Raw genomic sequence first — 112,175 nt, 5'->3', positions numbered from 1 at the left:
ACAGGGCACGTGCCGGCAGGCCTGCGGGAAAATGAAGCCCCCCTGTAGGAGCGAGCTTGCTCGCGATGGTCGCTAACGATAACGCGTGTTTCCTGGTTAAACCCGGCGCGCTTGAGTCCATCGCGAGCAAGCTCGCTCCTACAGCCTGCAAAATCCTTAAGGGCGCTAGTAGCCGCCGCCTCCGCTGGGGCGAGAGGGTTCCCGGGCCTTTTGCTGCGTGTGGCTCCACTCCGCGCAGGTCATGAAGCTCTTGTGGTCGACCATGCCGCGGCCGTCGAAACTGACGTTGTACGGCTGCTGATGGTCGGCATGAGTCAGTTTGTAGTCAAAGCACGTACCGGGTTCGACGCTACGATCGCTGACCGCCAGTGGCTGGCCGCCGATTTGCCGGACTTGCTCCTGGGTCATGCCGGTGTCGACTTTCGCGACCAGCGGCTGATCCTTGTAGATCGAGTTGGTGCTGCAGCCTGCCAACGCGGTCAGTACGACGACCAGCGTGAATAGAGGTCTGTTCATGGCAGCGCTCCCGCTATTGAGCCTTGTTGCGGCTAATGACCTTGGCCTTCACTTCCTCGGCGTAGCCGGACAGTTTTTCTTCATCGCCCTGAAATAAAGAACACAGTCTTTGAACGGCTTGCGCGTCGACTTCGCTCCCGAGCAGGCGCAATTGTTGCTCGATGCGCAACAGCTCGACGGCCGACCAGCGCAAATCTGACGCAAGCCCTTGCAGATCGCGCCGAAGTTCCTGTTCCGATTTGTTAAGCCACATGATGACCTCCTGAACTTTGCACACCAAAATTTTAGACCTGTTTACCGCGCCGTATGTTGTGTTCGTCTGAGTCAGCGAGGTCTCCTTTGGTCGGGAAAACTACAGTGAACGAAAAAATAAGCTGTCCTACTCAAGTGCTGATTGTTCCTGCGGGGGCGACGTAAAATGACCACAATCGATGATTTCAGGGACATGGCCCAGGAATTGATCGCTGACCTGGAGGCGGCGACCAACGAGACGATGCAATTGATATCGGCCCATCAACTCAGCGAGCCGCAATGGGAGCAAGGCACACAACGCCAGCATGACGCCTGCGAAAGATGGATGGATTATCTGAATTCAAGGAACTAACCGGGGCAAGCGATATCAATGACAGTCGCTGAATCGTTGGGGATGGCTGTAGGGACGACGGCGAGCTACATTTTCTTATTTCAAATTAAAGGAAACAGCATGCGGATGTTGATGGGGGGAGTCGTGTTGGCATTGCTGGGCGGGTGCTCGTTGCCGGCTTCGTTGGTACCGGGTGAGCCGAATGTCAGCAAGCACAGCGAGAAGACGCCAAAAGAGTATGCGGCGTGCGTGTTGCCTGCCTGGCAAAAGGAAGTATCGAATACGACCCAGGTTTCGATATCCAACGGATTCCGCATCACCGCGCCCAGCGTGATCACGGCCGACGAAGTGCTGGATATCGTGAAGTACAAGGAAGGCAGCCGGGTTTCGCTGTATCAGGGGCCACCTTGGGCCAAGTCCGGCGACCTGCGCAAAATCGTGCGCGACTGTTTGTAAGCGCGGGAGGCTGAAAATCGGTCAGCGACCGATGTTCGCCTGAATCCAGAAAAAAACCGGATGCCTGGCGCGCATCCGGTTTTTTTTTGTGTGGATCAGTCTGAAAGGTTGGTCGTCGGGATGATTTGCTCGCTGGCCTGGGCGGCACTTTTGCGTTCCCGGCGCTCGTTCATCCAGCTTTCCACTTTGACGCCGAACTCTGGCGGGGCCTTGCGCCCGAATTTCCTGGCAATGTCGAGGATGGTTTGTTGCGCGAGGGCCTCTTCCATGCGTTTTTGCGCAACCATCATCGCGCCATGGATCGCGCACAGACCCTCCAGTGCCCACTCAGGCGGGGCGCCGTCAAACACGGCGCAACGACCACGGATCTCCCGACAATCGAAAATCGACTTGCGGCCGTCGATGGCATTGACGATATCCAGCAAGGTGATTTCGTCGGCGGGCCGGGCCAGCTTGAAGCCACCGCGCACGCCTTCGGTGGCGACCACCAGTTTGGCTTTGGCCAGCTTGGTGAAGATTTTCGCCAGATAGTCCTGAGGGACGCCTTGCAGATCGGCAAGGTCGCGCACGCTCGCTTCGCGCGAGTCGCCGCCATTACCCACCAGAAAAAGCAGGCAGTGGATGCCGTATTCGACACCCGCGCTGTAAAGAGACATGCAAATCTCCGACTGAATTAGTCGCAAATTCTAACAGCCGAGAGCAAGCAAGGCAACGAATCCCTTCTCGTTTGATCTTTTTTCATGACAGCAAAATACTCCTGTGATGCGCTGAATACAGGGGGCTCAGGTCATGGCTCACGTTTTTCGGTGGCAGCCCTCGATAAAAACCTGTTGCGGGATTTAACTAGGATCAATACAGTCGTAGTTACTCGGTCGCAGTGGCAGGCGCTTATCTGGGTACAAGCCCGCGTCGGTCCTTAAACCGCTCAACGATTTTCAACACTTGGTCATTCCCCCCCAGGAGTCAAAAAATGAAACAGCACATTCTGGTGATCGGCGCAGGTTTCGGTGGCATGTGGACCGCATTGAGTGCCACGCGCCTGTTCGACATTCACGGCCACAACGATGTTGAAGTGACCGTGCTGGCGCCTCAGGCCGAACTCCGTGTGCGTCCGCGCTTCTACGAACCGAATGCCCATCAACTGGCCGCGCCGATTGGCGATCTGTTTGATGCTGTAGGGGTCAGGTTCATCAAGGGCGCGGCGCAGACCATCAACGTCGAGCAAAAGCAGGTCGGCTATGTCGATGCCGCAGGGACCCGACAAGTCTGCAGCTACGACAAACTCGTTCTGGCTACCGGCAGTCGCTTGGCTTCGTCGAGCACTCCGGGCGTGGCCGAACATGCCTTCGATGTCGATCAGATCGAGCAGGCCGTTCGCCTGGAAAACCACCTCAAGGCGCTGGCCAGCCAGCCCGAAAGCAAGGCGCGCAACACAGTGGTGGTGGCCGGTGGCGGTTTCACCGGGATCGAAACGGCGACTGAAATGCCGACCCGCCTGCAGGCCATCCTCGGCGACCGTGCCGACATCAATGTGATCATCGTGGACCGCGGCGATAAAGTGGGCGGCTCGATGGGTGAGCAAATCGCCGAATCGATCGTCGAGGCCAGCGTGGCGACCGGCGTGAAATGGCACTTGAAAGCTTCGGTTGTGTCGGTCGATGCCGACGGCGTCACCCTGTCCGACGGGGCGCGCATCGATGCAAAAACCGTGGTCTGGACCACCGGCGTTCGCGCCAGCTCCCTGACCGAGCAGATTCCCGCCGAACGTGATCACTTGGGCCGTCTGCATGTCGACGCGCACCTGAAAGTCATTGGCCAGAACGACATCTTCGCTACCGGCGACGTCGCCTATGCGGCCAGTGACGAGATCGGCAATTACGCCTTGATGACCTGTCAGCATGCTATTTCGCTGGGCCGCCATGCCGGCAACAATGTCGCCGCGCAGCTTCTCGGTGTCGACCCGACGCCGTACAGCCAGCCGAAATACGTGACCTGCCTCGATCTGGGCGCTTGGGGCGCGGTGTACACCGAGGGTTGGGATCGTCAGGTCAAATTGGTCAAGCACGAAGCCAAGGCATTGAAGACTCAGATCAACACCCAGTGGATCTACCCACCGGCGGCTGATCGCGCCTCGGCGCTGGCTTCGGCGGATCCGATGATTCCCGTGGCCTGATTGATTCGAACGTCACGTCTGAATAAAAACATCCCGCTCGGGTTCGCCTGAGCGGGATTTTTTACGCGTTGATTGCTTGTGTGAAATTTACCGTGTATTTTTTCATGAAATTAAAAATACAAAATTTCACGAGGCCGTATGTTTCAGCAATCCACCCGGCATGTCGCCAGTTACTACGCCCATACCTGCGCCGATCGTCTGGTCGATCGAGCCGCACTGGAGGGTGAACAAGACACTGAAGTGCTGATCATCGGGGCCGGGTTCAGTGGATTGCACACGGCTTTGCGTCTGGCGCTGGCCGGCAAGCGCGTGACTTTGCTCGAAGCCAGCCGGGTGGCGTGGGCCGCGTCCGGGCGTAATGGCGGCCAGGCGATCCTCGGTTGGTCGTGCGACATGCCACCGCTGGAAGCGGCGCTGGGTTACGAACGGGCGCGGCGCCTGTGGGACGGCATGCGCTGGGCCGCGCGCGAGCTGCGTGACTTGCCCGGCCGCCATGAGTTCGATTGCGACTATCGCGCCGGTCATCTCTGGACCTCGGTGATGCCCCGTCGGGTAGGCCTGCTGACCGAGTGGCAACACGAGGCGAGTCACAAGTGGGGCCACGACAAACTGCAATTTATCGAGCGCAGCGATTTGCCGCAGTGGGTTGCCAGCGAGCGTTATCAGGCCGGCCTGTTCGATCCCGAGGGCGGGCATTTGAATCCGCTGAAACTGGCCCTGGGCCTTGCGGATGCGATCGAGCGGGCCGGTGGCCGCATCCACGAGCAAAGCAAGGCGCTGAGCTATGGCGAGGAGGGCGACGGGTTTGTGGTGACCACCGAACGTGGTCGTATTCGCGCCGATGTACTGGTGCTGGCATGCAACGCTTACCTCGATCGACTCGACCCGCAACTGGCCAGTTGCGTGTTGCCGGTCGGGACCTATCAGGTCGCGACCGCGCCGCTGACGAAGGAGTTAGCCACCACGCTGTTGCCGAGCAATGTGTGCGTGACCGACAACCAGTTCGTGCTCGATTATTTCCGCCGCACCCCGGATAACCGCCTGCTGTTCGGCGGCGGTTGCACTTACCTGGGCGGCATGCCCAAGGACATCGCCGCCGCGACCCGGCCGTTCCTGGAGCGCGTGTTCCCGCAACTCACCGGCGTCGATCTGGAGTTTGCCTGGGGCGGCCACATTGACCTGACCCTCAAGCGCACACCGGATATCGGACGGCGGGGCGATCTGTACTGGATGCAAGGGTATTCCGGGCATGGCGTGCTGCCGACACTGGCCGCGGCGCGGGCGGTGTCCGACGCGGTACTCGGTCAGCCCGACGAATTGTCCCTGTACCAGGGCCTGAACAACGGCAGTTTTCCCGGCGGCAAATACCTGGCCGCGCCGCTGGAAGCCATCGGCAAGGCCTGGTATCGACTGCGCGACAGCATTTGAAGCGACACTTTCTGGAAGCCTCTAGATGGACATGCAAGAAGAAATCTCGGCGCTGGCGATCCTGATCCAGGACCTGCGCAAACACAAGAAGTACACCCTGAAGGAACTGGCGGACAAAATCGGCCGCTCCGTGGGTTTTCTGTCCCAGGTCGAGCGCGGCCTGTCGCGCCCGACGGTGGCGGACCTGACCGCCATCAGCGAAACCCTGGGGGTGCCGACCACCTATTTCTACAGCCTGCCCAAACCCATGGCCTTGTCCTGGGTCACCCGCCCGGACGAGCGCCGCACGCTGTACTACGCCGATGGCATCACCGACATCCTCGTGTCGCCAAAGATGCGCGCGTCCTTTTCGATGCTCGAAAGCCAGCTCGAACCCGGTGCCAGCAGCGGTGACCGGCACATGAAGGACAGCTCCGAGCAGGGCGGTTATGTCCTGGAAGGGGAACTGACCCTGTGGCTCGACGACAACGAACCGGTGACCCTGCACCCCGGCGACAGCTTTCAACTGGCCAGCCATGCGCACTGCCGCTACGGCAACCTGTCCGACCAACTGACCCGCGTGCTTTGGGTTTACACCTGATAACAACAAGGAACAAAACGATGGATGCTGTGTGCTCTGAACTGCTGGCCGAGGTTCGCAACTTCCGCCACTGCAACCCCGAAGTGCGTTACGTCGACCTGATCTCCCTGGACATTCCGGGGCATTTCTACGGCAAGCGCTACCCGATCGAGATGCTGGAAAAAGTCGCTGCCGGCAGTGCATTGAAGCTGCCGCAGAACTGCGTGCTGCTCGGCACCCAGGGTGGGCTGTTCAAGATCGGCGATTACTGCTTCAACGATGGTGACCCGGACGCGCTGCGCCGTTTGGTGCCCGGCACGCTGAAGCTGGTGAGCTGGGAAAAGCAGCCCTTGGGCCAGATGCTGATCACCTCCGACGGCACCGAAAAACCCATCGAATTCGAACCCCGTGAAGTGCTGGCGCGGGTGCTGGACCGTCTGCACCGTAAAGGCATTTTCCCGGTGGTAGCCTTCGAGCTGGAGTTTTACCTGTTCGACAGCCGCTTGAAGGACGGCTTGCCGCAATTTCCCCGTGATGAGTTGACCGGCGATGCCGACGATCAGCCGAACATGCACATCGAGCGCTTGTCGCGCTTCGCCCCGGTGCTCGATGAAATGGTCGAGACGGCACGAGCGCAGGGCGTCGATGCCACGGTGATCACCGCCGAACTCGGCCCGGGCCAGTTCGAAATCAACTTCGGCCATTGCGATGACGGCCTGCGCGCCGCCGACTGGGCGGCCCTGTTCTGCCGCAGCACCCGGGGCGTGGCGCTCAAGCACAACCTGCGCGCCAGCTTTATGGCCAAACCTTACTTGCAGCACCCCGGCAGCGGCATGCACGTGCATGTCAGCCTGTATGACGAGGCCGGCAACAACCTGTTGGCGGCGAACGGGCAGCGGGCGCTGCGTCATGCGGTGGCCGGTTGCCTGGACGTGTTGCCGCACTGCATGCCGATTTTTGCCCCGAACCACAATGCCATGCGCCGCCTTAGCGGCACGGTGAACGTCGCGTCCCGTGCCAGTTGGGGCTTCGAGGATCGCGATGCGTGTTTGCGTATTCCGGAGTCGGACATCAAGAACCTGCGCATTGAACACCGCTTGGCCGGCGCCGATGCCAACCCGTATCTGGCGTTGGCGGCGATTCTGGTGGGGTTGGAGCAAGGTCTGGAAGGGGAGCGCGAGCCAATTGCACCGCTCAACGAAGACCGCGGCAGTGGCATCGATTTTCCGCTGGAAATGCTTGAAGCGGTGCAGTCCATGCAAAATCATGCAGTGCTGCGCGAAGGCTTGGGGGCGGAGTTCGTGGACGTCTACTGCGAAAACAAGCGTCAGGATCATCTGGCATTTCTGCATGACATCAGCGCGCGGGAGTATCGCTGGTTCCTGTAGTCGCCCTTAGAAAATATGTGGATATTTAATGGGTTAGAGCGTTTAGTAACTGGATAGTGAATAAAAATATCTTGTTACAGGCCGAAATATTCCGTAATATCCGCGCCGCGTTCACCACCACGGTTTATGCATTTTTAAATCCCAGGCGTCCATCAGCTGCCTGGGATTTTTTTTGCCTGGAATTTAGTCGGCCGCTGACTCCATCATCGGCGCTCGCTTGCCGAGCTTCATCAGCCAATAATAACTCAACGCCGGCACCAGCAACCCGACGATCCACGCCAGGTCCACTCCGTCCAGCGCCCTGGCCACCGGGCCGACATACAGCGTGGTGTTCATGAACGGAATTTCCAGGGCAATCGCCAGCAGGAAACTGCCGCAGGCAATCCGGTTGACCCGCCCGTAGATTCCGTTCAAGTCGAAGATGTCGTCAATCCGGTACTGGCCTTTGCGCAGGCAGTAGTAGTCCACCAGATTGATCGCCGTCCACGGGATCAGGAAGTAGCTCATGAAGAAGATGAAGTTGAGGAAGAAGCTGATGAAGTCGTCCTGACTGATGGTGCACAGGGCCGTGGCCAGCAGGCTGATCAGCAGCATGAACACACCGCGTACCCGCGGGGTCACCTTGAGCCGGGCGAAAGGTTCGATCACGGTGATGGTCGACATGAACGCGCCGTACAGGTTGAACACATTGATCGACACCTGGCCGTAGACGATGAAGGCGAACAGCAGCACCGCGCCAGCGCCGAACAGACCGGCGACATGCCCGCCGACGTTGCTGGAAAAGTCGCCGATGCCGACGCTCAGGATCGCCCCGAGAATCATCATCCACGCGCCGCCGCTGACCGTGCCGGCGTAGCTGTACCAGAACACCTGGGCGGTGGGCGTGTTGCTCGGCAGGTAGCGCGAATAGTCGGCGACATAAGGTGCATAGGACAGTTGCCAGGTCACGGCAATGCTCACCGCCACCAGGAACTTCGACAGGGAGAAGCCTGTTGGCAGCCATTGTTCGGCCGGGATCGGCAACTGCAAGGCGAGCACCGTGGCGGCCACGAACACCACCAGCGACAGAATCGACAGCAGCTTCTGCAAGCGGTGAATCAACCGATAGCCATAGAGCGCGACGACGAAGCACAACGCGCCGATCAGGTAGATATTGCCGGACATCGGCAGTGGGCTGACGGACTCCAGCGCCTGGGCCGCGAGCAAGGTGTTGCTGACGAAGAAACCCAGGTAGATCAGCATCACGAACAGCAGCGGCAACACCGCCCCCAACACGCCGAATTGTGCCCGGCTCTGGATCATTTGCGGAATGCCCAGCTTCGGTCCTTGGGCCGAGTGGGAGGCCATGAAAATCGCCCCCAGCAACGAGCCGATGATGATCGCCAGCGCACTCCAGAACAGGTTGAGTCCCATCACCACCGGCAACACGCCGGATGCAATGGTGGTGATGTTCATGTTGGCGCCGAACCAGATGTAGAACAGCGACCCCGGTTTGCCGTGACGTTCGGTTTCGGGGATGAAATCGATGCTTCTTTTTTCGACTTGCATGGCGATCACTCCTGAGTCCGGACGAGGTGGGATTGCAGACGGGCGATGGTGCTTTGCAGCTCATGGGGCTGGTGGGCAAACAGGTCCGGCTGCTCGGGGATCAGGCTGATGTGATCGAGCTGTTGCAGGGCGCGCTGGCACTCAGTCGTGGTGAGGATTTCCAGCGCGTAGACCCAGTTGGCCATGATCAGCAGGGCCGAGTAATGCCCGGCCTCGGTGGTCGTGGTGCAGGCATCGCTGACCAGGCGCACGCGATAACCCAGGGCGAAGGCATCGAACACGCTGGTCAGCACGCAGACGTCGGTCAACACGCCGCAGACGATCAGCGTGTCGACCTCCATTGCCTTGAGTCGGGCATCGAGGTCGGTGCGGTGGAAGGCACTGTAACGGCCCTTGTCGATGATCAACTCACCGGGCTGAGGCGTCAGTGACTCGATGATTTCCACTTGGCGGGTGCCGGCGCGGTAACTGCCGGGGCCACCGTCGGTGGCCAGAGGTTCGCCGTGGGGCAGGTCACTGCCGTCGGCCTGATTGATGTGGCGGGTATAGATGACAGGCATCCGCTGACGGCGGGCGGTATCGAGCAGGGTGGCGGTATTGGTAGCCACTGTGTCGAAGTTTTCCAGGACGAAGCCGTCCTCCTGCTGCATGTCGATGATCAACAGCGCGTTGTTATTGTTCATTGGGCAAACCTGATCAAGACGAAACACGATGCACCGTACGCGCCATGCAATGGCGAGACGCGGGGTGCGTGATTGGCTGTTCGGGTGGGCTCAGTGAACTATTTGCCAGAAGCCGTTCTGCTTGGCCGAAACGCTGGCGCGCAGGCGCTTGAAATGCAGGTGCGAAGCGGTCCATTCACCGCGCAGGTAAGCCTGCGCGGCGCCGGAGGGAAGGGCGAGTGATGGGAGGCGACCAGTCATCATTGGAATCGACCCTCGTAGGAGCGAGCCTGCTCGCGAAAAACTCTGGACAACGCGGTCATTCAGATGGCCCGCGTTATCGTTGGCGTCCATCGCGAGCAAGCTCGCTCCCACAGTTGAGGTGTGCTGACCCCCGGCTTCGCGTCCGGGGAGCAGGGCGGCGCAATCAGCGGAACGCTGGCACCACATGCTTGATGAACAGCTCCAGGGATTTTTTCTTCTCCGCGTGGGGCAGGCTGTTATCGCACCAGAAGCTGAATTCGTCGACCCCCAGTTCCTGGTAGTACTTGATGCGCGGAATGATTTCTTCCGGGGTACCGATCATGGCGGTCTTGTGCAGGCTTTCCAGTTCGAACTCAGGGCGACCGGCGAATTTCTCTTCCGGGCTCGGCGCGAGGAAGCCATTGACCGGGGTGGTCTTGTTGCCGAACCAGGCATCGAAGGTGCGATAGAACCTGGAGATTGCCTTGGCCCCGACTTCCCAGCCTTGAGGATCGTCGGCGGTGTGCACGTGGGTGTGACGCAGTACCATCAGTTGCGGTCGCGGCACGCCGGGGTTGTTGTCGAGCGCGGCCTGGAATTTGTTCTTCAGGTCGAGGACTTCCTCGTCGCCTTTCATCAACGGCGTGACCATGACGTTGCAACCGTTGGCTACGGCGAAGTTGTGCGAGTCCGGGTCGCGGGCGGCGATCCACATCGGCGGGTTCGGCTGCTGGATCGGCTTGGGTACGCTGGTGGAGGTCGGGAATTTCCAGATGTCGCCGTCATGGGCGTAGTCGCCGTTCCACAAAGCCCGCACCACCGGAACCATTTCCCGCAACGCCTGGCCGCCAGAGGAGGCCGGCATGCCGCCGGCCATACGGTCGAACTCGATCTGGTAGGCGCCACGGGCCAGGCCGACTTCCATGCGTCCGTTGCTGATCACATCGAGCAACGCGCATTCACCGGCCACCCGCAGCGGATGCCAGAACGGCGCGATGATGGTGCCGGCGCCCAGGTGAATGGTGGTGGTCTTGCCCGCCAGGTAAGCCAGCAGCGGCATCGGGCTTGGCGAGATGGTGTATTCCATGGAGTGGTGTTCACCGATCCACACGGTGCTGAAACCACCGGCCTCGGCCATCAGCGTCAGTTCGGTCAGGTCTTCGAACAACTGGCGGTGGCTGACGCTCTCGTCCCAACGTTCCATGTGTACGAACAGGGAAAACTTCATGACGCTTACCTCGGATCTATTGTTGTCGGCCAGTCGATCGCGGGCCTGTTGATTATTGGTATACCATAATACGAAATCTGTGCAAATGTTTCTCACTGGTCAGTGAGCAACCTGTGGGAGCGAGCTTGCTCGCGAAAGCGGTCTGCCGAGCCATGTGGATGTGACTGACAAACCGTCTTCGCGAGCAGGCTCGCTCCCACAAGGCGGAGATCAGGCCAGAACGGGCAGGGCGCCCATCTTGCCGTGGCAATACACCAGTGGCCCGCTGCTCTGGCGGGGCACGATCAGGTTTTTCACCGCGCCGACCATGATGGCGTGGTCACCGCCTTCATATTCGCGCCACAGCTCACATTCGATGACCGCCGTTGCATTGGCCAGAATCGGGTTGCCCAGCTCGCTGAGCGTCCACTCGATCCCCTGGGCCTTGTCCTTGCCTTTGCGCGCGAAGGCATAGGCTTCGCTTTGCTGGCCGCCGGAAAGCACGTGGATGGCAAAACGTTTGTTCTTGATCAGCACCGGGTAGGAGTTGGAGCTGTAGTTGGGGCAGAACAGCACCAGAGCCGGGTCCATCGACAGCGAGCTGAAGGCGCTGGCGGTCAGGCCGACGATTTGCCCGTCGTCATCCAGGGTGGTGATCACGGTCACTCCGGACGGGAACGAACCCATGACTTGTTTGTAGATGGCGGCATCGATCATTGGACGGTCCTCGGGTGGTGTGACGCGTTTTTATGTGTTTATAGGTCTGATGGTATACCGTAATACATCGATTGCAAGGTCTTTTTAGGTCAACCGATAAACGTAAGGCTTTCGTCTGGAACCCAATGATTGCTGGGCTTTAAGCTAGCAAACGCTGGCGTGGATCGGGCAGGATGCCGGCTCAGATGCTTGTTCAAAGACCGGATCAGTCTTGTTTAAAGTTTGGAATACCATAATATGGTCCGCATCTGAGGGGCGGCCAGAGAGTCCCCCCGGTTTGGCTTCATACAAAGATAAGAACAGACAAACTCGAGTTCATGCACATGTCCCAGATGTCCAGGCAAGACCCGTTGATCGAGAACCATACGGTCGACTACGTTCCACTCGCAGAGCGCCACGGGAAGGCCCGCGATCTCTTCACCCTGTGGTTCAGCACCAACATCGCGCCACTGCCCATCGTCACCGGCGCCATGGTGGTCCAGGTGTTCCACCTCAACCTGTTCTGGGGGTTGCTGGCGATAGCCCTCGGGCACATGGTCGGCGGCGTAGTGATTGCGCTGGCGTCGGCCCAGGGACCGTGCATGGGCATCCCGCAGATGGTGCAGAGCCGTGGTCAGTTCGGCCGCTATGGCGCGCTGCTGATCGTGTTCTTCGCGGCAATGATCTACATCGGTTTCTTCATTTCCAACATCGTGCTGGCAGGTAAATCGATTGTCGGCATTGTGCCCTCGGTTCCGGTGCCGGCCAGCATTCTCATCGGCGCCTTAAGCGCCACGGCCATCGGGGTGATCGGTTATCGCTTCATCCATACCCTGAACCGCATCGGCACCTGGGTGATGGGCGGTGCCTTGCTCGCCGGTTTCCTCTATATCTTCGCCCATGATCTGCCGGCGGACTTCTTCACTCGCGGCGGGTTCAACCTGTCCGGCTGGCTGGCCACGGTGTCGCTGGGCATCATCTGGCAGATCAGCTTCTCGCCGTATGTGTCGGACTACTCGCGTTACCTGCCTGCGGATATTGGGATCGCCAAGCCATTCTGGGCCACGTATCTGGGGGCGACCCTGGGCACGATCCTGTCGTTCACCTTCGGCGCCGTGGCGGTACTGGCGACCCCGGAAGGCACCGAGGCGATGGCGGCGGTCAAGCAGTCCACCGGTTGGCTGGGGCCGATCCTGATGGTGTTGTTCCTGCTCAACATCATCAGCCACAACGCCTTGAATCTGTATGGCGCAGTGCTGTCGATCATCACCTCGATCCAGACCTTCGCCAGCCAATGGACGCCCAGCATCAAGGTGCGCGTGGTGTTGTCGGGCATCGTGCTGGCGGGTTGCTGCGTGGTGGCGCTGGGTGCCTCGGCGAATTTCATTTCGCAATTCATCGGCCTGATTCTGGCGCTGTTGCTGGTGCTGGTGCCGTGGGCCTCGATCAACCTGATCGACTTTTACCTGATCAAGCGTCGTCGCTATGACATCGCCTCGATCTTCCGGGCTGACGGCGGCATCTACGGTCGCTTCAACCTGCATGCGATCATTGCCTACTTCATCGGCATCATCGTGCAACTGCCATTCGCCAATACTTCACTGTACGTCGGACCGTATGCCAATCTGGTGGAGGGCGCTGACCTGTCGTGGCTGGTGGGGCTGGTGGTGACGTGCCCGTTGTATTACTGCCTCGCTACGCGAAGCCAGGCGCAGGAAAGCCGTTCGGTGAAGTTCGGCTACACCGACTGAGGCAAAGTCGTTTCGTGTTCGTCAGAAAATGCCCGGCGACATGGGGGCATTTTTGTTTTCGGCGAACGCTCAGGAATGGTTGAACACATTCAGGCCGCGTTGAACCGCCGGCCTGGCTTCGACTGTGTCGAACCAGCGCGATAGCTGAGGCAGTTGCTTCCAGTCCAGCCGATCACGGAACGCCGTGGCAATGGTGAAGGCCGAAATGTCGGCCATGGAGAACTGCGCTCCGGCCATGAAGTCGTCCGTCAGAAAGCTTTCCGAGTAGGTGAGCTGTTCAATCACCCGCAGATCGATGATCGCCGCCGCCTTGGCCTGCCCCGCCTGGTGCAGAAAAAAGGCGGCATGGCTGGGGGCGATGACGTCGGTCACGAAAAAGAAATAGCGGTCGATCACCCGGGTGCGATCAGGTCCTGGCTGCGCCGGTGCCAGCCTTCCGGGCGCAATGGAATCGGCGTACTGGATGATGGCGTTGGACTGGTTGATGACCAGAACCGGAGTTGTCCCGTGATCGATCAGGGTCGGCACTTTCCCGGCCGGGTTAAGCGCCAGGAAGGCCGGGCCACGGTGTTCCTGTGCATACAGGTCGAGCCTGCGTGCCGTATAGGCGATGCCCGACTCTTCCAGGGCAATCGCGGCCCTCAGGCTGTTGCCGGTGTTCGCGCCGTAAAGTTCGATTTGATCGTTCATGGGGCATTGCTCTTGTAGTGACATACCAGCAGCCACCGATCGCTGCCGATGAAGTCAGTATGATGAAAATCCGCCGCACCGATATTCAAAAACAGTGATCGTCCATACCCCTGTGCGACAAGGCTTATCCCTGTACGAAAACTACTTTCACCGCGTTTGATAATAGCCTCTCGAAGTGTTTTAAGAGTTTCACAAGCCAGTCAGTCAACCCTCACCTCGAACGTCCGATGACTCATGTCACTCATCGAGCGCTGATGCGTGGGCGATAATCGGGTCCTGTCTGGCGGTGAAACCTTCAAATAACGATAAGAAACACCCAGGAGCCCCCTATGTTCAAACGAGCGATTCCCACCGCAGTCCTGCTGGCCACCAGTTCGGTGTGCGCACAGGCTGCCGATACCGCAGGCCATGGTTTTCTGGAAGACAGCAAGGCCAGCCTGTCGATGCGCACCCTGTACTTCAACAGCGACAATCGCGATGGCAGCGCCGCCCCCTCGAAAACCGAAGAGGCGGCCCAGGGTTTCGTGTTGCGCTATGAGTCCGGGTTTACGCAGGGCGCGGTGGGGTTCGGGCTCGACGCCCAGGCGTTGCTCGGCATCACGCTGGACAGCGGAGCGGGGCGCCACGTCGGTAGCGGCATGATTCCCTCTGATGGCGACGGCGCGGCCGATGCCTGGAGCAGCTTCGGCCCTACGGCGAAAATGCGCGTGGCCAAGACTGAATTTCGCTACGGTACCTTGCTGCCGAAATTGCCGATCCTTCTGGCGAACGATGCCCGTGTGTTGCCGCAATCGTTTACTGGCGCGCAGGTCACCTCGAACGACATCGATGGCCTGACGTTGACCGGCGGTGTGCTGGAGCACGCGGTAGGGCGCGCCTCGACGGACCGCACAGGCTTGTCGGTCGCCGGCAGCACGCAGGACAGCAACAAGTTCTACTACGCGGGCGGTGACTACAACCTCGCCAGGAACCTGAAGACCCAGTATTACTTCGCGCAACTGGAAGACTTCTACAACCAGAACTTCCTCGGCCTGACGCACATCCTGTTCATCGACAGCGCAAGCTCGCTCACCACCGACCTGCGTTACTTCCGTACCACATCGAGCGGTGCCAACAGCTCTGCCTCCGGCCGCGCGCAAGGCTATCGGGTATCGGGCTACACCGACGACAACGATGGTGAAATCGACAACAGCACCTGGGCCGCGATGGTCACCTACAGCCACGGTGGTCACGCAGTGTCGGTGGGGCATCAACGTGTGGGCGATGGCAGCAACTTCGTCCAGCCCAACCAGGGCAGCCTGGTGGACAAGGGAGCGGGCGGCGGCAGTGTCTACCTGCCCACCGACAAGATGATCCAGAACTTTGCCCGGGCCGGCGAGCAGACGAATTTCGGCCAATACACCTACGACTTCGCGCCCTTGGGCGTGCCGGGCCTGAAAGCCTCGATCGTGTATCTGAAGGGGACGGACATCAAGGCGCAAAACGCCAGTGACCAGTCCGAGTGGGAGCGCGACATGACCCTGGACTACGTGTTGCAATCGGGTACGTTCAAGGGGGTGGGGTTCACACTGCGTAACGCCAGGTCCAATACCGATGCCGGGCGCAACGTGGATCAGAACCGGTTCATCATCAATTACACCTTGTCGTTGTTGTAATCACGGCGCACCCCCTGTGTGCGGGCTTGCCCGCGAAGGCGGCCTGACAGCCGACCATTTTCTACGGTTGGTCCGGCATTCTCACCCCTGAGCCAAACCCTTTTGCCCCGGCAATCGCAACTCCGCACACAACCCGCCCCCTTCGCGATTGCTCAAGGTCAAGGAGCCTCCAATCGCGACCGCCAGTTGCTGGGCTATCGCCAGCCCCAGCCCGGTGCCGCCGGTGCTGCGGTTGCGGGAATTCTCAACGCGGTAGAACGGTTCCATCACTTGCTTGAGTTCTTCCTCGGCGATCCCCGGACCACGGTCGAGGATCTTGATCGAGAGGTTGCCATCGGCCTGCTTTTGCACCCGCAACTCGGCGGCACCGGCAAACTTCAATGCGTTGTCCGTCAGGTTGACCAGCACCCGGCGCAAGGCGTGGGGGCGTGTGTCGATGACGGCGGCACTCTTGCCGCTGAGCTGAACATCCTTGCCCACGTCCTGATAGTCGAACACCAGGCTGTCGAGGAACGAGTCGAGGTCGGTGCGGCGGCTTTCTTCGGTGGCGCCGTGGATGCTGCGGGCGTAGGCCACGCCTTCGCGCACCAGGTGTTCCATTTCGCCCAGGTCATTCCACAGTTTGTCTTTTTCGCTGGAGTCGTCCATGAACTCGGCGCGCAGTTTCATGCGGGTGATCGGGGTTTGCAGATCGTGGGAGATTGCCGCGAGCAATTGCATGCGTTCCTTCAGGTACGCCGCGATGCGTGCCTGCATCGCGTTGAAGGCCTTGGCGGCGTGGGCGACTTCGGTCGGGCCTTTTTCGTCCAGGAGTACGGGATGGGCGTTGGGGTCCAGGGTTTCGACCGCACCGGCGAGGCGGGTGAGGGGGCGGATGGCGATTCTGACCGCCAGCCAGGAGCAGGCCAGCATCAGCGCCAGTTGCCCGAGCAACACGACGGGCAGCCAGGGCGACAACGGCACCATCGCCGGGCGGACGTCGATGGTCAGCGGGCTGCCATCGGCCAGGTTCAAGTGCACCTGGAAATGTTTTTTCGGCCCGGGGATGTCGGTAAAGGTCATCGGGTAATCGTGGCCGATGGCGTCTTTGATCGAGGCAATGGCAATGGGCGCATCGGGCATGTCGGTGCGGATGGGCGTGCCCGGCGACCCCTCATTGAGCATGTAACTGTAATTGCGCCGCTCCAGTTGTTTGAGCCAGGCGGCTCGCTCATCGGCGGGCAAGCGGTCGAGGATGGCAACGGACGTGGAAACGTCGGTTTCCAGGTTGCCGAGCATGGTGTTTTTCGAGGACTCGTAGCGTTCGTAGTACTGCGCGCCGAAGGACAGCGCCTGGGCGAGGATCAGGCCGATCAGGAATATCAGCGACAGCCGCGAGGCCAGGGTCCGCGGCCAATGCAGCGCCAGGGTCATGATTGATCGCCCAGGATTTCCACCGGCAGGGAAAACACATAGCCTTCGCTGCGCACGGTCTTGATGTAGGCCGGTTCGCGAGCGTCGTCGAGCAAGCGCTGGCGCAGACGACTGACCAAAAGATCGATGGAACGGTCGAACAGGTCGGCGTCGCGGCCCTGGGTCAGATTGAGCAATTGATCGCGGTTGAGCACCCGTTGTGGATGGTCGAGAAACACCCGCAGCAATCGATATTCAGCACCGCTCAGGGCCACCATGGTGCCGTCTGCATCGAGCAGGTGACGGGCCGAGGTGTCCAGGCGCCAGCGCCCAAAGGCCAACAGGCGGCTGGCTTCGGTCACCACCAGGTTCGGTGGCAGCATGCGGGTGCGTCGCAGCACCGCGTTGATCCGCGCCAGCAGTTCACGGGCAGCGAATGGCTTGACCAGATAGTCGTCGGCACCCATTTCCAGGCCGAGGATGCGATCGGTTTCATCGTTGCGGGCGGTGAGCATCAGCACTGGCGTGGCCTTGTGCTTGCCGGCGCGCAGTTCGCGGCAGAGCAGCAGGCCATCGTCACCCGGCATCATGATGTCCAGCACGATCAGGTCCACCGGGGTGGTTTCCAGAAAGGCGCGCATTTGCCGTCCATCCGCCACGACCGTGGTGCGCAGGCCGTTCTTCTTCAGGTAGTTGCCAACCAGTTCGCGGATTTCGCGGTCATCGTCAACGATGAGAATGTGATCAACGTGATCCATTGGGCCAAACCTCTGGTGAATGGGGAATGCCACACAGTCTATCGAGCCTGGGCGGGCTCGCCTGCCGCCCTTTGTATTGCAGTGTATCCGGCTTGCCTGCGGATACACAGGAAGGCAAAAAAGCCGATTTCCAGCGGTTTTGTATTGCTTTGTATCCAGGCACCGTTCTGATACGTACCGATTGATTCTCGCCGATTCCCGACACAGACGAGATACCTCGCAGGCTTTTAATAGGTTCCATCGAGGCAAACCAGAGCGCCTCGGCCCAACGAACAGTTGACCTGTTGAAACCTTGAGGAGTCCGCCATGAACACCAAAGCCATCTACGCAGCCTGCCTGTTTGCCGCACTGAACATCTGCACCTTGTCGGCCCGTGCCGAAGCCGATGTCGCTCCCAGAACCTACACCTATGGCACCCAACTGGATATCCGGAAAGTGGTGTCGCTGACCGAGGACACTACGCCTTCCTGCGGCGTGGTGAATGCGCGGCTGACGTACCTCGACTCCCAGTCAAAAACCCAGGTGCTGGATTACAGCAAATTCGCCGACAACTGCAACTCGGAAAACTGAGTGTCGCGATCAACCCCCGCCAAATCCATTTGCAACAGGAAGGACATCATGAACAACGTTTCCCGCTACCTGACCGCCATCGTCTTTTCCGTCGCCGGTGTGGCGGCCCATGCCAACGCCGCTGTCGAGCAAAGCGCCTGCGCCAGCAACACCTGCTTCCAGCTCACGCCGGTTGCAGAGAAGGGCACCCAGGGCTTCCTGGCGCAAGACGGTTCCAGCCGCACGCCGCAGGGGCAGTTGCTGGATGAGCAGACGGCTTGAGAACACCCCCGATCCACTGTGGGAGCGAGCCTGCTCGCGATAGCGATGGTTCAGTCAACGATGTGTCGCCTGACCGGACGCCATCGCGAGCAGGCTCGCTCCTACAGTGGTGATGTGTTGCCCTCTAATTTGCATTAGGTGATCCCATGTTACTCATCGCTTTCCTGGGCGGCATATTGACCGTCCTCAGCCCTTGCATCCTGCCGGTCGTTCCATTCCTGTTTGCCGGGGCCGACCGTACACGCTCCTCGATCCTGCTGACCCTCGGCGGCATGGTCCTGACCTTTGCCCTGGTCTCCAGCCTGGCCGTGGTCAGCAGTGAGTGGGTGATACAGGCCAGCAACACCGGCCGCCACGTGGCGCTGGCGGTGATGGTGCTGTTCGCCCTGTCGCTGATCTCCGCCCGGGTCGGTGACTGGCTGGCCCGTCCCTTCGTGTTGCTGGGCAATCGCATCGACCCAGACTCGCGCAAGATGTCCGGGCCGCTGGCTTCGATCATGATCGGTGTCGCCACCGGGCTGCTCTGGGCACCCTGCGCGGGGCCGATCCTCGGGGTGATTCTCACCAGCGCCATGTTGCAAGGTGCGAACGCCGGCACCAGTCTGTTGCTGGTGGCCTATGGCGCGGGCAGTGCGCTGTCCCTGGGCATCTTGATCTTTGCCGGGCGCGGCCTGGTCAATCGCTTGAAACCGTCGATTCCGGTCACCGGCTGGTTGCGCCGTGGCGCCGGGGTTGCGGTGCTCGCCGGTGCGGCGGTGATTGCAACGGGGGCCAATGACCTGTTGCTGGCCAACACCTCATCGGAAGGTGTCAACAGTGTGGAGAAAGGCGTGCTGGAAGCCGTGCCGAAAGTCGTCGATTACCTGGTCAGCAAGGTCAAGGCAGACAGCACCATGGGCGATGCCCAAGGCGCCATGCCCTCGCTGTCCGGCGCGGTGGAATGGCTCAACTCGCCGGCCCTGAGCAACGAGGCCCTGAAAGGCAAGGTTGTGCTGGTGGACTTCTGGACCTTCGACTGCATCAACTGCAAGCACACCCTGCCATACGTGAAGGAGTGGGCGAAGAAATACGAAAAGGACGGGCTGGTGGTGATCGGCGTGCACACGCCTGAATACGGCTTTGAGCGCATCATCGACAACGTCAGGGCCAAGGTGAAGGAATACGGCATCACCTACCCGGTGGCGATCGACAACAACTACGCGATCTGGCGCAACTTCGACAACCAGTACTGGCCGGCGCACTACCTGATCGATGCCAAGGGGCAGGTGCGTTACACCCACTTCGGTGAAGGCAGCTACGACACTCAGGAAAAAATGATTCAGCAGTTGCTGGAGGAGGCCAAGGCCGGCGCGCCAGCGGCGTAACTTGCTCGATCAATGGCTCACGGGTCTTGCCCCGTGGGCCATGGTTTTTTTCTCCTGTCCGCGCCGCCACGCCGCCGGTGGCGCACCGAACTCGCGACGGAAGGCGCGGCTGAAAGCGGTATCGGTCTGGTAACCGACTTCTTCGGCGATGCGCGTCAATGAGCTGTTGCTGCTGCGTAACAGGTTAGCGGCGAGCAACATGCGCCATTGCGTCAGGTACTGCATCGGCGACACCCCCATCAGTTGCTGGAAGCGTTCGGCCAACACCGATCTTGAGGTGTTGGCGGTGCGCGCCAGTTCTTCCAGTGTCCAGGCGTGGCAGGGTTTTTTGTGCAAGGCGTTGAGGGCGGCGCCGACGATGCGGTCGCGCACACCGGCCAGCCAGCCGGTGCGGCCTTCGCCTTGTTCGTTCATGTACAGGCGCAACACTTCGATGAACAGCACTTCGGCCAGTTTGGCCAATACCCCTTCACCGCCAGGGCGGGGCGAGCGGGCTTCGGCGAGGGCATAGCGCACGGAGGATTCCAGCCAGATACCGGCATCCGAACCGCGCACATTGACCCGCACCACCGCCGGCAAGCCCTTGAGCAACATGCCCGCCAGGCGCGTGTCGCACGCCAGGTAACCGCACACCAACCGGGTGACCGCGCCACCCCCGCCATAACTCAACTGCCGGGGCCGGCGCGCCAGCACGGCATCCAGTCGCGCACCCGTGGCGGGGGGCAATCCAGGGCGTGAGCACATGCGATGGGCGTCGCCCTGGGGGAAGATCACCACATCGCCCGCACTCAGATGCAGCGGCGGGTCATCGCCCAGTTCAACGTAGCACTCACCTTCGGTTATCAGGTGAAAGATCACTACCCGTTCCGCATCGGGCTCCAGAAACGGCGCAGCGGTGTCGGCGCTGGGCGACTGGTAGCACCAGGGCGCGGTGAACCGGGCGTTGATAAAGATCGCGCCGACCAGATGCACGACGCGCAGGGTCTGCGACAGAGCGTCCATTGGGGTTTCCCGTGGAAGGATTCCTGATTGTGAGCGCCTCGGCGCGCAACGTGGAATCTCCGGACGATCGGGCAGGGTTGGGCGACGATCGGACAGGACGCCAGCGCCCGTCAGGGCGATAGTTTGATCACAGGGTGAGTGCCGCCCTGCCATCAAGAACAATAAAGAGAGGTTGCCATGCCTAAGTTCGTCATTGAACGTGAGATCCAGGGCGCCGGAGCATTATCGGATAGGGATTTGAAAGCCGCTTCGCAAAAGTCCTGCCGGGCGTTGCGTGAGTTGCCTGAGGTGCAGTGGCTGCAGAGCTATGTCACCGGTGACAAGCTCTACTGCGTGTACATCTCGCCGAACGAAGAGCAAATCAGGGAGCACGCTCGGGTGAGCGGGTTTCCCGCCAATCGCATTTCCCAAGTCATGAACATCATCGATCCGACAACGGCGGAGTGAATGCCCGCCAGGCCCGACTCGTGTTTCAACCCAGAGACCTTCTCCATGAGTACACCTATTGATCTGACTGCCTTGAAAAACCGCCAGATGGCCTCCTGGGCCAGCGGCGACTACGCCGTGATCGGCACCACCCTGCAGATCGTCGGCGAGCAACTGGCCGAAGCCTGTGACCTGTTGTGCGATGAGCGGGTGCTCGACGTTGCCGCCGGCAACGGCAACGCAACCCTCGCGGCTGCGCGCCGTGGCTGCCAGGTGACGTCCACCGACTATGTCGCCGCCTTGCTCGAACGCGGCGAAGAGCGGGCCCGGGCAGAACGGCTGAATGTCTCCTTCCAGGTCGCCGATGCCGAAGCATTGCCCTTTGCCGACGGCAGCTTTGATGCCGTGCTGTCGACCTTCGGTGTGATGTTCACGCCGGACCAGCCCAAAGCCGCCGCGGAGCTGGCACGGGTTTGTCGCCCGGGCGGGCGGATTGGCTTGGCCAACTGGACGCCGGAAGGTTTCGTCGGCCAGATGTTCAAGACCCTTGGCCAGCACCTGCCACCCCCTCCGGGTGCCAATCCGCCCTCACGCTGGGGCACCGAAGCCTGGCTGCACGAGCATTTCGACGAACGTGAATTCCTGCTCCAGGTGACGCGTCGCACGTTCAATTTCCGCTATCGCTCGGCGGAGCATTTCATCGACGCCTTCCGCCAGTGGTACGGGCCGGTGCACAAGGCCTTCGCCGCGCTGCCCGAGGATGGCGCCAAGGCCCTGGAGACCGACTTGACCGAGCTGATCAACCGGTTGAACCGGGCGGGCAACAAATCGCTGGTGGTGCCGAGTGAATACCTGGAGGTGGTGATCACGCGGCGTTGAGTTGACACAAGTCCAATGTGGGAGCGGGCTTGCTCGCGAAGGCGGTGGATCAGTCAATATTGATGTCAACTGACCCACCGCTTTCGCGAGCAAGCCCGCTCCCACAGGGGTTGTGTGATGGTCATGGCATCTAAATCACTACGGCCCCACGCGCCTCCAGCAACTCGCGCAACACCGACCGATGGCAATGCGCTTCATCCTCGCAATAACAGCCCACGGCCAGGGACGTCTGATGGGACAACGCGGCCAGCAGATCCAGTAACTGACTGGCAGCGGGCTGGCTCATCTCGGCCTTGAACTTGCGCCGGAACACCTCCCAGGCCTTGGCATCTTGCGCGGCCTTGGCCTCGGCCACCAACTGCGTACTGGGCGACAGCAGCGGCTGCCAGACATCATAAAAGTCTCGACGGGCGAATTCGGCTTTCGGTACGCCACGGGGAGGGCGGCGTACCGTGCCCAGGCGCAATCCTTCATCGGGTCGACGGGGTGAGCCGAGTTGAACGATATGGACCGCCATGGCTACTTGAGCCTCGATTCGTCGAACCACTCCAGCGCCGTGCGCCACAAGCAGATGCCCAGGAAGTACGCCGACATCAGCAGCCACAACCCCATCACCCACGGGTTGATCAGCGGATGGTTGAGCACCAGTGACAGGCTGCACAGCAACCAGATGGCCGTCACCGCAATGTTGATCGGCATGAACCGGCGCACGCGAAACGGGTGCAGGAATTTCATCCGGGTCACGGTCAGCAGGGCCAGGCCAACGACTGTAATGAAGGTGATCCACGGCGAGGGGGCGATGATGTAAAGGCACAGGGCAACCACGTTCCAGGCGGCGGGGAAGCCCTGGAAGTAGTTGTCCTTGCTCTTCATGTTGACGTTGCAGAAGCAGAACAGCGACGACACCAGAATCAGCGACACGCTCAGCAGCAAGGTGTAGTCCGGCAACGGGATATAGCGATAGATGAACAGTGCCGGGATAAACACGTACGTCAGGTAGTCGATCACCAGGTCGAGGATCGAGCCATCGAAGCTCGGCAACACCGACTGCACGTTGACCTTGCGTGCCAGCGCACCGTCCAGACCGTCAACGATCAGGGCGACACCCAGCCACAGCAGGCAATGGGTCGGCTGGTTTTCCAGCAGGGACAGGGTGGCGAGGAAAGCGGTGACCACGCCAGTGGCGGTAAAACCATGGGCGCCCCATGCTTTGAGCCTAGCGATGTACAGGGTTGAAATCACAGGGGCGTTCTCCAGTGAATGAAGCAAGCCAGTTGTCACCTCGTGTACGGGGTGGTGGCAAACCGGGTCGGGTTGCAGGTATCGACCGGGTATCCGGGAATAAGGTTCACCACTCATGAATCTTAGCTGCGCCGCAAGAAAATACCCCGGACGAATCCGGGAAAGCGCGGATGGGTCAGCCCAACGGTGCTGGCACATTCGCCTGCGGGGGCTATCGTTGCCTGACTGGATAAACGCCCTTCAAGAGGACAAACGTCATGAACACCAGCGATCTGCTCGAACAATTACTGCGCGCCGGCCAGGGCTCGATGGCGCGACAGGGTGGCGGTGGCGCATCGGCCCAGGGTGGGCTCGGCGACCTGGGTGGATTGCTCGGCGGTTTGTTGGGCGGGGGTGCCGGTACCAGTGCTGGCGGCGGTGGCGCAGGGTTGGGTGGTTTGCTCGGTGGTTTGCTTGGCGGCGGTTCGCCGATGGGCGGTGCACCGCAAAGTCGCTCCGCTGGCGGCACCAATTATGCGGCGCTGGCGTCCCTGGGCATGATGGCGTTCCAGGCGTACCAGGCCTGGCAGCGCAGTCAGGCCTCGGCGCCGCAGGAAGCGCCACGGACCGTGGACTTGCTGGCCGGCCCGGAGGCCGAGGAACACAGCCATGCGATCCTGCGGGCATTGATTGCCGCGGCCAAGGCCGATGGCCGCATCGATGACACCGAGAAACAGATGATCAGCACTGAAATCGGCCGTCACACCGACGATCCGCAATTGCAGCAATGGCTGGACGACGAGGTCGCCAAGCCACTGGATGCCTATGACGTCGCGCGGTCGGCCACGGACCCGGGCATGGCCTCGGAGATGTACCTGGCCAGCGTCATGCTGGTGGACGACCAGCAGGACGCCGAGCGCAACTATCTGGATGAACTGGCCGCGGCGTTGCAGATCGACCCGCAGTTGCAAGTCCACCTGGAGCAGCAGGCCAAGGGCACTGCCTGACGGGGTGCTCCCACATTTTGATCGCCGCCGAGCGCCGATGCCGTGTGCGCTGAAAATCACTGTGGGAGTGAGCCTGCTCGCGATGCGGTCGACCCAGTCAATATCCCTGGAGCCTGACACACCGCCATCGCGAGCAAGCTCGCTCCCACATTTTGATCGCCGTCGAGCGCCGATGCCGTGTGCGCTAAAAATCACTGTGGGAGCGAGCCTGCTCGCGATGCGGTCGACCCGGTCAACCTCCCTGGAGCCTGACACACCGCCATCGCGAGCAAGCTCGCTCCCACATTTTGATCGCCGCCGAGCGCCGATTCCGTGTGCGCTGAAAATCACTGTGGGAGCGAGCTTGCTCGCGAAGAACGATGACTCAGTCAACCTGCCGGAACACCAGCTGTACCCCGCGCCACAAGCCCGTCCGTCCGGGCCTTTTCAACGCCGATTGAATTATTGCGCCGTTCGCTGGCTCTGCTTGGTTAGGAGACGTTTGCATTCAACGTCCAGGCGCGAAGCAGGTGAGCCATGCCCCGCAACCTCGATGACTACAACCGCGTGCGTGATTTTTCGGCGACCACCAAGCCCGCCGCCAAACTTTCACGCCCGGGAAAATCATCGTCACTGACCGGCGCGCGCAAAGCCAGGCTGCCGGACCTGCTAAAGCCGGAGTTGGCGACGCTGGTGGAAAAAATCCCCGACGGACCGTGGCGCTACGAAATCAAATTCGACGGCTACCGGATCATGGCCCGCATCGATCATGGCGAGGTGAAGCTGATCACTCGCAATGGTCACGACTGGACCCACAAACTGCCAGGGCAGGCCATGGCCCTGACCGCGCTGGGCCTGGAATCGGCATGGCTCGACGGTGAAATGGTGGTGATGGACGAACAGGGTGTCCCTGACTTTCAGGCGCTGCAAAACGCCTTCGAAGCGGATCGCAGCGACGACATTCTCTACTACCTGTTCGACCTGCCGTACCTCAATGGCATGGACCTGCGCGAGGTGCCGGTCGAAGAGCGTCGAGCTGCGCTGGCGACGGTGCTCAATACCAGTGAGGAGCCGTTGCTGCGTTTCTCCAAGTCGTTTGGCGAGGAGCCCCGCGCCTTGCTCGACAGCGCCTGCCAGATGCACATGGAAGGGTTGATCGGCAAGCGCCAGGGGTCGTCCTATGTATCCCGGCGCAGCAGCGATTGGATCAAGCTCAAATGCCAGCATCGACAGGAATTCGTCATCGTCGGTTTCACCGAGCCGAAAGGCTCGCGCCATGCCTTCGGGGCGTTGCTGCTGGGACTGCATGATCACGATGACGGCCAGTTGCGTTATGCCGGCAAAGTCGGCACCGGGTTCAACGAGGCGACCCTGCGCAGCCTCCATGATCAGCTCAAGCCCCTGCAGGTGAAAAAGCCGCCGGTGGTCAATCCACCCGGCGGTTCGCAGGCCAGGGACGTGCACTGGCTCAAACCCCGGCTGCTGGCGGAAGTGGCCTTCGCTGAAATGACCAGGGACGGTTCGGTGCGCCATGCCGTGTTTCATGGACTGCGCAATGACAAACCGGCACGAGCCATCACCGAGGAGCGCGCGAAAACCGTGAAAACCTCCACTGCGAAAAAGGCTGGCACGGCGAAGCCCGCTGCCACGGGAAAGAAAACCGCACCCGCCCCCTCACAACTCGGTCTGGAGGAGGGCAAGGTACGCATCACCCACCCGGACCGGATGATCGACCCCGGCAGCGGCACCACCAAACTGCAACTGGCGCAGTACTACGCCAGCGTCGCCGAGTGGATCCTGCCCGAACTCAAGGATCGTCCGGTGGCGCTGGTGCGTGCGCCGGACTGTATCGCTGGCGAGCTGTTTTTCCAGAAGAATGCCGAGCACCTGGCGATCCCCGGCATCACCCTGCTGGACAAACAGCTTACCGGCCAGCCGATGATGCTCATCAACAACGTCGAGGCGCTGGTTGGCGCGGTGCAGATGAATGCCGTGGAACTGCATACCTGGAATGCGACGTCTGACAAACTCGACAAGCCGGATCGTTTTATCCTCGACCTTGACCCGGACCCGGCGCTGCCATGGAAACGCATGGTCGAGGCTACGCAGCTGACGCTGTCGGTGCTGGATGAACTGGGGCTCAAGGCGTTTCTGAAAACCAGCGGCGGCAAGGGAATTCACGTGGTGGTGCCGTTGACCCGCAAGCTCGGTTGGGATGAGGTCAAGGATTTCAGCCATGCCATTGTCAGTCACATGGCCAGGCTGTTGCCCGAGCGTTTTTCCGCGGTGTCGGGACCGAAGAACCGTGTCGGACGGATTTTCATCGATTACCTGCGCAACGGTCTGGGGGCGACCACCATTTGCGCCTACGCCGTACGTACCCGCGAGGGGTTGCCGGTGTCGATGCCGATCTGGCGCGAAGAGGTGGCCGAACTCAAGGGCGCCAATCAATGGAATCTGCACAACGTGCATGAACGTCTGGCCGAAGTCGGGGATGAGCCTTGGGCGGACATGCCCAAAACCCGGCAAGCGATCACTGCCGAGATGCGCCGGCGGGTGGGGATGAAGAAGTGAACTGTGCCGATGGGAGCTGCTGAAGGCTGCGACCTTTGCATGGTTTCAATAACCTGAAGATCAAAGGATCGCAGCCCGCGGCAGCTCCTACGCGAGCAACCTGTTCTTACTTGAGGAATGCCTGGAAGTCGGTACCCAGTTTGTCGATCGCTGCCTTGAAGTCCTTGGCGGTAATCTTCTGGCTTTCGTTTTTCAGTTCGGTGCCGAACACCTTGCGCACCACTTTGGCTACGGTCTGGTTGCTCTTGGCGTCGACGAACTCGGCTTCGATGAACAGGGTGGTTTCCTGGTCACGGTGACCGGTGGCTGCCTGGGTTGCCCCGACTACGGCCGCGATGGGCACCACTTCATACCACTTCATGCCTTCGTTCTCGGCGTTCACCCCGGTAATCGCCGCGCGCATGATCAGGGGGCGCGAACCCGCCGGTGCGGAAGAGGTGTTGGTCACTACGCGGTATTTCTGGCCCAGCGTAGCCTTGGCCTTGCTGGTCATGTAGTTCTGAATGTCGGTCAGTGTCTGCTGGTTGACACGCTCATCGGGTTTGGGGGCCGGGTAGAGCTCCAGTTTGTTGAACACCACGGTGTCATAGGCATTCGGGTTCCACGCAGGGCTGACCCAACGCATCGCGGTGCCGCCGCTCGGCGTTTCGACTTCCTGCAGGTTGTTGTAGTTGGACAGGAAGCCTGAATATTGCTCCTTCTCAGTCACTTTCGAGGTGCAGCCGCCTAGCAACAGACTGGCCAGCGTAGCGCCGACGAGCAGTTTTCGGGACAGATTCATAGTGGTGTTTACTCCTTGGTTTAAATCGTCATTCTTTCGTTTACAAGACATCAGAATCGCCAGGTCATGTTTCCGTTTATAGCCTGAATCCAGGCATTGTCGAATTGACCGGAGATTCGATTGCCCGATACGGCCTTCGCCTGGTCCACCGGCATGTCGCCGAGCCAGACCATGGCCCAACTGACGTTGACATCGGTGTTCTCGTTCAGAGCATAGGTGGCTCCTGTCGCAATGCGCCAGGATTCACTCATCGGCACGACCACGCTGCGGTTGCTGTCCGAGACGGCGCTGCTGTCGTAGGCCACACCGACGTTCCACAACCATTGCTCGGTGGCCTGGTATTGCGCGCCAAGGGAGAGGTGCCAGGTGTCCTTGAAGCCGGCGTCGACTGTTGTCGATTGCGCTCCAAACGCCGTGGTGTCGACCTCTACGGCGATGTCGCCGAACTCGGACCAGTCCTGCCAGTTGGCCGAGGCGAGCAACGCCCATTGCCGGTCCAGTTGCTGGAAAAGGCTCAGGGTGACGGTTTGCGGCACCTTCATGTCCAGTTCGGTATCGGTGTTGTTGACGCGCTCGAGCAGGCGGCCGTCGCCCTTGACGTCCAGCCGGTCCTTGAAGTCCAGGTCGACCTGGCTGGTGTAGGTCAGGCCGATGCGCGTGCCGGGTTGCGGGGCGTAGATCACGCCCACGTTGGCGCCATAGCCCCAGGTGTTGTCCCGGTACTTGTATTGGCCGTCAGAGCGGTCAGTGAAGCCGAAAGGGGAGCGGTCGATGGCGGTGTCTGCCTTTAACATGCCGTACATGGCCTTGACGCCCAGGCCGACCGACCACTGCTCATTGAAGCGATAAGCCACGCTCGGTACCAGCGACAGGCCGAGCAGGCTTGAGTTCTGCGCAAAGTAGCGGCCGGACCAGTCGTTGTCGTAATTGACCGCCAGGCCAAAATCGCCGTACTGGCCGAAACCGACGCTCCAGTGCTCGTCGAGTTCATGGCTGATGAAGAAGCTGCCACCGGGAATCGGATCGAGGGCGTTGCCACTGCCGCTGCCCGGGGTGTTGGTGCCGGAGTCGCGGTCGAAGCTCAGGTCGCCGTACAGAACCTGCAAGCCGGCGGTGATTTGCGTGCCTGGCAGATAGCTCATGCCCGCGGGGTTGCTGGCGATGGTCGAGGGGCCTTGGGCACGGGCGGCGGCACCGGCGTTGGCCAGACCGGCGTTATCGGTGCCGATTTCATAGAGCATGATGCCGCCGGCCCAGGCTTGCTGGCAGCACAGGGCAAGTAGCGCAGAGGTGGGCAGGGCTGCTGTTTTTATCGGCATTGGAACCCCTCGGCAATTGTCCATTTCGAATACGGGTGGACTGCACCGGCTACCCGTGGATTCGGTTGTTATTTGGCCTTGTCAGTGGCCAGGGTCAGGCCGGGTAACGCCATCGCAGACAGCAAAAGGAGGATCGCAAACTTCGAGGAGAAGGTTGTCCGGTTCCTGTCGAGCTCCTGCGTTCTTGCGTGAGTACATCGAGACGAGCCCCCAACCGTCATTGAATTTCGTTACCCCCGCCAAGAGCGTAGGTTTGAATGGCGGAATATCCAGTACTGGATAATCAGAAAGTTAGTGTTTCAGGCGAGTTGCACCGAAATCGCAAAATCTCCCAAGGAAGGCATAGCAGTGTCCCGCGATTCATGAGTGACCACCGATCCTGTTTCACCAGCGAAACATGGGCAGCGGGCGCAGCGGCGAGCGAATGAATTGACGGGCTGAAAGCTTCATCAGCATCGAGTGAAAGCCGTGATCGGGAAAGGTCGCCTGCACGGTTTTGATGAAGCTGCGGGGCAGGCCGAAACGCACCAGGCCCAGGGACACATCCACCAGATCGGCCTGGCGGAAGGGTTCGACGCTGGCAGCGTAGGCGCCGCGATACCGGCGCAGTTTGTGATGCTCAAGTATCAATGCGCTGACTTCATCCTTCAGTTCCGCTCGTTGCTGGTTGTCGAGGTACTCGGTGGCCAGGGCAATGGACGGCGGCAGGTAGTCGAGGGTGTCATCGGTCCAGATGCCCAGGTCATGAAACGCCGCCGCGATTTGGACGGCGGCCGGGGGCAGGCCATCGGCACCACTGAGGGCTCCATGGAAATTCAGCACCCGGTAAATGTGGTTGCGGTAGCCCTGCAGGTCGGCCCCGATGGCCAGGGCGAACGAGGTGAGAATCTCGTCGGTGAGGGGGAGTTCGAGAAGAAGCTTCATCAGGCGTCACGCAACAGGTCGTTGGCATTGAGCAGTTCGTAGGCGATCTCCGGGCGCTTTTCCATGGCCCGGCGAATGGCGGCGGGGATGTTGGCGCGGGTCTTGCGGCACAGCCCCGGCAGTTCGCCAATCTGGATGCCGATGCCGCGCATGGTGCGCACTTCGTTGAAACCGGGAGCGATGTCCACGCGGATGCCCAACTGTTCGAGCATGCGCCGTTGCAGGTGCTCCAGATCGCTCAGGCTCTGCAGGTTCTCCAGGCGTTCGATCAGGCGTTTTTCTTCGTTGCGGGTCAGAAACAGAATGCGCAGGTCCGCCCCTGGTGTTTCCAGCAACGGGTCACGCCCGCAGTCGCAGGCGCCGGGCGGGCAGGGTGAGCGGATCGCAGCGGTGGTGGTCATGGGGATCAATCATAGAGCGCTGTGATCGAGTTTGCCCATAGGGATTTGGTGTGAAGGCGATCTAAAAATGTGGGAGCGGGCTTGCTCGCGAAAGCGTCCTGTCAATCGACAATTGCGTCGACTGACACTACGCCTTCGCGAGCAAGCCCGCTCCCACAGGGGGGCGGTGAGCCAGCTTGTCTTACTTCAGTACCAGCATCCGGTAAACGCCATCTTCGACTTCGATCCCGTGGGTGTCATGGGTGAAGCCGGGGAAGGATTTGTCGAAGGCTTCCAGTGCCTTGAGATACGCCAGCAACGGACCGTCCGCAGGCCCTGCGTTCTCACCCGGCATGAGCAGCGGGATGCCTGGTGGATACGGCACGATACCGGTCGCGGCAAGGCGTCCGGCGGCTTCGTTGAGCGTCACCAGCTCGATGTCGTTACGCACCAGTTTTTCGTAGGCCTCCACCGGGCTGAACTCGGCTTTTGGCAGGGTGCCGAAGGCCTGGGACATGTTGGCGGTGGTCTTGTGTTTCTTCATGGCGGCGAAGATTTCGTCGGCCAGATCCTTCAGGCCCATGCCGGCATAGCGATGCTGGTTGGCGTTGTACAGGTCGGGCAGGCACAGCTCGAGCTCGGCGTTGTCGTCGTAGTCACGCTTGAAGTCGAGCAGGGCGTTGAGCAGCGTGCCCCACTTGCCTTTGGTGATGCCGATGGAGAACAGGAACAGGATGGTGAAATCGGTGGTTTTCTCGACCACGATACCCTGACGGCCCAGGTACGCCGTGACCACGCAAGCGGGGATACCGGAGGCGAGCAGGCTGCCGTCGTCGCCCATGCCCGGGCTGAGCACCGAGACCTTGATCGGGTCGAGCATGCAGTAGCCGTCTTCGATGTCGCCGAAGCCGTGCCATACCGCGTTCGGGTGCAGGACCCAGCAGTTCGGATCGGTTTTCAGCGTAGTCGGGTCGACCTCGTGGAACGGCACGGCCGCTGCGCCAACCTGTACGGTCGGCGGCTGCCAGCAGGTGAAGAACCAGTCGTTCTTGCCCACCATCTCGTTGTGCATGCGCGAGAGTACCTGGCGGAAGCTGATGGCTTCTTCAATCGACTCGTTGGTGAGGATCTGCCCGCTCGGTGCTTCCATCATCGCCGAGCTGACGTCGCAGGACGCCATGATCGCGTAATTTGGCGAGGTCGAGGCGTGCATCATGTACGACTCGTTGAAACGCGCATGTTCGATCGGGTTACGCCCGTCACGCACGTGGATCATCGAGGCCTGGGACAGGGCAGCCAGCAATTTGTGGGTCGACTGGGTGGCGAACACGGTCGGCTTGGACTTGTCGTGATCGGCAGGGTTGCCGTGCATGGCATGGCGTCCGCTGTACAGCGGGTTGAAGCGCGCATAACCGTACCAGGCTTCGTCGAAGTGCAGACGGTCCACGCTTTCGCCCAGCAGTTCTTCGACCCGGGTGACATTGTAGGTCAGGCCGTCGTAGGTGGAGTTGGTGACAATGGCGTGCACTGGCGTCGGGTCGATGCCTTGCTTGACCAGCGGGTTGTTGGCGATGGCGGCTTTCACGCCTTCGGCGCTCAGGGTCTGCGGCAGGATCGGGCCGATGATGCCGTAGCGGTTGCGGGTCGGCACCAGGTAGGTCGGAATCGCCCCGGACAGGGTCATCGCGTGCTCGGCGGACTTGTGGCAATTACGGTCGCACAGGGCGATCTGGTTGCGCGTGACGCTGGCCATGAGGATGACGCGGTTGGACATCGACGAACCGTTGGTCACGTAATACGTGCGGTGGGCGCCGAAGACCTTGGCGGCATAGCGTTCACCCTGGCCGATAGGGCCACTGTGATCGAGCAGCGAACCGAGTTCGCCAACCGAGATCGACAGGTCGGAACGCAGCAGGTTCTCCCCGAAGAACTCGTAGAAGGCCCGGCCTGCGGTGCTCTTCAGGAAAGCCGTGCCGCCGGCATGGCCTGGGGTGTGCCACGAGTATTCATAGTTGCGGGCAAACTTCACCAGCGCGCCGAACATCGGCGGCAGGGCGGCCTGACGATAGCGTTCGATGGCCGCCAGGATGCGCCCGCTGAGGAAACGGGAGGTGTCCTCGGGCAGCCAGATGAAGTCGTCGGCGTGTTGCATGACCAGCAACGGAATGCTCGACGCGGTGGTACGGTCGCTGATCAGGAACACCGGCACTCGCGTGTTGCGCTCGCGCAGCTTGACCAGCAATTTGGTGCAGTCGGCGTGGCCTTCGCTGGTGTCCATTTCCCACCGGATGAGCACGCATTGAATGGCAGGGTCCGAGCGCAGGATCGAGGCGGCATCGGTGAGGCTTTCCGAGGCCAGTACGCTGACGCCACGTCCCTCTACGTCGTGGACCAGTTGATCCAGGGCGCGGCCAAACACCGTTCGCTTGTCCGGCGGACTGCTGACCAGTAGCGCCAGCATGCCCAGCGAGTGTTTATATTCCGTCATGATTGATCCTCCAGAGTTAATTCAGGTTGTTGACCGGCACTGGCTCGGCAGTGAGGTGCTGCGCGCTGACGGTTTGTGTCGGTACGCTGTTGTTGAGCGCTTCGAGGCGGATCAGGCGGTTGTTGACGAAGCCGAACAGGGTGTAACCAACGATCGTGGCCACGCCGCCCAGCATCAGCGCCTGTTCACCGGAGCTGTACAACGCCAGGTAGCTGTAGGCCGCCGCGATCAGGGCGATGACGTTGGTCGCCAGTGCCTTGCCTTCCGGCACGTTGGAGACTTTCTGCATGGTCATCAGCGCGGCCATGGACAGGATGTACGGCACAAGGTTAGTGACCACCGCGAGGTTGACCAGGGTGTCGAACTGCTTGCTCAAGTCGGGGCTGATGGTGAGCAGGGCCAGCGCGGTCTGTGCCGCCAGCAGCACCAGCATGCCGACAATCGGCGTTCCCGCTTTGTTGCCCTTGGCAAAGATCGGCAGGAAGTAACCGGTGTCCGCCGAGCTTTTGTACACCTGGGCGATGGTGAACTGCCAACCCAGCAGTGAACCGATGCAGGCGAGCACCATGGCCGCCATCACGATGTCGCCGACCATCGGGGTGAACATCTTGGCGAACACCAGGCCGAACGGCGCAGTGGACGCGGCCAGTTCTTCGTTGCCGACGATACCGAAGATGACGTTGGTGGAGACGATGTAGATCACCGCTGCACCCAGGGTGCCGCCCAGCACGGCAATCGGTACGTTGCGCTCAGGGTTTTCCACCGCGTCGGTGTTGGCGCAAGCCGATTCAAGGCCAAGGAAGGCCCACAGGGTAATTGCCACCGAGGCGCCTGCCGCTTCGAACCAGCCTTTGTCGTGGGGGTTCCAGCCAGCGGCGTATACGCTGCTGTCGAACCAGAACCAGCCCACCGTTGAGACCAGCACCACCGGTGCAATCACACCCCAGACCGTCACCGCGCCGATACGGCCGGTAATGCTGGCGCCGCCAAAGTTGGCGAAGGTGGTGATCCACAACAGGGCAATAGTGGCCAGGCCTACTTGCAGTGAGTCGAGTTCTATCCCGAACAACACCTGGATATAACCGACCGCTGTAATACTGATCGCCACGTTGGCTATCAACAGCGAGAGACCGTAGGTGTAGTTGGTGATGTAGTTACCTGCTTTACCGAAGGTGTATTCGGCATAACCGCCCATGCCGCCGGTCTTGCGGCTGAGCATCCCGCATCGCGCAAAGGCGTACGCCAGAGCGAGGGAGCCGGTGGCCGTTATCAGCCAGGAGAGGATCGAAATTGCACCGACTTCCGCGAGTTTCGTCGGTAGCAGCACAATACCTGAGCCCAACATGTTGACCGCGGTCAACATTGTCAGTTGCCCCACACTCATTTTCTTTGCGACTGACATTCCGTTGCCTCACTTAGTTGGCGATTGAGAGTCTTAGCTATAGCAAAGGATTGAAAACTCGCAAGAAATAACGTCACACATCTCGTTTTCGCATTAATTTGCAAAAAAGGCACGATGCTGGCCCCCAAGTTTAAAAATCCTCAGCAAAATTAGTTCATTTTCAGCTAGTTAAACAGGTCAAGATGCGCAAGACATGGATCTCGTTAATGCCGTTAGTTATCGCGGGTGTAGCCCATTCGGCTCAAGCCAAAGAACTGGCCACCCATGATCAATACATGTGCAGTTGGGGGGCGGGAACCGCCGCAAGGGCACAGGAGCTCAAGCTTTCAGGCGTTTCTCTGTACGCCGCACGCCAAAAAATCCAGGTCTACAAGTTTGCAAAATCCTGGATGCGCATGATGGCACTTGGCATTACAGAGCAAACTTATGACAGTCCGTCGCGATTCAAACCGACTGCTGTACGCCAGAGCTTTTATGAGGACTGCGTCAGGTACAAGTTGGCGCGTAAATAAAGTAGAAGGGGGCGCTGGTCGGATCGACCGCGAGGCGGGGCTGCGACGACTATATTGATTGACCATCCCAGCGACCCGATGGGGTGAAAACCGGTTTTTTACAACTCAATCAGGAGGTCATCATGAGCCAGATCGATAAAGTGTTGTACACCGCCCAAACCCACACCACCGGCGGGCGTGACGGCGCGTCCCGCAGCTCCGACGGTATCCTCGATGTGAAGCTGTCGTCCCCGGGCGCAGGTGGCGGTGGAACCAATCCGGAGCAACTGTTCGCTGCCGGGTGGTCCGCCTGTTTCATCGGCGCCATGCAAGTTGCAGCCAGGGAAATGAAAGTGGCGTTGCCCAAGGATGTGGCCGTCGATGCCGAGGTTGATTTGGGCACCAATGAAGGCGGCTATCTGCTGCAGGCGCGGCTCAATGTCAGCCTGCCGGGGCTGGACCGTGAAACCGCACAAAAAATCGTCGACACCGGGCACCAGTACTGCCCGTACTCGAAAGCCACGCGCAACAACATCAACGTGGTGCTCAAGCTTGTTTGAGTTGACGTGAAAAGGACTCGTATTCACTGAAGATCAAACTGTGGGAGCGAGCTTGCTCGCGATGGCGGAGTGTCAGGCGACATCGATGTCGAATGTTCCTGCCTCATCGCGAGCGAGCTCGCTCCCACAGGCTCTGTGTTTTAACTGACGGAGCAATCAATTCATCTTGCTGTGATCATGCATCATCTTACTGTGATCCATGGTGTTAATCGCCTTGGCAACGGCTTCAATCTGAATCGACTCTTTCTCGCCCTTGGCGTCTTCCACGGTCAGGGTCAGTGGCACCTTGTCGCCTTCGTTGATCTGACCTGTGAGATTCATCAGCATGATGTGATAGCCGTTGGGATTGAAGCTCACCGGCTTGCCGGCTGGCAGCACAACGGACTGCACCTGCTGCATTTTCATCACGTCGTCTTTCATGCTCATTTCATGAATCTGCACTAGCTTGGCAACCGGAGTTTGCACGCTCAGCAACTTGCTGTCGCTGCTGGCGGTGACGGTCATGAAGGCGCCGCTCGACGGCTGGCCGGCCACGGTGGCGCGGACCCAGGCGTCGTCGACCCGGGTTTGTGCCGATACCTGAAAGGCCAAGCCGACCAGGGACAAGCCCAGTGCCAGTTGTTTGCAGCCTTGCACGAAGCGTTTTTTAGCTTGCGGGGCATTCATTTCAGCAAACCTCCATCACGGTGAGCAGGTCTTCTGCGCACTCTTTGGCCGTCAGGGACGCGGACAGCCCCAGGCGCAGATTGCCCCGGGAGTCGAAGACAAAACTGGTCGCGGTATGGGAGAGGGTATAGGTATCGCCGCTCGGGACCTTCTCAAAGAACACGCCGAATTCCTTGGCGGTGGCGGCGGTTTCTTCAAGCGTGCCGTACAGGGCTTCGAAACTCGGGTCGAACGCCTTGACGTACTGGTCCAGCAACTCTGGCGTGTCGCGTTCAGGGTCCAGGGTGATGAAGATAACCTGCAGCCTTTCGCCATCGCGCCCCATCAGCTTCTTGGCCTGCGCGGCGCGGGCCAGGGTGGTCGGGCACACGGCCGGGCACTGGGTGAAACCGAAGAATACCATCGGCATCAGGCCGCGATAGCTGCCCAGCATCCTGGTTTCGCCCTCAGGGTTCTTGAGCTTGAAGTTACGCCCCATGATCTTGTCGCTGAGGTCCTTGCCGTAGTTGAACGACAGCTTGCTGCTGTCGTCGCAACCGGCGAGCAGGCCCAGGCTCAACAGGCCCATGCCTTGCAGGACAGTCCGGCGGGTATACAAAGTACTCATGAAAAAAGCATCCTGTTGAACAGGCTGAAATGACAGCGTGATGACTGTACAGACGAAAAAATCGCGGGGATGTTAACAAACTGTGCCGGTGTCGGAGGGGCGGATACGACCATTGGACCGGCGTACAGGCGTGACATAGTGTCGCGCCGGCAGGCCGACACCTGTGGCGAGGGGGCTCGCCCCCGTTGGACTACGAAGTAGTCCCAATCCAGGCAATGCGGTTTGTCTGAGTAACCGCGATTGCAGGGTTCAGGGTCGCTGCGCGACCCAACGGGGGCAAGCCCCCTCGCCACAGGCAAGCCCCCTCGCCACAATGTTTCGGTCGGGTTTAGCGACGCAATTGCGCGCAATGATCCTGTTCCGGTTGCGCGGCGGTGTACCACACGTAATCCGCATTCTCGGCGGTCACGGTCTTGCCCGCTTCGGCCAGGATCAGCACCGCATTCCCTTCACCGGCACCGAGGTCCTTCAGGTGCAGTGGCACCCCCAGATCCTTGCGCACGTGGAAGGCACCGGCCAGCAGCAACGCCGGCGTCGGTGCGGCTATCAGGCGCTGGGCCATGCGCCGGTCACGCTGTTGTTGCACGGCGAGCATTGCCGGCATCTGCGCTTCGGGCAGCAGGCCGCAATGGGATTGGCGGATGTCATCCCTCAAGGTCGCCCGCACCTGTTGGGTGGTGGACGCTTGCCCCGTAAGTACCGGGCGCTGTTTGTAGATCTGCATGATCTGCGCGCGGTCCAGGTTCGCCGCCAGCAGCGGATACGGTTGCCGCAGCGCGTAGGTGACGAGTGCGCCATAAACACTCCAGTCCCAATTGGCCTGCCAGGCCAGCGCCGTGAACGCATCGGCCGGTGGCTGGCCCGCGCGGGTCACGGCTTGCGCGGCATCGACCCTGGCCTGTTGATCGGGGTTGAGCATCTCCATCAGCAGGCTGCCCTGGGGGCGTTGTGTCGCCAGTTCGCGCAGCAACCACAATTGCAGGGCGTGGTGGTCCGGGTTGTCGTGCTGTTCACCGACCAATACCCGAGGCACAACGGCCAGGCGTTGGACAAGTTCTTGCTGCGTCAGCGTACGGCCCGTGGCGAGTTCGCGGATGACTCCGAGGTCGGCGTGATCACGGCCGTGCGGGGCGATCGGCGCCGGCAATGGTGTGACCTGATGGATTTGGCAGGCAGCCAACAGGCTGAATGCACAGAGCAACAGAAAGCGCATCGGTTTTCCTTATTGGACAGGTGCCCCCTCGATGACGGAAGAGGGGGCGGCATCAGCGCGCGATGATCAGCGGGTGGCCGCGTTCCGGATGCTGGTGAATCAGCACTTGTAGTCCATACACCGCCGCCATCGCTTCGGTGGTCAGTACTTCTGCCGGTGGACCGTAGGCGTGGGGCAGGCCCTGATGCAACAACAGTAGTTGATCGCAGTAACGGGCGGCCAGATTGAGGTCGTGCAGAATCACCAGCACGGCGACCCCGCGCTCGGCGAAGTCACGCACGGCTTGCAAAATGGTGTGCTGATGCAGCGGATCGAGCATCGACGTCGGTTCATCGAGCAGCAGGGTTTGCCCTTCGGCACCCGGCCAGAGCTGAGCGAGCACCCGCGCCAGATGCACGCGCTGGCGTTCACCGCCGGACAGGGCCAGGTAGCTGCGTCCGGCAAGATGAAGCGCATCGGCGGCTTTGAGCGCCTCGGCGACGATTTCGGCATCGCGCACGCGGCCGCTGGCGTGAGGCAAGCGACCCATGCCGACGATTTCATTGACCGAAAACGCAAAGCTCAGGCTCGAACTCTGCGGCAGCACGGCCAGGCGCTTGGCCCGTTCCTGTCCCGGCCAGTCGGCGAGTGGACGCTCGTCGAGGCTGACCCTGCCTTCACTGGTCGCCAGCTCACCACACAAAGCGGCGAGCAGGGTGCTTTTGCCGGCGCCGTTCGGCCCCAGCACACCCAGCACTTCACCGGGGCGCAACTCGATATCGATGTTGGTCAGCACCGTGCGCTTGCCACGGCGTACCAGCAGGTTGTTTGCCCGCAGCATCAGGAGCGTCCTCGCACCAGCAGATAAAGAAAGAACGGAGCGCCGATCAGTGCAGTCACGATACCAATTGGCAATTCGGCTGGCGCCAACAACAAACGCGCCGCCAGATCGGCCAGCAACAGCAGGCTGGCACCGGCCAGCAACGACGCGGGCAGCAACACCCGGTGATCCGGGCCGACCAGCAGGCGCATCAGATGCGGCACCACCAGGCCGATGAAACCGATCAGTCCGGCCGCCGCGACTGCCGCGCCGACGCCGAGCGCCGTGCACAACACCAGCTCAAGTTTGATCCGCTCGATGTCAAAACCCAGGTGACGGGCCTCCGATTCACCCAGCAGCAATGCATTGAGCGCCGCCGCCCTGCGGGGCAACCACAACGCCACGCCCAGGGTGACGATCAGCAACGGCCACAAGCGCGGGTAACTGGCACCGTTGAGGCTGCCCAGGTTCCAGAACGTCAGGGTGCGCAAGGTGGCATCGTCGGCCAGGTAGGTGAACAGTCCGACCCCGGCACCGGCCATGGCCGTCATCGCCACACCCGCCAAGAGCATGGTGGCAACGTCGGTTTGCCCGTTGCGGCGACCGAAGCGATACACCACCGCCGTGACGATCAAGCCACCGACGAAGGCGCTCACCGACAGCAGGTAGGGTTCGATCGCAGGCGGCAAGCCACCGAGCAGGCTGCCGCCGACGATGGCAAGGGCGGCACCGAGCGCAGCACCGCCGGACACACCGACCAGACCCGGATCGGCCAAGGGATTGCGGAACAACCCCTGCATCGCCACGCCGGACAACGCCAGTACCGACCCCACGGCGATGCCGAGCAAGCTGCGCGGCAGGCGAATCTGCCCGAGGATCAACTCCGCCTGCTGCGTGTCACCACCGTCAAGTGGCAACCCGAGCAGGCGCATCCCGCCCAGCAAGGTATCGCCCAGGGGCAGGCTGACCGGTCCGAGGGCCAGGGACAGCCAGAACACCAGCACCAGCAACAGCAGCAAAAAGATCAACGTCGGACGCGGCCGAAAAATGGCCGTCATGGGCTGATCCCGGCGGTCTGCGCTTTGGCGTCCGGGTAGAGCGCCGTGACACAGGCCAGCAGTGTTTTGATACGCATCGGGACTATTCCTTAGCCGATCAGAGGGGGGCAGGTATCGAAACTTTCGTAGCGGGTGATGATGCCATTGACGCGCGGCTTACGCACACGCCACGGGCGAGCGCCTTGAACCAGATGTCCATCCAGCGCCAGCTGCGCAGTGCTTCGGATCATGAGAAGAACTTGTGATCATCACGATTAAAATGAGTTTGTCTCACTCGCTGACACTGTCGACAATGGCTCCCATCGAACGCATTGGAGTTATTTGACATGGCTGTGGCCCATTCCCTTGGTTTTCCGCGCATTGGTCGCGACCGCGAACTGAAAAAGGCTCAAGAGGCGTTCTGGAAGGGCGAACTCGACGAAGCCGGTCTGCGCACCGTGGGCCGCGACCTGCGCAAGACCCACTGGGACTTGCAGAAAAAGGCCGGCATCGAGTTGCTGCCGGTCGGCGACTTCGCCTGGTACGACCAGGTCCTGACCCACTCGTTGATGTTCGGTGTGATCCCTGAGCGATTCCGCCCGCACGATGGCAAGGCCAGCCTGCAAACCCTGTTCGGCATGGCGCGCGGTGTGAGCGACAGCTGCTGCGGCGGCGCGCATGCCCAGGAAATGACCAAGTGGTTCGACACCAACTATCACTACCTTGTCCCTGAGTTCAGCGCCGATCAGCAGTTCCAGCTCGGCTGGGACCAGTTGTTCGAAGAAGTCGAGGAAGCCCGCGTACTGGGGCACAACGTCAAGCCGGTGATCATCGGCCCACTGACTTACCTGTGGCTGGGCAAGGCCAAGGGCGTCGAGTTTGACAAGCTGGAGCTGCTGGATCGTCTGTTGCCGTTGTACGGCCAGATCTTCCAGCGCCTGGCGGCACAGGGCGTCGAGTGGGTGCAAATCGACGAGCCGATCCTGGTGCTCGACCTGCCGCAGGACTGGAAAAACGCCTTTGAGCGGGCCTACAACCTGATTCAGCGTGACCCGTTGAAGAAACTGATCGCCACGTACTTCGGTGGTCTTGAAGAAAACCTGGGCCTGGCCGCCAATCTGCCGGTGGACGGCCTGCACATCGATCTGGTGCGTGCGCCTGAGCAGTACCCGACCATCCTCGATCGTCTGCCGGCCTATAAAGTGCTGTCGCTGGGCCTGGTCAACGGCCGTAACGTCTGGCGCTGCGACCTGGAAAACGCGTTGGCCACCCTGCAGCATGCTCATGAGCGTCTGGGTGATCGGCTGTGGGTCGCGCCATCCTGCTCTCTGCTGCACAGCCCGGTTGATCTGGAGCGTGAAGACAAGCTCGATGCCGAACTGAAAAGCTGGCTGGCGTTTGCCGTGCAGAAGTGTGAAGAAGTCGCGGTGCTGGCTCAGGCCGTCAACGAGCCGGAAGCGCCGAAGGTGCTTGAAGCGCTGACCCAAAGCCGCGCCGTACAGGCTAGCCGTACTGCGTCGCCACGCATCCACAAACCGGCCGTGCAGGCGCGTGTGGCCGCCATCACTGTCAAGGACAGCCAGCGTCATTCGCTGTTTGCCCGGCGCATCGAGAAACAGCGCGCCGGCCTGAACCTGCCGCTGTTCCCGACCACCACCATCGGTTCGTTCCCGCAAACCGCGTCGATCCGTCTGGCTCGCCAGTCGTTCAAGCAAGGCAAGCTGACCGAAGCCGAATACACCGAAGCGATGCACAGTGAGATCCGTCACGCCGTGCAAGTGCAGGAAAACCTGGGCCTGGACGTGCTGGTGCACGGTGAAGCCGAGCGTAACGACATGGTCGAATACTTCGCCGAGCAACTTGACGGCTATGTGTTCACCCGTTTCGGCTGGGTCCAGAGCTACGGCTCGCGTTGCGTGAAACCGGCGGTGATCTTCGGTGACCTGAGCCGTCCGAAAGCCATGACCGTGGAGTGGATCCGCTACGCCCAGGGCCTCACCGACAAGGTGATGAAGGGCATGCTGACCGGTCCCGTGACCATGCTGATGTGGTCGTTCCCCCGCGAAGACGTGACCCGCGAAGTGCAGGCTCGTCAATTGGCCCTGGCGATCCGTGATGAAGTGGTGGACCTGGAAGCCGCCGGGATCAAGATCGTGCAGATCGACGAAGCCGCATTCCGCGAAGGCCTGCCGTTGCGCCAGGCGCAGTGGCAGCACTACCTGGACTGGGCGACCGAAGTGTTCCGCCTGTGCGCCTCCGGTGTGCGCGACGAAACCCAGATCCACACCCACATGTGCTACAGCGAGTTCAACGATGTGATCGAGTCCATCGCCGCCATGGATGCCGACGTGATCACCATCGAAACCTCGCGCTCGGACATGGAACTGCTGGACGCGTTCGAAGCCTTCGCCTACCCGAACGAAATCGGCCCAGGCGTGTATGACATCCACTCGCCAAGGGTGCCGGACTCCTCGGAAATGGCCAACCTGCTGCGCAAGGCCGCCAAGCGTATTCCCGCCGACCGCCTGTGGGTCAACCCGGACTGCGGCCTGAAGACCCGCGGCTGGCCGGAAACCGAAGCGGCGCTGGTGCACATGGTCAACGCTGCGCGTCAGCTGCGTAAAGAGTGGGCCTGACACTGTATTGGGTGCACCACTGAAACCTGTGGCCTCATCGCGAGCAAGCTCGCTCCCACAGTGATTGGGGTGGTTCGCAGATGTTGCGTGCAGCTACTGAACCTGTGGGAGCGAGCTTGCTCGCGATGGCGGAATGTCAGGCGAAATCGATGTTGAATGTGCCGGCCTCATCGCGAGCAAGCTCGCTCCCACAGTGATTTGTGTGGTTCGCAGATTTTGCGTACAGCCACTGAACCTGTAGGAGCGAGCTTGCTCGCGATGGCGGAATGTCAGGCGAAATCAATGTTGAATGTGCCGGCCTCATCGCGAGCAAGCCCACAGGGATTTGGGTGATTCGCTGATTTTGCGTACAGCCACTGAACCTGTAGGAGCGAGCTTGCTCGCGATGACGGCATGACAGGCGAAATCGATGTTGAATGTGCCGGCCTCTTCGCGGGCAAGCCCGCTCCCGCAGGGATGTTCGGCGGGGCAAGAACTGTGTGCGATATTAAAGCCACTCAGCGCCGTGGCTCGGCCACCAACAGCAATGACTGCGGCACGGGGCTTTGCGGGTGCTGTGGCTCCTGCAGGCCGGCCAATGCAAAGCCGGCCATGTCCAGTGCATTCAGCCAACTGGACAGGGTGCGGAAATACCATGGCATGGGCTGCCACTGCCCCTTGAAGCCAGAGAAGTTCTCTTCCCGCCAGCCATCCTGGTAGTCGCCCGCCGCAGCCGCCCATGGGTGCAGTGTCTGGATCAGCAGCGCGCCACCCGGGGCGAGCAGGGTGTTCATGGCGGCGAGCAGGGGGATGATGTCCTGATGCAGCAGGGCGAAGTTGGCGCAGATCAGGTTGTAGTCGCGGCCGATGTCGACTTTCGCTTCAGCCAGTTGTTCATAGCTCGCCAAATGCACCCGCGCAGTGCCGGCCGTCCGCGCCGCCTCCACCAGCGTCGCATCGCCATCCACACCGACCGCATCGATGGCCCGGTCTGCCAGCGCACGCAACAACCAGCCTTCACCGCAACCCAGGTCGAGTACACGCTCGGGCTGGCGACCCAGCACCGCCAGCAGGATGGCCTGGTCGGTGACCTTGAGGCGGCTTTCGATGGTGCCGCTGCGTATGGCGTCGATCCAGGCCCGGGCGTTGTGGTGCCAGCTGTCGAGGAGGGTGGATTCGGGGGCTGACATGGTCGATGTCCGGCGTGATGGGTTGGATGAAAGAATAGGGCAACAGAAGACTTACGGTGGAGCCGGTTTTACCCGGCACCACCGATAGCACAGCAAAGGATGGACCGGTGGCTAGGTGCTTTTGGTGGCTGCCAGATGATAGGCAACCAGCGCATTGGCGTGACCATGACCCATCCCGTGTTCGGTTTTGAGCCAGGCCACCATCTCCATGTGTTTCTTGTCGCTGACGGACTTGAGCAGGTCCAGCCAATGGCTGATCGGCTGCCCGTACTTTTTTTCAATGGACGGGAAGTACGAAGCCGGTCCTTTGGTTTTTGTCTCTTCGGTCACGATGCAAACTCCCTTTTCGATTTTCCAGGTTCGAAAACAGCACCGGTTACGTTACTTATTTGCCGTCAACGCGTCCATCGTCCGGGCGGTTGATGTTGAAGCGGGGCGGGGCAAATGTTCTCAGTAATTCATCCCGTCATCGATCGCGATGCCTTGGGTACGCATGGCCTTGATCAACTCACCACGGGTGTCGGGCAGGTTGAGCATGGTCTTGGCGCGCAACGCCATGACTTCTTCGGCGGTGTAAGGCTGATAATCGGCCGGCATGCTGCTACCCGCCATGCCGTCTTCGCGCAACAGCCAGTTGAGCAGGTCCGCCAGTTGTGCGTTGTTCAGCGCTGACTGCGACATACCCGGCACCCGCACGAGGAATTCGCGGCCACCGGGCACTTTCAGGAAGTTACCGACGAAACCTTTCATCCGTGGCGTGTCGTTGGCGGCCGAACCCGTGCCGTCGCCCAGGTGGCAACCGGCGCATTGCAGCTGGTAGTTCACGCCGACGCTGTAGCCGGCCTGGGCAATCGGGGTTTGAACATCTTCGTTGCCCGGCGCATGGCTCTGCGCCGGATTGGGAATGGCCCGGGCGAAAGCGAGCGGGGCGCTCAGGGCGCAGACGAGACCGAGCAATATCAAACTACGCATGTAATCCAACTCCGCTGATGACCGGTTTGGCACCTGTAGGAGCGAGCTTGCTCGCGAAGGACTAAAGGGCGACGCGTTAAACCAGATAGCCCGCGTTATCGTTGACGTCCTTCGCGAGCAAGCTCGCTCCTACAGGTACACACACACAAAGCAGTAAAAAAAGAAAAGCAGCCACAGAAAAAAAGCGCCGATTGCGCGAGCAACCGACGCAAAGCGCGTTCTTTAAACGGCGACGCCGCGGATGACCGAAACGGTGCAGTGGTAGATGTGCGATTTGGCGGCCAGGCACCAGTTCACATCGTTATTGTTGAACGGGCGGTAGGCCGGTTCTTCACTGTCGTTACGGGTACAGGCGCACTGGGCGCAGCTTTGCTTACCGCAGCAGTCGTTGTACGAAATGATGTAGTCCTTGCCGTCGGCCGGGTTGCGGCAGGTGCCGATCCAGGTCACTTGCGAGGCTTCGGTGCCCGGTGGGCAGGAGGTCACCGACCCGCCGCAGCAGCTGCACAGAAAGCCGTCGATGGAGCAGTAGCGCCAGTAGTCGCAGGTGTTCGGATCGCCAGGGTCGCCGGCCTGCGCAGGCTCCGCGGCCAGGGCCTTGCTGGTGCGGTCCAGCGGCAGCAACAGTGGCAGGGCGGCACCGGCCACCATCAGCGAACCCATGCGTGCCAGCAGTTTGCGGCGCGAAGTGGTGTCGGCGACACGGCGGGACGAACGCTCAAACAACAGATCCAGCAGTTTCATAAAGGTCTCCCTGCCTTATCAGTGGCTATGGCCGTGGCTGTGGTCGTGATCGTGGGTGTGCGGTTGGGCATTGAGGTATTGCTGCAACGTGGCGTGCTTCAAATGCTCGACTTCGAACAGGCTGTCCAGATGCTCACGGGAGTTGACCAGGCCCTTGGCGCGCAGGGTGCCGGCCTTGTCGATCAGCGCGGCGTACGGCAGCTTGCCGATCTGGTAGGTCATGCCCACTTCCGGACCGACCACATAGGTGGCGTCTTCAAGTTTGTGTTCGCGGATCAGCGCTTGCTGGGCGTCCATGTCGCCATCGCTGACGAACACCACATCGAGGCGGTCCGATTGCTCCTTGGCGATGGATTTGATCGCTGGCAGCAGCGACTTGCAGATCGGGCAGGTCGGCGAGAGGAAGAACAGCAGTTGCGATTTCTCGCCGGCGTAACCGAAGTTCACCGGACGACCGTGACGGTCGCTGGCGGTGACTTGCGGCGCGGGTTCATTGACCGCCACCCCTTTGTCGACCATCAGCGCGCCAGCCGGGGCGAGACGACCGTGCAGCACGCCGATCTGCCGCACCAGGCCCATGACGACAAACGCCACGGCCACCAGCAGCACCCAGAGCAGAACGTTGGAAACAATCAAGCCTTCCATTTCGATTACCTACCAATCAATTTGAGCAGAAGAGGGGAGTTCGCCAGCAGCCCATCGGCGGCGGCGTAGATGAGCAGCGCAACCGCGGCGGCAGCCAGGGTCACGAACCCATCGAACAGGTTGAGGTCGCGGGCAACCGGCGCCACGCTGGCCACCAGCGCCAGCGCTATCAGTGCGCTGTTACGTGCCAGCAGCACCGGACGCAGCGGCTGTGCCTGGTCGGGACCGGCGCAACCGCAGTCGATGTCCGCGCGACCGCGCCACAGGTTGATGCCGATGGCGGCGGCGTACAGGGCCAACAGGCTGGCGGCGCTCAACGCGGCGTAACCACGGCTGACCGGCACCAGCAGGGCAAAGGCAATGGCCAGTTCCAACAGCGGCACCCACCGTGCCGTCGGGCGCACCAGCGCCTCGGGCAGCAGTTGATAGTCCGCCAGTTGCCGGGCGAAGCGGGCCGGCGCGCGCAACTTGTGGGTCGCTGCGCTGGCCAGCAACACCGCGATGGCGATGGCGCTGGCAATGATGAAGATCGGATCTGTGTGCATGGCCGAACCTCTTAGTAGCTCAGGACCTGAGTCGCGGTTTTGGCGACTTTCGGCATGCTGCCGGTGAGCTTGTTGGTCTTCAGATCGAAAATCTGCAAACCGCCTTCCACGTCGGTGCCGAGCAACAACGGCTTGTCGTCGCCGGTTGCCTGCATGCTCCACACCGGAACCGAGGCTTCCAGAGTCGCCACCTTCTTGTGGGTCTTGAGGTCAAACGCCCAGATCAGCGGGCTCGGGTCTTCCCACTTCATCGGTTCGTGGGCGTCGTGCATCAGCACGTACAGGCGGTCCAGCTTCGGCGCCACGGCCATCATCTGCCAGCCACCCGGCGCCCAGCCGGCCTTCTTGTCTTCGTCGGAAACCAGTGACCAGGACGGCAGGACCTTCGGCGCATCACCGGCGAAATCCACCGGGCGTACGGTGCCGGTCGTGGTGGTGAAGTAGTAGGTGTCGCCGACGTTGACGGCGCGCTCTACCAGTTTTTCCGCGTTCGGATCAAAGAACGGCGTGCGGCTGCGCGCGGTTTCCTGGCCCTGATCGTTGAGGGTCACCACTTGCAGGCTGCCGTCGCCGCACAGCGAGGCGAAGCGGCGGTTACCGACCGGGTAGTTGAGCACGCAACCGGGGATGGCGATTTCCGTGGCAACCGCCTTGGTCTGGGTATCGACCACGGTCACCGAAGTCGACGGGGTGAAGTTGTAGACGTAGACGAACTTGTCGTCGCCGCTTGGCTTGAGCGCATAACGCTGGGTCAGCGATTCGGCGCGCTTGTTTGGAATCAGCACTTCCCAGGCCGGCGACAGGGTCGAACTGTCCCACGCGGTGAGCACGTCGGTGCGGGTGCCGCGGGTGCCGCGGGAATACCAGATGTCCGCACTATAGATGGTTTTTTTGTCGTGACTGAGGGTCGACGGCGCTGCGAAACCGGTCGGCACCATGCCGAGGATGCGCTTCTGGTCCGGGTCGACCACGGTCACGCGGCCAGCCACAAAGCTGTCGAACTCGACGTCGATGACAAACGCGCGGTGAGCTTCGGGTGGAAACGCCAGAACGGTCTGGCCAATCGTACCGGCGGGTAGATCCGCGTGGGCACTGTTCAAACCGAGTACAAGCAGGCTCAGGCCTAGCGCTGACTGTACGGAGATCCTGTTTGTTCGCATAAGGGGAACTTCCTGAATTGTTGGTAACGCGGATCGCGGGTGCTTTGGCAGATTTTTACCCTTTGATTCTGCCGTGCCCCGAGATCGGGAGAATTGCCCTGCCTGCCAAGTGTTTGTGTGTCTGTGCCAGTGTCATGAAACTGGCTGCACAATCTGATAAGGCGGGGGTTTGACTGGCGTCAGAGGTGGGAAGGGCGAAGCTGCATTTGTGGCGAGGGGGCTTGCCCCCGTTGGGTTGCGAAGCGGCCCCAGCATTTGCCAGTCACACCGTGCCAGCAGGTTTTGCGGCTGCTGTGCAACCGAACGGGGGCAAGCCCCCTCGCCACAGGATTTGTGTATGTCAGACCACAGTAGTGGTGCAGGTCAGGCGGGATTGGCGAGGGGAAGGGAGAAGGTAAACACCGCGCCACACGGCTCCAGGTTTTGCGCCCAGATATCGCCACGATGCCTGCCGATGATGTTCTTGCACAGCGCCAGGCCGATGCCGTTGCCGCTGACCTTGGACGAGAAAAAGCCGTCGAACAGCTTCTCCTGCGCCTGGGCCTGGATGCCGCGGCCGCAGTCTTCGATGCGCACCAGGGCCACATCGTTCTCGCGACTGGCGTGGATACGCAACAGGCGTCGTTCAGTGGGCAGGTCGGCCATTTCTTCAATGGCGTTGAAGGCCAGGTTGAGGATCACCTGGCCGATCAGCACCTTCTCGCAACTCACCCGCAGCGGTTCGGACGCGGCGACGATTTCCACGCGCACCCGGCTCGGATCGGCGCGCAGGCTGATGAAGTAGCGGGTTTCGCGCAGCAACTCATTAAGGTCGACCAGCTCTTCAGTCTGCTCCAGCTTGACCACGTAATCGCGCACGCTCTTGATGATCACCGAGGCATGCTCGATTTGCCGCACGGCGCTCTGCAAGCCCCAGGCGACGCCTTGATCGGTTTCCCCCGTGTTGCCCAGGCGAATCACTGCGCCTTCAATAAAGTTGCGGGTCGCCGCCAATGGCTGGCTCAGCTCGTGGGCGATGGCCACGGCCATTTCGCCCATGGCGTTGTAGCGCGCCAGGTACTCGAGCTTCTGCTCGCTGACTCGCCGCGCCTCTTCGGCCTGCACCTGCTCGGTCACGTCGCGGAACAGCAGCAGATGGCCGACCAGATCGTCCTCGATCTCGATGTAGCGACAAGTTGCGTCATGCCAGCGCCATTCGCCGTTCCGGCGCTGCACCTTGTAGTGCACGTTGAACGGCGCGTGCTCCGGCGTCTCATGGGCGAACTGTTGCAACAAGCGCTGACGCGAAGCGTCGTCGCACCAGGCCAGGAAGTTCTCGCCCATGAGCTGGTGCACTTCGCTGTCGAGCAGGTGCGCGCCGGAGTCGCTGATAAAACCGATATCGCCCTCGGGGCCGAGCACCGCCACACCTTCGGCCAGGTCCTGCATGAAGGCCTTGAGCCGGCTCTCGAAACGCTTGAGGTCGCGCTTGACCTTGTCCTCTTTGGAAATGTCACGGAACTGCACCATCAACACATCGCGACCGTCCAGGTGCACCAGGGTCGCCACCGCCTCGGAAAGAATCTCCACCCCTTGCTTGGAGCGATAGCACCACTCGATGGTCCGTTGCCCGGTGCGCGCGGCCCTTTCGAGCCAGCGCAAACCTATGGAACGCCGGTATTTCGGCGCATCGCGGGTCATGTCGGAGGCCTTCAGCGGCGTCAGTTCTTCCAGGGTAAAGCCCAACGCCGCCAGGGCAGCGGCGTTGGCCCAGAGAATTTCCTTGGTGTGCGCGTCATGAAGAATGATGCACAGCGGCATGGCTTCGATCAGCGCATAAAAGTCGTTCTGTTTTGGCTGGTACATCGCACGGCCCCTGGCGGCAGAGATTTGCAGTATGGCGTTTTATACCTGCTCGCACAGCGGGATGCGCTCAGAGGTTACCGGTGTGGGTCTAGGGGTTTTCTTTAGCGAGGGGGCTGCACGCACCAATAGTGGCGGCCGGATGCGGTTTTTACACTGGACCGCAATGCAAGGGTGATCTCGCCGATTCCCTGTAGGAGCGAGCCTGCTCGCGATGAACCTGAGAGCGCCACGGGGTGCCAGGTTTCCAGCGTCATCGTTGACGACCATCGCGAGCAGGCTCGCTCCTACAACGGGGCATGCGTGTCACCCCACTAACAATAAACAAAACGGAGAATGCCCATGCTGCGTTCAGCGGTTGCGCAACAAGACGCATCGATCGGCGTTGACGAGAATGTCGTCGACAGCCAGGCCTTTGCGCAGGTACTGGATGAAGTGCGCCGGCGCCGCGAAGAATTCGACACTGGCTCCCACGTGCCACGGGACATGATCGAGCGCTTCAAACAAGTGGGCATCTACCGTGCCGCCACGCCGAAATGCTTCGGTGGCGACGCCCTGGCACCGCACCTGTTCCTGCAAATGATCGAACGCATCTCCGAAGCCGACGGCTCGGCGGGCTGGGTGGCCAGCTTCGGCAGCGCCGGTGTCTACCTGGCTGCTTTACCACGGGAAACCCTCGCTGAACTCTACGCCGAAAGCCCTGACCTGGTGTTCGCTGGCGGCCTGTTCCCCTTGCAACCGGCCGAGGCCGTAGAAGGCGGCTATCAGGTCAGCGGCACCTGGAAATTCGCCAGTGGCTGCAAAGGCGCAGACCTGTTGGGCGTTGGCATCGGCGCCGCTGGCGGCAAGCCGCGCACCGCTGTGTTCCGCCCGGAGCAGGTAGACATCGTCGAGAACTGGGAAGTGGTCGGCCTCAAAGGCACCGGCAGCCATGACCTGCGAGTGACCGATAAACGCGTTGACGAGCGCTGGACGTTCATCCGCGGCGGTGCCTCGACCATCGACGAGCCGCTGTTCCGCTATCCATCGATCGCCTACGCCGCGCAAGTGCTGGCGGTGGTCAACCTCGGACTGGCCCGTGCTGCGCTGGACGAAATGAGCCGCATGGCGGGTGGTAGCGGCATCACCGGCGCGCCGAAATTGTCCGACCGCGCTTACGTGCGCATCGAGATCGCCAAGGCTGAAGCCAAGCTCAGCGCCGCGCGCGGTTTCTTCTACAACGCCACCGAGCAGGTGTGGAACTCGATCCTGGCCGGCAACCCGGTCACGCCGGAGCAGACCAGCCTGTTGCGCCTGTCGGCCATTCATGTGTCCCAGGCCGGTGCCGAGGTGGTGCAGAGCGCCTACGGCCTGGCCGGCACCACCGCCATTTACCTGCGCCATCCGCTGCAACGCTATCTGCGCGACTCGATGGTGGTGACCCAGCACGCCTTCCTCAGCGAAGGCCTGTACGACGGCGCCGGCTCGGTGTTCCTCGGCGTACCGCCGTTCCCGGGCTACATCTGAATCCCCATTACTTTTTCAAGGAACCGCACCCATGTCGCAAACCACCCAAGAGCCATTGCGCGTCGTCTTCTGCATCGGCATCACCCAGAACTTTTTCGACCTGCCCACCGGCGAAGGCCTGAGTGTGTGGAAAGGCTTCAGTCAGATGATGGGCGACCTCGGCGCGATGCCCGGCATCACCGTGCTCGGCGCGATGGATGACGACCGCCTGATGGTCGGCCCGTCCACCACCTCGCCCTGGACCGTGTACATCATGGCCGACGTCGACTGCCACCAGTCGGTGATCGACGCCTGCAACCTGTTCCGCACCACTCCGGTCGGCCAATACAGCCTGTGGCGCTACGCCAAGATCGAAGCGCGCATCGGTCGTCCGCTGACCATTCCTGATGCGGCCAAGGTGTAAGCCATGAACGAGGCCTTGCTGCAGCGTCTGGCGACGCTCGAAGGGGAAAGCGCAGTGCGTCGCTTGATGGCGCGCTACATGGACCTGTGCGATGTGCCGCGGGCGGCGATTCATCTGAGCCAGTTGGCGCAATTGTTCACCGAGGATGCGATCTGGGAAGGCCTCGGCACCCAGACCGCGAAGACGTTCGGTCAACACCGTGGACGTGAGGCGGTGGCGGCGTTTGTCGGCGGTTATCTGCCGCCGTCCGACCACTTCAAGCTGAACCTGCATTACCTCACCAGCGAGTCGATCGTGGTCGACGGCAAGGCGGCGCAGGGGCAGTGGATCATGCAGCAGATCTCGACCTACGCCGATGGCCGCAATGAGTTGTTCGGCACGCGCCTGAACATCGATTTCCGTTGTGTCGACGGCGTCTGGCTGATCGCGCATTTCCGCACGCAACGCTTGTTCAATTCGGAGCTGAGCGCATGAGTACTTTCATCAGCGAATTCCTCCTCGGTGGCAACGGCAAGCGCGTCGCCATCAAGGACTCCATCGACATCGCCGGCCATCCGACCCGCTCAGGCAGCCGTGCGTTCGCCGATGCACCGGCGGCGACGCAAAACGCCGAGGTGGTCGATGCGATCCTCGATGCTGGCTGGCAGATCGTTGGCAAGACCAACCTGCATGAACTGGCGTTCGGCGTGACCGGCATCAACGACTGGACCGGCACTCCGATCAATCCGCAAGCGCCGGACCGTGTGCCTGGCGGCTCGTCCAGCGGTTCGGCTTCGGCGGTCGCGGCAGGCCTGGCGGACATCGCCATCGGCACCGACACCGGTGGTTCGGTGCGGGTGCCGGCAGCGTGCTGCGGGATTGCCGGGCTCAAGCCGACTTATGGTCGCGTCAGCCGTGTCGGCGCTCATCCGCTGGAGTCCAGCCTCGATTGCGTCGGGCCGTTCGCAAAAAGCATGGACGACCTGATCGCCGCGATGCAGGTGATCTGCCCGGGCTTTACCGCTCAAGGCCTGCCAGGCGACGGCGCCAGGGTCGGCTTTCTCGAGGTGGCCTGTGATTCGCACCTGCAAGCCAGCCTGGGTGCAGCCGCCGACCGCGCCGGATGGCGTCGCAGCAACCTGCACCTGAGCGAATTCGAAGCAGCGTTTGCCGCCGGCCTGACCGTGATCAATTTCGAAAACTGGGCGGCGTTCGGCTATTTGACCGGCAAGGGCCTGATCGGCGCCGATGTGGAAACACGCTTGCTGGCGGCCAGCCGCACCACGCGCGAAGAACTGGCCCAGGCCGAATCCGTGCGCACGCGGTTCACCCAACAGGTGGATGCAGCACTGGAAGACTTCGCCGTATTGCTGTTGCCGACACTGCCAACCTTGCCGCCAACCCTCAGCGAAGCCCGCGCCGGCAGCAAAGCCGTGGCCGGCATGACCCCGCTGGTGCGGCCTTTCAACCTCAGTGGTCACCCCGCGCTGACGGTGCCGGTGGAACTCGATTGCGGCGGGCTGAAAGTCGGCCTGCAAATCGTTGGCCGCAAAGGTCAGGACGAACTGGTCTGCGCCTTTGGTGCGCAGCTGCAAGCCTCTACCACTCAATCATAAAAAGAAGCCATGAGGAGAACCGCATGAGCACTCATGAATATCAGCTGATTGCAACGTCGAAAAGCCCCGAAGACCTGGTCCGGCACGACCGCGTCGACGTCTCGCTGTACAACGACCCGGCGCTGTTCGAAGCCGAGCTGGACAAGATTTTCTACCGCACTTGGGTGTGGGTTGCCCACGAAAGCGAAGTGCGCAATAGCGGCGACTTCAAGACCGCCACCATCGGCCGCCGCCCGGTGATTGTGGTGCGCGACAAGAAGAACAACATCAACGTGCTGGAAAACCGTTGCCGGCACCGTGGCGCCACCGTGTGCGAGAAGCACAAGGGCAACGCCACCGGTTTCACCTGCCCGTATCACAGCTGGTCCTATGGCCTGGACGGCAAGCTGCGTGCGCTGCCGTATCCGGACGGCTACGAAGGCATTCTGGAAAAGTCGGAACTGCCGCTGACCAGCCTGCGCGTCGAGAGCTACGCCGGCATGGTGTTCGCCAGCTACAACGACGAGATCGAGCCGCTGGAAGACTTCCTCGGCGGCGCGAAACACTGGATGGACCTGTTCATGAAGCAGGGCGCCGGCTACCCGATCAAGACCCAGGGCGAACACAAGTTCAGCTTCAAGGGCAACTGGAAGATCCAGCTGGAAAACACCACCGACGGCTATCACTTCCCGATCGTGCACAAGTCGTTCATGTCGTCGGTGGATGAAGAAACTTCGGAAATGCTCTCGTTCATGACCGACGAACAAGCCGTGACCCACTCCCTGGGCAACGGCCACAGCGTGATGGTGATGGTGCCGGAGCACGTCGACCTCGATCACGACGACGGCACCGAACAGTTGCAGGAGCGCTTCGCCCACGTCACCGAAGAACTGTCGAAAACCCTGCCGGCCGATCAGGTCCGTCGCATCGTGCGCTCGCTGCACGGCGCCGGTTTCAACCTGAACCTGTTCCCCAACGTGGCGATGTCGATGTCGTTCTTCCGCGTGCTGCGCCCGGTGTCGGTCACCGAAACCGAGATCCGCCACGTGGCCCTCGGCATGGACGGCGGCCCGGAAATCGCCAACCGCGAACGCATGCGCATCCACGAACACTTCCAGGGCCCGTTCGGTTTCGGCAGCCCTGACGATGCCGAAGCCTGGGACCGCGTGCAGCGCGGCTCGTACGCCGGCGTCGATGCGCCAATCCTGGTCAACCGCGGCCTGAACCGCGAAATCACCGCTGAAAACGGCGACAAGGTCAGCCACGCCACCGACGAAGGCGGCATGCGCGGTGCCTACGACATGTGGAAAAGGATGATGAGCCAATGAGCAATCACGACACCCTGAACGGTTTTACCGGTCCCTTGGCCCAGGCCATCGAGTTCATCTGGCGCGAAGCCGAACTGCTCGACCACAAGAACTACGCCGAATGGGCGACCCTGTGGAGCGAAAGCGGCAAGTACATCGTGCCGATCGACCCGGACACCGAAGATTTCGAAGCGACCCTCAACTACGCCTACGACGATGCGCGCATGCGTGACCTGCGCATCGAACGCCTGACCGCCGGCTACTCGCCGTCGGCGGTGGACGCGGCTAAAACCATTCGCACGATCTCGCGTTTCCGCCTGGTGGAAGCGGCCGGCGACATCGTCGAAGTCAATTCGGCGCAGTTGTTGTACGCCTACAAGCGCGGCGTGCACACGCCGTTCGTGGCCGACCTGAACCACCGTATCCGCTTCACCGACGGCGTGCCGACCCTGGAGCGAAAAGTGGTGCGCCTGATCAACTCCACCGACAGCCTGAGCGCGCTCGGCTTCCTTTTGTGAGGGCAACATCATGAGTCGAGTAGCCCTCGTAACGGGTGCCTCGCGCGGACTGGGCGAATGCATCGCCCGCCGTCTGCACGCAGCCGGTTATCGCGTCGGCCTGGCGGATGTGCGCCTCGATGGCGTGCAGCAACTGGCTTTGGAACTCGATGGCAGCGGCGCCAGCGCCGTGGCCATCGAGCTGGATGTGCGCAGCAAGGCCGACTTTCAGCGTGCCCGCGATGTGCTCGCCGAGCGCTGGGGCGGCACCGACATTCTGGTGAACAACGCCGGTGTGTCGAAAGTCGCCGCGCTGATGGACATCACACCAGAAGAATTCGACGAGTCGATGGCGATCAACCTGCGGGGCACCTTTGTCGCCTGCCAGGTGTTCGGTGCGCACTTCGCCGAGCGCGGCTTCGGTCGCATCGTCAACATTGCGTCCCTGGCCGGGCAGAACGGCGGCACCGCCACCGGCGCGCATTACGCGGCGGCCAAGGGTGGCGTGGCGACCCTGACCAAAGTCTTCGCCCGTGAACTGGCACCCCAGGGCGTGACGGTCAACAGCATCTCGCCAGGTCCGCTGGACTTGCCGGTGGTACGCGAAACCGTGGCTCCGGAGCGTCTGGAACAGATCCTGAAAATGATCCCGGCCGGCACCCTCGGTGACCCAACGTTCATCGCCGACAGCGTGTTGCTGCTGATCGCCGAGAACGCCGCCTCGGTAACGGGTGCGTGCTGGGACATCAATGGCGGTTTGTTCATGCGCTGAGCAGCAGAAAAATGCCCCCACCCTGTAGGAGCGAGCTCGCTCGCGATGGTCGCCAACGATAACGCGGGAAACCTGACACCCCGTGTTGTTCTCAGGTTCATCGCGAGCAGGCTCGCTCCTACAAGGGGCAGTAAACCAAAACAACAGTATTCAGGTGATGCAATGATGAAGGTGAAGATCGAAAGGATCGTCGACGAAGCGCTGGATATCCGTTCCTTTCGCCTCGTGCGCAGTGACGGCCAGCCGCTCGACACCTATGAACCGGGTGCCCACGTCGACCTGACCGGGCCGACCGGGGTGACCCGCCAGTATTCGCTGTGCAGCCCGCCGCAGGATCGCCGTGCGTATCTGGTGGCGGTGAAGAAAGAAGCGCAGTCGCGCGGTGGTTCGCTGGCGCTGCACGAGCAAGTGGAAGAGGGCATGGAGCTGGAAATGGGCGCGCCGCGCAACCTGTTCCGTCTCGATGACAGTGCCCGCGAACACGTGCTGTTCGCCGCCGGTATCGGCGTGACTCCGCTGTTGAGCATGGCTTATCGACTGGCGGAAAGCGGCCAGCCGTATCGTTTGCATTACTTCGCCCGTTCGGCGCAGTACGCGGCGTTTACAGAGCTGTTGGTGACAAAATTCGCCGACCACGTGGAGTTTCATTACGGCGTGGAGCCGGCGGATCTGGACGGCGCGTTGAGCGAATGCCTGGCGCGTGCCGGCAGCGCCGCCCACGTCTACACCTGCGGCCCGGCACCTTTCATGAACAAAGTGGTGGAAGTGGCGTCCCGCAGTCGCTCTGACGATTCGATTCACCTTGAACACTTTGCCGCAGACCCGGCCGCCAACAGCGCTCCGGCCGGCACGTTCGAAGTGGAGCTGGCCAGTTCCGGTGTGGTGCTGCAGGTGCCGGCCAACGCCAGCCTGGTCGACGTACTTCAGGCCTACGGTTGCGACATCGACACCGAGTGCCGCGAAGGCATCTGCGGCACCTGCATCGTCGAGGTACTGGACGGCGTGCCGGAGCACCGCGACAACTGCCTGTCGAACAAGGAAAAGGCGTCCAACAAACAGATTTGCGCGTGTGTATCACGGGCGCTTTCCGCTCGTCTGGTATTGGACATTTAACCCGTAGGTCGACTGGAAAGCTTGGGCCGGAGCCTGTTGAATGGGCGCCCGGCGGCCGTCGAAGGAGGAGATGGCTACAGAAATAACCGTTTTGACGAACCGCTCGATGAAGCGGTCGAAAAATAACAACAAAAACGTGAGGCTTTGCGGACATGATTACAGCATCGACGGTGCGCAACGAGGCGTTCGAAAGTTGGTTGAGCCAGGTGAACCAGGCCTGTGGGCGTTTCGATGCCCGGGCGCTGGACACCGATTTCTACGGCGAACTGGCGGAATTTCGCAGCGGTGCGATCAACCTGAGTGTGGTCGACATGGCGCACGTGCATTTGTACCGCACCAGCAAGGACGTCAGCACCAGCAGCGACGGCCACTACTACGCGGTGTTCCAGATGCGCGGCAGCTCGCAACTGGAGCAGGGCGACAACCGCGCGCAACTGGGCTGTGGCGACATTGCCCTGATCGACGCCAGCCGTCCGAGCGACATGATCTACAACGACGATTGCCGACAGCTGTCGCTGATTCTTCCGCGCCAGGTGGTCGAGCGGGGATCGCACTTAAATACCGTTAACTGCGCCACGCGCATCGCGGCCGGCAGCCCCCTGGCGGCGATGGCCAACAAGCTGGTGCTGGACACCCGCCAGCAGGAAGGGCTGGACATGCAGGAAAGCGAGGCTGTGCTCGATGCCCTGGCCAGCCTGTTGCTGCCGGGCATCAGCGCCCGGGACGGCGGTGCAGACGCCCATGAGCGGCAGTTCCGCAAGATCATCGCCTTCATCGACACCCACCTCAGCGACGAAGAACTGTGCCCCGAGCTGATCGCCCGTGAAGTCGGGATTTCCGTGCGCGGCCTGTACCGGATGTTCTCCAAGCGCGGCCTGGTGGTGGCGCAATACATCAAGCACCGCCGCCTGGATTTCTGCGCCGAAAACCTGCGTCGCGCCGATGTCGAGCAGAAGCTATCGGCACTGTGTTATGCCTGGGGCTTCTCGGATTCGAGCTACTTCTCGTCGGCGTTCAAATCGCGCTTTGGTGTGTCGCCAGGGGCTTATCGCAAGCGGTATAGCCACAATTGATGTTGTATTTGCTGGCCCCTTCGCGAGCAAGCCCGCTCCCACATTGAATCTGCGGTGAACACAAAGTCTGTGTACGACCGGGACCAACCTGTGGGAGCGGGCTTGCTCGCGAAAGCGGTATGTCAGTCACCATCAATGTTGAATGTGCCGGCCCCATCGCGAGCAAGCTCGCTCCCACATTGGATCTGCGTCGTACACAGAGCCAATGTGGGAGCGAGCTTGCTCGCGATGGCGGCCTCATGACCGCTGCAAATCACTCAGTGCCGCACCGGCTCATCCACCGGTAAATGCAGCACCTCGCGCACCAGCATGGCAATGCTGCTCACACCCATCTTTTCCTTGATCTTGGTGCGGTGCACATCAACGGTCTTCACGCTGATGTTGAGCTCCCGGGCAATCACCTTGCTGGCCTTGCCATCGATCACCAGCATCAACACTTCCCGCTCACGGCTGGTCAGCAGTGCCAGTTTGCCTTGCAGGTTCTGACGCTGCTGCTGATCGGCCTGGGCGTGTACGGCGGTCTTCAGCGCGGCCTGGATGCGGTCGATCATCTGCTGCGGGTTGTAGGGCTTCTCGACGAAATCCAGCGCGCCGTTCTTCATCGCCGTGACCGACATCGGAATATCGCCATGGGCCGAGACGAAAATGGTTGGCAGGGTGCTGCCGCGCTGGTTGAGGATTTCCTGCAACTGGAAACCGCTGGTCTCCGGCATGCGCACGTCGAGCACCAGGCAGGCGGGCTGCTTGGGGTCGTACTGGCTGAGGAACTCTTCGGCGCCGGCAAAGCACTGCGCCTGCACGCTCACCGACTCCAGCAACCAGGCCAGTGAGGTTCGCAGGTCCTTGTCGTCGTCAACGATATAAACAATCGGTTTACGGATTTCCATCGGGGCTGCCACGAAAGTTTTCTAATTATTGTTTTCGCACGCGAACGCGCGGCACGCATCGGCTCATCGTTCTGGAGCCTGTATGCAGAATACCCACTGTGGCCGGCCCTTGCGATAAAGAAACCACCTAGTCGACTAGCGGAAACCCAACCCTGCCATGGGGATCGTCAGAATGGTTGCGGCGCGCCCGCAGCCTTAGTCTTGTTCCATCACCTACGGGCCGCCAGATAGCGGTCCTCCTGAAGGAAGGGGCATCGACATGGCCGACCTGAGCCAGCAGCAAATCGACTTTCGCAACGCCATGGCGCAGCTGCCTGCCGCGGTGAACATCATCACCACCAACGGCCCCGGCGGTCGTTGCGGCATCACCGCCAGCGCCGTGTGCTCGGTGACCGACTCGCCACCCACCGTGCTGGTGTGCGTCAACCGCAACAGCGCCACCCACGACGTGTTCCGCACCAACGGCCATCTGTGCGTCAACGTGCTGTGTGGCGAGCAGGAAGAACTGGCCCGTCATTTCGCCGGCATGACCCAGGTGCCGATGGCCGAGCGTTTTGCCTGGGATCTGTGGGACGACGGCGCCGCCGATGTGCCGGTGCTGCGCGATGCCCTGGTGCAGCTCGAAGGGCGGATCAGCGAGTGCAAGGAAGTGGGGTCGCATTCGGTGATGTTCGTGGAACTGACGAAGGTGGGCGTGCGCGAGCCACGCGACAGCCTGGTGTATTTTAACCGGTTGTTTCATCGCGTTGAGCATGCCAGCGCGGCTTGATTGAGACCGCGTTATCGTTCTTCGCGAGCAAGCTCGCTCCCACAGGAATCTGTAGTGAACACAAAGTTTGTGTACGACTGAGATCAACTGTGGGAGCGAGCTTGCTCGCGATGGCGGTGCCAGTTTGGAATGCATGTTTAACGGCTGTAGGAGTAACTTCCTGCAAGCCACAACGCCTTGCGTCATTGCCTACAGCTAAGCCAGAATCCGCCGGCTTGTGCGCCCTGGAGGCCATCGGTAACTTGGTCCGCGTCACTGATTCCCAGTGATCGGGATTAGCAGCCCGTGGTATTTGAAGGTCGTACGAGTGTCCGTCAGGCAGGTATTCCATACCTGCATTTGATGGTGGCTGTGCGTAGGGCGTCCTTGGGCGCGCCGGCTTTCTTCTTTTCCCCGGTCTGCTAACCTGCGTACAGCCGCCACCCCCCTCGTTTAGCAGCGACGGCGTGGCTGCATCACAACGGAAAAGAACATCATGTTCAAGGTTACGCCTGATCCACCAGACAACGATTCCTGCCCCAACCCGGCCGCTCACATCATGGCCAGCCCGCACAAACCCTCCACACTCTTCACCATCAACCCCGACATCAACACCGAAACCCTGCTGGCCCACGCCTGCGAATCGCTGGCCTCGGCGAGTGTCATGGCCAATGACCTGCGGGTTTTCTGGAAGGCACGCACCGCAACACCCTGCTGGGCATCGCGCAAGTCATCATGCTGGGGGAGTTGGCGGTGAATCGGGCGCTGGATCAGGTCGATCGGCCCGGTTAACCACTAAACACTGTGGGAGCGAGCTTGCTCGCGATAGCGGAGTATCTGTCAGCAATGATGCTGGATGTGATAACCCCATCGCGAGCAAGCTCGCTCCCACAGTGGATCGTCGTCGAACACAAGTTCTGAGTTCACTGAAATCCAGTGTGGGAGCGACGGTGCGGCGATCCGACCTGCTCGCGATTTCGATGTATCAGGCCTGCAAATACTCCCGAGCCAACAAGCAAGCCCGCTCAATCAGCATCGGCGCCATTTCAATCGCTGTCGGCGTGCCCTGGCGGGTGTGAACCCAGCCCAGGTACGTGGTGCCGCGCAGCATCAGGAACAACGCCAGTGTCTTGCGATCCGCCTCGGTCAGCGGCTTGACCGCGTTGTAGCCGTCGAGCAGCGCCACCTTGATCTGATCAAAGCGCGGGTCATCCAGGCAGAAGTACAAGGCAGTGGCCAACTCGAACATGTGCCAGCCGAACCCGGCATCGTCGAAGTCGATCAGGCGCAGTTGCGGGCCCTCGATCAGCAGGTTCTCTGGCACCAGATCCGCGTGAATCATGCCGAAGTTGCCCAGGTGTCGACCGTACTGGCGCAAGTCCTTGCGCGCCGTACGCCGGGCCTGTTGCAACAGCTTCCGCTGCCCGTCGCTGAGCTGCTCCAGCTCCCAGAAACGCCCCCAGAACGGATTGGCGCCGATCAGGCCTTCTTCATCCCAGGCATGCCGGACAAACTCGTCCGGTTGCTGCCAATCCGCCGAATGCAGGTGGATGCGCGCGGCAATCGCCCCCGCCTCATTAAACAGGAAATCGATCTCCGTATCGGCCTGCACACCCGCCTCGGAAGTACCGGCGGTGGCACCGGGCAGCCAGGCGAGCATGTCGATGTGACGCGCCTCGCCGATGGCCTGGTGGGTGACTTCGATCAGATGGCTTTCATTCTGTGCGCGGATAATCTGCGGTACGGTAATACCTGCGCTGGCCAGGGCTTCCATCCATTGCAGCTCGGAACGCAGTGCGGCCTCGCAGTGATAACCATTGCGATGGATGCGCAGGGCGACGCGCTGACCGTCGTGGCGGCGGGCCGAGAACACTGCGTTCTCGCGAAACTTCACCAGTTCAATGTCGGCGAATTCGCCTTCCCACTGTTGCAGGGCATGGCGCGCCAGTTCGTGCAGACGGGTGACTTGCTGGTCATGGGGCAGGGTGTGGAATTCAGTCATGGCAGGGCCTCAAATCGCGCTCAGGGCGCTGTCCAGCGTGTCGACGAACAAGTCAGCGTGGTCGCGGCTGAATACCAGCGGCGGGCGCAGCTTGAGAATGTTGTCGCCAGCGCCGATCTTGCTGATAAGCACGCCGTTCTCGCGCATGTCGTTGACCACCTTGCGCGCCTCCAGTCCGGCCGGTTCCTTGCTGGCGTGGTCACGTACCAGCTCCATGGCGAAGAACAGACCCTTGCCGCGCACGTCGCCGATGATCGAGTGCTTGCCGGCCAACACCTGCAGGCGTTGTTGCACATAGGCACCGACGTTTTGTGCGTTTTTCAGCAGTTGCTGTTCTTCGATCACATCCAGCACCGCCATGCCAACCGCTGCCGCGACCGGCGAGCCGCCGAAGGTGTTGAAGTACATGGCGTGGCGGCCGAAGGATTCGACCAGCGCCTTGTGGGTGATCAACCCGGCCAGTGGATAGCCGTTACCCATCGGTTTACCAAGGGTGACGATATCCGGCACCACGCCGTGGGCCTGATGGCCCCACAGGTGATCGCCGGTACGACCGAAACCGGACTGCACTTCATCGGCGATGAACAATCCGCCTGCTGCACGGATCAGCGCTGCCGCCTTGTTGACGAAGCTGGCCGGTACCCGTGGCAGCCCTTCGTTAGCGAACAGGGTGTCGATCAGCAGCGCGGCGGGGCGAATGCCCTGGGCTTGCATCGAGGCAATCGCCGCCGCGATGTTGGCCGCGTACTGCTCGGCCAGTTGCGCTTCGGTGGTGCCGGCCGGTGCGTGGTACAGGCACGGAATCGGCACGGCCCGGGCATGGGCGGCGAAGGGTTCCGGCGAGGGCAGGGCAGTGGTGACTTCGGCCAGCGATGCCGAGTTGCCGTGGTAGTTGTAGTCGCTGACGATGATGCCGGTGCCGCCACTGGCAAAGCGCGCCAGGCGCAGCGCCAGTTCATTGGCCTCGCTGCCGGTGCAGGTGAACATGACGGTGTCCAGCGGCGCGGCGAAGGTCGCGGTCAGGCGCTCGGCGTAGCACACCACCTGTTCATCCAGGTAGCGGGTGTGGATGTTCAGCGTGGTGGCTTGACGCTGCATGGCCTCGGTCACATGGGGGTTACAGTGACCGACGCAGGGCACGTTGTTGTAGACGTCGAGGTAGCGGCGACCGTCGACGTCGAACAGCCAGACACCTTCGCCACGCACCAGGTGCAAGGGCTTGTCGTAGAACAGCGGCGAGGCGTTGCCGAGCACGCGATGGCGGCGTTGCAAAAGAGTGTCTTCAGGCATGGTCTGGAACCTCGATGACGGTGGCGCGACGGTTGCGCAACAGGTAATTGAAAATGCACAGGGTGAAGGTCACCGCCAGGGCGATCAGCATCAGCATGTCGAGCTGGAAGCAGGCGGCGATCACCACCAGCGTGAGGGCCAGGCCGAGCCAGGCAACCAGTTTGCCGCCGACCAGAGTGAACGGCCGTGGCAGGTCCGGTTGGTTGCGTTTGATGTGCAGGTACGCGCCGAAAATGAACAGGTAGCAAACGTTGAGCAACAGCACGACCGCGAGCATCACCGTGGCCGGGTCCACTTCGGACAGCGGCAGGCCGATGGCACCGATCAGCAGCAGCGCCGGGTAGGGCGTGCCGCGCTTGCCGGTCTTGCCCAGCCATTGCGGGAACAAGCCGTCGCGGGCCATGGCGAACAGTTGCCGGGACGCGGCGTAGACCAGCGAGAAGAAGGTCGCGATCAGGCCGAACACCGCGCCGCAGCCAATCACCCTGGCCAGCCATGAACCTTCACCGAAGGCGCTGTTGCTGGACATCGCGGCATACAGCGGATCACCTGCCGAACCGACGAGCTCGACACCACCGGCACCCGGTGCGCATACCAGCACCACCAGCGCGGTCACCAGCAACGTGCCAATGGCCGCCAGAATGCCGCGGGGCATGGTGCGACCGGGATTGTGCGCCTCCTCGGCGGCCGAGCCGGTTTGCTCAACGGTGATGAACAGCCAGATGGCGAATGGCACGCAGGCGAAGATACCGCCAAGGCTGACCGGTGTTGCGACGTTGGCGGGCAACTTCAGCAAATTGGCCAACTCGACATGGGGCGCCATGGCCACGCCAAATGTGAGCAGGGCGATGACGGCGATCACGCCGGCAATGAACGTCAGGCCCATGGCTTCGCCGACACCGCGCATGTGGATGCCGATGATCACGGCGAACAGGGCGATCTTCACCGGCCAGCCACCGAGGCCGAAAATTGATTCGGTATAGGCGCAGATAAAGGTCGCGGCTGCACCGGTGCCGATGGTCAAAGCCAGGGCACAGGCCACGCCAACGAGGTAACCCACGAACGGCCCGAACGCACTTTGCGCATAGACGAATACACCGCCAGCACTGGGCAGCGCGGTGGACATTTCCGCCACGCACAACGCCAGGCCGCCGCAGAGCAGGGCCATCAACAACGTAGCGATCAGCATGTTCAGCCAGCCACCTGCCGCCAGCCCGAAGTTCCAGCCGGAAAACTGCCCGGCCACCACCAACGCAATTCCGAGTCCGGCAATCTTTGGCCAGCCCAGCGCACTTTTCTTAAGCACAGAAGTCTCCCGCGACCCGAGGGTCGATTTATTGTTGTTAGTGAGAAATGGAGGGGTTCAGCGTTGCATTGCAGGGCGCCCAGGAGCGGGTTGTGCCCTGAGGTCGGGTTCGATACTACGCCCGGGGGGCGCGGCGACATGTTTGCGCGCATGCCATGTGGTTGGTTGTGGGTGCCAGATTTGTGCGGGCTTGCCTTGATCTCTGTGGGAGCGAGCTTGCTCGCGATGGTGGAGTGTCAGTCAACGATGGTGCTGGATGTGGTGGCCTCATCGCGAGCAAGCTCGCTCCCACAAGGGATCTGCGGTGTACACGGATTTTGTGTGCGGCAGAAATTAAAATGTGGGAGCGGGCTTGCTCGCGATGGCGGAGTGTCAGTCAACGATGATGCTGGATGTGGTGGCCTCATCGCGAGCAAGCTCGCTCCCACAGGGATCTCGGGTGACCACAAAGTTTGTGTATGGCAAAAATCCAGTGTGGGAGCGAGCTTGCTCGCGATGGCGGAGTGTCAGTCAACGATGGTGTTGGATGTGGTGGCCTCATCGCGAGCAAGCTCGCTCCCACAAGGGATCTGCGGTGTACACGGTTTTTGTGTGCGACAGAAATCCAATTGTGGGAGCGAGCTTGCTCGCGATGGCGGCATATCAGGCAACCAAAATCTCAGATCCGAAAACTCCCCACCAACTGATTCAACCGCGCCGCCTGTTGCTCCAGCTCGGTACAAGCCCTCAATGTCGATTGCAAATTCTCCACGCCTTGCCGGTTCAGGGTGTTGATCTGGGTGATATCGACATTCAGGGCCTCGACCACCGCGGTCTGTTCTTCGGTGGCGGCGGCGACGGACTGGTTGACGTTGTCGATCTCGCCGATGCGCTGGGTCACGCTGCCCAGGCGGGAGCCGGCGAGGTTGGCGATGGTGACGCTTTCTTCGCTGTGGCGCTGGCTCACGGTCATGGTGGTGACCGATTCCCGCGCGCCCACTTGCAGCTCTTCGATCATCTGCTGGATCTCCAGCGCCGAGGCCTGGGTGCGTCCGGCCAAGCTGCGCACTTCGTCCGCCACCACCGCAAACCCACGACCCGCTTCACCCGCCCGCGCCGCTTCAATCGCTGCGTTGAGCGCCAGCAGGTTGGTCTGTTGGGAGATGCCCTTGATCACTTCGAGGATCTGCCCGATGTTCACGGTCTTGTCGTTGAGCACTTCGATGTTGGCGCAGGAGGCACTGATCTTGCCGGACAGTTCGTTCATCACCTCGATCGTGCGCTGCACCACCTGGCGTCCATCCTCGGCTTGCTGCCGTGCGGACGAAGCCTGTTGCGAGGCATCGCAGGCGTTATGGGCGATCTCCTGCGCGGCGGCGCCGAGCTGGTTGATTGCCGCCGCCACGCTGTTGGTGCGGGTGGATTGATCGTCGAAATTGCTCATCGACGAGTTTGAAGCATCCAGTACCCGCCGAGCGCCTTCGTTCACCCCCAACGCCGCCGATGACACCTCGCGGATCGAATGGTGGATGCGCTCGACAAAGCGGTTGAAGGCGGTCGCCAGTCGGCCGATTTCATCTCGCGATTGCACTTGCAGGCGACGGGTCAGGTCGCCTTCGCCGAGGGAGATGTCTTCCATGACCCGGGTCAGCACTTGCAGCGGCCGGGTGATGCGTTGCGCGGTGTACCAGATCAGCAGCAGGCCGAGCAGGGCCGAACCGCCACCGAGCAACAGCTCCAGCGCGGTGCTTTGCACGCCCTGGGCATCGAGTTCGTTCTGCAGCGTGGTGACCGGTGCCAGCAACACGCTCTGCGGCACACCGACCAACACGCCCCATGGCGCGGCTCCGGCAATCGGCGCCAGCGGCTCAAGCACCTTGATTTGCCGGGCGTCGACAAACACTTTGGGCTGGCCCTGACGCAGGCTGTCCATCACCTCGGCATTGTCCATCGGCTGACCGAGGCGACCGACGTCCTGGCTGTTGGCAGAAATCACCCCACGGGGGCTGACGATGCTGATCTGGCCGTTGCCATCGAACAGTTCACGGGCGCTGGCTTCGCTGTTGTGTTGCAAGGCGGCGAGGTTGATATCCAGTCCCACCACGGCAATGACTTTGCCGTTTTCCAGCAGCGGGAAGGCAACGCTGGTCACCAGTTTGCGGCTGCCGGAGGCCTCGTCGAAATAAGGTTCCAGCACACAGGCCTGGCCGGTGTCGCGGGCACAGGTGTAGAAGGCGTTGTACGGTGCGCCGCTCGGCCCCGGCTCGGTGTTGGCAAGCAGGCCTTCGTCGCCGATGACCGCTTGCAGTTCGCCGGGTTTGCTCTGCACCCAATAGAGCGCAAAGCGACCGGTTTCGTTGCTGCCCAAGGCGGCCTGGCCGGCGAAGTCGGCGTCGGCACCGTCGAGTCCACCGGGTTCGAAAATGACATAAAGCCCGAGCAGGTCGGGCTTGTCGATCAGGGCTTGGTGAAGCTGGGTGCTGAGTTCCTGGCGCAGTTGCGGGCGAGTCAGGCTGCCCTGATGCTGCAACTGTCGCAGGTACAACAAGTAGCGCGATAACCCCTGGCCGTATTCGTAGGTCTGCATGAAGGTGCGCTGCACTTGCATCGCCTGCACTTTGCCCAGGGCCTGCATGTGTTCCCTGGCCGCATTGGCGAGCATGTCGCCGCTGGCCTCGGCCACTTGCCGGCTGCTCTTGTGGGTCTGATAGAGCGACAAACCCATCAACAAGCCGACGACCAACAGCAGGCAGAGACCGGCGAGCAGGGCGATCTTGCTCTGGATCGTCAGGAATGTTCTGTGCATTGGAAATACCTTTTTCCACGCGGGCAATGGCGTGGCCACTGCCCGCGGCCGAGATTAGAAGCCGGTGGCGAACACCACCTGGGCGTAGACGTTCTTGTCGTTGTTACCCAGTTGGGTACCACCGTCTTCGGCGCTCTTGTCCGGTTGGTAGATGCCCACCAGTGGCATCACGGTCAGGTGGTCGTTGACGTGCCATTCGGCGTACAGGTCGACTTCGTGGCCATCGGTGTTGCCCAGGTTGCGGTCGATGGTGTCGAAGTTGAAGTACATCGCGCCGACGGTGAGGTTCTCCAGTGGCGAAACTTTCAGTGTGACGTTCTGGATGCGCGAGTTGCTGTTGAACGGCCCGGCGTAGTTGCCCGCCACTTCACCCTGGAACCAGGTGCCGTAGCCACGGCTGAAACCGTAGAACAGGGTGTCGTAGCCTTCCGAGAAGCGGCTGTAGCGGTAGCTGGCGCTAGGCGTCCAGACCGCGTCGGAGAAGGTCCAGCCGGCTTCCAGGTACCAGGCGTCTTCGCTGGTGGTGTGAGGTTTGTCCTGCTTGGCGTATTCACCGGACAGGAACAGGTCTTTCACCCCGGCGTTGCCCGCCGCACGCAGGCTGTAGGTCTTCATGCCGTCGCGTTCGAGCTGGATCGGCGAGGCGTACTGTTCATCGATATCGGTGGTCTTGATGAAGGTCAGGCCGACCGTGCCGGCCTCGGCCACGTGCTCCAGGGTGCCGACGTACATTTCGGTCTTGGCCTGGGCGCGGTTGTCGGATTTGAGCCACATCAGGTCGCTACGCCAGCCTTCCTTGCCACCCAGACGCAATACGGCGGTTTCGTCGAAGGCCTTGCGTGCCGCCAGGTAGTAGGCGCCGCCGCGGTTGAATTCGCCGTCGGCCAGGCCTTTGCCCATGTTCAACGCGTCGCCGTCGATCAGGAAACCGTCACCGACCACAATGTTCTGACGACCGAAGGACAGGTCGACGCCGTCACTGCCCAGCGCGCCGAACAGATCGGCCGAGCGCCAGCCGAGGTAGGCGTCTTCGAACTTGGTGGTGCGTTCCGAACCATCGGAGAAGCCGGCGGCATCGCCATCGCCCCAAGTGCCGGAGCTGAGCATGTTCGCCGCGCCGTACGCGGTGCCCACACCGCCCAGGCCTTGATCGAAGCTCAAGCCGTATTTGATGTAGCCCTCGCGCCACGACGAGCTGCCTTCATTCAGGCGACCGGACAGGGCGTAGTTTTCCTGACTGTGGAAAATGCCGAACACGGCTTCGAGGGTAGCGTTCAGATGGCTGTCGTCATCGGCGTAGAGTTCATAGGCACCGGCATTGCCGGCACTGATCATCAGCGCGAGCGTCGAGAGACGAAGCAAGGGGGACTTGAGCATGGTGTGGCATCCGTTCTTGTTCTTGAGCGCAGGTTTGCGGTCTGTCCGGATACTAAGGCGCGGCTATTGTTTGCCCTTTTCCCTGTTTGCCAATTAGTTGGTTGTGCATGCCAGATTGTCCGGTTTGGCAGCCCGGCCAATACAACTGGCACGCAGGGCAAAACCTGCGTGCCGGCGACCACCGACAATCCCTACCAACCTGCCGAAGCACCGTGCCTCGGCATTTTTAGTGTTGGCGTTCGCCTGCTGGCGGGCGCGTGGATTTTCAAGGTCGTTTTCCTATGTTCACTTCGCTGCGTTTGCCCGTGATCGGTTTGCTGTCTTTCACCTTGGTTCAGGCGGTGTCCGCCGCCGAGTGCGCCCCGGACACGCGTCGTGGTGCCGAAGTGTTTGCCACTGAGTGCAGCGTCTGCCACGCGGTGACCAAGGGCACGACCGGCATGATGGGGCCGAACCTGTTCGGTGTGTATGGGCGCAAGTCCGGCTCGCTGGCGGGTTTCAGCTACTCCCAGGCCATGCGCGACAAAGACGTCGACTGGCAGACCGAGAACATCACGCAATTGATCACCCAGCCCCAGGCTTTCGTGCCGGGCACCTACATGCCCTACATGGGCCTGGCTTCCGCCGACGACCGCCAGGCGGTCGCGTGCTTCCTCAAAGAACAACACTGATCAGGCCGGATTTGCGCCTGAACACATCGTCTGAATGAAAGGTGAATTATGAGCAACGTTGAAATCCTGCCCCAGGTTGCTGCATTCCTCGAACGTCGTCACGGCTGCTTCATTGACGGCCAGTGGGTGCTTGCCGAGGGCGACAGCATTGCCGTGGTCAACCCGGCCACCGGGCAAACCCTGTGCGAAACCCTGGATGCACCGCTGGAACTCGTCGAGCGCGCCGTGCAGTCGTCCCACAAGGCGTTCAAGTCCGGCGTGTGGTCGAGCCTGCGCCCGGCGGACCGTGAACGCATCCTGCTGAACTTCACCCGCCTGGTCGAAGAGCACGCCGAAGAACTGGCTCAGTTGGAAACCCTGAGCCAGGGCAAGTCGATCAACATGGCCCGCGCCCTGGACCTCAACGCCACGGTGGAGTTCATGCGCTACATGTCCGGTTGGGCGACCAAGATCGAAGGCCAGACCTTCGACGTGTCGATCCCGTTGCCACCCGGTGCGAAGTTCACCGCCTTCACCAAACGTGAGCCGGTGGGGGTGGTAGTCGGCATCGTGCCGTGGAACTTCCCGCTGCTGATCGCCGCCTGGAAGCTGATGCCAGCCCTGGCCACCGGTTGCACGGTGATCATCAAGCCGGCGATGGAAACCCCGCTGACCGCCATGCGCCTGGCTGAACTGGCGCTGGAAGCCGGCATCCCGGCTGGCGTATTCAACGTGGTTACCGGTGGCGGCGCCTCCGTTGGCGGCGTGCTGACCCAGCATCCTTTGGTGAGCAAAGTGTCGTTCACCGGTTCCACCGCCGTGGGCAAGAGTGTCGGCGTGGCGTGCATGGAGAACATGACGCGCTTCTCCCTGGAACTGGGCGGCAAGAACCCGATGATCGTGCTCGCCGATGCCGACATCGAAAAAGCCGTGCAAGGCGCGATCCTCGGCGGCTTGCTGAACAACGGCCAGGTCTGCGCCGCGGCCTCGCGCTTCTACGTGCACCGTTCGATCCACGACCAATTCGTCGAAGCCCTGGCTGCCGCCGTCTCTTCGATGCCGATTGGCGCCGGCATGAATTGCGACGCGGCAATCAACCCGCTGGTATCGCGCAAGCAACAACAAAGCGTGCTCAAGCACATCGAACTGGCCCGCCAGCAAGGTGCGCGGGTGGTGACTGGCGGCGAGTTGCTGGAGGGTGATGGTTTCTTCGTGCAGCCAACCATTCTGGCGGGCATCGACCACAGCATGGCCGTGGCCCGCGAAGAAGTGTTCGGCCCGGTTCTGGGCGTGATGCCGTTCGACGACGAAGACGCCGTGATCGAACAGGCCAACGACAACCGCTACGGCCTGGCGGCCAGCCTGTGGACCAATGACCTGGGCAAAGCGATGAACCTGGTGCCTCGCATCGAAGCCGGTACGGTCTGGGTCAACGCCCACGTGCTGCTCGACCCGGCGATGCCGTTCGGTGGCGTCAAGCAATCGGGCATGGGCCGTGAGTTCGGTCGTGCGGTGATCGAGGCTTACACCGAGCTCAAGTCGGTGTGCATCGCACATTGATCAACCTGTAGGAGCGAGCTTGCTCGCGAAAAACGTCAAGATAATGCGGTCTGTCAGTTAGTTCGCGTTATCGTTGGCGACCATCGCGAGCAGGCTCGCCCCCACATCACGCTGCAGGCGGTTTCGCCAGTTCAATCCCGGCGGCCCCCAACCGCTTGAGAATTTCAAACAGCAGCTGGCTCTTGATCGCGCCGACCGTGCGTGGGCTGCCGACATAGCCGGTGATGGTCAATGTGATTCCTTCGGGTTTCAGCTGGCTGAAGCGCAAAAACGGCGTTGGTTTATCCAGAATGGATTCATGCTCGGTGTAGGTGTCCATCAGCAGGTTTTGCACCAGCTCCGGATCGATATCCAACGGGAACATCAGCTCGAGTATCACCACGCCTTGGGCGCTGCCGCCGAGGGTGACGTTGCGCAGGTTCTGCGAAATCAGGTGGGAGTTGGGCACGATCATGATCGAGCGGTCGGCCAGTTGTATTTCCGTGGCCCGTACGTTGATCCGGCGGATGTCGCCTTCGACGCCGCTGATGCTGATCAGGTCGCCGACTTTCACCGGGCGCTCGGTCAGCAGGATCAGGCCGGAGATGAAGTTCTTCACGATCTCCTGAAGGCCAAAGCCGATACCCACCGACAAGGCACTGACAATCCAGGCCAGGTTGGTCCACTTGATCCCCAGCGACGCCAGCGTGAGCAGGACGACGGACACGTAGCCGATGTTGGCGAACAGGGTGCTCAGCGAGGCGCACATGCCCGGGTCCATCTCGGTTTTCGGCAGGAATTCGCGATCCAGCCAGCGGCGCAGGGTACGAATCAGGTAGACACCGATCATCAGTGTCAGGAGGGCATGCATCAAATTGTCCGGGACGATGTTCAGCTTGCGCAGCCCTTCACCGCCGAGTACGGCCACAGTGCCGGTGAACAGTTGCCCGAGTGTCGTACCGATCCCGCCGACAAACAGCGCAATGAGGCCAATCAGTATCAGGATGGCGCGGCCGGCCCCGGATAGCACGGTGCAGATCTGTTCCAGGCGCGGATTGCCGATGCCCAGCAGCTGTTTGATGGTCTTGCCGGTGGGTTGCCGGGGCGAAAAAACGTAGTCGCAGGTGTCCTGATAGACCTGTGTGAGCAGGTAGAAACCGGCGCAGATGATGAATATCCAGACCATTTCATAGGTGATGAACCGGGCCATCGTCACGTAGCCGATCAACAGGGCGAACAGGGACACCACCACGGCAGCGCCCGTGAACGTGTAAATCAGGCCGGCGAAGGTGGTGACGCCTTCGGGGGCTTCTCCGGCAACGATCAGGTCTCTGCGCGTCTTGCTGACGCGCAACAGCAGCGCACCGATCACCAGTGCCGCGACCAATGCCACGATGCCCCGACCGAACAACACCACTTCGGCGCTCATGCCGGTGACATTGCTCATCTGCACCAGGGTCACCAGCACCAGCAGCAGGCTGGCCAGCAACCTCGGATAGGGCTCCATCGCCAGCGCCACCGGATCGGCAATATCGGGCAGGCGCCAGGAAGGATGTTTGGTGGACAACAGTGCGCGGCTCAATCCGGTGATCAGTACGCAGGTATAGGCCAGCTTTTCCAGATATTGCGCCAGGTCGGCCAGCAGGGGGGGGTAGGGCAGTTGCCGGGTCCCGGCAAAATGCAGCAGTTGCAGGGCGATGCCAGCGGTCAGCACCGTCGCCATCACCGACGCCAGCGCAAGGGAGCTGCGCCGGAGCCGGCCTGCAGGCATTCGATGAAAGCACAGCCACGCCAGAACCCGGCCGGCGAGGTCTCGACCCACGGTCCATATGAGCAGGGCCAGGATCAACAGGATGGCCGTGATCCCGCGTTGTCCGGGTTGCCAGGCGGCCCGGTGCGTGGCCTCGAGTTGCTCGATGAGGACGCTGAAACGTTGGCGGTCCTCGATCGGAAGAGCGAACAATGGCGACCAGAATCTCGGGCTCAGGATACTGCTGGTCTGCTGAGTCACTTCCGCTTCCAGCAAGCTGCGCCGAATGCTGGCAATCTGGGTGATCAGCTCGGCGGCACTTATTTTAAGCGCGGCCAGGGTTTTGAGTTGGCTGTCGATCTTGTTTTTTTGCTCGCCGAGGGCGTCTCGTTGGGTAGTAATTGCAGATGTCACCTGTGCGTTCTCGTCAAGCGGCACGGGCCCCAGCACGTTCAGTTGCGCCTGCAATTGCGCCTGGCCAGGCAGCAGCGATGTGGACAGGCGTTCAATCTCCTGAATCAGTACTTGCACCTGGTCCTGTGAGCTTTCCAGCTGGGTGTAATTGCTGGCCTGGGAAACCTGCTGCTTGAGGCTGTTGAGCTGGTTTTGCACCCCCAGCAATTCGCTGTCGGAGATGCTGATGATCGGGGCTGCGGGGGCAGGGGCGGGGGCAAGAGCAGGAGCGTCGGCCATATCCCCTGCCAACAGCCATCCCGGGCTTGCCACCAGAACCGCGAAGGCGACGTAAATCATTGACTTCAAGACATTGCGCATCGGCGAGCTCGACGGGTTGTTGGTCACTTAGCCAATGAGGTTAGGCCATGACACGTACCCTGGAGCATTGTTTTGTCGCAATGGAACACCGAGAACCTGTGGGGGCTCCCACAAGGGGGCGGCGCCTTTGGCGGGTGGTTTCAGCAAAACAAGTCAACCCATGAATCCATGGCCTAAGCTTGTTTGCAGGCCCCGGTCCATCGCACACCTCGATGGGCAAGCGGCACCGATAAAAACAATGCAACCAGGAGATCCCATGTCCGCCTTGATCCGTCGTTTCAGTCGCTGCATGGCCGCCGGTTTGACCGCTGCCGTGCTGGTCGCACCAGCCTTCGCGTTGGATACCGTGAAATTCATGGCCCCGGGTTCGGTAGGCGGTGGTTACGACCAGACCGCCCGGGTGCTGGGCAAGGCCATGGTCGAGGCCAATACGGCCAAGTCCGCGACCTTCGAGAACAAGGGCGGGGCGGGCGGGACCCTGGGGCTGGCGCAATTTGCCAACAGCACCAAGGGTGACCCGAACGCATTGCTGGTGGTCGGTGCGATCATGGTCGCGGGGATCGAACAGAACAAACCGCAGATCAGCCTTAAGGATGTGACGCCCATAGCCCGGCTGTTCACCGAGTACAACGTGATTGCCGTGCGCAAGGATTCGCCATACAAGACCCTCGATGACCTGATCAAGGACTTCAAGGAAAAGCCCACCGGCGTCACCTTTGGCGGTGGTTCCAAGGGGTCGATCGACCACATCGGCATCGCCGAGCTGGCTGGCAAACTGGATGTCCCGGTCAACAAGGTCAATTACATCGCCACCGGCGGCGGGGGTGAAATCGTGGCCCAGACCCTGGGCGGCCAGATCAAGGTACTCACCGGGGGCTACGCCGAACTGGGTCAATACATCAAGAACGGCCAGATCCGGGTGCTGGCCATCGGTGCGCCCGAGCGTGTCCCGGGGATCGATGCGCCGACCCTCAAGGAAAGCGGCTACGACGTGATCATCGGCAATTGGCGCGGTGTCTACGGTGCTGCGAACCTCACAGCCGAGCAGCGTAAAGAAGTGACCGACGCGGTCGTGACCGCCAGCAAAAGCAAAGTCTGGCAAGACAACATTAAAACCAATGCCTGGACCGAGAGCGTGTTGACCGGTGATGACTTCGGCAAGTTCGTCGACGAAGAGCACGTGCGTCTGCGGGCGATGCTGGTCAAGGTCGGGCTGCTTTGAGATGGCCGGGTCACGCGCAATCGTACCGACGCAATTGGCGATCGGCCTTGGACTGATCGCCCTTAGCGCCTTGCTGGCCGTGGGGGCCAACCGCTTTCCAGCCGAGATGGGCTTCGTGATTCTGCCGGCTTACGTCTATCCCTGGATCGTCGCCGGCTTTCTCGGCGTGGTGGGCCTGTTGCTGAGTTATCAGGCGCTCACCGGCGGTTTTCGCGAACTGGACAGCGGCAATGGTGCGATCCCTGGCGGTAAATCCGGAGCCGCCTGGGTTACTGGAGGGTTGGTGGGGGTGGCCCTGCTGATCAACCTGATCGGTTTCGTGCTGGCCGCGGGGTTGCTGTTCGCCTGTTCGGCGCGGGGTTTTGGCAGCCGTCATCCCGTGCGGGACCTGGCCATCGGCATTGCCTTGACCTTGCCGATCTATTGGCTGTTCAACGCCGGGCTGGGGGTTTCCCTGCCGTCGCTGATCAACATTTGGCTTTGAAAGGAGACCGACACCGTGGACATTCTTTCAAGCCTGGCAATGGGGTTTTCCTCGGCACTGACGCCGATCAATCTGATGTGGGGGTTCATCGGCTGCCTGCTCGGCACCGCCATCGGCGTATTGCCGGGGATCGGTCCGGCGCTGACGGTGGCCCTGCTGTTGCCGATCACCGCCAAGGTCGACCCCACGGGCGCCTTGATCATGTTCGCCGGTATCTATTACGGCGCACAGTTCGGTGGCTCGACCACCTCGATCCTGCTCAACACACCCGGTGAATCGTCCTCCATGGTCACGGCCCTGGAAGGCAACCTGATGGCGCGCAACGGCCGGGCGGGACCTGCGCTGGCAACGGCGGCGATAGGCTCGTTCGTCGCCGGCACCATCGCCACCGTTTTGCTGACCCTGTTCGCACCCGTCGTGGCCAGGCTGGCCCTGAATTTTGGGCCGACCGAATATTTCGCGATCCTGGTGCTGTCGTTCACCACCGTGTCGGCAGTGCTCGGCGCTTCGATGCTGCGCGGGTTCGCTTCGCTCGGCGTCGGGTTGACCATCGGTTTGATCGGGCTGGACTCGACCTCGGGCATTGCCCGCTACACCCTCGGCGTGCCCGAACTGGTGGACGGCATCGAAGTGGTGCTGGTGGCGGTCGGCTTGTTCGCGGTGGGCGAGGCCTTGTACAGCCTGCTCTATCAAGGGGAATCAAACGAAGGGCGGCATCGCCTGACCTCGTTGTGGATGACCCGCGCGGACTGGAAACGCTCGGTGCCCGCGTGGCTTCGGGGCACGCTGATCGGTTTCCCGTTTGGTTCGATTCCGGCCGGTGGTGCCGAGATTCCAACCTTTTTGTCCTATTCCGCCGAGCGCAAGCTCAGCAAGTACCCCAAGGAGTTTTCCGCCAACAAGGGCGAGGGCGCCATCGAAGGCGTCGCCGGCCCGGAAGCGGCCAACAACGCCAGCGCGACCGGGTCTTTGGTGCCGTTGCTGACCTTGGGCATCCCGACGTCCGCTACCGCTGCGATCCTGCTGGCGGCGTTCCAGAACTACAACCTGCAACCGGGGCCGATGCTGTTCGAAACCTCCGCCGACCTGGTCTGGACATTGGTGGCGTCGCTGTACATCGGCAACGTTATCCTGCTGGTGTTGAACCTGCCGCTGGTGGGGCTGTGGGTCAAACTGCTGCAAATCCCCCGGCCATACCTGAATGCCGGCATCCTGGTATTCGCCACCATTGGCGTGTACGGCATGCGCCACTCATCCTTCGACCTGATACTGATGTTGGCGATTGGCTGGGGCGGGGTGTTGATGCGGCGTTTCGACTTCCCCGTCGCCCCCGTGATCGTCGGCATGCTGCTGGGGCCGATGGCCGAGAAACAACTGCGTAACGCCTTGTCCATCAGCCAGGGCGACTGGACGGTGTTCGTCACGCAACCGATCTCGGCATTCTTCCTCGCCCTGACGCTGCTGGTGCTGATGGTGCCCTATGTGCTGCATAAACGCGGCATCAAGTTGCATGAGGATGATTGAGTCCTGCGATGCGCAACTCCTGTGGGAGCGAGCTTGCTCGCGATAGCGGTGTGTCAGACACCTGTGATACCGACTGGCACGCCCTCATCGCGAGCAAGCTCGCTCCCACAGATTCTGGGGCTTAGTTGACTGGCGGTGTTGTGGTTTGCGCGGTAAACCATTGCATGACCGGTGCGCAGGCTGGGTGCGATGCCGCCGAGGGTTGCAGGCACAGCGAGTAGATCCCCCGTGTCTTCAACGGCTCCCCGAACGGAATCACCAGTTCGCCCCGTTGAATCGACTCACCCGCCAGGGTCATGTCGGTCATCGCCACGCCCAGGCCCCGGGCGGCGGCATCGAGTGCCAGTTCGTCGAGGTTGAAAGGGATGTGCCGGTAGTCATGCAGCGACATGCCACCATGGGCTGACAGCCAGACCTTCCAGTCATGTTGATCGGAGGAGCGGTGCAGCAACGCGAAACCCGACAGATCTTCTTGCGAAGCCAACGGCCGGTCGTTGGTGCCGAGCCCTGGCGCACACACGGGCACCAATGCCTCTTCGAACAGGGGCAGGCAATCGGGCGCTGTGGACGGCTCTGGCAGATAGAGAATGTAGGCGTCACTGTCGCTGGCCGGCTCGACCACTTCGGTGGCCACGGTTTCGATTGCCAGGGATACGTCCGGGTGATGCCGGTAGAAATCGCTCAGTTTGGGCAGCAGCCAGCGCACCGCCAGTGACACGTGCATGCGAATGCGGAACGGGCGTTTTTGCGGCGCGAGCCGGTCTTCGAGGGTACGCAGCTGTTCAAGGATGCTGCGGGCGCTGGCCAGTACCTGTTCGCCCTCGGCGGTCAGTTGAAGGCTGCGGCTGCTCCTGACAAACAGCGGCAGGCCAAAGTGGCTCTCCAGTTGCTGAATCTGTCGGCTCACCGCGCTCTGGGTCAGGCAGAGCTTTTGCGCCGCTTGGGTGAAGCTGCCTGACCCGGCAACCTCGACCAAAGCCTGCAAGCCCTGCAGCGAGGGCACGTGGCGAATCTTGTCCATGCGTTTTCAGAATGCCTCGATGATTTAATAACGTTGGTTACCCGCGTTTTGAGCCTTTAGATTCTAGTCATCGCCACCGTCCTCGAAAACAGCTTATGCAAATTCTGCATGCAGTGCTGTTTTGGATCGAGACGGTTCGCAGAACAAGAACCTGAGGTGACACATGGAAAATATCTGTGGCTGGATTGCGCAAGCGGGGAGTTCCCCCTTGCGCGAGCCGCTCAAAGGCGCGCAGCAAGCCGATTGGCTGGTGATCGGTGCTGGCATCACCGGCCTCAGTGCGGCGCACGCTCTGGCGCAAATGCACCCCCAGGCACGTATCGTGGTTGTTGACCGCCAGCGTGCCGCGCAAGGCGCTTCGGCGCGCAACTCCGGTTTTGTGGTGGCTCATGAGCATCCCGCTACCGGGGAGCTACTGGGGAGCGACGGATTCGCCGGGTATCAAGCGGATACGGCAATCGGCCGCGCAGCCGCCGACGAAGTCCGCAAGCAGATCACCCGCCATGGCATCGAATGCGACTTCAGGGAGTCGGGTTATTTCTTCGCCGTCAGCGACCCACGCAAGCTGACTCATGTCGAAGCCAAGCTGCAGACCCTGCGTACCGTTGGCGCCAGCGCGCAATTTCTGCAAGGCGAGCCATTGATCGAAAAACTCGGCAGCCGGCACTACCGCGCCGCGATCTGGTGCGGCAACCGCAATGCGCTGCTGCAACCGGCGAAGTACGTTCGGGGCTTGCTCGATGCCCTGCCGCCGACAGTGACGGTCTACGAGAACACCGATATCGCAGGTCTTGAGCGCCTGGGCGCCGGCCGGATTCGCGCCCGGGGCCAAAACGGCTGTGTCGAAGCCAAACAGGTTTTGGTCTGCCTGAACGCCTTTATCCCTCGCGCGGGCATCGATGACAGCGGCACCTTCGCAATGGAACTCAGCGCCAGCCTTACGCGGCCGCTCAGCGATCAAGAGTTTCAAGCCCTTGGTGCGCCAGCGTCCTGGGGCGTGCTGTCGACCCGCCCGTTGGGCGCCACGGTGCGCCTGACCCCGGATCGCCGGGTGATGATTCGCAACACCGCGGAATACCGCTCGCGGGATCTTTCATTGAGCGAATTGTCGATCCGCCGCCAGCACCATGTGCTGGGGTTGCAACGACGTTTCCCGATGCTCGGCGAGCAGGACATCGAATACACCTGGACCGGTCATCTCAGCGCTTCGCGCTCCGGGCAGCCGTATTTCGGCAAAGTCGAGGAGGGCGTTTTCGCCGTGGCCGGGTGCAATGGTTCCGGCGTGGCACGGGGCACACTGTGGGGCCGCTTGCTGGCGGAGTTGGCCTCGGGTCGTGATTCGCCGTTGCTGCAATCGGTCATTCAACGGGCACAACCCGGCTGGCTGCCGCCCAAGCCCTTGCTCGACATCGGTGCCATGCTGCGTATGCGCGTGGAGACGGTCCGGGCCAGAAGCGAAATCTGAAAACACCCATTTCACAACAAGAACAAAAGCACTTCCCATCGAAGGTGATTCAACATGCGCGTCAATACGCTTTCCCTTGTGGCCCTGATCTCGACCTTTTCCGCCGCGACTCATGCCGACGAAACCGTCAATATTTCCAACTGGAACGGCTACATCGCCGACGACACCCTGGTCAACTTCAACAAGGAAACCGGGATCAAGGCGACCTACGACATACACGACAGCAACGAAGTGCTGGAGTCGAAGCTGATGACCGGCAACACCGGGTATGACGTGGTCAGCCCGTCGAACCACTTCCTGTCGCGCCTGATCAAGGCCGGTGCCATCCAGAAACTCGACAGGAGCCAGTTGCCCAACTGGAAAAACCTCGACCCGGCGTTGATGAAGAAGCTTGAGGTCAACGATCCGGGCAACCAGTACGGCTACCCCTACATGTGGGGCACGGCGGGCATCGGTTACAACGTCGAGAAGATCAAGGCGATCTTCGGCAATACCGACGTAACTCGCTCCTGGAGCCTGTTTTTCGACGAGAACAACATCAAGAAACTCAGCGAATGTGGGGTGGCGATCATCGACAACCCGACGCAGATCCTGCCGATCACGCTTAACTATCTGGGCCTGCCGCCCCACAGCCATGAGCCTGCCGACTACAAGAAAGCCGAGCAGGCGCTGCTGAAGATCCGGCCTTACGTCCAGTATTTCCATGCGTCCAAATACATCAGCGACCTGGCCAACGGTAACGTCTGCGCGGTGATCGGTTTCAACGGCGACATCGTGCAGGCCGCCGCCAGTGCCAGGGAGGCGAAAAACTGGGTCGATATTGCGTACTCGATCCCGGAGGAGGGTTCCACCTTGTGGCTGGACATGGTGGTCATGCCCAAGAACGCGCCCCATGAGCGCAACGGCTACGCCTACATGAACTACCTGCTGGAGCCGAAGGTGATTGCCAACATCAGCAACAGCATCCATTACGCCAACCCCAACAGTGCGGCGGATGCCTTCGTTGACCCGGCGGTGAAGCAGGACCTGGCGATCTACCCGCCGAAAAACGTGATGGACAAGCTGTTCACCGTCGAGGACTTGCCCGCGGCCATCGCACGGTTGAGCACGAGGCTGTGGACCAAGCTGAAAACCAATACCTGATCGTCTTATGATCGCGATCAATCTGAAGTGACGCTGAACCTGTGGGAGCGAGCTTGCTCGCGATAGCGGTATGTCAGACACCTATGATGTCGACTGGCACACCCTCATCGCGAGCAAGCTCGCTCCCACAGGTTTTGGTTCGCTCCCACAGGTTTTTTCAGACTGGATTTACGCTACATGGGCTCAGGCATCGATGGCCGGGAAGTCGATGTCGGTCAGCACGGCGTTGTTCAGGTAGTTGGTCAATGTCTGCGAAGCTACATGGGCGATCACTTCGATGATCTTGCCGTCGTCGATACCGGCGGCACGCGCAGCGGCGATCTGTTCGACGGTCAGGTGGCCACGGCTTTCGGTGATCTGGCGGGCGAGGGTGGCTATCGCGTTTAGTTCACCGTGTCGTGCGCTGAGGATGTCCTGCTTCGACAGCCCGGCCTTGCTGGCGAACAGCGTGTGAGCGGCCAGGCAGTAGTCGCAGCCGTTGACCTGCGAAGTAGCCAGGGACACCGCTTCTTTTTCCGTGGCGCTCAGGGACGTCTTGCCCAGTGCGGCCGAGTTTTGCAGGAACGAGGCCAGCACCGCCGGGGCGTGGGCCAATACTTTGAAGACGTTGGGCAAAAAGCCGATTTTCTTCTGCACGCCTTCCAGCAGCGGGCGGGTGGCGTCGGTGGCGTGTTCCAGACTGATCGGGGCAATGCGGGTCATGGTGATACTCCGTGGTGTGAAGCGCGGAATGCGCTGGGTACGGAGCTGATGTTAGGGAGAACACCTGGCTTGTTGGGTGCAAATCGTCGAGGATATGCGACAGATCGTCCAGAAATGCCTTCGGGAGCCTTGTCATGGATCGCTTGTCTACGTTGCTCACACACTTTGGCGTCAATGCCGGCACGTTCCATAGCGGCACGTTTTGCGGTACCACCGCCTTCGACGGCCAACAGGTCAGCGGTCATTTGCACCTGCTTCAGGCGGGTGAGTTGCTGCTCAGGTTGGGGGATCAGCCGGATCTGCAACCGACCGAACCGACCCTGATATTTTTCCCCCGACCCTATCGGCATCGCCTGTTCGCTTCAGAAGCGTCCGGCTCGCAACTGGTCTGCGCGACCCTGGATTTCGACGGCGGCGCGGGCAATGCCCTGGCGGCGGCACTGCCTGATTACCTGGTGCTCAAGCTCGATGAAATCCCGGCACTGGCCGGGACTCTGGAATGGCTGTTCAACGAGGCGTTTGACGGCACATGCGGGCGTGAAGCCGTAATGGACCGGTTGTTTGAATTGCTGGTGATTCTGTTGCTGCGGCACATTCTGAGTACGGGTGGCCAGCAACCGGGCATGATGGCCGGCCTCGCCGATGCGCGCCTGGCGCGGCCCCTGAGCCTGATGCATGAAACCCCGGCCAAGGCCTGGAGCGTGGCCGAACTCTCGGTCGCCGCCAACATGTCGCGGGCCAGTTTCGCCGAACATTTTCGCCGGGTGGTCGGGCAAACGCCGGTGGATTACCTTGTGAGCTGGCGCATCAGCCTGGCGCAGAAACGCTTGCGCGAAGGCCGGCCGATTGCGTTGATTGCCGAGGAAGTCGGTTACGAAAGCCCCTCGGCGCTGGCCCGGGCGTTTCGTCGCAAGACCGGGCTCAGCCCGCGGGAATGGAGGGGCAACTGACCACCGTCTATCCCCTTTGTGGGAGCGGGCTTGCCCGCGAAGAGGCCGGCACATCCAACAGGGAGGTTGACTGACATTGCGCCTTCGCGAGCAAGCCTGATCCCACAGTTCTGATCTTCAGTGAATGCCAATTCTGTGGCCGGCCAACATTCCTGTGGGAGCGGGCTTGCTCGCGAAGAGGCCGGCACATCCAACAGGGAGGTTGACTGACACTGCGCCTTCGCGAGCAAGCCCGATCCCACAGGTTATGGGGTGGTTTTAGCAATGCATCAGAACTTGAACGCCTGCCGTCCTACCAGCAGCCATTTGCCGTTCTGCTTTTGCCAGATCTGGAAGTTTTCGATTTCCGTCGGCACCACCTCAGTGCCTTTGAGCGCTTGCGCCGAGAAGTGGTGACGGACCAGCGCGACATCGCCGGAGACGGTAATGCTCTGGTTTTGCATCTCAAGGGTCTTGAACGCGCTTTTGCCGGTTTCGATGTCGGCGATGAAGGCCTGCTTGTCCTGGATCTTGCCGCTGGAATGCCCGTAGGTCAGGTTCTCGGCGGTTAAGGCGTTCAGCTCAGGGATGTCTTTGTGCAGCATGGCCTGGGTCAGGTGTTCGACAGCCTGGGCCACGTCCTTGTCCGCGGTGGCCGGGGTGGCGGAGACGTAGCCGCTGAACAGGCACAGAAAACCAATCAGCACTGTTGCTTTTTTCATGGGTGTTTCCTTGTTGTTGTAGGGATAGCGCGACGACTGCTCGAGTATTCATCAGTCATCGTACAACGTAGCATGCGATGGAGGAAAAAAGCGAACTTGCCCGGTGACCGTACCTCGAAGTTAAAAGGGCGATGCCCTGACTTCGAGGTATTGCGCCATGCAGCCTGACCCGCGTTTACGGCACGACCTGACGTTGCTCATGGTGTTTTTGCTGGTTGTCGTGGTGTCGGGTTTTGCTCCCCGCAGCCGGGTGGACTGGGCGCTGGAAAACCTGCTGGTGCTGTTGCTGGTGGGGACGTTGGTAGCGGTTTCTCGCCGGTTTCGCTTGTCTGCGGTGTCCATCACGCTGGTGTTTGCGTTTCTGTGCGTGCATGAACTGGGCGCCCACTACACCTATTCCCTGGTGCCTTACGAACAATGGTCTTCGGCGTGGTTGGGCTTCAGTTTCGACCGGGCGACAGGTGCTCACCGCAATCACTACGACCGCCTGGTACATCTGAGCTATGGGCTGCTGCTGGTTTATCCGGTGCGCGAAGTCCTGTGGCGACTGACGCCGCTGCGCGGGTTCTGGCTGTTTTTCGTGACCCTGAACATCATGCTGTCGACATCGGCCTTGTACGAACTGGTGGAATGGATCGGCGGTGCTTTCCTGGGCAAAGACACGGCGAAGGCCTTCGTCGGTGCGCAAAACGATCCCTGGGACTCGCAAAAGGACATGGCCATCGCGGTTGCCGGTGCGTTTGTCAGCCTGTTGCTGGTGTCTTTGCGGGGCATGGCGCAAAAGCAACCGGTGACGACTGCAAGGTGATCGGGTGGACGGCTTCGGCGGGGCAGCTGTCGCGGTCGGTTGATCGGTTCAGGTTTTGAGGTAGAGGTTGCCTGACAGGACGCCATCGAGAGCAAGCTCGCTCCTACAGGTGATCTTCGGCAAATGGAGATCAACTGTGGGAGCGAGCTTGCTCGCGATGGCAATAGCCCAGAAAACGCAGGACCAGCGGCCTAAAGATACTTATCCGTCACAGCCCCCTCCGAAGCACTGGACACTGTCTTCGCATACTTGGCCAGCACCCCGCGCTTGTATTTTGATTCCGGCCGCACCCAGCGCGACTTGCGCTCGGCCAGCACGGCGTCGGAGACATCCACCGTGATCAGCCGGGTTTCAGCATCGATGATGATCCTGTCGCCATTCTCGACCAGTGCAATCGGTCCGCCCTCAAAGGCTTCCGGCGTGATGTGACCGACCACGAAACCGTGGGAACCGCCGGAAAAACGCCCGTCGGTGATCAGCGCCACCTCCTTGCCCAGGCCCTTGCCCATGACCGCCGACGTCGGCGACAGCATTTCGCGCATGCCCGGGCCACCCTTGGGCCCTTCGTAGCGGATCACGATCACTTCGCCGGGCTGGACTTCGCCATTGAGAATGCCGGCCAGCGCACCTTCTTCACCGTGATAGACCCGGGCCGTGCCTTCGAAGCGCAGGCCTTCCTTGCCGGTGATCTTGGCCACGGCGCCGGTGGGCGAGAGGTTGCCGCGCAGAATGACCAGGTGGGAGTCCTTTTTGATCGGCTGGTCGAAAGGCCGGATCACGTCCTGGCCGGCCGGGTAGTCGGGCACGCTGGCCAGGTTTTCCGCCAGGGTCTGGCCGGTGACGGTCAGCACATCGCCGTGCAGCATGCCGGCATCGAGCATGCGCTTCATCAGCGGTTGAATGCCGCCGATGGCCACCAGCTCGCTCATCATGTATTTACCGCTGGGGCGCAGGTCGGCGACCACCGGGGAAACCTTGCCCAGCTCGACGAAGTCATCCAGGGTCAGTTCGACATCCACCGCATTGGCCATGGCCAGCAGATGCAGCACGGCGTTGGTCGAGCCGGCGAGGGCGATCACCACGCGAATGGCGTTCTCGAAGGCTTTGCGGGTCATGATGTCGCGAGGCTTGAGGTCGAGCTTGAGCAACTCCATGACCTGCTGGCCGGCGCGGAAACTGTCCGACGCCTTGTCGGCGCCAATGGCGTCCTGGGAGCTGGAACCGGGCAGGCTCATGCCCAAGGCTTCAATGGCCGAGGCCATGGTGTTGGCGGTGTACATGCCGCCACAGGAACCGGGGCCGGGAATCGCCACTTCCTCGATCTGCTTGACCTGAATCTCGCTGATGTCGCCCCGCGCGTGTTGGCCCACGGCCTCGAACACGGAAATGATGTCGGTGTGGCCAGCCCCCGGCTGGATGGTGCCGCCATAGACAAAGATCGACGGTCGGTTCAGCCGCGCCATGCCGATCAGGCACCCCGGCATGTTCTTGTCGCAGCCGCCGATGGTCACCAGGCCGTCGAAACCTTCGCAACCGGTGACCACTTCGATGGAGTCGGCGATCACCTCGCGGGACACCAGCGAATACTTCATGCCTTCGGTGCCGTTGGCGATGCCGTCGGAAATGGTGATGGTGTTGAAGATCACGCCCTTGGCACCGGCGGCATTCGCGCCTTTTTCGGCTTCGAGCGCCAGCTTGTCGATATGCATGTTGCAGGGCGTGACCATGGCCCAGGTCGAGGCGATGCCGACCTGCGGCTTGGTGAAGTCTGCATCGGTAAAGCCCACGGCCCGCAGCATGGCGCGTGCCGGTGCGGCCTCTACGCCGTCGATTACCTGAGAGGAGTACTTGCGCAGATCGTCTTTGTCGCTCATGACTGCTCCTATCGCTGATGGCTGTTGCTCACACACTCGTTGAGAAAAACAGGATGAGTATAGAAGGCCGGGCGCCCGGGCCCGGGCTAACCGGTCGGGAACAGACGCGCGGGTAAGCCTTGTCGTGATATTCTTCGCGACAACTTGGTTTGATCTATTCAGTTTTCCTGTCCTTGAGACGGGCGAGCAGAATCACTGTCGCTCAAGTAGCTGAAGCCAATAAAGATAAAAAGTCAGTTCAGAAGGGACATTAAAGTGGGGTCGATGCGGTTCGTCGGCCTTGTGTGCCCACCCTGCAATCCTTGAGTGCCGCACCCGTGACTGCCGTGAAACACGGGGCTGTGCGCATGAGGATGGAAGGGCAGATGGCGTTTTATCATAGGTGCTACAGATGTTTAAGAAAGTGAACACAGCCCTGCTGGGGCTGGCCTTGTCGTTGGGGATGACGACAGCCCAGGCCGAAGAAGCCAAGAAAGTCGACGTACTGCTGATCGGCGGCGGCATCATGAGCGCGACCCTGGGTGTGTGGCTCAATGAGCTGGAACCCGGCACTTCGATGGAAATGATCGAGCGCCTCGACGGCGTCGCCCAGGAAAGCTCCAACGGCTGGAACAACGCCGGTACCGGTCACTCCGCCCTGGCCGAGCTGAACTACACCCCTGAAGACGAGAACGGCAAGGTTTCGATCCCGAAGGCCGTTGAAATCAACGAAGCGTTCCAGATCTCCCGTCAGTTCTGGGCCTGGCAGGTTCAGCAAGGCGTGCTGAAGAACCCGCGTTCGTTCATCAACTCCACACCGCACATGAGCTTCGTGTGGGGCGATGACAACATCAAGTTCCTGAAAAAACGCTACGAAGCCCTGCAAGCGAGCCCGCTGTTCGCCGGCATGCAGTACTCCGAAGACCCGGCTGTGATCAAGCAGTGGGTGCCGCTGATGATGGAAGGGCGTGACCCGAGCCAGAAGATCGCGGCCACCTGGAGCCCGCTGGGTACCGACGTGAACTTCGGCGAAATCACCCGCCAGTTCGTTGCGCACCTGCAAACCACGCCGAAGTTCGACTTGAAGCTGTCCAGCGAAGTACAGGACATCACCCGGAACGAAGACGGCAGCTGGCGTGTCAGCTACAAAAACCTGAAAGACGGCAGCAAGACCGAAACCGACGCCAAGTTCGTGTTCATCGGTGCCGGCGGCGGTGCCCTGCACCTGCTGCAGAAGTCCGGCATTCCTGAAGCCAAGGAATACGCAGGCTTCCCGGTAGGCGGCTCGTTCCTGGTGACCGAGAACCCGACCATCGCCGAGCAACACCTGGCCAAGGCCTACGGCAAAGCCTCCGTTGGTGCACCGCCGATGTCGGTTCCGCACCTGGACACCCGCGTGCTGGACGGCAAGCGCGTGATCCTGTTTGGCCCGTTCGCGACCTTCAGCACCAAGTTCCTGAAAGAAGGTTCGTACCTGGACCTGCTGACCACCACGACCACCCACAACGTGTGGCCAATGACCAAGGTCGGCATCAAGGAATACCCGCTGGTCGAGTACCTGGCAGGCCAGTTGATGCTGTCTGAAGAAGACCGCATGAACGCCCTGAAAGAATACTTCCCGAACGCCAAGGCTGAAGACTGGCGCCTGTGGCAAGCCGGCCAGCGCGTGCAGATCATCAAGCGTGATGAAGCCGCCGGTGGCGTGCTGAAACTGGGCACCGAAATCGTCGCTTCGCAAGACGGCAGCATCGCCGGCCTGCTGGGCGCCTCCCCAGGCGCATCGACCGCCGCACCGATCATGCTGACCGTGCTGCAGAAAGTGTTCAAGGACAAGGTCGCGACCCCTGAGTGGCAGGCAAAACTGCACCAGATCGTACCGAGCTACGGCACCCAGCTGAACGCCAGCCCTGAGAAGGTTGCTGAAGAATGGGCCTACACTGCCAAGGTGCTGGAACTGACTCCGCCACCAGCGGTGATTGCGCCGGCTGTGAAGCCAGTGACTGTCGATACGGATGCGAAAGCGCCGAAGGCTAATGCTGCGAGTGATATGGCTCTCTAATTAGACTGCCGGATCAAAAAAAGCCCACTGAACCGGCGACGGTCAGTGGGCTTTTTTGTGGGTGACGCACAAACAACGCTTTGAACCTGGAGTGTCTACGCCGGCCATATCAGGAGTTCTTGTCATCAATTGTCAAGTCACTGACGCTCAATGAGAAGCAGGCAGTTTGGCCCTGACGATACTGGTTTGTTTTCCGACCTCGGTAAGGCGAAACCGTAAGCCTGATACCTCTCCGCCCTGGCGGGAATTTGTAGGAGCGAGCTGGCTCGCGATGGACTCAAGTGCGCTGCGTTTAGTCAGTAAGCACGCGTTTTCGTTAACGATCATCGCGAGCAAGCTCGCTCCCACAATCAGTTGCATCTCAATAAAACAATCATAGAGAGCGCAGAATGAAGTTCAGTTTTGTAGACAGCAGCCAGCCGAGCCGCCGGCGGGTTTTACGCGATGCTTTCACTTTGGCTTTGGCGACCTCGCCGTTGGCAAGCCTGGCCAGGGCATCCGACGAATCCGCAGCGGCCAGTGAATCCGTCGAAGACGTGACCTTTGCCGCAGGCCCACGACCGCTGGTGCAATACCCGCAAAAACGCCCGTTGACCCTGGTGACCACTCGGCCGCCACATCTGGAGACGCCGTTCCCGGTCTTCAACGAGGGACCGATCACGCCCAATGACGCCTTTTTCGTGCGTTACCACCTGGCCAATTTCCCGACCAGCATCGATCCGGACAGCTACCGCCTGACGATCAAGGGCTCGGTCGACACGCCGCTGTCGCTTTCCCTTGCCGAGCTCAAGGCCCTTGCCGCACCGGTGGAAGTGGTGGCCGTCAATCAGTGTTCGGGTAACAGCCGTGGCTTTTCGATGCCTCGAGTGTTCGGCGCGCAGTTGGGCAATGGCTCCATGGGCAATGCGCGCTGGGTAGGGGTACCACTCAAGGCGGTATTGGAAAAGGCCGGTGTGAAAGCCGAGGCCCGGCAAGTGACCTTCCGTGGGCTCGATAAGCCGGTTTTGCCAAGCACGCCGGAGTTCATCAAGGCGCTGGACATCAGCCATGCCATGGACGGCGAGCCGATGATCGCCTGGTCGATGAATGGCACCGACCTGCCATTTCTCAACGGATACCCGATTCGTCTGGTGGTGCCAGGCTACTTCGGCACGTACTGGGTCAAGCACCTGAGTGAGATCGAAGTCGTCGACCATACCTACGACGGTTTCTTCATGGCCAAGGGTTACCGGGTTCCGGATAACGATTGCTTCTGTATTGCCCCAGGCACCACGGCGGCGAAAACCCAGCCGATTTCCAGATTGCCGGTCCGCAGTTTCATCACCAGTGTTAAACACGGCGATGTATTGCCGCTGAACAAAAGCGTGGTGCTCAAGGGCATCGCGTTCGACGGTGGCGTTGGGGTCAACAAGGTGGAAGTGTCGATCGACGGCGGAAAAACCTGGCGTGAATCCACGCTCGGGCAGGACCTTGGCCGTTACTCCTTCCGTGAGTGGACGCTGCCGATCACCTTTACCGGCAAGGGCGCCACACCGTTGATGGTGCGGGCCAGCAACAGTGCCGGCGAGACGCAACCGCTGCAGGCCGACTGGAATCCCGCTGGCTACCGCCGCCACGTCGTCGAAACCACCCACGTGACCGTCGCCTGAGGAGGGCCGCATGAAACTTGTGAAATGCATGACCGCCTTGCTCTGCGCGGCTCAGGTTTGTCTGGCCACCCTGGCTGTCGCCGCGCCGCTGTCGATTACGCTGCCGCCTGAAACGGCTGTGTTCAAGCCCAGCACGATGCCTGGCTACGCTTTGGCGCAGCAGAAGTGTTCCGTCTGCCATTCGGCCGATTACATCAACTTCCAGCCGCCTGGTATGAGCCTGGCGCAGTGGACCGCTGAAGCGGGCAAGATGCAGCACGTGTACGGCGCTCCGATCAGCGACCGGGATGTGAGTGTTATCGGCGCTTACCTGGCTGTGACCTACGGCAGTGCGAAGGCCAATGATGCCGATGTTCTGGCGGCTTCGAACGCCCCGGTGGCCCAGCTCCCGGTGGTGGCTGGGGCTGGGGCAAAAGTCGACGCCAAGGCTTTGCTGCAGAACAATGCCTGTCTGTCCTGCCACGCGACCGATCACAAGGTGGTAGGCCCGGCCTACCGCGATGTGGCGGCCAAATATGCCAAGGACCCGCAGGCAATGGACAGGCTTATGTCCAGCATCCAGCACGGCGGCAGCGGGAAGTGGGGGGATGTGCCCATGCCGCCTTTCGCGCAGTTGAGCCCGGACGACCTGAAAAGCCTGGCGACTTTTATCCTGCAACAGTGAGCCAGTATTAGCTTGATGCGAAAAGCCCACTGAACCGGCGACGGTCAGTGGGCTTTTTTTGCGGGCGCGGGTTTGTTCAAGATATCGAGGAGTGGGTTGCACTGAAGCGCTTGAGAATGTCCTGGTACATTTTCGTCCGTCGATGACCTTGGCCATATCCGCCCGCAGCAGCGACGGTGCCAGACTGGACGTGGTCCAGGTACTTGAAGATTTTGCCGGGCGAAAGGAACACGACTTTGTAGCCAAGCCTGATCACGCGGTCTTGCAGCTCATAACCGGGCACACGGTCATCAATCTGAAAATGCAAACCCTGCTGCTTCATCAGCCTGCCATTCCATAGCGTGCAAAAGCTTTTCAGGTAGGTTTCCCGGTAGGGTTTCGGCTCCTTTGATCGCAGGCCCAGCGATTGCTTCAGGCGTCGGTAGTGGTGCTTGATCAGGCGTGAAGTGAAGCGCCAAACGGTCCTTGGCAGTCCGCGGTTGAGTTGCTCCGTGCAACCGACTGCGATGACGTTTTGATCCTTGGTGCAGTGGTCCATCATCATCGCAAAGACGTTTGCATCGAAGACGAACGTGTCGGTGTGCATCAGGAACAGGTAGTCGGTATTGACCCTGGCCAGCGCCATGTCCAGCGCTTTGCCATGGGCGATGTGCCCCGGTTCTTTGGTGGGGGCATCGCGTTCGATCAGGTTGATCCAGTCGAGCGAGCGCAAATACTCGACGCTGGCATCCGCCGAACCGTTATCGACCACCCAGACCGCAATGCCTGATTTTTGGACATGCTCCTGCAACAGTTCCAGGCAGATCCTGGTGAGCTCCGGGGTTTTGTAATTAACCAGAACGATGCTGAACGGTGGCTTGGCGTTTGTATCGACACGACCCATCTTCGAAATGCTCGACTACCCGAAAGTGTCGAAGACTAAAGGGGCAACCTTAGCCCAAGCTTAATTTCACCTGGGCGACACTGATGCGGGCTATCGCTGCCTGACGCCTTCGAACGAACCTGTACGCACTTCGCCACTGCGGATGTAGCGGGCGATCAGCACACCCCCGGGTGAGTTGATCGAATTCACCAGGGTGAAGGCAGACGCTTGTGCGTTGTCGTCGAACAGGCGCTTGCCGCGCCCCAGCAGGATGGGATGAATCATCAGTCGCAACTCGTCAACCAGGCCGGCGGCAAGCAGTTGGCGCACCAGATCGCCGCTGCCTTGGGTCAGTAGCGGAGGACCGTCCAGGCGTTTAAGCGTGTTGATCGCGTCGACCAGGTTGCCCTTCAGCGCATGACTGTTGTGCCAGGCCAGCGAGTCGGCGCGATGGGTGGCCACATGCTTGGGGACGGCGTTGAACAGGTCCGCGATGGTGTGATGGGTTGAATCGGCCTGAATGTTCGGCCAATAGGCGGCGAAGATGTCGTAGGTGCGACGCCCCAGCAGCAACTCGAATGGCTGCGAGAACAGGTCCATTACGGCCTGGCCGGTGGTTTTGTCGGCGTAGGGCACGATCCAGCCACCGAAGCGGAATCCGCTACTGGAATCCTCTTCGGGCCCGCCAGGCGCTTGCATGACGCCGTCCAGACTCACGAATGCGGCAACGGTCAGTGTGCGCATGCTCTTCTCCTGATTCATTCCGGTTTAAGCGTTTAGACAGGGAAGTCTGCAATTCCTTGAGACCGTTCCCTGAAAGGTAGTCGAACCAGACGCTGTGAGATCGACAACAAAGTGCGCGGCCCATATACGACGAAGGTCGTATGGTGGTCTGTGCAGGTGCGTGTTAGCGAGGATTTGTCTTGAAGGTGCAATTGCAAATTTGTATCATTCGGTTTCAATTCAGCGAAGCAGGGAACGCAGCGCCAAAACAATAATAAGGTCAAGGCAATGCTCAAAATGCTTCTCGTGTACGGTCATCTGCTCGCTACGTGTATTGCCCTGGGGAGGGTGTTGCAGGCGGATCACAAGCTTTGGAGTTGGCGCAAGGAAGTACTGGACCAGGCGAGGCTTGAATACCTCGATGAAACTCAGAAGATCGTCAGCCTTGCACTGCTGGCCCTTTGGGCAAGTGGACTGTTGCTGGTGCTTCAGGGTTACCTCAATGAAGGCGACGCGTATCTGCTCAATCAGAAACTCTGGGCCAAGGTGACGGTCGTCGCGCTGCTGAGCCTCAACGGTGCACTCTTGCATCGAGTCGGCTTCCCGCTGCTGCAAAAGGCTCCATTCGTCGCACTGCGCAGTGCAGGCCGCACGCGGCTCGCCTTGTTGGGTGCGCTTTCCATGAGCGGTTGGCTATTCGCCGCTTTCCTGGGCGTGGCTCGAGCCTGGAATCACGTGTTGCCTTACCTGCATGTGATGGGCGCATTCGTCGCATTCTCGTTGCTGGCCTGTTGCGTGGCACTGGCAGTTGCCGGCAGGGCGGGCAGTGTCGATGCGCCAAAATCCTCGGTACCGGGGTAGCGATCAGCACGGCGTATTTCATACCTGTAAATTCGGGTCAGCTTCATTGCGCGGGAAAAGTTCCCGCGCATAAAATTCAGGCGAAACTGTAAGACTGACGAATTGCTCCCAAGCTGCTCCCGGATAGCAACGGGTATTGCGTTGGCACGGCTCTCGGTAAATTCATGGGATTATTTCCCACGCGGCTATACTGGGGTTATCTACCCAGGAATTCGCTGAATGCAATCGTCAACGCTGCCCACCTCGCTCCTCAAAGCCTTGCGACATGTCATGCGGCCGCTGGTGCGCCTGATGCTGCGCAAAGGCGTCACCTACCTGGTGTTTGCCGACCTGCTCAAGGAGGTTTTCGTCGAAGTGGCGGACCGTGAGTTCCGCCTGGGCGAGAAGGCACCGACCGACAGCCGCATCAGCCTGCTCACCGGTGTGCACCGCAAAGATGTACGGCGCTTGCGCAATGCCGGTGATCCGGCTGCTTCCACGCTTCCGGAAAACATCACGTTTGGTGCACAACTGGTCAACGCCTGGGCCAGCGCGCCTTTCTGCAACGACGCCGGCCAGCCACTGCCGTTGCCTCGATTGGCCAGTGTCGGCGGCGACCGCTCCTTTGACGCCTTGGTGGCGAAGGTCAGTACCGATATCAGGGCGCGGGTGGTGCTGGACGAGTGGCTGCGCCTGGGGGTCGTGCGCCTTGACGAACAAGAGCGCGTGCACCTTGAAGCCCAGGCCTTCGTGCCACAAAAGGGCTTCGATGAGAAAGCGGCTTACCTGGGGCACAATCTGCACGATCATGCTTGCGCTGCGGTTCACAACCTGAGCAGCGAAGCCCCGGCCTTTTTTGAACGCAGCGTCCACTATGACGCACTGGCCCCGATGAGCGTCGAGGCGTTACGCGAGGCCGTGGCCAGCGAGGGAATGCAGGCCCTGTTGAGCTTCAACCGACTCGCCGCCGAACTGGAGTCCCGGGACCTGCCCAGCCTTGAACCGCGCCAGCGCATCACAGTCGGCTTGTACTTCTACACTGAAGCTTCCGATCCCAACTCGCCAACAGCCCCTGAACCATGACCGTCAAATTGCGCCTGATTCGTGCAGTCGCCCTCGTTCTGGGCCTCGGGCTTGCAAGTGTGTTGCAAGCCGCCCCAGCCTGTGTCAGCCAGAATGATGCGGGCACCAGCGAAGTGCCGGTCATCGAGGCACCTGGTGGCACCGGCGGCACGGGCGCAACACCTGGCGGCATGGGCGGTACCGGCATCGACACCGACAACGGCGGGATCGGTGGTACCGGCGCACCACTGAAAAAGAGCCCTGGCGGTATTGGCGGTACCGGTGCCGTTGCAGGCGGAGTGGGTGGCACGGGCATCAGCAACGATAGCGGAGGAATCGGTGGCACCGGCATTGTCGGCACCATCACCGGGTTCGCCTCGATCTGCGTCAATGGTGTGGAAGTGCACTTCAACAAAAACGTTCCTGTCAGCGAGAACGGCATCGCCAGCTCCAGTGCCCGCCTGGCGGTAGGCCAAGTGGTTGCCGTGGAAGCGTTCAATACCCGGCGCGGTCTGGAGGCCGGACGCATTTCTATCCTGCACGCCTACGAAGGCCCTTTGACAGCCCTGCCGCGCGACTCCATGCCCATGCGCGTCATGGGGCAACCGGTACGCCTGGCCAACGGTGCCCAGGTCGCTGCCGGCCTGCGTCCGGGGGATCCCGTGCGGGTCAGCGGGCTGCGCGATGCTCGTGGCGAAGTGGTGGCCAGCCGCATCGATCGGGCGCCCGGCCTCAAGGAGGCCAGTGCCATCGGCCCGGTGGATCGCAGTGGCTATCTCCAGGGGCTCAAGCTCAGCAATCACCCGGGCCCGGCGCAGGAAATGCTGGTGCGCGGCCATTGGTCCGGCCGCGAGCTGGACGTGAACCAAAGCCGCCCCGATCCGAGCCTGCCTTTCATTGGCCGGGCACACAATGCGGTGATCGAGGGTCTGGTACAGGGCCGGCAGGACCGCCATTTGGTGGTGGGCGGCATTAATGTGACGCTGGCGCACGACACCGTGTTTGTCGGTGTGCAGGCTTCGGAGCTGGCGCTGGATCGACGGGTGCGGATCAACGGCGTGTTCACCGGCGCGCGGGAGGTGCAGGCAACGCGTATTGAATTGCCCCGCGATCGCTCCGATTCACCAGCGAGCAACCGGCACGGACGACATGGCACCAACGAGCAAGACACCGACGACTCAAGTGGCTCGGGCAACTCGATCGACTCAAGCGGCTCGGGCAACTCGATCGACTCAAGTGGCTCCAACAACTCCGGCAACTCTGACCGCTCGGGGAGTTCAGGGAGCTCGGGCGGTGACAGGAGCGGCCGCTCCGAGAGCGAAGGCCGCGTTGTCGACGATACTCGCCACGGGGGGAGTGACAGCCATGGCGGTGGCGACAAGATTGAACGCGTGGACGTGGACGTGGACGTGGACAAGTCCGGCAAGTCAGAGCGAGTCGAGAGGGTCGAGCAATCCGGCAAAATCGAGAAAGTGGAGAGGGTAGAGAAGGTAGAGAAGGTAGAGAAGGTGGAGAAAGTCGAACGTCCGGAGAAAGTCGAGAAAGTTGATCGGCCAGAAAAGGTTGAGAAGATAGACAAAGTAGATCGGCCAGAAAAAGTTGAGAAGGTCGAAAAAGTCGAGCCGGTTGAAAAAGTCGATCGCTCTGGCAAGTCGGGTTAAACAGTGCAGTCATGATGCACTTTCGTCATAAGTAACTAGGCTGGGTAAGTCACGCAACAAATCATGCGTGTGAACTTCGATGACGTCAGACACGAGGTGAACATGGATCCCAAGCGCATCCTGCTCGTCGGTTGGCTTGCCAGCCTGGCTTTGCCGACCTTGGCCGATACCTTTACGACCTCGATCGGAACCGACTACTCACGAGGCGACTATGGCACCGGTACGACTTCCGAAACATGGTACGTCCCGCTGGTGGGCAGATATGAAACCGGCCCCATGACCTACAAGCTCACCGTGCCCTGGCTACGCATCACCAATCCTTCGGTCGGCCCTGACGGCGAGCCGCTGCCCGGCGGCTGCGGCAAGGTGGAAAGCGGTCTGGGCGACACCGTTGCCGGTGCCGACTATGCCGTGCTGGACGGCAGCATTGGCGGGCTGTTCGTGGACCTGATCGGCAAGGTCAAATTGCCCACCGCCGACGAAGACGAGTGCCTGGGCACCGGCAAAACCGACTATTCCGCCCAGGTCGATGTCGCCAAAGCCTTCGGTCCTGTGACCGGGTTCGCGACCCTGGGCTGGAAAAAGTTCGGCGACCCGTCGGGCTCCGACTTCGACAACCCGATATTCGCCGGCCTGGGCTTTGCCATGCCCGTGTTCGTGCGCACCACGGCGGGCGTGTCCTACGACTGGCGGCAGAAGGTCGTTTCCACGGGTGACGAAATCAAGGAACTGACGCTCTTCCTCACGCACAAGCTCAATCAGGAATGGAAGTTTCAGTTATATGCCGTCAAGGGTTTTTCCGACGCCAGCCCGGACGGCGAGGCCGGGCTGTTGCTCAGCCACGCTTTCTGATTCCTGGCCATTGCCTGTCAGGTAACTTGCAGCATTGATGCGTTTCACCGCCTCGACTCAGGCCCTTGCCTCACTCCCGGGCGTTTTGCAGTTCAGTTTTTCTTCTTGATCAGTTTATTGATGTAGTACTTCAGGCTCAAACGATCCTTGGGCCTTGGTTTGTAGTGGGTTTTGTTTCTTTGTGCCGGATCGATCGCCATGGTTCCCGCGGTGTAGTAATAAAGCGCGATAGACCTGCGGGTGATGTGTTCCGGAGTCGTTAAAGGCTCCGGGTGCCCATGATTGCTGTCCTTGTCTGTGTTGAAAATGACACAGCGATTGTAAATGGGCAGGACTTTTTTAAGGCAGGTCTTCATGCCGACATCCCAAAGTTCCAGGTTGCCGCCGTATTCCTCTTGCCAGTCTTCATTCAGATAAATGATGATGTTCAGTCTGCGTTCAACATTAAGTTTTTTGTTGAGCCGGAAGTCCGAGTGCACCCCCAGGAAACCACCGCTTTTCGTTTCGTGCAGGCCGCCACCGGTAAAGTAGGGGTCGGGTATCAAACCTTCGATGCCTGTGAGCTTTTCAAGAAACTGCAACATGGGGGCCGAGTTAAAGGCGTTGAAAACAGTCTTCAAATAGGGGTCGCATTCATTGGGACTGATTTGACGTTTTCGTTGACCTTTATAGCCGCGCTCGTAGAGCATTTCGTTGTTGGTTGGCTCGACCGGGAAATGCGAGCAGATGCTTGCAATCAGGTCTTCGTGCAAGAAGTTGTCGATGACTATGTGCGGAAATGGCGTAGCCTGAACATAGCTATCGGTCAATGAGGCACCAAAGGCGCTGGCGGCATTCTGGTCGAAATCAAGCTCCGGGGACAGGGTGATAGGTAGTGCCTGAGTGATGGGTGCCATTACCGCTCCAATGACCTGATATAAAAAACCTGTGGGTGACTTCATGCAGCGTTGAATGCACTGCTCGTTGCGTCTATTCGCAACTCAATTTGTTCTGTCGTCCTTGTTCAGACGCTTAAGGATGTTGTTGTACATTTTGGTTCGTCTATGATTTTTAGCATAGCCGCCAACCGCTGCAACAGTGCCGGACTGAATGTGATCCAGATAGCTGAAAATTTTACGCGGTGATAGCATTTCAACGGCATAACCCAGTTCGGTCATGCGGTCCTGAAGCGTATAGCCTGGCACGCGATCATCCATCGAAAAGTGCATGTTGTGCTGTTTTACAAGTTTGCAGTTCCACAATGTGCAGAAACTTTTCAAGTAGACTTCTTTGTACGGCTTTGGTTCTCTGGAGCGCAATCCCATGGAAATTTTCAGGCGTCTGAAGTGATGCTTGAATAGTCGTGAGCTATAGCGCCAGACAGTTCTGGCGGTGCCGCGGTTAATTTGCTCGACACAACCGACGGCCACGACTTTTGGGTTTTTCAAACATTTATTCAGCATCATCGGAAAAACATTCTTGTCGAAAACAAATGTATCGGTGTGCATCAGGAATAAATAATCGGTGTCAATTCGCTCGAGAACCAGGTCAAGTGCCTTGCCATGGGCAATATGGCCCGCCTCTGGTTCGGAAACAGAGCGTTCAATCAAATTGATCCAGTCAAGCGTTCGTAAGTACTCAGTGCTTTCATCGGCGGAATAGTTGTCAACCACCCATACCGGGACGCTGTTGCTGCCAAAATGCTGGTGTAATAAGTCCAGGCATATCTTGGTGATTTCAGGTGTTTTGTAATTTACTATAACTACGCTGAAGGTTTTGGAGTTTTCAGTCAGTAAATCAGGGTTGTTCATCGTTCAGGTGCTCAATGTTATTCTATTTAATTGTATGAATTAACTTGTATACAATTTTTTCTTGTTCGCCGCGCAAAATCTTGCATGGCCATAGAGCACAATTTGTTAAGTCGCTTTGTCATGCATAATAACCACGGGCTGCTCAGACCCGATGGAGAGCGGTAGAAGCGGACTTCATCGTATAAGGATCTGCTCTGCAGGTAAACATTTTGACTTGATTGGTTACATCAGGAGGCTGGCCGGGCCAGCATCCCGGGACGGTGTGAACTGCTCTTGCGCAAGGCATTCAGGTAATTTGTAACGTCATGTGGTGTGCCAGCACGTTCTGCAATTCACTGCTTGTAGCCAATCTGCCGCAACAGGTTCTTGCGCCACAGGATGTCTTCATCGCCTTCGATGTCATTGGCACAAAAGCCATCCACTACGCCAAGGATCGCTCGCCCTTGCTGCGTCTCTGCGAGAATCACTTCGGTTGGATTGGCTGTTGCACAAAAAATACGGCATACCTCTGGAACCATTTTGATGGTGTTCAACACGTTCAGCGGATAGAAACCGTCGCCCAGGAAAATGATGAAACTATGGCCGGCGGCGATGGCTTTCGCATTTTTCTGTGCAAGTTCAATCATTGAGCTATCGGTGCCGGACCATCTCACCAGGCATTGACCAGAGGCTTCACAAAAGGCCACGCCAAACTGGATACCTGGCACGGTATTGACCAGCGCTTCGTGGATGTCCTCGACGGACTTGATGAAGTGCGTCTGGCCCAGAATGAAGTTCGTCGCATCCGGCTTTTCGATTTTCAACGTGATGAGTTGCATCTTAAACGCCTCCTTTCACGATGTTGCCAGGAGAGCCTGGCCACAAATCAAGCATAGCTACTCATTGGTTATTGCTGCGTCCTCTGTCTGTTTTTGGCCAATTGCTCTACGCGTGCCTTGGACCTGATATGTGGTCGTTGACACTTGGGCTGAGGGTACTAATCTAAGGTGTGTGGGAATATTTCCCACGCATAGATACCAGCTGGCTTTGAGGGACCGTACGGATACCGCAGTGGCTCGCTATTGCTGCAGATTGATGGCCGTGCCGGTTGGCGGGCCGCTCCAATGGGCGGCCGGGAACTCACTGGACATTGCGTTCGATACGGAGGTGAAAACGCAACTCCAATCGGAGGTGCATCATGCTGCTCAAGAAATGTTTGTTGGCTCTGGCAATAGGCGGGGTACTGTCGGCATCGACTGTCCTGGTGCCCGATTACATCAGTAGTTTCTCCAGCGTGTATGCCAAAGATGGCGGCAGCGGCGGTGGTGGTAGCGGCGGAGGCGGTGGCGGTCACGGCGGTGGCGGCGGTTCCGGAGGCGGTGGTCACGGTGGTGGCGGTGGCTCCGGAGGCGGCGGTCACGGTGGTGGCGGTGGCTCTGGAGGCGGCGGTCACGGTGGTGACGGCGGCGGTGGCGGAGGCGGCCATGGTGGCGGCAGCGGCAGCGGCAGCGGCGGTGGCTCCGGCAGTGGAGGCTCCGGAGGCGGTGGTCACGGTGGTGACGGCGGTGGCGGTCATGGAGGAGAGGGTGGCGGTCATGGTGGTGACGGCCACGACGGTGACGGTCGTGGAGGCCCGGGACGCGGCGACGCTGACCATGGTGGTATAGCCGGGAACAAAGGCCCGGGCAATGCGCGTGACAACGACAACGCCAAAGACAATGATAACGATGCCGCAGATGCTGCCAGGGACGCGGCCAGGGCTGATGCCAATGCAGCCCGGGACGCTGCTCGGGCTGATGCAGATGCAGCCCGGGATGCGGCAAAAGCGACTGCGGACGCCGCCCGTGACGCCGCCAGAGCTGAGGCGGATGCAGCCCGGGATGCCGCAAGAGCTGCTGGCTTATCGCGCGCAGAAGCGGATGCAGCCAGAGACGCTGCCCGGGCCGCTGCGGATGCAGCCAGGGACGCTGCCAAGGCCGAGGCAGATGCAGCCAGAGATGCTGCTCGGGCTACTGCGGATGCCGCCAGGGACGCAGCCAAAGCCGAGGCGAACGCAGCCAGAGAGGCTGCCAAAGCTGAGGCGAGGGATGTAGCGGACGCCCCGGATGCACCGGATGCGCCGGACGCTCCAGACGCACCGGATGCACTGGATGCACCGGATGCTCCAGACGCACCAGATGCACCGGATGCGCCGGATTTCGACACGGCTGAGGTGCGGAACTAGGCCTGCATGTTCGGCATTGAACACTGCAGGCATCCCGTAGATTACGTCCCGGGAGTTTGAAGGACGTATCGGCAATGAGTCGCAAGCCCTGAAGAATCTCGGGGCTTGCGACTTTTTTTCGAAATCTGTTGCAGGTCCGAAACACTGACGAGGATGACGCAAGAGGAGACGGAACTGGGCGGGTAAGCAATTGCCAGCCGTTCAAAATCCCCCGAACCCTCCGTTTTTCCTGAACCAGCCGATTTAACGGGTTAGTCCGGCACGACAATATGTGCCGGACACTTCCACCACCGGAATTTACTTGTTAATCGACACGATCGAGGCGCTGTTACCCTCTAGCCGGAAGGAAAACGATACCCGGTCTCCAGGCGCCAACCCTGACAACTGATCTTGCGTCACGGAAAACGCCATCGTCATCGGTGGCCATTGCAGGGCGGGAACGGCGCCGTGGGAGATGGTCACCGTATGCTTCGCAGTATCGATAGCCTTGATCGTGCCTTCGGCATTGGATACCGGAGCCTGTTTTGTTTCCTGCTTCATCGGCATGCCTTCCATGCCGTCCATTTTCATGCCCGGCATGTCCTGCGCGTGGGCAGAAAGTGAAAGCGCGAATAGGGTGCTTGCGACTGCGGTCAGGGTGAGTTTCATATGACTTTACCTTGATGTGTGGTGGGTGCAGGCAGGAGGTGCCGGCGGCGCATCAATCGATAGGCTGCCGGAATGACAAACAGGGACAGCAAGGGTGCCGTGACCATGCCGCCGACCATGGGCGCGGCGATACGGCTCATCACCTCACTACCGGTTCCGCTGCCCAACAGAATGGGCAGCAGACCGGCAATGATGACGGCAACGGTCATGGCCTTGGGTCGAACGCGCTGCACGGCGCCTTCACGAATCGCCGCCACCAGCCCGCGTTCAGTGCTGTCACCGAGGTCTTCACGTTCGGCCCAGGCGTTTTTCAGGTAGAGCAACATAATCACGCCGAACTCGGCAGAAACGCCGGCCAAGGCGATGAAGCCGACCCCCGTGGCGACCGACAGGTTGAAGCCCAACAGATAGAGAAACCATGCCCCCCCAGTCAGTGCGAATGGCAGAGTGGCCATGATCAGCAGGGCCTCATCGAATCGGGCAAAAGTCAGGTAGAGCAACACGAAGATGATCAGCAGCGTGGCAGGCACCACCAGTTTGAGTCGTGCGTTGGCTCTTTCGAGAAACTCGAACTGTCCCGAGTAACTGAGGCTCATGCCTGGCTGCAACCTGACCTGTTCATTGACGACCCGACGAAGATCGGCAACCACCGAGGCAATATCCCTGCCTCGAACATCGATGTACACCCAGCCTGAAGGCCGTGCGTTCTCGCTCTTGAGCATCGGTGGGCCGTCACTGACCTTGACCTTCGCCACTGTGCCAAGGGTGATCTGACTACCCAGCGGGGTGTAGATCGGCAGTCGTTCCAGGGCGCCGAGCGAGTCGCGCCACTCCCGTGGGTAACGTACGCTGATCGGGAAACGTGCCAGACCTTCAATGGTCTCCCCGACATTTTCACCACCGATGGCACCGGCCACGATGGACTGCACATCGGCGATGTTCAGCCCGTAACGAGCAGCAGCCTTGCGGTCGATATCCACATCGATGTAGCGGCCACCGGTCAGCCGCTCGGCCAGGGCCGAACTGACACCGGGCACGTCCTTGGCCACTCGCTCGACCGCCTGGGTGACCGCATCGATTTCCGCCAGATTGGTGCCGGCAACCTTCACACCGATCGGGCTCTTTATACCCGTCGCCAGCATGTCGATACGGTTACGAATCGGCGGTATCCAGATGTTGGTCAAACCGGGAACGCGCACCACGCGATCCAGTTCCTCCACCAGTTTTTCCTGAGTCATGCCTGCACGCCATTGCTCATGTGGCTTGAACTGGATGGTGGTTTCGAACATTTCCAGCGGTGCCGGGTCGGTGGCGGTTTCGGCACGACCGGCTTTACCGAAGACGTGTTCGACCTCTGGTACGGTCTTGATCAACCGGTCGGTCTGTTGCAGCAGTTGCGCCGCTTTCTGCGCCGACAATCCCGGCAGGGCAGAAGGCATATAGAGCAGGTCGCCCTCGTCCAGCGGGGGGAGAAACTCGCCACCCAGGCGAGACATTGGCCATAGCGCACTGACAAAAACCAACAGCGCGACCAGTAGCGTGATCTTTGGGCGGCGCAAGACCGCGTCCAGGGCCGGCTGATAGATTCGAATCAACCACCGGTTCAACGGATTCTGTTGTTCACTGGGAATTCGCCCCCGAATCCAGTAGCCCATCAGCACCGGCACCAGGGTCACTGACAATCCCGCCGCTGCGGCCATGGCATAGGTCTTGGTGAAGGCCAAAGGGCCGAACAGCCGTCCTTCCTGAGCTTGCAGCGTGAACACCGGAATGAACGACAGGGTGATGATCAGCAAACAGAAGAAAAGCGCCGGGCCTACCTCCACCGCTGCTTCGGTCATTACATGCCAATGACGCTCGCCCTTCAATTCCTCCCCTGGATTGGCTACGTGCCAGGCCTCAATCTTTTTGTGGGCGTTCTCGATCATCACCACGGCGGCATCGACCATGGCGCCGATGGCGATGGCAATCCCGCCCAAGGACATGATGTTGGCGTTGATGCCTTGGTAGCGCATGACGACGAAGGCAGCAAGCACCCCCACCGGCAGCGAAATGATCGCCACCAGCGATGAGCGCAAGTGCCAGAGAAAGATCCCGCAGACCAACGCGACGACGATGAACTCTTCGATGAGCTTGTGGCTGAGGTTTTCCACCGCGCGGTCGATCAGCTTGCTGCGGTCGTAGGTGGTGACGATTTCCACCCCGGCCGGCAGACTGCTTTTCAGTTCGTCGAGTTTGGTCTTGACCGCTGCAATGGTCTGGCGAGCGTTCTTGCCGCTGCGCAAAATCACCACGCCGCCGACGGTCTCGCCTTCGCCGTCGAGTTCGGTGATGCCACGGCGCATTTCCGGTCCCGACTGAATCGTGGCGACATCGCCAAGGGTCACCGGCACACCACCCGAGCCCAGCTTGAGCGGGATTGCCCGAAAGTCATTGAGCGTTTTCAAGTAGCCGGACGCGCGCACAATGAACTCGGTCTCTGCCATCTCCAGCACCGCGCCACCGGTTTCCTGATTGGCCTTGCCGATAGCGTCGGTCACCTCAGCCTGAGTGATACCGAAGCTGGCCAGCTTCAGCGGGTCCAGCTGCACTTGGTACTGCTTGACCATCCCCCCCACGGTGGCCACTTCCGCCACGTTGGGCAGGGTCTTGAGTTCGAACTTGAGAAACCAGTCCTGAAGCGCGCGCAGTTGCGCCAGGTCGTGTCCACCACTGCGATCCACCAGTGCGTACTGGTAGATCCAGCCCACTCCCGTCGCATCCGGCCCCAACGCCGGCTTGGCGCTGGCCGGCAACCGGCTTTGTACCTGGCTCAGGTACTCCAACACCCGCGAGCGAGCCCAGTACAAGTCCGTGCCGTCTTCGAACAGCACGTAAACGAAGCTGTCGCCGAAGAAGGAGTAACCACGCACGGTTCTGGCGCCCGGCACCGAGAGCATGGTGGTGGCCAACGGATAGGTCACCTGATTCTCGACAATCTGCGGCGCTTGTCCTGCATAAGGGGTGCGGATGATCACCTGCACATCCGAGAGATCTGGCAGTGCATCAATGGGTGTGCTCTGCACCGTCCAGATACCCCAAGCCGTGAGGAACAACGTCGCCAGTAGTACCAGGAACCGGTTGGCCACTGACCAACGAATGAGGGCAGCGATCATGGCTGGCTCCCCGATTTGGCCAGGCGCTCGACACGCAAGCCATCGTCGGTCTGGCTCACCGCGACCCGAACCTTGTCACCCGCCTTGAGGCCCTGCATCAGCGCCGCACTGGCGAGAGGGAAAGTCATCGTCATGCCAGGCATGCCCAGCGTCTTGAAAGGACCGTGGGCGAGCGTAACTTCTTTGTCGTTGATCTCAACGATCTGCCCATCCGCCTCATGCAAACTGGCGGCTGCTCCACTGGCGGGTGACTCTTGCTCCGAGGTAGCAACAATGCCCTTGAGACTGGCCTCGGAATCGAGGAGGAACTGGCCAGACGTAACCACCTTCCGGCCTTCTTCCAGACCTTTCAAAATCTCCGTCTTGCCATCGCTTTCCTGCCCGGGTTGCACCTCCACCGGGCGATAGCGGCCGGCGTCTTCGGCGAGCATTACCAGGGCACGTCGGCCAGTGCGGATAACCGCCTCACTAGGCACCCACAACACACTGTGCCCGGTCGAGTGTTTGAGGCGGACCTGCGCGGTCAAACCTGGTCTCAGGCGCCCGTCGGGATTGGGTAACTCGACACGTACGCGAAGGGTGCGGCTGTCCGGATTGGTCTCGGGCAAAATCGCACTGACCTTGCCATTGAACATTGTCCCCGGGAAGGCGGGCAGTCGCGCTTCGACTGCCTGCCCCACGGTGATGGCTCCGGCATCCGATTCCGGCACGGCCACGGCGAGCCAGACACGGCTCAAGCCATTGACGCGTGCCAGAGTCTCGCCAGCCGCGACGGTCATACCCGCACGTACGTTCAACTCTTGCAGCACGCCGCTGATGGGGCTGGTGATGGTCAGGTTCGGCTGGACTTTGCCACTGCGCTCTACCTGGGTGATCAGCGCCGCCGGCATCCCTGTGAGCCGCAGTCGCTGGCGGGCCGCAGCCAACAGGTCGGCATCAGCGTTGCGCTTGAGGGCAAGGAACTCTGTCTGGGCGGCCGCCCACTCCGGCACCAGGATATCCGCCAGTGCCGCATTGGCTTTGAGCAGGTCGCCTGGAGCATGGGCATAGACTCGCTCCACGAAGCCGGCTGTACGTGCCTGTATCACCGCCACATCACGTTCGTTGAATGCCAGGACACCTGTCACATCGAGGCTGGAGTCAAAGACTCCACGGGTGACGGTCGCAAAACGCAGACCGAGATTCTGGGTCAGACCCGGATCGATGCTGACGGTCGCACGATCCTCGACACCGCTGGCGTACCGGGGAACCAGTTGCATGTCCATGAAGGGGGACTTGCCCGGTTTATCGAACTTTTGCTGCGGGTACATGGGGTCGTACCAATACAGTGCCTTGCGTTCGTCCGGCGAATTGAGTTTCTGCTCCCGGGCGGTAACAGGTACCGCGCTCATGCGCGGGTGAGCGAACCAGTAGCCACCGGCAACACCCAATGCCAGCGAGATGCCAACCAGCAATGCTCCGTTCCATTTTTCAAGGATCATTGGCCGGACTCCCCATAAGCAAAATACAGACGCGCACTGGTCAGCGCTCGCTGCTCCTCCACGTCGATCTGTTTGAGGCGGGCTTCGATGAGTTCGCGTCGGGCGGCGACAACGGCGTTTAAATCGCCTGTGCCGGCACGGTAGCTGGCCATGCTGAGTTCGACCTTTTCCCTGGCCAGCGGCAGCAGGCTTTCCTGGTTGCGGCTTACCGCACGATTGAGGCGCTCATAGTCAGCCAGTTCGTTTTCCAGTTGCTGAGTGTGCTCCCGTGACAGGGCTTCGCGCTCAGCCTCAAGCTGGCTGAGCTCAGCCTGTTTGGCTGCGATTTTGGGGTTTTGCCGGGAGTCAGGAAACAGTGGCAAGTCCCAGGACAATTGCACGCTGACCATGTCGCCGAACTGGCGATCGCGATGTTGATAGTCAAGCTCCCAACTCCAGTCTGACTTTTTCTCCGACTCGGCTTCACGAACCTTGGCTTGCGCTTCGCGGGTCATCGGCGCAAACGCTGCCAACTCGGGGTGGTGTTGCAGTTTATGGGCGTAGCTCGAGGAATCGACAGGCCACTGCGGCAAGCTGCCCACAGGCTTGTCGTTGGCGGCGGAGCCAATCCAGCGTTTGAGGGCCGCTCGGGCCTGCACTCTCTGGAGAACCAGATCGTCCTGCTGCTCCGCCAGTCGAGCCGCTTCTTGCCTGGGCGTCACCGCATCGGCGGGTTGAGCGCGACCACCGGCAATCCGGGCCCGGACGGTATCGGTCAGCAGGCGGTTTTCTTTGTAGAGTTCCTGGAACAGCGCATCTTTGCGCTCGACTGAGTAGCTGTTAATCCAGGCCACTGCCGTGGACTGGCGTACGTTCAGTCGTGCAACCCGACGCTCGGCGGCAGCGCGAGCAACGGCGGCGTTGGCGACCTCGATGCGAGCTTTGCGTTTGTCACCGTTGGGCATCTCTTGCCTGACCCCGACCATTTGCATGGTCATGAAGTCGTCGTTGATGCTCCAGCGATCCGGGCCGCCGATGGGGTAGTTCTGCACACCTGCCAGCAACTTGGGGTCAGGTAATTCACCCGCTGGAATAGCCGCACTGCTGGCAGCCTGAATCTTTGCATCTTGTGCAGCCAGCGACGGCGCATTGTTTTCGGCCAGGCGCAGCGCTTCATCGAGGGTCAGCGTGGCAGCGAAGCTCGGCAATGCCAGTACGCTTGCCGCCAGACCGGCCACGAGGGACCAGCCTGTGCAATAGCACTTGGAGTTCATGTTTACGATTCCTGTGATCATCCACTGCACGCGTCAAAAAGACATGCGCACAGCCAGTCCATCCCGCTAATACGGAATGAGGCTCAATGTTGGACAGGAATCAAACGCGAGGCGGTCGCCATACCCCGGACGGGGTTTGTACGGGCATGGAATCACTGAAGAAGGAAACCACTACGGGGCTGAACACGGTTACAGGAGGCTTGAGGATCGAGACTTGCAGCATACCGCCTGTCTTGCATTCCTGGCCCGGCTTGCAGGGCTTGCCATGCTCTGTCAGGCTTTTCATGTCGTTGCAGCAGTCCATTCCCATGTCATCCATCATCGCCATGCCCATCGTCTTCATCGGGCACGGTTCTGTGGGCGCCTGGACACCCGCCATCCCGCTGAGGGGAAGCACCAGGCTAATCACGAAAATGAGGCAAAACCGCAGGTAGCGTTTCATGGGCTGGAGTGTAGAGGCTGAAATGGACTCTTACAATTGGATGAATGTTCTCACAGCCTGCCGGCAAGAAGCGGGCGCTGGATTTCCATCGCTCACTTTTTCGCTGGTTTACCGCTGGCAGGGATGTGCAGGTACGACATCACGCTTTCAGTCAGTTCGGTTGCCAGTTTGACCGCTTCTTTATTGCGTGCCATCACGCCGGCGACCAAGCCTTCGATCAAGGCCAGTACGGCGATGTTGGAACTGGTCAGCACCGGGTGATCGCAAGGCGCAAACAGCGTGTGCTCGGCAATGCCGGTGAGCGGCGAGGCGGGTGAGTCGGTAATTGCCAGCACTGATGCGCCACGTTCATTGGCGAAGCGTGCCAGTTGCAGGGTGTCGAGGGAGTAGCGTGGCAGGGAGATCGCCAGCAGCACGTCCTGGTCGGTGATGGCGGCCAGACGGTAAGCGGCGTTTTCGTTACCGCCCTCCATGCTGATGGCAGTGGCGTCCGCACAAAAGGGCATCAGGGTCGAGGCGGCGAGACCGGCGAAGTAGACACTGTTGCCAAAGCCCAGAATGTAGATTTTGCGCGCTTTGGTCAGGCGAGTGACGAAGGCTTCAAAGGTGTCGGCGTGGTTGTTGCTCGCCGCGGTGGCCAGGTTGCTGCTGGCGCTCTGGAGTTGCTCATGCAGACCAAACGCGCCGCCCGGGCGATGGGCAAGTTCGTTGCGCAGTTTGTCGACCGGCGACACCATCTGCTGCAACGTTGCGACCAGTTCGGCCTTCATGCCGCTGTAGCCACCGAGGTCCAGTGCTTTGGCCAGGCGGTTGACGGCGGCGGGTGAGGTCAATGTTTCGTGAGCCATCTCCTCGATGGTCAGCGTCGCGGCTTTGAGCGGGTGACGCAGGATAAAGTCCGCGACCTTGCGCAATGACGGCGGCAGTTCGGAAACGATTTCCGTCAGTTTGCGCATGACCGGCGCGGCATAGACAGTGGTGTCTTTCGATGGGGTGGGCATATCCGGCTCAACATTTCCTGAAGGTGAGAGAAGGGCTGTGCCTGATGCCCTGACAAGATTGGCTGGAGTGTATCCGAAGCCAACCTTGTCAGGGCAGCGCCGAGCAGTCGATGGCTAGGCGGCGGTCTTACTTCAAGCTCCCGGCCAGAAACTGCCGGAGGCGTTCGGACTGCGGGTTGACCAGCACTTCGCGCGGGTCGCCGCGCTCTTCGACAACGCCCTTGTGCAGGAACACCAGTTGGTTCGAAACCTCGCGGGCAAAGCCCATTTCGTGAGTCACCACCACCATGGTGCGGCCTTCCTGCGCCAGATCCTGCATGACTTTAAGCACTTCGCCGACCAGTTCGGGGTCGAGCGCCGAAGTCGGCTCATCAAACAGCATCACTTGCGGTTCCATCGCCAGTGCGCGGGCAATGGCCACGCGCTGCTGCTCGCCACCGGACATATGCGCCGGCCAGGCGTTCATGCGGTGCGCCACACCAACTTTGTTCAGGTAGTGCTCGGCCTTTTCCCGTGCCTCTTTCTTGCCCAGGCCCAACACATGCACCGGGGCTTCCATGACGTTTTCCAGAGCGCTCATGTGAGACCAGAGGTTGAAGTGTTGAAATACCATCGATAGCTGCGAACGCATGCGTTGCAACTGCCTGGGTTCGGCCGCCTTCAGCCCGCCAAGCTTGTTGGCCACCAGCTTGAGCGGTTCGCCATTGAGCACGATATTGCCCGCATTGGGTTGCTCCAACAGGTTGATGCAGCGCAGGAACGTACTTTTGCCAGAGCCGCTGGAGCCGATGATGCTGATCACGTCACCAGCCTGTGCTTGCAGGGACACGCCGTTGAGCACCTGGTGCGCGCCGTAACTTTTATGCAGGTCCTGAACTTCAAGTTTGTACATGGTTTGAACTCTCTGGAATCAGTCGCTGAGCAAGCGACCCTGGCGAATGGGGGTAGAACCGGCAACTTTGGCCAGCCACAATCCAGGCTGGGCAAAGCGCAGCCGTTCGCGGGCATAGAGAATGCCGTCGGTGCTGGCGCTCACCACGCTATGGCGGTCGGTCAGCGGGTCGATGACCTCGAACAGCGGATCGCCGACCTTGACCTGCGCGCCCAGCGGTTGCAGAAAACTCACCACACCGGGATGGGGCGCACAGGCGTACTGCGCGCCGGCGAATGGCACGGCTTGGCAATGGCTCGGCGGTGCCGCTGGCCAGTCACCGCTGATCAGGCCTTGTTCGGCGAGATACCCGAGAATGGCTTGTGCACTGTCGACGCATTGCTCGCGCTCGGTGTCTGCCATGCCACGCAATTCGATGGTGGTGGCCACGCACGCCAGGGGAATGTTGGCTTGGGGAAACAGCTCGGCCAGACGTAGCCATGCAATGGCGCAGGCTTCGTCGAAGGCACTGCCGCCCGCATCTTCGGCCAATAACGTGACCCCGGCACCGAGGCGAGCGGCCAATGACTGCAGGCGTGGCCAGTTTTGCGGCATCGCATACAACAACATGATCGATTCGAAATCGCAGTGCAGGTCCAGCACCACATCGGCGTCGCAGGCATGCTGCAGCAACAGGCGGCGCAGGCCGTCGAGTTCCGAGGTCGGTGCCGGCATGGCGGCGAGGGCATCGCCCATGGCGCGGCGGATGAGTGCGATGTTGGCGTCGGCATCGTTTCCCAATCGGCCTTCCAGCAGCGGTGCAACGGCATCGACCAACTCCGGGAAGTCGCGATTGAAGTTCTTGCCGCTGGAGAATTCGAAGCGCCCCTGATGGGTGGCCTGGAACATCTGGGCGATACCGATCGGATTGGCCATTGGCACCAACTCGATCACCCCGGTCAGGCGGCCTTGTGTTTCCAGTTCCAGAAGACGGCGCTTGAGCTCGACGGCGACGCGCATCCCTGGCAATTCGTCGGCATGCAATGACGCCTGGATGTACGCTTTGCGTGCTCCACTGCCAAAACGAAACAGTGACAGCGTTCGTTCGGTGCCCGAGGCACTCCACGGCAACAGGTATTGAATGTGCTCCATAGCAGCTCCTTAGTGCTTGCGCGGTGCCAGATACGCCAGCCAATGGCGCTCGGCCAGCTTGAACAGACGCACCAGAATGAAGGTCAGGGCGAGGTAGAAGAGGCCGGCGGTGATAAACGCCTCGAACGGTAGATAGAACCGTGAGCTGACAGTACGCGCGGCCCCGGTGATGTCGACGAGGGTAACGATGGAGGCCAGGCTGGTGGTTTGCAGCATCATCAGCACCTCGTTGCTGTACTGCGGCAATGCCCGGCGCAAGGCCGACGGCATGAGAATGCGGCGATACAGGGTCAGGCGTGACATGCCCATGGCCCTGGCGGCTTCGATCTCGCCATGGGGGGTGGATTTCAAACTGCCGGCCAGCAACTCTGCGCTATAGGCACTGGTGTTGATCGCGAAGGCCAGGCAGGCGCAAAAGGTGGCGCTGGAGAGGTAAGGCCAGAGCACGCTTTGGCGCACTGCTTCGAACTGCGCCAGGCCGTAATAGATCAGGAACAATTGCACCAGCATCGGCGTGCCGCGAATCACGTAGGTATAGAGCCAGGCCGGGAAGTTGATCAGCGGTGATCGCGACACCCGCATCAACGCCAGTGGAATTGCCAATACCAGGCCCAGGGCCAGGGAAATAAGCAGGACTTTGAGGGTCAACAAGGCGCCATTGAAGTACAGCGGCAGGTTTTCCCAAATCAGGTTGTAGTCGAGAATCATGGGCCGCTCCCCTCACAATTCGGCGGCTTTGATGCCGACCGAGTAGTGTTTTTCCAGATAGCGCAGCACCAGCAATGACAGGCTGGTGAGCATCAGGTACAGCGCCGCCACCGCGAGGAAAAACGTGAATGGCTCGTGTGTGGCATCCGCTGCGTTCTTGGCTTTGAACATCATGTCCTGCAAGCCGATCACCGAGATCAGCGCGGTGGATTTGGTCAGTACCAGCCAATTGTTGGTGAACCCGGGAATGGCGAAACGAATCATCTGCGGTACCAGAATTCGCCAGAACACCTGCGCACCGCCCATGCCATAGGCCACGCCGGCCTCGGCCTGACCTTTGGGGATTGCCATGAAGGCGCCGCGAAAGGTTTCCGAGAGGTAGGCGCCAAAAATGAAGCCCATGGTGCAGACGCCGGCGATAAAGGGGTTGATGTCGATATAGCGGGTGTAACCGAGTGCCAGGGCAATGCGGTTCACCAGATCCTGGCCGCCGTAGAAGATCAGCAGGATCAGCACCAGGTCTGGAATGCCGCGAATCAGGGTGGTGTAACTTTCCCCGAGCAGGGCCAGCCATTTGAGCGGTGACAGGCGAAAGGCCGCGCCGACCAGGCCCAGGGCAATCGCCAGGGACATGGAAGTCAGGGCCAGGTTTATGGTCAGCCAGGCGCCATCGAGAATGCTCGATCCGTAGCCGTGAAGCATGATGAAGTTCCTCAAGCGAGCGCCGCGAGGCGCGCAAGACAAGCCCGAATCGGCGCCTGCAATAGGCCGGCACCGGGGCTATGGGTAAGGCTTACTCGCCGTAGATATCGAACGCGAAGTACCTGGCCATCACTTGCTGGTACTTGCCATTGGCGCGAATGGCGTCGATCGCGGCACTCAGGCGCGCAACGTTGGCACTGTCGCCTTTGCGCACGGCGATCCCGGCGCCACGGCCAAAATACTTCGGGTCGTTGATGTCGGGCCCTGTGAGGGTGAAGCCCTGGCCAGCCGGTGTTTTGATGAAGCTCTCATCGGTGTTGACGATGTCGGCGAGGGTGGCGTCCAGACGACCCGAGGCAAGATCGAGAAAGGCTTCATTTTGTGAGGAGTAGCGCACCACGACGACGCCGGCTTTTTCCAGTTGCTCGGTGGCAAAACGATCGTAAGTCGAGGAGCGTTGCACGCCGACTTTCTTGCCCTTGAGGTCCACCAAAGGATCATTGATCACGTTGCCGGCCTTCATCGCGAACTTGCCCGGTGTGTGGTAGTACTTTTTGCTGAAGTCCACGGACTTCATCCGGTCTTCGGTGATTGACATCGACGACAGCACGGCATCGATCTTGCGCACTTTGAGCGACGGGATCATGCCGTCGAACTCCTGAATGACCCACTCGCACTTGACCTTCATTTCTTCGCACAAGGCGTTGCCGATGTCGTAATCGAACCCGCTGACGTTGCCCTCTGGTGTCTTGAAGGAGAAGGGTGGGTAGGCGGCTTCGATACCGATACGCAGGCTGTCTTCGTCGGCATGTGCCAGGAAGCTGAAAGCGCATAGCGCCAGAGCACCTAGAAGTTCTGTCTTGTTCATATTGTTGACTCCTTGGAAGGCATTTGGGGGAAACGGGTGCCCGCCATCCAGGTTGGCGTGGTGGATCAGTCCTGTGATCGGCGAGCCTATAAATGACACAATAAAAATCTATATGCAAATAAACTGAAAATAAACATATCAGTTTTGATCGCGACGATGCTCCATTGGGCCCGGTAGACGTTTTTGCTCAACCCATGGGTAAGCCCTGATGCTCATTTTTTGAACTCGGGCTGAAAGCACTTATCCAAAAAATATGGGAATGTTTCCCACGCAACGATGCCAACTGGCTTTCAGGGATCGTGCGGATACCGCAGTAGCTCGTTCATGCTGCAGATTGATGGCCGTGCCGGTTGGCCGGCTGCTCCAACGGGCGGCCGGGAACTCACTGGACATTGCGTTCGATACGGAGATGGGTACGCAACTCCATGCGGAGGTGCATCATGCTGCTCAAGAAATGTTTATTGGCTCTGGCAATCGGCGGAGTCCTGTCGGCTTCGACTGTCCTGGTGCCCGATTACATCGGTAGTTTCTCCAGCGCGTATGCCAAGGATGGCGGCAGCGGTGGAGGCGGTGGAGGCGGTGGAGGTCACGGCGGTGGCGGTGGCGGTGGCGGTGGCTCTGGTGGCTCCGGCGGTCACGGTGCCGGCGGCCACGGAGGAGAGGGTGGCGATCATGGTGCTGCAGGCCATGACGGTGACGGTCATGGAGGTCCGGGGCGCGGCGATGCTGACCATGGTGGTGTAGCCGGGAACAAAGGCCCGGGCAATGCCCATGACAACGATGCCGCCGATGCAGCCAGGGACGCTGCCAGAGCTGATGCCAATGCAGCCCGGGACACCGCCAGAGCGACTGCGGATGCCGCCCGTGATGCGGCAAAAGCCACTGCCGATGCCGCACGGGATGCCGCCAGGGCTGAAGCAGATGCCGCCCGGGAT

The 112,175-nt window shown here is 60.7% G+C and carries 107 protein-coding genes and 3 pseudogenes (2 of these 110 running past the window's edge); 48 read left to right on the top strand and 62 right to left on the bottom strand.

Translation table 11 applies throughout. The features are described from left to right. A protein-coding gene (locus tag ABIE16_RS23500; protein ID WP_150814965.1) for an SPOR domain-containing protein crosses the window boundary here: on the top strand, positions 1-35 show its end. The gene continues 154 nt to the left of window position 1, outside the view; the window shows 35 of its 189 coding nt (coding positions 155-189); its start codon lies off the left edge, out of view; it ends in the stop codon at positions 33-35. Positions 36-165: 130 nt separating this feature from the next. Here the strand turns inward: ABIE16_RS23500 and osmE are convergent, their stop codons facing one another. Further along, entirely contained in the window at positions 166-516 is a 351-nt protein-coding gene (osmE, locus tag ABIE16_RS23495; RefSeq protein ID WP_057715462.1) for an osmotically-inducible lipoprotein OsmE, read from the bottom strand. Positions 517-529: 13 nt separating this feature from the next. Further along, complete coding sequence (locus ABIE16_RS23490) at positions 530-769, bottom strand: hypothetical protein (protein WP_057715461.1); 240 nt, start codon at positions 767-769, stop codon at positions 530-532. Positions 770-934: 165 nt separating this feature from the next. Here ABIE16_RS23490 and ABIE16_RS23485 point away from each other — a divergent pair, with 165 nt between their 5' ends. Next, entirely contained in the window at positions 935-1,120 is a 186-nt protein-coding gene (locus ABIE16_RS23485) for a hypothetical protein (protein ID WP_429522057.1), read from the top strand. A 99-nt stretch (positions 1,121-1,219) separates the two neighbouring features. Further along, a complete protein-coding gene (locus tag ABIE16_RS23480) occupies positions 1,220-1,555 on the top strand; it encodes a hypothetical protein (RefSeq protein ID WP_057715459.1) in 336 nt (111 codons plus the stop codon). A 95-nt stretch (positions 1,556-1,650) separates the two neighbouring features. Here ABIE16_RS23480 and ABIE16_RS23475 read toward each other — a convergent pair whose 3' ends face one another. After that, a complete protein-coding gene (locus ABIE16_RS23475; protein WP_429522056.1) occupies positions 1,651-2,211 on the bottom strand; it encodes an RrF2 family transcriptional regulator in 561 nt (186 codons plus the stop codon). A 314-nt stretch (positions 2,212-2,525) separates the two neighbouring features. Here ABIE16_RS23475 and ABIE16_RS23470 point away from each other — a divergent pair, with 314 nt between their 5' ends. From ABIE16_RS23470 to ABIE16_RS23455, 4 genes are all read left to right on the top strand, one after another. Further along, on the top strand, positions 2,526-3,728 hold the full coding sequence (locus ABIE16_RS23470; protein ID WP_429522055.1) for an NAD(P)/FAD-dependent oxidoreductase: 1,203 nt from the start codon (positions 2,526-2,528) through the stop codon (positions 3,726-3,728). Positions 3,729-3,866: 138 nt separating this feature from the next. After that, positions 3,867-5,156 (top strand): NAD(P)/FAD-dependent oxidoreductase, encoded by a 1,290-nt coding sequence (locus tag ABIE16_RS23465; protein ID WP_429522054.1) that lies wholly within the window; start codon positions 3,867-3,869, stop codon positions 5,154-5,156. A 25-nt stretch (positions 5,157-5,181) separates the two neighbouring features. Next, entirely contained in the window at positions 5,182-5,736 is a 555-nt protein-coding gene (locus tag ABIE16_RS23460) for a helix-turn-helix domain-containing protein (protein ID WP_008000492.1), read from the top strand. Between the two features lie 20 nt (positions 5,737-5,756). Continuing rightward, entirely contained in the window at positions 5,757-7,103 is a 1,347-nt protein-coding gene (locus tag ABIE16_RS23455) for a glutamine synthetase family protein (RefSeq protein WP_429522053.1), read from the top strand. Positions 7,104-7,286: 183 nt separating this feature from the next. Here ABIE16_RS23455 and ABIE16_RS23450 read toward each other — a convergent pair whose 3' ends face one another. The 5 genes from ABIE16_RS23450 to ABIE16_RS23430 all read right to left on the bottom strand — a co-directional run bounded on the left by ABIE16_RS23450 (position 7,287) and on the right by ABIE16_RS23430 (position 11,480). Then, positions 7,287-8,651: a purine-cytosine permease family protein gene (locus ABIE16_RS23450; protein ID WP_429522052.1), complete on the bottom strand. Its 1,365-nt coding sequence runs from the start codon at positions 8,649-8,651 to the stop codon at positions 7,287-7,289. A gap of 5 nt (positions 8,652-8,656) precedes the next feature. Next, complete coding sequence (locus ABIE16_RS23445; protein ID WP_429522051.1) at positions 8,657-9,334, bottom strand: isochorismatase family cysteine hydrolase; 678 nt, start codon at positions 9,332-9,334, stop codon at positions 8,657-8,659. 90 nt (positions 9,335-9,424) lie between these two features. Next, positions 9,425-9,574, bottom strand: coding sequence for a hypothetical protein (locus ABIE16_RS23440; RefSeq protein ID WP_429522082.1), 150 nt, complete (start codon positions 9,572-9,574; stop codon positions 9,425-9,427). 166 nt (positions 9,575-9,740) lie between these two features. Further along, a complete protein-coding gene (locus tag ABIE16_RS23435) occupies positions 9,741-10,784 on the bottom strand; it encodes an LLM class flavin-dependent oxidoreductase (RefSeq protein ID WP_046043514.1) in 1,044 nt (347 codons plus the stop codon). A gap of 210 nt (positions 10,785-10,994) precedes the next feature. After that, positions 10,995-11,480, bottom strand: coding sequence for a flavin reductase family protein (locus tag ABIE16_RS23430; protein ID WP_429522050.1), 486 nt, complete (start codon positions 11,478-11,480; stop codon positions 10,995-10,997). A gap of 323 nt (positions 11,481-11,803) precedes the next feature. On the opposite strand from ABIE16_RS23430, the gene ABIE16_RS23425 reads away from it, so the two are divergent. Next, positions 11,804-13,210, top strand: a complete 1,407-nt coding sequence (locus ABIE16_RS23425; RefSeq protein WP_429522049.1) for a purine-cytosine permease family protein — start codon at positions 11,804-11,806, stop codon at positions 13,208-13,210. A gap of 69 nt (positions 13,211-13,279) precedes the next feature. Here the strand turns inward: ABIE16_RS23425 and ABIE16_RS23420 are convergent, their stop codons facing one another. Beyond that, positions 13,280-13,900: a glutathione S-transferase family protein gene (locus tag ABIE16_RS23420; protein WP_429522048.1), complete on the bottom strand. Its 621-nt coding sequence runs from the start codon at positions 13,898-13,900 to the stop codon at positions 13,280-13,282. Positions 13,901-14,229: 329 nt separating this feature from the next. On the opposite strand from ABIE16_RS23420, the gene ABIE16_RS23415 reads away from it, so the two are divergent. Next, entirely contained in the window at positions 14,230-15,555 is a 1,326-nt protein-coding gene (locus ABIE16_RS23415; RefSeq protein ID WP_429522047.1) for an OprD family porin, read from the top strand. Positions 15,556-15,636: 81 nt separating this feature from the next. Here ABIE16_RS23415 and ABIE16_RS23410 read toward each other — a convergent pair whose 3' ends face one another. Both ABIE16_RS23410 and ABIE16_RS23405 read right to left on the bottom strand, forming a co-directional pair. Beyond that, a complete protein-coding gene (locus ABIE16_RS23410) occupies positions 15,637-16,968 on the bottom strand; it encodes an ATP-binding protein (protein ID WP_090454763.1) in 1,332 nt (443 codons plus the stop codon). Then, entirely contained in the window at positions 16,965-17,705 is a 741-nt protein-coding gene (locus ABIE16_RS23405; RefSeq protein WP_008023822.1) for a response regulator, read from the bottom strand. The genes ABIE16_RS23410 and ABIE16_RS23405 overlap by 4 nt, the downstream gene beginning before the upstream one ends. Positions 17,706-18,011: 306 nt before the next feature. Between ABIE16_RS23405 and ABIE16_RS23400 the strand changes: the two genes are divergently transcribed. The 3 genes from ABIE16_RS23400 (at position 18,012) to ABIE16_RS23390 (ending at position 19,900) form a co-directional block, all read left to right on the top strand. Continuing rightward, entirely contained in the window at positions 18,012-18,275 is a 264-nt protein-coding gene (locus tag ABIE16_RS23400) for a DUF2790 domain-containing protein (RefSeq protein ID WP_057715446.1), read from the top strand. A 48-nt stretch (positions 18,276-18,323) separates the two neighbouring features. Further along, positions 18,324-18,536, top strand: a complete 213-nt coding sequence (locus ABIE16_RS23395) for a hypothetical protein (protein ID WP_429522046.1) — start codon at positions 18,324-18,326, stop codon at positions 18,534-18,536. Positions 18,537-18,682: 146 nt separating this feature from the next. Further along, positions 18,683-19,900 carry a cytochrome c biogenesis protein DipZ gene (locus ABIE16_RS23390; RefSeq protein ID WP_340315577.1) on the top strand — a complete coding sequence of 406 codons (1,218 nt, stop codon included), beginning with the start codon at positions 18,683-18,685 and terminating at the stop codon, positions 19,898-19,900. Between the two features lie 9 nt (positions 19,901-19,909). Here the strand turns inward: ABIE16_RS23390 and ABIE16_RS23385 are convergent, their stop codons facing one another. Further along, entirely contained in the window at positions 19,910-20,902 is a 993-nt protein-coding gene (locus ABIE16_RS23385) for an AraC family transcriptional regulator (protein ID WP_429522045.1), read from the bottom strand. Between the two features lie 177 nt (positions 20,903-21,079). Here ABIE16_RS23385 and ABIE16_RS23380 point away from each other — a divergent pair, with 177 nt between their 5' ends. Continuing rightward, positions 21,080-21,349, top strand: coding sequence for a DUF4242 domain-containing protein (locus ABIE16_RS23380; protein WP_057715442.1), 270 nt, complete (start codon positions 21,080-21,082; stop codon positions 21,347-21,349). Positions 21,350-21,394: 45 nt separating this feature from the next. Further along, positions 21,395-22,207, top strand: a complete 813-nt coding sequence (locus ABIE16_RS23375) for a class I SAM-dependent methyltransferase (protein ID WP_429522044.1) — start codon at positions 21,395-21,397, stop codon at positions 22,205-22,207. Positions 22,208-22,337: 130 nt separating this feature from the next. Here ABIE16_RS23375 and ABIE16_RS23370 read toward each other — a convergent pair whose 3' ends face one another. Further along, positions 22,338-22,724 (bottom strand): DUF488 domain-containing protein, encoded by a 387-nt coding sequence (locus tag ABIE16_RS23370; protein ID WP_429522043.1) that lies wholly within the window; start codon positions 22,722-22,724, stop codon positions 22,338-22,340. A 2-nt stretch (positions 22,725-22,726) separates the two neighbouring features. After that, positions 22,727-23,449: a phosphatidylcholine synthase gene (gene pcsA / locus ABIE16_RS23365; RefSeq protein ID WP_090454774.1), complete on the bottom strand. Its 723-nt coding sequence runs from the start codon at positions 23,447-23,449 to the stop codon at positions 22,727-22,729. A 257-nt stretch (positions 23,450-23,706) separates the two neighbouring features. Here pcsA and ABIE16_RS23360 point away from each other — a divergent pair, with 257 nt between their 5' ends. Together ABIE16_RS23360 and ligD are read left to right on the top strand one after the other, a co-directional pair. Then, positions 23,707-24,435: a tellurite resistance TerB family protein gene (locus tag ABIE16_RS23360; protein WP_429522042.1), complete on the top strand. Its 729-nt coding sequence runs from the start codon at positions 23,707-23,709 to the stop codon at positions 24,433-24,435. 516 nt (positions 24,436-24,951) lie between these two features. Continuing rightward, positions 24,952-26,988, top strand: a complete 2,037-nt coding sequence (gene ligD, locus ABIE16_RS23355; protein WP_429522041.1) for a DNA ligase D — start codon at positions 24,952-24,954, stop codon at positions 26,986-26,988. Positions 26,989-27,094: 106 nt separating this feature from the next. Here the strand turns inward: ligD and ABIE16_RS23350 are convergent, their stop codons facing one another. The 6 genes from ABIE16_RS23350 to potE form a co-directional block, all read right to left on the bottom strand. Beyond that, positions 27,095-27,769, bottom strand: coding sequence for a DUF3313 domain-containing protein (locus tag ABIE16_RS23350; RefSeq protein WP_057715435.1), 675 nt, complete (start codon positions 27,767-27,769; stop codon positions 27,095-27,097). A 50-nt stretch (positions 27,770-27,819) separates the two neighbouring features. After that, positions 27,820-29,088 (bottom strand): OmpP1/FadL family transporter, encoded by a 1,269-nt coding sequence (locus tag ABIE16_RS23345; protein WP_218498446.1) that lies wholly within the window; start codon positions 29,086-29,088, stop codon positions 27,820-27,822. Between the two features lie 384 nt (positions 29,089-29,472). After that, complete coding sequence (locus tag ABIE16_RS23340) at positions 29,473-30,012, bottom strand: hypothetical protein (RefSeq protein ID WP_057715431.1); 540 nt, start codon at positions 30,010-30,012, stop codon at positions 29,473-29,475. Next, positions 30,012-30,413 (bottom strand): hypothetical protein, encoded by a 402-nt coding sequence (locus ABIE16_RS23335; RefSeq protein WP_008050481.1) that lies wholly within the window; start codon positions 30,411-30,413, stop codon positions 30,012-30,014. Before ABIE16_RS23335 ends, ABIE16_RS23340 begins: the two co-directional genes overlap by 1 nt. A gap of 181 nt (positions 30,414-30,594) precedes the next feature. Continuing rightward, positions 30,595-32,880, bottom strand: coding sequence for an Orn/Lys/Arg decarboxylase N-terminal domain-containing protein (locus ABIE16_RS23330; protein WP_429522040.1), 2,286 nt, complete (start codon positions 32,878-32,880; stop codon positions 30,595-30,597). A gap of 16 nt (positions 32,881-32,896) precedes the next feature. Then, entirely contained in the window at positions 32,897-34,282 is a 1,386-nt protein-coding gene (potE, locus tag ABIE16_RS23325) for a putrescine-ornithine antiporter (RefSeq protein WP_057715429.1), read from the bottom strand. Between the two features lie 182 nt (positions 34,283-34,464). On the opposite strand from potE, the gene ABIE16_RS23320 reads away from it, so the two are divergent. Beyond that, a complete protein-coding gene (locus ABIE16_RS23320; RefSeq protein ID WP_057715428.1) occupies positions 34,465-34,794 on the top strand; it encodes a hypothetical protein in 330 nt (109 codons plus the stop codon). Positions 34,795-34,916: 122 nt separating this feature from the next. Further along, positions 34,917-35,333 (top strand): organic hydroperoxide resistance protein, encoded by a 417-nt coding sequence (locus ABIE16_RS23315; protein ID WP_046040328.1) that lies wholly within the window; start codon positions 34,917-34,919, stop codon positions 35,331-35,333. A gap of 156 nt (positions 35,334-35,489) precedes the next feature. Here ABIE16_RS23315 and ABIE16_RS23310 read toward each other — a convergent pair whose 3' ends face one another. The 6 genes from ABIE16_RS23310 to ABIE16_RS23285 all read right to left on the bottom strand — a co-directional run bounded on the left by ABIE16_RS23310 (position 35,490) and on the right by ABIE16_RS23285 (position 39,906). After that, on the bottom strand, positions 35,490-35,999 hold the full coding sequence (locus ABIE16_RS23310; protein ID WP_429522039.1) for a copper chaperone PCu(A)C: 510 nt from the start codon (positions 35,997-35,999) through the stop codon (positions 35,490-35,492). Between the two features lies 1 nt (position 36,000). Continuing rightward, a complete protein-coding gene (locus ABIE16_RS23305) occupies positions 36,001-36,606 on the bottom strand; it encodes an SCO family protein (protein ID WP_057715426.1) in 606 nt (201 codons plus the stop codon). 328 nt (positions 36,607-36,934) lie between these two features. Further along, entirely contained in the window at positions 36,935-37,819 is an 885-nt protein-coding gene (locus ABIE16_RS23300) for a ChaN family lipoprotein (RefSeq protein WP_429522038.1), read from the bottom strand. A 52-nt stretch (positions 37,820-37,871) separates the two neighbouring features. Then, positions 37,872-38,639: a heme ABC transporter ATP-binding protein gene (locus ABIE16_RS23295; RefSeq protein ID WP_150815003.1), complete on the bottom strand. Its 768-nt coding sequence runs from the start codon at positions 38,637-38,639 to the stop codon at positions 37,872-37,874. Beyond that, complete coding sequence (locus ABIE16_RS23290; RefSeq protein ID WP_429522080.1) at positions 38,639-39,622, bottom strand: FecCD family ABC transporter permease; 984 nt, start codon at positions 39,620-39,622, stop codon at positions 38,639-38,641. The genes ABIE16_RS23295 and ABIE16_RS23290 overlap by 1 nt, the downstream gene beginning before the upstream one ends. Before the next feature lie 143 nt (positions 39,623-39,765). After that, the gene (locus ABIE16_RS23285; RefSeq protein ID WP_429522037.1) at positions 39,766-39,906 is read right to left on the bottom strand and encodes a hypothetical protein; all 141 of its coding nucleotides are present in this window, start codon (positions 39,904-39,906) and stop codon (positions 39,766-39,768) included. Between the two features lie 96 nt (positions 39,907-40,002). Between ABIE16_RS23285 and metE the strand changes: the two genes are divergently transcribed. After that, complete coding sequence (gene metE, locus ABIE16_RS23280) at positions 40,003-42,291, top strand: 5-methyltetrahydropteroyltriglutamate--homocysteine S-methyltransferase (protein ID WP_429522036.1); 2,289 nt, start codon at positions 40,003-40,005, stop codon at positions 42,289-42,291. Between the two features lie 497 nt (positions 42,292-42,788). Here metE and ABIE16_RS23275 read toward each other — a convergent pair whose 3' ends face one another. From ABIE16_RS23275 to ABIE16_RS23240, 8 genes are all read right to left on the bottom strand, one after another. Then, positions 42,789-43,460 carry a class I SAM-dependent methyltransferase gene (locus ABIE16_RS23275; protein ID WP_090454791.1) on the bottom strand — a complete coding sequence of 224 codons (672 nt, stop codon included), beginning with the start codon at positions 43,458-43,460 and terminating at the stop codon, positions 42,789-42,791. A 111-nt stretch (positions 43,461-43,571) separates the two neighbouring features. Beyond that, positions 43,572-43,790 carry a DUF4287 domain-containing protein gene (locus ABIE16_RS23270; protein ID WP_429522035.1) on the bottom strand — a complete coding sequence of 73 codons (219 nt, stop codon included), beginning with the start codon at positions 43,788-43,790 and terminating at the stop codon, positions 43,572-43,574. Positions 43,791-43,910: 120 nt separating this feature from the next. Continuing rightward, on the bottom strand, positions 43,911-44,432 hold the full coding sequence (locus tag ABIE16_RS23265; protein ID WP_429522034.1) for a cytochrome C: 522 nt from the start codon (positions 44,430-44,432) through the stop codon (positions 43,911-43,913). A 222-nt stretch (positions 44,433-44,654) separates the two neighbouring features. Then, positions 44,655-45,176 (bottom strand): methylamine dehydrogenase light chain, encoded by a 522-nt coding sequence (locus ABIE16_RS23260; RefSeq protein ID WP_150815355.1) that lies wholly within the window; start codon positions 45,174-45,176, stop codon positions 44,655-44,657. A gap of 18 nt (positions 45,177-45,194) precedes the next feature. Further along, on the bottom strand, positions 45,195-45,821 hold the full coding sequence (gene mauD, locus ABIE16_RS23255; protein ID WP_090454794.1) for a methylamine dehydrogenase accessory protein MauD: 627 nt from the start codon (positions 45,819-45,821) through the stop codon (positions 45,195-45,197). Positions 45,822-45,826: 5 nt separating this feature from the next. Then, on the bottom strand, positions 45,827-46,366 hold the full coding sequence (locus ABIE16_RS23250; protein WP_102672308.1) for a MauE/DoxX family redox-associated membrane protein: 540 nt from the start codon (positions 46,364-46,366) through the stop codon (positions 45,827-45,829). A gap of 11 nt (positions 46,367-46,377) precedes the next feature. Further along, positions 46,378-47,526 carry an amine dehydrogenase large subunit gene (locus tag ABIE16_RS23245; protein WP_429522033.1) on the bottom strand — a complete coding sequence of 383 codons (1,149 nt, stop codon included), beginning with the start codon at positions 47,524-47,526 and terminating at the stop codon, positions 46,378-46,380. Positions 47,527-47,889: 363 nt separating this feature from the next. After that, positions 47,890-49,371: a sensor histidine kinase gene (locus ABIE16_RS23240; protein WP_429522032.1), complete on the bottom strand. Its 1,482-nt coding sequence runs from the start codon at positions 49,369-49,371 to the stop codon at positions 47,890-47,892. A gap of 339 nt (positions 49,372-49,710) precedes the next feature. Between ABIE16_RS23240 and ABIE16_RS23235 the strand changes: the two genes are divergently transcribed. The 9 genes from ABIE16_RS23235 (at position 49,711) to feaR (ending at position 57,613) form a co-directional block, all read left to right on the top strand. After that, positions 49,711-50,874, top strand: coding sequence for an acyl-CoA dehydrogenase family protein (locus ABIE16_RS23235; RefSeq protein WP_429522031.1), 1,164 nt, complete (start codon positions 49,711-49,713; stop codon positions 50,872-50,874). 31 nt (positions 50,875-50,905) lie between these two features. Further along, positions 50,906-51,277, top strand: coding sequence for a hypothetical protein (locus tag ABIE16_RS23230; RefSeq protein ID WP_057715413.1), 372 nt, complete (start codon positions 50,906-50,908; stop codon positions 51,275-51,277). A gap of 3 nt (positions 51,278-51,280) precedes the next feature. Continuing rightward, the gene (locus tag ABIE16_RS23225) at positions 51,281-51,751 is read left to right on the top strand and encodes a nuclear transport factor 2 family protein (RefSeq protein WP_429522030.1); all 471 of its coding nucleotides are present in this window, start codon (positions 51,281-51,283) and stop codon (positions 51,749-51,751) included. Further along, positions 51,748-52,872, top strand: a complete 1,125-nt coding sequence (locus tag ABIE16_RS23220) for an amidase (protein WP_429522029.1) — start codon at positions 51,748-51,750, stop codon at positions 52,870-52,872. Before ABIE16_RS23225 ends, ABIE16_RS23220 begins: the two co-directional genes overlap by 4 nt. Before the next feature lie 23 nt (positions 52,873-52,895). Beyond that, positions 52,896-54,179 carry an aromatic ring-hydroxylating oxygenase subunit alpha gene (locus ABIE16_RS23215; protein WP_102672315.1) on the top strand — a complete coding sequence of 428 codons (1,284 nt, stop codon included), beginning with the start codon at positions 52,896-52,898 and terminating at the stop codon, positions 54,177-54,179. Beyond that, positions 54,176-54,676: an aromatic-ring-hydroxylating dioxygenase subunit beta gene (locus ABIE16_RS23210; RefSeq protein WP_223457855.1), complete on the top strand. Its 501-nt coding sequence runs from the start codon at positions 54,176-54,178 to the stop codon at positions 54,674-54,676. Before ABIE16_RS23215 ends, ABIE16_RS23210 begins: the two co-directional genes overlap by 4 nt. Before the next feature lie 10 nt (positions 54,677-54,686). Continuing rightward, positions 54,687-55,427, top strand: a complete 741-nt coding sequence (locus ABIE16_RS23205; RefSeq protein ID WP_057715408.1) for an SDR family NAD(P)-dependent oxidoreductase — start codon at positions 54,687-54,689, stop codon at positions 55,425-55,427. Positions 55,428-55,589: 162 nt separating this feature from the next. Further along, a complete protein-coding gene (locus ABIE16_RS23200; RefSeq protein ID WP_429522028.1) occupies positions 55,590-56,540 on the top strand; it encodes a PDR/VanB family oxidoreductase in 951 nt (316 codons plus the stop codon). 152 nt (positions 56,541-56,692) lie between these two features. Next, positions 56,693-57,613 carry a transcriptional regulator FeaR gene (gene feaR / locus ABIE16_RS23195; RefSeq protein ID WP_429522027.1) on the top strand — a complete coding sequence of 307 codons (921 nt, stop codon included), beginning with the start codon at positions 56,693-56,695 and terminating at the stop codon, positions 57,611-57,613. A 257-nt stretch (positions 57,614-57,870) separates the two neighbouring features. Here the strand turns inward: feaR and ABIE16_RS23190 are convergent, their stop codons facing one another. Next, on the bottom strand, positions 57,871-58,500 hold the full coding sequence (locus ABIE16_RS23190; RefSeq protein WP_053161157.1) for a response regulator transcription factor: 630 nt from the start codon (positions 58,498-58,500) through the stop codon (positions 57,871-57,873). A 259-nt stretch (positions 58,501-58,759) separates the two neighbouring features. Between ABIE16_RS23190 and hpaC the strand changes: the two genes are divergently transcribed. Both hpaC and ABIE16_RS23180 read left to right on the top strand, forming a co-directional pair. Then, positions 58,760-59,269, top strand: a complete 510-nt coding sequence (hpaC, locus tag ABIE16_RS23185) for a 4-hydroxyphenylacetate 3-monooxygenase, reductase component (protein WP_057715405.1) — start codon at positions 58,760-58,762, stop codon at positions 59,267-59,269. A gap of 475 nt (positions 59,270-59,744) precedes the next feature. Further along, positions 59,745-60,040 (top strand): annotated as a pseudogene (locus ABIE16_RS23180) (DUF6124 family protein). 193 nt (positions 60,041-60,233) lie between these two features. On the opposite strand, the gene ABIE16_RS23175 reads toward ABIE16_RS23180, so the two are convergent. The 6 genes and pseudogenes from ABIE16_RS23175 to ABIE16_RS23150 form a co-directional block, all read right to left on the bottom strand. Next, a complete protein-coding gene (locus ABIE16_RS23175) occupies positions 60,234-61,250 on the bottom strand; it encodes a phosphotransferase enzyme family protein (protein WP_429522026.1) in 1,017 nt (338 codons plus the stop codon). Positions 61,251-61,259: 9 nt separating this feature from the next. Next, on the bottom strand, positions 61,260-62,540 hold the full coding sequence (locus tag ABIE16_RS23170) for an aspartate aminotransferase family protein (protein ID WP_429522025.1): 1,281 nt from the start codon (positions 62,538-62,540) through the stop codon (positions 61,260-61,262). Further along, the gene (locus ABIE16_RS23165; RefSeq protein ID WP_429522024.1) at positions 62,533-63,846 is read right to left on the bottom strand and encodes an amino acid permease; all 1,314 of its coding nucleotides are present in this window, start codon (positions 63,844-63,846) and stop codon (positions 62,533-62,535) included. Before ABIE16_RS23165 ends, ABIE16_RS23170 begins: the two co-directional genes overlap by 8 nt. Before the next feature lie 658 nt (positions 63,847-64,504). Continuing rightward, positions 64,505-65,536 (bottom strand): annotated as a pseudogene (locus tag ABIE16_RS23160) (methyl-accepting chemotaxis protein); the annotation flags it as partial. 369 nt (positions 65,537-65,905) lie between these two features. Then, a pseudogene (locus ABIE16_RS23155) lies at positions 65,906-66,412 on the bottom strand (cache domain-containing protein); the annotation flags it as partial. A 273-nt stretch (positions 66,413-66,685) separates the two neighbouring features. Then, positions 66,686-68,008 carry a hypothetical protein gene (locus ABIE16_RS23150; RefSeq protein WP_102672322.1) on the bottom strand — a complete coding sequence of 441 codons (1,323 nt, stop codon included), beginning with the start codon at positions 68,006-68,008 and terminating at the stop codon, positions 66,686-66,688. Between the two features lie 281 nt (positions 68,009-68,289). On the opposite strand from ABIE16_RS23150, the gene ABIE16_RS23145 reads away from it, so the two are divergent. After that, positions 68,290-68,679, top strand: coding sequence for a c-type cytochrome (locus ABIE16_RS23145; protein ID WP_429522023.1), 390 nt, complete (start codon positions 68,290-68,292; stop codon positions 68,677-68,679). Between the two features lie 48 nt (positions 68,680-68,727). Beyond that, positions 68,728-70,218: an aldehyde dehydrogenase family protein gene (locus ABIE16_RS23140; protein ID WP_429522022.1), complete on the top strand. Its 1,491-nt coding sequence runs from the start codon at positions 68,728-68,730 to the stop codon at positions 70,216-70,218. 106 nt (positions 70,219-70,324) lie between these two features. Here ABIE16_RS23140 and ABIE16_RS23135 read toward each other — a convergent pair whose 3' ends face one another. Next, on the bottom strand, positions 70,325-72,721 hold the full coding sequence (locus ABIE16_RS23135; protein ID WP_340315657.1) for a DUF3772 domain-containing protein: 2,397 nt from the start codon (positions 72,719-72,721) through the stop codon (positions 70,325-70,327). A 256-nt stretch (positions 72,722-72,977) separates the two neighbouring features. On the opposite strand from ABIE16_RS23135, the gene ABIE16_RS23130 reads away from it, so the two are divergent. Genes ABIE16_RS23130 through ABIE16_RS23120 form a run of 3 tightly spaced genes read left to right on the top strand, consistent with a single transcriptional unit; the run spans position 72,978 to position 75,951 of the window. Next, positions 72,978-73,943 carry a Bug family tripartite tricarboxylate transporter substrate binding protein gene (locus tag ABIE16_RS23130; protein ID WP_057715393.1) on the top strand — a complete coding sequence of 322 codons (966 nt, stop codon included), beginning with the start codon at positions 72,978-72,980 and terminating at the stop codon, positions 73,941-73,943. A 1-nt stretch (position 73,944) separates the two neighbouring features. Next, positions 73,945-74,427: a tripartite tricarboxylate transporter TctB family protein gene (locus ABIE16_RS23125; RefSeq protein ID WP_154910566.1), complete on the top strand. Its 483-nt coding sequence runs from the start codon at positions 73,945-73,947 to the stop codon at positions 74,425-74,427. A 15-nt stretch (positions 74,428-74,442) separates the two neighbouring features. Next, the gene (locus ABIE16_RS23120; RefSeq protein ID WP_057715391.1) at positions 74,443-75,951 is read left to right on the top strand and encodes a tripartite tricarboxylate transporter permease; all 1,509 of its coding nucleotides are present in this window, start codon (positions 74,443-74,445) and stop codon (positions 75,949-75,951) included. Between the two features lie 121 nt (positions 75,952-76,072). Here ABIE16_RS23120 and ABIE16_RS23115 read toward each other — a convergent pair whose 3' ends face one another. Further along, positions 76,073-76,972, bottom strand: coding sequence for a LysR substrate-binding domain-containing protein (locus tag ABIE16_RS23115; RefSeq protein WP_429522021.1), 900 nt, complete (start codon positions 76,970-76,972; stop codon positions 76,073-76,075). Between the two features lie 163 nt (positions 76,973-77,135). Here ABIE16_RS23115 and ABIE16_RS23110 point away from each other — a divergent pair, with 163 nt between their 5' ends. Both ABIE16_RS23110 and ABIE16_RS23105 read left to right on the top strand, forming a co-directional pair. Next, complete coding sequence (locus tag ABIE16_RS23110) at positions 77,136-78,437, top strand: NAD(P)/FAD-dependent oxidoreductase (RefSeq protein WP_429522020.1); 1,302 nt, start codon at positions 77,136-77,138, stop codon at positions 78,435-78,437. Positions 78,438-78,491: 54 nt separating this feature from the next. Then, positions 78,492-79,580, top strand: coding sequence for a polyamine ABC transporter substrate-binding protein (locus ABIE16_RS23105; protein ID WP_429522019.1), 1,089 nt, complete (start codon positions 78,492-78,494; stop codon positions 79,578-79,580). A 183-nt stretch (positions 79,581-79,763) separates the two neighbouring features. Here ABIE16_RS23105 and ABIE16_RS23100 read toward each other — a convergent pair whose 3' ends face one another. After that, positions 79,764-80,282, bottom strand: a complete 519-nt coding sequence (locus ABIE16_RS23100; RefSeq protein WP_349736115.1) for a carboxymuconolactone decarboxylase family protein — start codon at positions 80,280-80,282, stop codon at positions 79,764-79,766. A 134-nt stretch (positions 80,283-80,416) separates the two neighbouring features. Between ABIE16_RS23100 and ABIE16_RS23095 the strand changes: the two genes are divergently transcribed. Then, entirely contained in the window at positions 80,417-81,232 is an 816-nt protein-coding gene (locus ABIE16_RS23095) for a cupin domain-containing protein (RefSeq protein WP_429522018.1), read from the top strand. Between the two features lie 269 nt (positions 81,233-81,501). Here the strand turns inward: ABIE16_RS23095 and ABIE16_RS23090 are convergent, their stop codons facing one another. Further along, positions 81,502-81,933 carry a nuclear transport factor 2 family protein gene (locus ABIE16_RS23090; RefSeq protein ID WP_429522017.1) on the bottom strand — a complete coding sequence of 144 codons (432 nt, stop codon included), beginning with the start codon at positions 81,931-81,933 and terminating at the stop codon, positions 81,502-81,504. 157 nt (positions 81,934-82,090) lie between these two features. Between ABIE16_RS23090 and ABIE16_RS23085 the strand changes: the two genes are divergently transcribed. After that, the gene (locus ABIE16_RS23085; protein ID WP_218498378.1) at positions 82,091-82,741 is read left to right on the top strand and encodes a DUF2238 domain-containing protein; all 651 of its coding nucleotides are present in this window, start codon (positions 82,091-82,093) and stop codon (positions 82,739-82,741) included. A gap of 191 nt (positions 82,742-82,932) precedes the next feature. Here the strand turns inward: ABIE16_RS23085 and ilvD are convergent, their stop codons facing one another. Further along, positions 82,933-84,615: a dihydroxy-acid dehydratase gene (gene ilvD, locus ABIE16_RS23080; protein WP_090454829.1), complete on the bottom strand. Its 1,683-nt coding sequence runs from the start codon at positions 84,613-84,615 to the stop codon at positions 82,933-82,935. Between the two features lie 391 nt (positions 84,616-85,006). Between ilvD and mqo the strand changes: the two genes are divergently transcribed. From mqo to ABIE16_RS23065, 3 genes are all read left to right on the top strand, one after another. Next, positions 85,007-86,653, top strand: a complete 1,647-nt coding sequence (gene mqo / locus ABIE16_RS23075) for a malate dehydrogenase (quinone) (protein WP_429522016.1) — start codon at positions 85,007-85,009, stop codon at positions 86,651-86,653. A gap of 389 nt (positions 86,654-87,042) precedes the next feature. Then, positions 87,043-88,302, top strand: coding sequence for a molybdopterin-dependent oxidoreductase (locus tag ABIE16_RS23070; protein WP_057715379.1), 1,260 nt, complete (start codon positions 87,043-87,045; stop codon positions 88,300-88,302). A 10-nt stretch (positions 88,303-88,312) separates the two neighbouring features. After that, positions 88,313-88,966 carry a c-type cytochrome gene (locus ABIE16_RS23065; RefSeq protein ID WP_429522015.1) on the top strand — a complete coding sequence of 218 codons (654 nt, stop codon included), beginning with the start codon at positions 88,313-88,315 and terminating at the stop codon, positions 88,964-88,966. 76 nt (positions 88,967-89,042) lie between these two features. Here ABIE16_RS23065 and ABIE16_RS23060 read toward each other — a convergent pair whose 3' ends face one another. Together ABIE16_RS23060 and ABIE16_RS23055 are read right to left on the bottom strand one after the other, a co-directional pair. Next, on the bottom strand, positions 89,043-89,849 hold the full coding sequence (locus ABIE16_RS23060) for a glycosyltransferase family 2 protein (RefSeq protein ID WP_407516049.1): 807 nt from the start codon (positions 89,847-89,849) through the stop codon (positions 89,043-89,045). A 90-nt stretch (positions 89,850-89,939) separates the two neighbouring features. Beyond that, on the bottom strand, positions 89,940-90,572 hold the full coding sequence (locus tag ABIE16_RS23055) for a dihydrofolate reductase family protein (RefSeq protein WP_218498383.1): 633 nt from the start codon (positions 90,570-90,572) through the stop codon (positions 89,940-89,942). Between the two features lie 267 nt (positions 90,573-90,839). Here ABIE16_RS23055 and ABIE16_RS23050 point away from each other — a divergent pair, with 267 nt between their 5' ends. From ABIE16_RS23050 to ABIE16_RS23035, 4 genes are all read left to right on the top strand, one after another. Beyond that, the gene (locus ABIE16_RS23050; RefSeq protein ID WP_218498384.1) at positions 90,840-91,412 is read left to right on the top strand and encodes a hypothetical protein; all 573 of its coding nucleotides are present in this window, start codon (positions 90,840-90,842) and stop codon (positions 91,410-91,412) included. Between the two features lie 219 nt (positions 91,413-91,631). Then, positions 91,632-92,474, top strand: a complete 843-nt coding sequence (locus ABIE16_RS23045) for a DUF6502 family protein (protein ID WP_090454836.1) — start codon at positions 91,632-91,634, stop codon at positions 92,472-92,474. Beyond that, on the top strand, positions 92,471-94,114 hold the full coding sequence (locus ABIE16_RS23040) for a DUF5666 domain-containing protein (RefSeq protein WP_429522014.1): 1,644 nt from the start codon (positions 92,471-92,473) through the stop codon (positions 94,112-94,114). Before ABIE16_RS23045 ends, ABIE16_RS23040 begins: the two co-directional genes overlap by 4 nt. A gap of 102 nt (positions 94,115-94,216) precedes the next feature. After that, positions 94,217-94,966, top strand: coding sequence for a hypothetical protein (locus ABIE16_RS23035; protein ID WP_340315688.1), 750 nt, complete (start codon positions 94,217-94,219; stop codon positions 94,964-94,966). A 92-nt stretch (positions 94,967-95,058) separates the two neighbouring features. On the opposite strand, the gene ABIE16_RS23030 is transcribed toward ABIE16_RS23035, so the two are convergent. The 3 genes from ABIE16_RS23030 to ABIE16_RS23020 all read right to left on the bottom strand — a co-directional run bounded on the left by ABIE16_RS23030 (position 95,059) and on the right by ABIE16_RS23020 (position 97,574). Then, positions 95,059-95,862 (bottom strand): 2OG-Fe(II) oxygenase, encoded by an 804-nt coding sequence (locus ABIE16_RS23030; protein WP_057715371.1) that lies wholly within the window; start codon positions 95,860-95,862, stop codon positions 95,059-95,061. 84 nt (positions 95,863-95,946) lie between these two features. After that, positions 95,947-96,756: a glycosyltransferase gene (locus ABIE16_RS23025; RefSeq protein ID WP_218498387.1), complete on the bottom strand. Its 810-nt coding sequence runs from the start codon at positions 96,754-96,756 to the stop codon at positions 95,947-95,949. 332 nt (positions 96,757-97,088) lie between these two features. Further along, the gene (locus ABIE16_RS23020) at positions 97,089-97,574 is read right to left on the bottom strand and encodes an adenosine-specific kinase (protein ID WP_057715369.1); all 486 of its coding nucleotides are present in this window, start codon (positions 97,572-97,574) and stop codon (positions 97,089-97,091) included. A gap of 359 nt (positions 97,575-97,933) precedes the next feature. Here ABIE16_RS23020 and ABIE16_RS23015 point away from each other — a divergent pair, with 359 nt between their 5' ends. After that, the gene (locus tag ABIE16_RS23015) at positions 97,934-98,959 is read left to right on the top strand and encodes a hypothetical protein (protein ID WP_429522081.1); all 1,026 of its coding nucleotides are present in this window, start codon (positions 97,934-97,936) and stop codon (positions 98,957-98,959) included. A gap of 297 nt (positions 98,960-99,256) precedes the next feature. On the opposite strand, the gene ABIE16_RS23010 is transcribed toward ABIE16_RS23015, so the two are convergent. From ABIE16_RS23010 to ABIE16_RS22960, 11 genes are all read right to left on the bottom strand, one after another. Then, on the bottom strand, positions 99,257-99,607 hold the full coding sequence (locus ABIE16_RS23010) for a copper-binding protein (RefSeq protein ID WP_090454838.1): 351 nt from the start codon (positions 99,605-99,607) through the stop codon (positions 99,257-99,259). Continuing rightward, positions 99,604-102,762, bottom strand: coding sequence for an efflux RND transporter permease subunit (locus ABIE16_RS23005; protein ID WP_429522013.1), 3,159 nt, complete (start codon positions 102,760-102,762; stop codon positions 99,604-99,606). The genes ABIE16_RS23010 and ABIE16_RS23005 overlap by 4 nt, the downstream gene beginning before the upstream one ends. Beyond that, on the bottom strand, positions 102,759-104,243 hold the full coding sequence (locus tag ABIE16_RS23000) for an efflux RND transporter periplasmic adaptor subunit (protein WP_429522012.1): 1,485 nt from the start codon (positions 104,241-104,243) through the stop codon (positions 102,759-102,761). The genes ABIE16_RS23005 and ABIE16_RS23000 overlap by 4 nt, the downstream gene beginning before the upstream one ends. Next, the gene (locus ABIE16_RS22995; RefSeq protein WP_429522011.1) at positions 104,240-105,496 is read right to left on the bottom strand and encodes a TolC family protein; all 1,257 of its coding nucleotides are present in this window, start codon (positions 105,494-105,496) and stop codon (positions 104,240-104,242) included. The genes ABIE16_RS23000 and ABIE16_RS22995 overlap by 4 nt, the downstream gene beginning before the upstream one ends. A 100-nt stretch (positions 105,497-105,596) precedes the next feature. Then, positions 105,597-105,938, bottom strand: a complete 342-nt coding sequence (locus ABIE16_RS22990) for a hypothetical protein (protein ID WP_429522010.1) — start codon at positions 105,936-105,938, stop codon at positions 105,597-105,599. A 92-nt stretch (positions 105,939-106,030) separates the two neighbouring features. Continuing rightward, positions 106,031-106,939, bottom strand: a complete 909-nt coding sequence (locus ABIE16_RS22985; RefSeq protein ID WP_057715361.1) for a MurR/RpiR family transcriptional regulator — start codon at positions 106,937-106,939, stop codon at positions 106,031-106,033. A 127-nt stretch (positions 106,940-107,066) separates the two neighbouring features. Next, positions 107,067-107,831: an ABC transporter ATP-binding protein gene (locus ABIE16_RS22980; protein WP_057715360.1), complete on the bottom strand. Its 765-nt coding sequence runs from the start codon at positions 107,829-107,831 to the stop codon at positions 107,067-107,069. A gap of 18 nt (positions 107,832-107,849) precedes the next feature. After that, positions 107,850-108,962, bottom strand: a complete 1,113-nt coding sequence (locus ABIE16_RS22975) for a succinylglutamate desuccinylase/aspartoacylase family protein (protein WP_429522009.1) — start codon at positions 108,960-108,962, stop codon at positions 107,850-107,852. A gap of 9 nt (positions 108,963-108,971) precedes the next feature. Next, positions 108,972-109,670 carry an ABC transporter permease gene (locus ABIE16_RS22970; protein ID WP_090454843.1) on the bottom strand — a complete coding sequence of 233 codons (699 nt, stop codon included), beginning with the start codon at positions 109,668-109,670 and terminating at the stop codon, positions 108,972-108,974. Positions 109,671-109,682: 12 nt separating this feature from the next. After that, the gene (locus tag ABIE16_RS22965) at positions 109,683-110,372 is read right to left on the bottom strand and encodes an ABC transporter permease (RefSeq protein WP_057715357.1); all 690 of its coding nucleotides are present in this window, start codon (positions 110,370-110,372) and stop codon (positions 109,683-109,685) included. A gap of 91 nt (positions 110,373-110,463) precedes the next feature. After that, positions 110,464-111,240 carry an ABC transporter substrate-binding protein gene (locus ABIE16_RS22960; protein WP_090454844.1) on the bottom strand — a complete coding sequence of 259 codons (777 nt, stop codon included), beginning with the start codon at positions 111,238-111,240 and terminating at the stop codon, positions 110,464-110,466. A 440-nt stretch (positions 111,241-111,680) separates the two neighbouring features. Between ABIE16_RS22960 and ABIE16_RS22955 the strand changes: the two genes are divergently transcribed. Continuing rightward, on the top strand, positions 111,681-112,175 hold the 5' portion of the coding sequence (locus ABIE16_RS22955) for a hypothetical protein (protein ID WP_429522008.1). It continues 282 nt past the right edge of the window; only the first 495 of its 777 coding nucleotides appear in the window; the start codon lies at positions 111,681-111,683; the stop codon falls past the right edge of the window.

The organism is Pseudomonas sp. 2725 (assembly GCF_050434585.1).
GTDB lineage: Bacteria > Pseudomonadota > Gammaproteobacteria > Pseudomonadales > Pseudomonadaceae > Aquipseudomonas > Aquipseudomonas jessenii.
This window is presented reverse-complemented; position numbering and strand designations above follow the sequence as displayed.

Coding starts and splice junctions, on each gene's coding strand:
- osmE (WP_057715462.1), bottom strand. CDS start 516: ATGAACAGACCTCTATTCACGCTGGTCGTCGTACTGACCGCGTTGGCA.
- ABIE16_RS23490 (WP_057715461.1), bottom strand. CDS start 769: ATGTGGCTTAACAAATCGGAACAGGAACTTCGGCGCGATCTGCAAGGG.
- ABIE16_RS23485 (WP_429522057.1), top strand. CDS start 935: ATGACCACAATCGATGATTTCAGGGACATGGCCCAGGAATTGATCGCT.
- ABIE16_RS23480 (WP_057715459.1), top strand. CDS start 1,220: ATGCGGATGTTGATGGGGGGAGTCGTGTTGGCATTGCTGGGCGGGTGC.
- ABIE16_RS23475 (WP_429522056.1), bottom strand. CDS start 2,211: ATGTCTCTTTACAGCGCGGGTGTCGAATACGGCATCCACTGCCTGCTT.
- ABIE16_RS23470 (WP_429522055.1), top strand. CDS start 2,526: ATGAAACAGCACATTCTGGTGATCGGCGCAGGTTTCGGTGGCATGTGG.
- ABIE16_RS23465 (WP_429522054.1), top strand. CDS start 3,867: ATGTTTCAGCAATCCACCCGGCATGTCGCCAGTTACTACGCCCATACC.
- ABIE16_RS23460 (WP_008000492.1), top strand. CDS start 5,182: ATGGACATGCAAGAAGAAATCTCGGCGCTGGCGATCCTGATCCAGGAC.
- ABIE16_RS23455 (WP_429522053.1), top strand. CDS start 5,757: ATGGATGCTGTGTGCTCTGAACTGCTGGCCGAGGTTCGCAACTTCCGC.
- ABIE16_RS23450 (WP_429522052.1), bottom strand. CDS start 8,651: ATGCAAGTCGAAAAAAGAAGCATCGATTTCATCCCCGAAACCGAACGT.
- ABIE16_RS23445 (WP_429522051.1), bottom strand. CDS start 9,334: ATGAACAATAACAACGCGCTGTTGATCATCGACATGCAGCAGGAGGAC.
- ABIE16_RS23440 (WP_429522082.1), bottom strand. CDS start 9,574: ATGACTGGTCGCCTCCCATCACTCGCCCTTCCCTCCGGCGCCGCGCAG.
- ABIE16_RS23435 (WP_046043514.1), bottom strand. CDS start 10,784: ATGAAGTTTTCCCTGTTCGTACACATGGAACGTTGGGACGAGAGCGTC.
- ABIE16_RS23430 (WP_429522050.1), bottom strand. CDS start 11,480: ATGATCGATGCCGCCATCTACAAACAAGTCATGGGTTCGTTCCCGTCC.
- ABIE16_RS23425 (WP_429522049.1), top strand. CDS start 11,804: ATGTCCCAGATGTCCAGGCAAGACCCGTTGATCGAGAACCATACGGTC.
- ABIE16_RS23420 (WP_429522048.1), bottom strand. CDS start 13,900: ATGAACGATCAAATCGAACTTTACGGCGCGAACACCGGCAACAGCCTG.
- ABIE16_RS23415 (WP_429522047.1), top strand. CDS start 14,230: ATGTTCAAACGAGCGATTCCCACCGCAGTCCTGCTGGCCACCAGTTCG.
- ABIE16_RS23410 (WP_090454763.1), bottom strand. CDS start 16,968: ATGACCCTGGCGCTGCATTGGCCGCGGACCCTGGCCTCGCGGCTGTCG.
- ABIE16_RS23405 (WP_008023822.1), bottom strand. CDS start 17,705: ATGGATCACGTTGATCACATTCTCATCGTTGACGATGACCGCGAAATC.
- ABIE16_RS23400 (WP_057715446.1), top strand. CDS start 18,012: ATGAACACCAAAGCCATCTACGCAGCCTGCCTGTTTGCCGCACTGAAC.
- ABIE16_RS23395 (WP_429522046.1), top strand. CDS start 18,324: ATGAACAACGTTTCCCGCTACCTGACCGCCATCGTCTTTTCCGTCGCC.
- ABIE16_RS23390 (WP_340315577.1), top strand. CDS start 18,683: ATGTTACTCATCGCTTTCCTGGGCGGCATATTGACCGTCCTCAGCCCT.
- ABIE16_RS23385 (WP_429522045.1), bottom strand. CDS start 20,902: ATGGACGCTCTGTCGCAGACCCTGCGCGTCGTGCATCTGGTCGGCGCG.
- ABIE16_RS23380 (WP_057715442.1), top strand. CDS start 21,080: ATGCCTAAGTTCGTCATTGAACGTGAGATCCAGGGCGCCGGAGCATTA.
- ABIE16_RS23375 (WP_429522044.1), top strand. CDS start 21,395: ATGAGTACACCTATTGATCTGACTGCCTTGAAAAACCGCCAGATGGCC.
- ABIE16_RS23370 (WP_429522043.1), bottom strand. CDS start 22,724: ATGGCGGTCCATATCGTTCAACTCGGCTCACCCCGTCGACCCGATGAA.
- ABIE16_RS23360 (WP_429522042.1), top strand. CDS start 23,707: ATGAACACCAGCGATCTGCTCGAACAATTACTGCGCGCCGGCCAGGGC.
- ligD (WP_429522041.1), top strand. CDS start 24,952: ATGCCCCGCAACCTCGATGACTACAACCGCGTGCGTGATTTTTCGGCG.
- ABIE16_RS23350 (WP_057715435.1), bottom strand. CDS start 27,769: ATGAATCTGTCCCGAAAACTGCTCGTCGGCGCTACGCTGGCCAGTCTG.
- ABIE16_RS23345 (WP_218498446.1), bottom strand. CDS start 29,088: ATGCCGATAAAAACAGCAGCCCTGCCCACCTCTGCGCTACTTGCCCTG.
- ABIE16_RS23340 (WP_057715431.1), bottom strand. CDS start 30,012: ATGAAGCTTCTTCTCGAACTCCCCCTCACCGACGAGATTCTCACCTCG.
- ABIE16_RS23335 (WP_008050481.1), bottom strand. CDS start 30,413: ATGACCACCACCGCTGCGATCCGCTCACCCTGCCCGCCCGGCGCCTGC.
- ABIE16_RS23330 (WP_429522040.1), bottom strand. CDS start 32,880: ATGACGGAATATAAACACTCGCTGGGCATGCTGGCGCTACTGGTCAGC.
- potE (WP_057715429.1), bottom strand. CDS start 34,282: ATGTCAGTCGCAAAGAAAATGAGTGTGGGGCAACTGACAATGTTGACC.
- ABIE16_RS23320 (WP_057715428.1), top strand. CDS start 34,465: ATGCGCAAGACATGGATCTCGTTAATGCCGTTAGTTATCGCGGGTGTA.
- ABIE16_RS23315 (WP_046040328.1), top strand. CDS start 34,917: ATGAGCCAGATCGATAAAGTGTTGTACACCGCCCAAACCCACACCACC.
- ABIE16_RS23310 (WP_429522039.1), bottom strand. CDS start 35,999: ATGAATGCCCCGCAAGCTAAAAAACGCTTCGTGCAAGGCTGCAAACAA.
- ABIE16_RS23305 (WP_057715426.1), bottom strand. CDS start 36,606: ATGAGTACTTTGTATACCCGCCGGACTGTCCTGCAAGGCATGGGCCTG.
- ABIE16_RS23300 (WP_429522038.1), bottom strand. CDS start 37,819: ATGCGCTTTCTGTTGCTCTGTGCATTCAGCCTGTTGGCTGCCTGCCAA.
- ABIE16_RS23295 (WP_150815003.1), bottom strand. CDS start 38,639: ATGCTGCGGGCAAACAACCTGCTGGTACGCCGTGGCAAGCGCACGGTG.
- ABIE16_RS23285 (WP_429522037.1), bottom strand. CDS start 39,906: ATGATCCGAAGCACTGCGCAGCTGGCGCTGGATGGACATCTGGTTCAA.
- metE (WP_429522036.1), top strand. CDS start 40,003: ATGGCTGTGGCCCATTCCCTTGGTTTTCCGCGCATTGGTCGCGACCGC.
- ABIE16_RS23275 (WP_090454791.1), bottom strand. CDS start 43,460: ATGTCAGCCCCCGAATCCACCCTCCTCGACAGCTGGCACCACAACGCC.
- ABIE16_RS23265 (WP_429522034.1), bottom strand. CDS start 44,432: ATGCGTAGTTTGATATTGCTCGGTCTCGTCTGCGCCCTGAGCGCCCCG.
- ABIE16_RS23260 (WP_150815355.1), bottom strand. CDS start 45,176: ATGAAACTGCTGGATCTGTTGTTTGAGCGTTCGTCCCGCCGTGTCGCC.
- mauD (WP_090454794.1), bottom strand. CDS start 45,821: ATGGAAGGCTTGATTGTTTCCAACGTTCTGCTCTGGGTGCTGCTGGTG.
- ABIE16_RS23250 (WP_102672308.1), bottom strand. CDS start 46,366: ATGCACACAGATCCGATCTTCATCATTGCCAGCGCCATCGCCATCGCG.
- ABIE16_RS23245 (WP_429522033.1), bottom strand. CDS start 47,526: ATGCGAACAAACAGGATCTCCGTACAGTCAGCGCTAGGCCTGAGCCTG.
- ABIE16_RS23240 (WP_429522032.1), bottom strand. CDS start 49,371: ATGTACCAGCCAAAACAGAACGACTTTTATGCGCTGATCGAAGCCATG.
- ABIE16_RS23235 (WP_429522031.1), top strand. CDS start 49,711: ATGCTGCGTTCAGCGGTTGCGCAACAAGACGCATCGATCGGCGTTGAC.
- ABIE16_RS23230 (WP_057715413.1), top strand. CDS start 50,906: ATGTCGCAAACCACCCAAGAGCCATTGCGCGTCGTCTTCTGCATCGGC.
- ABIE16_RS23225 (WP_429522030.1), top strand. CDS start 51,281: ATGAACGAGGCCTTGCTGCAGCGTCTGGCGACGCTCGAAGGGGAAAGC.
- ABIE16_RS23220 (WP_429522029.1), top strand. CDS start 51,748: ATGAGTACTTTCATCAGCGAATTCCTCCTCGGTGGCAACGGCAAGCGC.
- ABIE16_RS23215 (WP_102672315.1), top strand. CDS start 52,896: ATGAGCACTCATGAATATCAGCTGATTGCAACGTCGAAAAGCCCCGAA.
- ABIE16_RS23210 (WP_223457855.1), top strand. CDS start 54,176: ATGAGCAATCACGACACCCTGAACGGTTTTACCGGTCCCTTGGCCCAG.
- ABIE16_RS23205 (WP_057715408.1), top strand. CDS start 54,687: ATGAGTCGAGTAGCCCTCGTAACGGGTGCCTCGCGCGGACTGGGCGAA.
- ABIE16_RS23200 (WP_429522028.1), top strand. CDS start 55,590: ATGATGAAGGTGAAGATCGAAAGGATCGTCGACGAAGCGCTGGATATC.
- feaR (WP_429522027.1), top strand. CDS start 56,693: ATGATTACAGCATCGACGGTGCGCAACGAGGCGTTCGAAAGTTGGTTG.
- ABIE16_RS23190 (WP_053161157.1), bottom strand. CDS start 58,500: ATGGAAATCCGTAAACCGATTGTTTATATCGTTGACGACGACAAGGAC.
- hpaC (WP_057715405.1), top strand. CDS start 58,760: ATGGCCGACCTGAGCCAGCAGCAAATCGACTTTCGCAACGCCATGGCG.
- ABIE16_RS23175 (WP_429522026.1), bottom strand. CDS start 61,250: ATGACTGAATTCCACACCCTGCCCCATGACCAGCAAGTCACCCGTCTG.
- ABIE16_RS23170 (WP_429522025.1), bottom strand. CDS start 62,540: ATGCCTGAAGACACTCTTTTGCAACGCCGCCATCGCGTGCTCGGCAAC.
- ABIE16_RS23150 (WP_102672322.1), bottom strand. CDS start 68,008: ATGCTCAAGTCCCCCTTGCTTCGTCTCTCGACGCTCGCGCTGATGATC.
- ABIE16_RS23145 (WP_429522023.1), top strand. CDS start 68,290: ATGTTCACTTCGCTGCGTTTGCCCGTGATCGGTTTGCTGTCTTTCACC.
- ABIE16_RS23140 (WP_429522022.1), top strand. CDS start 68,728: ATGAGCAACGTTGAAATCCTGCCCCAGGTTGCTGCATTCCTCGAACGT.
- ABIE16_RS23135 (WP_340315657.1), bottom strand. CDS start 72,721: ATGCGCAATGTCTTGAAGTCAATGATTTACGTCGCCTTCGCGGTTCTG.
- ABIE16_RS23130 (WP_057715393.1), top strand. CDS start 72,978: ATGTCCGCCTTGATCCGTCGTTTCAGTCGCTGCATGGCCGCCGGTTTG.
- ABIE16_RS23125 (WP_154910566.1), top strand. CDS start 73,945: ATGGCCGGGTCACGCGCAATCGTACCGACGCAATTGGCGATCGGCCTT.
- ABIE16_RS23115 (WP_429522021.1), bottom strand. CDS start 76,972: ATGGACAAGATTCGCCACGTGCCCTCGCTGCAGGGCTTGCAGGCTTTG.
- ABIE16_RS23110 (WP_429522020.1), top strand. CDS start 77,136: ATGGAAAATATCTGTGGCTGGATTGCGCAAGCGGGGAGTTCCCCCTTG.
- ABIE16_RS23105 (WP_429522019.1), top strand. CDS start 78,492: ATGCGCGTCAATACGCTTTCCCTTGTGGCCCTGATCTCGACCTTTTCC.
- ABIE16_RS23100 (WP_349736115.1), bottom strand. CDS start 80,282: ATGACCCGCATTGCCCCGATCAGTCTGGAACACGCCACCGACGCCACC.
- ABIE16_RS23095 (WP_429522018.1), top strand. CDS start 80,417: ATGGATCGCTTGTCTACGTTGCTCACACACTTTGGCGTCAATGCCGGC.
- ABIE16_RS23090 (WP_429522017.1), bottom strand. CDS start 81,933: ATGAAAAAAGCAACAGTGCTGATTGGTTTTCTGTGCCTGTTCAGCGGC.
- ABIE16_RS23085 (WP_218498378.1), top strand. CDS start 82,091: ATGCAGCCTGACCCGCGTTTACGGCACGACCTGACGTTGCTCATGGTG.
- ilvD (WP_090454829.1), bottom strand. CDS start 84,615: ATGAGCGACAAAGACGATCTGCGCAAGTACTCCTCTCAGGTAATCGAC.
- mqo (WP_429522016.1), top strand. CDS start 85,007: ATGTTTAAGAAAGTGAACACAGCCCTGCTGGGGCTGGCCTTGTCGTTG.
- ABIE16_RS23070 (WP_057715379.1), top strand. CDS start 87,043: ATGAAGTTCAGTTTTGTAGACAGCAGCCAGCCGAGCCGCCGGCGGGTT.
- ABIE16_RS23065 (WP_429522015.1), top strand. CDS start 88,313: ATGAAACTTGTGAAATGCATGACCGCCTTGCTCTGCGCGGCTCAGGTT.
- ABIE16_RS23060 (WP_407516049.1), bottom strand. CDS start 89,849: ATGGGTCGTGTCGATACAAACGCCAAGCCACCGTTCAGCATCGTTCTG.
- ABIE16_RS23055 (WP_218498383.1), bottom strand. CDS start 90,572: ATGCGCACACTGACCGTTGCCGCATTCGTGAGTCTGGACGGCGTCATG.
- ABIE16_RS23050 (WP_218498384.1), top strand. CDS start 90,840: ATGCTCAAAATGCTTCTCGTGTACGGTCATCTGCTCGCTACGTGTATT.
- ABIE16_RS23045 (WP_090454836.1), top strand. CDS start 91,632: ATGCAATCGTCAACGCTGCCCACCTCGCTCCTCAAAGCCTTGCGACAT.
- ABIE16_RS23040 (WP_429522014.1), top strand. CDS start 92,471: ATGACCGTCAAATTGCGCCTGATTCGTGCAGTCGCCCTCGTTCTGGGC.
- ABIE16_RS23035 (WP_340315688.1), top strand. CDS start 94,217: ATGGATCCCAAGCGCATCCTGCTCGTCGGTTGGCTTGCCAGCCTGGCT.
- ABIE16_RS23030 (WP_057715371.1), bottom strand. CDS start 95,862: ATGGCACCCATCACTCAGGCACTACCTATCACCCTGTCCCCGGAGCTT.
- ABIE16_RS23025 (WP_218498387.1), bottom strand. CDS start 96,756: ATGAACAACCCTGATTTACTGACTGAAAACTCCAAAACCTTCAGCGTA.
- ABIE16_RS23020 (WP_057715369.1), bottom strand. CDS start 97,574: ATGCAACTCATCACGTTGAAAATCGAAAAGCCGGATGCGACGAACTTC.
- ABIE16_RS23015 (WP_429522081.1), top strand. CDS start 97,934: ATGCTGCTCAAGAAATGTTTGTTGGCTCTGGCAATAGGCGGGGTACTG.
- ABIE16_RS23010 (WP_090454838.1), bottom strand. CDS start 99,607: ATGAAACTCACCCTGACCGCAGTCGCAAGCACCCTATTCGCGCTTTCA.
- ABIE16_RS23005 (WP_429522013.1), bottom strand. CDS start 102,762: ATGATCGCTGCCCTCATTCGTTGGTCAGTGGCCAACCGGTTCCTGGTA.
- ABIE16_RS23000 (WP_429522012.1), bottom strand. CDS start 104,243: ATGATCCTTGAAAAATGGAACGGAGCATTGCTGGTTGGCATCTCGCTG.
- ABIE16_RS22995 (WP_429522011.1), bottom strand. CDS start 105,496: ATGAACTCCAAGTGCTATTGCACAGGCTGGTCCCTCGTGGCCGGTCTG.
- ABIE16_RS22990 (WP_429522010.1), bottom strand. CDS start 105,938: ATGAAACGCTACCTGCGGTTTTGCCTCATTTTCGTGATTAGCCTGGTG.
- ABIE16_RS22985 (WP_057715361.1), bottom strand. CDS start 106,939: ATGCCCACCCCATCGAAAGACACCACTGTCTATGCCGCGCCGGTCATG.
- ABIE16_RS22980 (WP_057715360.1), bottom strand. CDS start 107,831: ATGTACAAACTTGAAGTTCAGGACCTGCATAAAAGTTACGGCGCGCAC.
- ABIE16_RS22975 (WP_429522009.1), bottom strand. CDS start 108,962: ATGGAGCACATTCAATACCTGTTGCCGTGGAGTGCCTCGGGCACCGAA.
- ABIE16_RS22970 (WP_090454843.1), bottom strand. CDS start 109,670: ATGATTCTCGACTACAACCTGATTTGGGAAAACCTGCCGCTGTACTTC.
- ABIE16_RS22965 (WP_057715357.1), bottom strand. CDS start 110,372: ATGCTTCACGGCTACGGATCGAGCATTCTCGATGGCGCCTGGCTGACC.
- ABIE16_RS22960 (WP_090454844.1), bottom strand. CDS start 111,240: ATGAACAAGACAGAACTTCTAGGTGCTCTGGCGCTATGCGCTTTCAGC.